This window comes from Actinomycetospora soli (genome assembly GCF_021026295.1).
Classification (GTDB): Bacteria; Actinomycetota; Actinomycetes; order Mycobacteriales; family Pseudonocardiaceae; genus Actinomycetospora; species Actinomycetospora soli.
The window spans coordinates 57,194-170,483 of sequence record NZ_JAJNDA010000011.1 but is presented as its reverse complement, the minus strand read 5'-3'; the positions used below and the strand labels follow the sequence as shown (position 1 = coordinate 170,483).

Annotated in this window: 112 protein-coding genes and 1 tRNA gene (2 of these 113 cut by a window edge); 39 read left to right on the top strand and 74 right to left on the bottom strand. The window is 73.8% G+C overall.

What is annotated here, in order from left to right; all coding sequences use genetic code 11:
- Window positions 1–875 carry the 5' portion of a methylmalonyl Co-A mutase-associated GTPase MeaB gene (meaB, locus tag LN037_RS19150; protein ID WP_230755542.1) on the bottom strand. The gene continues 88 nt to the left of window position 1, outside the view, so only the first 875 of its 963 coding nucleotides appear in the window; it begins with the start codon at window positions 873–875; its stop codon lies off the left edge, out of view.
- Between the two features lie 110 nt (window positions 876–985).
- On the opposite strand from meaB, the gene mce reads away from it, so the two are divergent.
- From mce to LN037_RS19130, 4 genes are all read left to right on the top strand, one after another.
- Complete coding sequence (gene mce / locus LN037_RS19145; protein ID WP_230755540.1) at window positions 986–1,435, top strand: methylmalonyl-CoA epimerase; 450 nt, start codon at window positions 986–988, stop codon at window positions 1,433–1,435.
- Window positions 1,436–1,561: 126 nt separating this feature from the next.
- Window positions 1,562–2,839 (top strand): crotonyl-CoA carboxylase/reductase, encoded by a 1,278-nt coding sequence (ccrA, locus tag LN037_RS19140; protein WP_230755668.1) that lies wholly within the window; start codon window positions 1,562–1,564, stop codon window positions 2,837–2,839.
- Window positions 2,840–3,043: 204 nt separating this feature from the next.
- Window positions 3,044–4,075 (top strand): DivIVA domain-containing protein, encoded by a 1,032-nt coding sequence (locus tag LN037_RS19135; RefSeq protein WP_230755538.1) that lies wholly within the window; start codon window positions 3,044–3,046, stop codon window positions 4,073–4,075.
- Window positions 4,076–4,260: 185 nt separating this feature from the next.
- A complete protein-coding gene (locus LN037_RS19130) occupies window positions 4,261–5,562 on the top strand; it encodes a hemolysin family protein (RefSeq protein WP_230755536.1) in 1,302 nt (433 codons plus the stop codon).
- Here the strand turns inward: LN037_RS19130 and LN037_RS19125 are convergent.
- From LN037_RS19125 to nucS, 6 genes are all read right to left on the bottom strand, one after another.
- Window positions 5,525–5,965, bottom strand: a complete 441-nt coding sequence (locus LN037_RS19125; protein ID WP_230755533.1) for a DoxX family protein — start codon at window positions 5,963–5,965, stop codon at window positions 5,525–5,527. The genes LN037_RS19130 and LN037_RS19125 overlap by 38 nt on opposite strands.
- Window positions 5,958–6,218 (bottom strand): Rv1322 family protein, encoded by a 261-nt coding sequence (locus tag LN037_RS19120; RefSeq protein WP_230755531.1) that lies wholly within the window; start codon window positions 6,216–6,218, stop codon window positions 5,958–5,960. The genes LN037_RS19125 and LN037_RS19120 overlap by 8 nt, the downstream gene beginning before the upstream one ends.
- Window positions 6,219–6,280: 62 nt before the next feature.
- Complete coding sequence (locus LN037_RS19115; RefSeq protein WP_230755529.1) at window positions 6,281–8,059, bottom strand: 3-hydroxyacyl-CoA dehydrogenase family protein; 1,779 nt, start codon at window positions 8,057–8,059, stop codon at window positions 6,281–6,283.
- A gap of 105 nt (window positions 8,060–8,164) precedes the next feature.
- Complete coding sequence (locus LN037_RS19110; protein ID WP_230755527.1) at window positions 8,165–9,691, bottom strand: aldehyde dehydrogenase family protein; 1,527 nt, start codon at window positions 9,689–9,691, stop codon at window positions 8,165–8,167.
- A gap of 170 nt (window positions 9,692–9,861) precedes the next feature.
- Window positions 9,862–10,344, bottom strand: a complete 483-nt coding sequence (locus LN037_RS19105; RefSeq protein ID WP_230755525.1) for an HIT family protein — start codon at window positions 10,342–10,344, stop codon at window positions 9,862–9,864.
- A 3-nt stretch (window positions 10,345–10,347) separates the two neighbouring features.
- Complete coding sequence (gene nucS / locus LN037_RS19100) at window positions 10,348–11,007, bottom strand: endonuclease NucS (RefSeq protein WP_230755523.1); 660 nt, start codon at window positions 11,005–11,007, stop codon at window positions 10,348–10,350.
- A gap of 43 nt (window positions 11,008–11,050) precedes the next feature.
- Between nucS and LN037_RS19095 the strand changes: the two genes are divergently transcribed.
- The 3 genes from LN037_RS19095 to LN037_RS19085 all read left to right on the top strand — a co-directional run bounded on the left by LN037_RS19095 (window position 11,051) and on the right by LN037_RS19085 (window position 13,469).
- Complete coding sequence (locus tag LN037_RS19095; protein WP_230755521.1) at window positions 11,051–11,578, top strand: NUDIX domain-containing protein; 528 nt, start codon at window positions 11,051–11,053, stop codon at window positions 11,576–11,578.
- Between the two features lie 119 nt (window positions 11,579–11,697).
- Window positions 11,698–12,723, top strand: a complete 1,026-nt coding sequence (locus LN037_RS19090) for a hypothetical protein (RefSeq protein WP_230755519.1) — start codon at window positions 11,698–11,700, stop codon at window positions 12,721–12,723.
- Window positions 12,724–12,878: 155 nt separating this feature from the next.
- Window positions 12,879–13,469 carry a hypothetical protein gene (locus tag LN037_RS19085; RefSeq protein ID WP_230755517.1) on the top strand — a complete coding sequence of 197 codons (591 nt, stop codon included), beginning with the start codon at window positions 12,879–12,881 and terminating at the stop codon, window positions 13,467–13,469.
- Here the strand turns inward: LN037_RS19085 and LN037_RS19080 are convergent.
- Entirely contained in the window at window positions 13,466–15,541 is a 2,076-nt protein-coding gene (locus tag LN037_RS19080; RefSeq protein ID WP_230755515.1) for an ethylmalonyl-CoA mutase, read from the bottom strand. The genes LN037_RS19085 and LN037_RS19080 overlap by 4 nt on opposite strands.
- Before the next feature lie 111 nt (window positions 15,542–15,652).
- Here LN037_RS19080 and LN037_RS19075 point away from each other — a divergent pair, with 111 nt between their 5' ends.
- On the top strand, window positions 15,653–15,946 hold the full coding sequence (locus tag LN037_RS19075; protein WP_230755513.1) for a hypothetical protein: 294 nt from the start codon (window positions 15,653–15,655) through the stop codon (window positions 15,944–15,946).
- Window positions 15,947–15,987: 41 nt separating this feature from the next.
- On the opposite strand, the gene murA is transcribed toward LN037_RS19075, so the two are convergent.
- Complete coding sequence (gene murA / locus LN037_RS19070; protein ID WP_230755511.1) at window positions 15,988–17,262, bottom strand: UDP-N-acetylglucosamine 1-carboxyvinyltransferase; 1,275 nt, start codon at window positions 17,260–17,262, stop codon at window positions 15,988–15,990.
- Between the two features lie 76 nt (window positions 17,263–17,338).
- On the opposite strand from murA, the gene LN037_RS19065 reads away from it, so the two are divergent.
- On the top strand, window positions 17,339–17,929 hold the full coding sequence (locus LN037_RS19065; RefSeq protein ID WP_230755505.1) for a cob(I)yrinic acid a,c-diamide adenosyltransferase: 591 nt from the start codon (window positions 17,339–17,341) through the stop codon (window positions 17,927–17,929).
- On the opposite strand, the gene LN037_RS19060 is transcribed toward LN037_RS19065, so the two are convergent.
- From LN037_RS19060 to tsaE, 17 genes are all read right to left on the bottom strand, one after another.
- Entirely contained in the window at window positions 17,911–18,816 is a 906-nt protein-coding gene (locus LN037_RS19060; RefSeq protein WP_230755503.1) for a hypothetical protein, read from the bottom strand. The two genes, LN037_RS19065 and LN037_RS19060, sit on opposite strands and share 19 nt — an antisense overlap.
- Window positions 18,817–18,897: 81 nt before the next feature.
- Window positions 18,898–19,362, bottom strand: a complete 465-nt coding sequence (locus LN037_RS19055; protein WP_230755501.1) for a DUF2550 domain-containing protein — start codon at window positions 19,360–19,362, stop codon at window positions 18,898–18,900.
- 42 nt (window positions 19,363–19,404) lie between these two features.
- On the bottom strand, window positions 19,405–19,809 hold the full coding sequence (locus LN037_RS19050) for a F0F1 ATP synthase subunit epsilon (protein WP_230755499.1): 405 nt from the start codon (window positions 19,807–19,809) through the stop codon (window positions 19,405–19,407).
- 2 nt (window positions 19,810–19,811) lie between these two features.
- Complete coding sequence (atpD, locus tag LN037_RS19045; RefSeq protein WP_230755497.1) at window positions 19,812–21,266, bottom strand: F0F1 ATP synthase subunit beta; 1,455 nt, start codon at window positions 21,264–21,266, stop codon at window positions 19,812–19,814.
- A gap of 26 nt (window positions 21,267–21,292) precedes the next feature.
- Window positions 21,293–22,315, bottom strand: coding sequence for a F0F1 ATP synthase subunit gamma (locus LN037_RS19040; protein ID WP_230755494.1), 1,023 nt, complete (start codon window positions 22,313–22,315; stop codon window positions 21,293–21,295).
- Between the two features lie 5 nt (window positions 22,316–22,320).
- Window positions 22,321–23,952, bottom strand: a complete 1,632-nt coding sequence (atpA, locus tag LN037_RS19035; protein WP_308286160.1) for a F0F1 ATP synthase subunit alpha — start codon at window positions 23,950–23,952, stop codon at window positions 22,321–22,323.
- Window positions 23,953–24,001: 49 nt separating this feature from the next.
- Window positions 24,002–24,856: a F0F1 ATP synthase subunit delta gene (locus LN037_RS19030; RefSeq protein ID WP_230755492.1), complete on the bottom strand. Its 855-nt coding sequence runs from the start codon at window positions 24,854–24,856 to the stop codon at window positions 24,002–24,004.
- Window positions 24,853–25,425 (bottom strand): F0F1 ATP synthase subunit B, encoded by a 573-nt coding sequence (atpF, locus tag LN037_RS19025; RefSeq protein WP_230755490.1) that lies wholly within the window; start codon window positions 25,423–25,425, stop codon window positions 24,853–24,855. Before atpF ends, LN037_RS19030 begins: the two co-directional genes overlap by 4 nt.
- 50 nt (window positions 25,426–25,475) lie before the next feature.
- Window positions 25,476–25,685 (bottom strand): ATP synthase F0 subunit C, encoded by a 210-nt coding sequence (gene atpE / locus LN037_RS19020; RefSeq protein WP_018335035.1) that lies wholly within the window; start codon window positions 25,683–25,685, stop codon window positions 25,476–25,478.
- Between the two features lie 49 nt (window positions 25,686–25,734).
- Window positions 25,735–26,556: a F0F1 ATP synthase subunit A gene (gene atpB / locus LN037_RS19015; protein WP_230755489.1), complete on the bottom strand. Its 822-nt coding sequence runs from the start codon at window positions 26,554–26,556 to the stop codon at window positions 25,735–25,737.
- On the bottom strand, window positions 26,553–26,870 hold the full coding sequence (locus LN037_RS19010) for an AtpZ/AtpI family protein (protein WP_230755486.1): 318 nt from the start codon (window positions 26,868–26,870) through the stop codon (window positions 26,553–26,555). Before LN037_RS19010 ends, atpB begins: the two co-directional genes overlap by 4 nt.
- Before the next feature lie 101 nt (window positions 26,871–26,971).
- Complete coding sequence (locus LN037_RS19005; RefSeq protein ID WP_230755484.1) at window positions 26,972–27,433, bottom strand: Cg1360 family ATP-synthase-associated protein; 462 nt, start codon at window positions 27,431–27,433, stop codon at window positions 26,972–26,974.
- Window positions 27,434–27,449: 16 nt separating this feature from the next.
- Window positions 27,450–28,604, bottom strand: a complete 1,155-nt coding sequence (locus LN037_RS19000; protein ID WP_230755482.1) for a glycosyltransferase family 4 protein — start codon at window positions 28,602–28,604, stop codon at window positions 27,450–27,452.
- Between the two features lie 15 nt (window positions 28,605–28,619).
- Window positions 28,620–29,906, bottom strand: coding sequence for a serine hydroxymethyltransferase (gene glyA / locus LN037_RS18995; RefSeq protein ID WP_230755480.1), 1,287 nt, complete (start codon window positions 29,904–29,906; stop codon window positions 28,620–28,622).
- Window positions 29,907–30,005: 99 nt separating this feature from the next.
- The gene (gene tsaD / locus LN037_RS18990) at window positions 30,006–30,998 is read right to left on the bottom strand and encodes a tRNA (adenosine(37)-N6)-threonylcarbamoyltransferase complex transferase subunit TsaD (protein WP_230755479.1); all 993 of its coding nucleotides are present in this window, start codon (window positions 30,996–30,998) and stop codon (window positions 30,006–30,008) included.
- Entirely contained in the window at window positions 30,991–32,337 is a 1,347-nt protein-coding gene (locus LN037_RS18985) for an L-threonylcarbamoyladenylate synthase (protein ID WP_230755478.1), read from the bottom strand. The genes tsaD and LN037_RS18985 overlap by 8 nt, the downstream gene beginning before the upstream one ends.
- Window positions 32,334–32,795: a tRNA (adenosine(37)-N6)-threonylcarbamoyltransferase complex ATPase subunit type 1 TsaE gene (tsaE, locus tag LN037_RS18980; protein ID WP_230755477.1), complete on the bottom strand. Its 462-nt coding sequence runs from the start codon at window positions 32,793–32,795 to the stop codon at window positions 32,334–32,336. The genes LN037_RS18985 and tsaE overlap by 4 nt, the downstream gene beginning before the upstream one ends.
- Window positions 32,796–32,820: 25 nt before the next feature.
- Between tsaE and speG the strand changes: the two genes are divergently transcribed.
- The gene (gene speG / locus LN037_RS18975) at window positions 32,821–33,339 is read left to right on the top strand and encodes a spermidine N1-acetyltransferase (RefSeq protein ID WP_230755475.1); all 519 of its coding nucleotides are present in this window, start codon (window positions 32,821–32,823) and stop codon (window positions 33,337–33,339) included.
- Here speG and LN037_RS18970 read toward each other — a convergent pair.
- From LN037_RS18970 to argS, 10 genes are all read right to left on the bottom strand, one after another.
- Window positions 33,321–33,965: an L-threonylcarbamoyladenylate synthase gene (locus LN037_RS18970; protein WP_230755472.1), complete on the bottom strand. Its 645-nt coding sequence runs from the start codon at window positions 33,963–33,965 to the stop codon at window positions 33,321–33,323. The two genes, speG and LN037_RS18970, sit on opposite strands and share 19 nt — an antisense overlap.
- A 115-nt stretch (window positions 33,966–34,080) precedes the next feature.
- The gene (prmC, locus tag LN037_RS18965) at window positions 34,081–34,923 is read right to left on the bottom strand and encodes a peptide chain release factor N(5)-glutamine methyltransferase (protein WP_230755666.1); all 843 of its coding nucleotides are present in this window, start codon (window positions 34,921–34,923) and stop codon (window positions 34,081–34,083) included.
- A 5-nt stretch (window positions 34,924–34,928) separates the two neighbouring features.
- Window positions 34,929–36,026: a peptide chain release factor 1 gene (gene prfA / locus LN037_RS18960; protein ID WP_255694460.1), complete on the bottom strand. Its 1,098-nt coding sequence runs from the start codon at window positions 36,024–36,026 to the stop codon at window positions 34,929–34,931.
- Between the two features lie 94 nt (window positions 36,027–36,120).
- On the bottom strand, window positions 36,121–36,333 hold the full coding sequence (rpmE, locus tag LN037_RS18955) for a 50S ribosomal protein L31 (RefSeq protein ID WP_230755465.1): 213 nt from the start codon (window positions 36,331–36,333) through the stop codon (window positions 36,121–36,123).
- Window positions 36,334–36,607: 274 nt separating this feature from the next.
- A complete protein-coding gene (rho, locus tag LN037_RS18950; RefSeq protein ID WP_230755662.1) occupies window positions 36,608–38,833 on the bottom strand; it encodes a transcription termination factor Rho in 2,226 nt (741 codons plus the stop codon).
- A gap of 380 nt (window positions 38,834–39,213) precedes the next feature.
- Window positions 39,214–40,074 (bottom strand): homoserine kinase, encoded by an 861-nt coding sequence (gene thrB / locus LN037_RS18945; RefSeq protein WP_230755463.1) that lies wholly within the window; start codon window positions 40,072–40,074, stop codon window positions 39,214–39,216.
- Window positions 40,075–40,099: 25 nt separating this feature from the next.
- Window positions 40,100–41,116 (bottom strand): threonine synthase, encoded by a 1,017-nt coding sequence (thrC, locus tag LN037_RS18940; protein ID WP_230755660.1) that lies wholly within the window; start codon window positions 41,114–41,116, stop codon window positions 40,100–40,102.
- A 56-nt stretch (window positions 41,117–41,172) separates the two neighbouring features.
- Complete coding sequence (locus LN037_RS18935; RefSeq protein ID WP_230755461.1) at window positions 41,173–42,528, bottom strand: homoserine dehydrogenase; 1,356 nt, start codon at window positions 42,526–42,528, stop codon at window positions 41,173–41,175.
- Complete coding sequence (gene lysA, locus LN037_RS18930) at window positions 42,525–43,979, bottom strand: diaminopimelate decarboxylase (RefSeq protein WP_230755460.1); 1,455 nt, start codon at window positions 43,977–43,979, stop codon at window positions 42,525–42,527. The genes LN037_RS18935 and lysA overlap by 4 nt, the downstream gene beginning before the upstream one ends.
- 3 nt (window positions 43,980–43,982) lie before the next feature.
- Window positions 43,983–45,635 (bottom strand): arginine--tRNA ligase, encoded by a 1,653-nt coding sequence (gene argS, locus LN037_RS18925; RefSeq protein WP_230755459.1) that lies wholly within the window; start codon window positions 45,633–45,635, stop codon window positions 43,983–43,985.
- Window positions 45,636–45,738: 103 nt separating this feature from the next.
- On the opposite strand from argS, the gene LN037_RS18920 reads away from it, so the two are divergent.
- From LN037_RS18920 to LN037_RS18900, 5 genes are all read left to right on the top strand, one after another.
- A complete protein-coding gene (locus LN037_RS18920) occupies window positions 45,739–46,569 on the top strand; it encodes a thioredoxin-like domain-containing protein (protein ID WP_230755458.1) in 831 nt (276 codons plus the stop codon).
- The gene (locus LN037_RS18915) at window positions 46,566–47,267 is read left to right on the top strand and encodes a DUF305 domain-containing protein (RefSeq protein WP_230755457.1); all 702 of its coding nucleotides are present in this window, start codon (window positions 46,566–46,568) and stop codon (window positions 47,265–47,267) included. Before LN037_RS18920 ends, LN037_RS18915 begins: the two co-directional genes overlap by 4 nt.
- Window positions 47,268–47,301: 34 nt before the next feature.
- Window positions 47,302–47,373, top strand: a tRNA-Arg gene (locus LN037_RS18910).
- Between the two features lie 29 nt (window positions 47,374–47,402).
- The gene (locus LN037_RS18905) at window positions 47,403–48,707 is read left to right on the top strand and encodes a glycosyltransferase (protein ID WP_230755456.1); all 1,305 of its coding nucleotides are present in this window, start codon (window positions 47,403–47,405) and stop codon (window positions 48,705–48,707) included.
- 123 nt (window positions 48,708–48,830) lie between these two features.
- Window positions 48,831–49,751: a hypothetical protein gene (locus tag LN037_RS18900; RefSeq protein ID WP_230755455.1), complete on the top strand. Its 921-nt coding sequence runs from the start codon at window positions 48,831–48,833 to the stop codon at window positions 49,749–49,751.
- 17 nt (window positions 49,752–49,768) lie between these two features.
- Here the strand turns inward: LN037_RS18900 and LN037_RS18895 are convergent, their stop codons facing one another.
- The 5 genes from LN037_RS18895 to LN037_RS18875 all read right to left on the bottom strand — a co-directional run bounded on the left by LN037_RS18895 (window position 49,769) and on the right by LN037_RS18875 (window position 53,821).
- Window positions 49,769–50,203 carry a PPOX class F420-dependent oxidoreductase gene (locus LN037_RS18895; RefSeq protein ID WP_230755454.1) on the bottom strand — a complete coding sequence of 145 codons (435 nt, stop codon included), beginning with the start codon at window positions 50,201–50,203 and terminating at the stop codon, window positions 49,769–49,771.
- Between the two features lie 28 nt (window positions 50,204–50,231).
- A complete protein-coding gene (locus LN037_RS18890; protein ID WP_230755452.1) occupies window positions 50,232–51,200 on the bottom strand; it encodes an alpha/beta fold hydrolase in 969 nt (322 codons plus the stop codon).
- Between the two features lie 33 nt (window positions 51,201–51,233).
- A complete protein-coding gene (locus LN037_RS18885; protein ID WP_230755450.1) occupies window positions 51,234–51,437 on the bottom strand; it encodes a hypothetical protein in 204 nt (67 codons plus the stop codon).
- 60 nt (window positions 51,438–51,497) lie between these two features.
- Window positions 51,498–52,454, bottom strand: coding sequence for a non-homologous end-joining DNA ligase (ligD, locus tag LN037_RS18880; protein ID WP_230755448.1), 957 nt, complete (start codon window positions 52,452–52,454; stop codon window positions 51,498–51,500).
- Window positions 52,455–52,828: 374 nt separating this feature from the next.
- Window positions 52,829–53,821 (bottom strand): CobW family GTP-binding protein, encoded by a 993-nt coding sequence (locus LN037_RS18875; RefSeq protein ID WP_230755446.1) that lies wholly within the window; start codon window positions 53,819–53,821, stop codon window positions 52,829–52,831.
- A 24-nt stretch (window positions 53,822–53,845) separates the two neighbouring features.
- Between LN037_RS18875 and LN037_RS18870 the strand changes: the two genes are divergently transcribed.
- Entirely contained in the window at window positions 53,846–55,021 is a 1,176-nt protein-coding gene (locus LN037_RS18870) for a CaiB/BaiF CoA transferase family protein (protein ID WP_230755444.1), read from the top strand.
- On the opposite strand, the gene LN037_RS18865 is transcribed toward LN037_RS18870, so the two are convergent.
- The 3 genes from LN037_RS18865 to LN037_RS18855 are packed head-to-tail and all read right to left on the bottom strand — an operon-like array spanning window position 54,991 to window position 58,439.
- Entirely contained in the window at window positions 54,991–56,295 is a 1,305-nt protein-coding gene (locus LN037_RS18865; protein ID WP_230755442.1) for an MFS transporter, read from the bottom strand. The two genes, LN037_RS18870 and LN037_RS18865, sit on opposite strands and share 31 nt — an antisense overlap.
- Window positions 56,292–57,515, bottom strand: a complete 1,224-nt coding sequence (locus LN037_RS33760) for a cytochrome P450 (RefSeq protein ID WP_230755440.1) — start codon at window positions 57,513–57,515, stop codon at window positions 56,292–56,294. The genes LN037_RS18865 and LN037_RS33760 overlap by 4 nt, the downstream gene beginning before the upstream one ends.
- Before the next feature lie 60 nt (window positions 57,516–57,575).
- Entirely contained in the window at window positions 57,576–58,439 is an 864-nt protein-coding gene (locus LN037_RS18855) for an amidohydrolase family protein (RefSeq protein ID WP_230755438.1), read from the bottom strand.
- A 62-nt stretch (window positions 58,440–58,501) separates the two neighbouring features.
- Between LN037_RS18855 and LN037_RS18850 the strand changes: the two genes are divergently transcribed.
- The gene (locus tag LN037_RS18850; RefSeq protein WP_230755436.1) at window positions 58,502–59,317 is read left to right on the top strand and encodes an IclR family transcriptional regulator; all 816 of its coding nucleotides are present in this window, start codon (window positions 58,502–58,504) and stop codon (window positions 59,315–59,317) included.
- 28 nt (window positions 59,318–59,345) lie between these two features.
- Here LN037_RS18850 and LN037_RS18845 read toward each other — a convergent pair whose 3' ends face one another.
- Complete coding sequence (locus LN037_RS18845) at window positions 59,346–59,516, bottom strand: hypothetical protein (RefSeq protein WP_230755434.1); 171 nt, start codon at window positions 59,514–59,516, stop codon at window positions 59,346–59,348.
- 132 nt (window positions 59,517–59,648) lie between these two features.
- Complete coding sequence (locus LN037_RS18840; RefSeq protein WP_230755432.1) at window positions 59,649–61,322, bottom strand: ABC-ATPase domain-containing protein; 1,674 nt, start codon at window positions 61,320–61,322, stop codon at window positions 59,649–59,651.
- A 44-nt stretch (window positions 61,323–61,366) separates the two neighbouring features.
- Here LN037_RS18840 and LN037_RS18835 point away from each other — a divergent pair, with 44 nt between their 5' ends.
- From LN037_RS18835 to LN037_RS18825, 3 genes are read left to right on the top strand one after another with little or no spacing between them, the layout of a single operon-like run.
- Complete coding sequence (locus LN037_RS18835; protein ID WP_230755430.1) at window positions 61,367–61,738, top strand: hypothetical protein; 372 nt, start codon at window positions 61,367–61,369, stop codon at window positions 61,736–61,738.
- Window positions 61,731–62,114, top strand: coding sequence for a hypothetical protein (locus LN037_RS18830; protein ID WP_230755428.1), 384 nt, complete (start codon window positions 61,731–61,733; stop codon window positions 62,112–62,114). The genes LN037_RS18835 and LN037_RS18830 overlap by 8 nt, the downstream gene beginning before the upstream one ends.
- An 18-nt stretch (window positions 62,115–62,132) precedes the next feature.
- The gene (locus LN037_RS18825; protein WP_230755426.1) at window positions 62,133–62,984 is read left to right on the top strand and encodes an alpha/beta fold hydrolase; all 852 of its coding nucleotides are present in this window, start codon (window positions 62,133–62,135) and stop codon (window positions 62,982–62,984) included.
- A gap of 333 nt (window positions 62,985–63,317) precedes the next feature.
- Here the strand turns inward: LN037_RS18825 and LN037_RS18820 are convergent, their stop codons facing one another.
- A complete protein-coding gene (locus LN037_RS18820; RefSeq protein WP_230755424.1) occupies window positions 63,318–64,106 on the bottom strand; it encodes a siderophore-interacting protein in 789 nt (262 codons plus the stop codon).
- 63 nt (window positions 64,107–64,169) lie between these two features.
- Here LN037_RS18820 and LN037_RS18815 point away from each other — a divergent pair, with 63 nt between their 5' ends.
- Window positions 64,170–66,038, top strand: coding sequence for a glycoside hydrolase family 15 protein (locus LN037_RS18815; RefSeq protein WP_230755422.1), 1,869 nt, complete (start codon window positions 64,170–64,172; stop codon window positions 66,036–66,038).
- Window positions 66,039–66,102: 64 nt separating this feature from the next.
- Here the strand turns inward: LN037_RS18815 and LN037_RS18810 are convergent, their stop codons facing one another.
- Entirely contained in the window at window positions 66,103–67,356 is a 1,254-nt protein-coding gene (locus LN037_RS18810; protein WP_230755416.1) for a CoA transferase, read from the bottom strand.
- Window positions 67,357–67,427: 71 nt separating this feature from the next.
- Between LN037_RS18810 and LN037_RS18805 the strand changes: the two genes are divergently transcribed.
- On the top strand, window positions 67,428–68,798 hold the full coding sequence (locus LN037_RS18805; RefSeq protein ID WP_230755414.1) for an FAD-binding oxidoreductase: 1,371 nt from the start codon (window positions 67,428–67,430) through the stop codon (window positions 68,796–68,798).
- 78 nt (window positions 68,799–68,876) lie between these two features.
- On the opposite strand, the gene LN037_RS18800 is transcribed toward LN037_RS18805, so the two are convergent.
- From LN037_RS18800 to LN037_RS18765, 8 genes are all read right to left on the bottom strand, one after another.
- The gene (locus LN037_RS18800; protein ID WP_230755412.1) at window positions 68,877–69,461 is read right to left on the bottom strand and encodes a hypothetical protein; all 585 of its coding nucleotides are present in this window, start codon (window positions 69,459–69,461) and stop codon (window positions 68,877–68,879) included.
- A 27-nt stretch (window positions 69,462–69,488) separates the two neighbouring features.
- Window positions 69,489–70,169, bottom strand: a complete 681-nt coding sequence (locus LN037_RS18795) for a nucleoside/nucleotide kinase family protein (protein ID WP_230755410.1) — start codon at window positions 70,167–70,169, stop codon at window positions 69,489–69,491.
- 85 nt (window positions 70,170–70,254) lie between these two features.
- On the bottom strand, window positions 70,255–71,607 hold the full coding sequence (locus LN037_RS18790; protein WP_230755408.1) for an MFS transporter: 1,353 nt from the start codon (window positions 71,605–71,607) through the stop codon (window positions 70,255–70,257).
- A gap of 61 nt (window positions 71,608–71,668) precedes the next feature.
- Window positions 71,669–72,163, bottom strand: coding sequence for a hypothetical protein (locus tag LN037_RS18785; protein ID WP_230755406.1), 495 nt, complete (start codon window positions 72,161–72,163; stop codon window positions 71,669–71,671).
- A 74-nt stretch (window positions 72,164–72,237) separates the two neighbouring features.
- Window positions 72,238–72,789, bottom strand: coding sequence for a hypothetical protein (locus tag LN037_RS18780; RefSeq protein ID WP_230755404.1), 552 nt, complete (start codon window positions 72,787–72,789; stop codon window positions 72,238–72,240).
- An 81-nt stretch (window positions 72,790–72,870) separates the two neighbouring features.
- The gene (locus LN037_RS18775; RefSeq protein WP_230755402.1) at window positions 72,871–73,347 is read right to left on the bottom strand and encodes a hypothetical protein; all 477 of its coding nucleotides are present in this window, start codon (window positions 73,345–73,347) and stop codon (window positions 72,871–72,873) included.
- A gap of 102 nt (window positions 73,348–73,449) precedes the next feature.
- Complete coding sequence (locus tag LN037_RS18770; RefSeq protein WP_230755658.1) at window positions 73,450–75,090, bottom strand: acyl--CoA ligase family protein; 1,641 nt, start codon at window positions 75,088–75,090, stop codon at window positions 73,450–73,452.
- Window positions 75,090–75,551, bottom strand: coding sequence for an Lrp/AsnC family transcriptional regulator (locus tag LN037_RS18765; RefSeq protein ID WP_230755400.1), 462 nt, complete (start codon window positions 75,549–75,551; stop codon window positions 75,090–75,092). The genes LN037_RS18770 and LN037_RS18765 overlap by 1 nt, the downstream gene beginning before the upstream one ends.
- Before the next feature lie 203 nt (window positions 75,552–75,754).
- Here LN037_RS18765 and LN037_RS18760 point away from each other — a divergent pair, with 203 nt between their 5' ends.
- Window positions 75,755–78,100: a thiamine pyrophosphate-binding protein gene (locus tag LN037_RS18760; RefSeq protein WP_230755398.1), complete on the top strand. Its 2,346-nt coding sequence runs from the start codon at window positions 75,755–75,757 to the stop codon at window positions 78,098–78,100.
- 22 nt (window positions 78,101–78,122) lie between these two features.
- On the opposite strand, the gene LN037_RS18755 is transcribed toward LN037_RS18760, so the two are convergent.
- Window positions 78,123–78,719: a TetR/AcrR family transcriptional regulator gene (locus LN037_RS18755; protein WP_230755396.1), complete on the bottom strand. Its 597-nt coding sequence runs from the start codon at window positions 78,717–78,719 to the stop codon at window positions 78,123–78,125.
- 53 nt (window positions 78,720–78,772) lie between these two features.
- Here LN037_RS18755 and LN037_RS18750 point away from each other — a divergent pair, with 53 nt between their 5' ends.
- Complete coding sequence (locus LN037_RS18750) at window positions 78,773–79,327, top strand: VC0807 family protein (RefSeq protein ID WP_230755395.1); 555 nt, start codon at window positions 78,773–78,775, stop codon at window positions 79,325–79,327.
- A gap of 295 nt (window positions 79,328–79,622) precedes the next feature.
- Here LN037_RS18750 and LN037_RS18745 read toward each other — a convergent pair whose 3' ends face one another.
- Together LN037_RS18745 and LN037_RS18740 are read right to left on the bottom strand one after the other, a co-directional pair.
- A complete protein-coding gene (locus LN037_RS18745) occupies window positions 79,623–80,033 on the bottom strand; it encodes a rhodanese-like domain-containing protein (RefSeq protein WP_230755393.1) in 411 nt (136 codons plus the stop codon).
- Window positions 80,030–80,620 carry a cysteine dioxygenase gene (locus LN037_RS18740; protein WP_230755391.1) on the bottom strand — a complete coding sequence of 197 codons (591 nt, stop codon included), beginning with the start codon at window positions 80,618–80,620 and terminating at the stop codon, window positions 80,030–80,032. The genes LN037_RS18745 and LN037_RS18740 overlap by 4 nt, the downstream gene beginning before the upstream one ends.
- Before the next feature lie 219 nt (window positions 80,621–80,839).
- On the opposite strand from LN037_RS18740, the gene LN037_RS18735 reads away from it, so the two are divergent.
- Window positions 80,840–84,664 carry an ABC transporter ATP-binding protein gene (locus tag LN037_RS18735; RefSeq protein WP_372460498.1) on the top strand — a complete coding sequence of 1,275 codons (3,825 nt, stop codon included), beginning with the start codon at window positions 80,840–80,842 and terminating at the stop codon, window positions 84,662–84,664.
- A 76-nt stretch (window positions 84,665–84,740) separates the two neighbouring features.
- On the opposite strand, the gene LN037_RS18730 is transcribed toward LN037_RS18735, so the two are convergent.
- Together LN037_RS18730 and LN037_RS18725 are read right to left on the bottom strand one after the other, a co-directional pair.
- Window positions 84,741–85,307 carry a sortase domain-containing protein gene (locus LN037_RS18730; RefSeq protein ID WP_230755387.1) on the bottom strand — a complete coding sequence of 189 codons (567 nt, stop codon included), beginning with the start codon at window positions 85,305–85,307 and terminating at the stop codon, window positions 84,741–84,743.
- Window positions 85,308–85,312: 5 nt separating this feature from the next.
- Complete coding sequence (locus LN037_RS18725) at window positions 85,313–86,002, bottom strand: CHRD domain-containing protein (protein WP_230755385.1); 690 nt, start codon at window positions 86,000–86,002, stop codon at window positions 85,313–85,315.
- A gap of 256 nt (window positions 86,003–86,258) precedes the next feature.
- Here LN037_RS18725 and LN037_RS18720 point away from each other — a divergent pair, with 256 nt between their 5' ends.
- From LN037_RS18720 to LN037_RS18705, 4 genes are all read left to right on the top strand, one after another.
- Window positions 86,259–86,825: an RNA polymerase sigma factor gene (locus tag LN037_RS18720; RefSeq protein ID WP_230755383.1), complete on the top strand. Its 567-nt coding sequence runs from the start codon at window positions 86,259–86,261 to the stop codon at window positions 86,823–86,825.
- Complete coding sequence (locus tag LN037_RS18715; RefSeq protein ID WP_230755382.1) at window positions 86,822–87,613, top strand: zf-HC2 domain-containing protein; 792 nt, start codon at window positions 86,822–86,824, stop codon at window positions 87,611–87,613. Before LN037_RS18720 ends, LN037_RS18715 begins: the two co-directional genes overlap by 4 nt.
- A gap of 110 nt (window positions 87,614–87,723) precedes the next feature.
- Entirely contained in the window at window positions 87,724–91,584 is a 3,861-nt protein-coding gene (locus LN037_RS18710) for a multifunctional oxoglutarate decarboxylase/oxoglutarate dehydrogenase thiamine pyrophosphate-binding subunit/dihydrolipoyllysine-residue succinyltransferase subunit (RefSeq protein WP_230755380.1), read from the top strand.
- 5 nt (window positions 91,585–91,589) lie between these two features.
- On the top strand, window positions 91,590–91,772 hold the full coding sequence (locus tag LN037_RS18705; protein ID WP_230755378.1) for a DUF6104 family protein: 183 nt from the start codon (window positions 91,590–91,592) through the stop codon (window positions 91,770–91,772).
- Window positions 91,773–91,841: 69 nt separating this feature from the next.
- Here LN037_RS18705 and LN037_RS18700 read toward each other — a convergent pair whose 3' ends face one another.
- The 6 genes from LN037_RS18700 to LN037_RS18675 form a co-directional block, all read right to left on the bottom strand.
- Window positions 91,842–92,774: an ABC transporter substrate-binding protein gene (locus LN037_RS18700; protein ID WP_230755376.1), complete on the bottom strand. Its 933-nt coding sequence runs from the start codon at window positions 92,772–92,774 to the stop codon at window positions 91,842–91,844.
- Window positions 92,774–93,490, bottom strand: coding sequence for an ABC transporter permease (locus LN037_RS18695; protein ID WP_308286159.1), 717 nt, complete (start codon window positions 93,488–93,490; stop codon window positions 92,774–92,776). Before LN037_RS18695 ends, LN037_RS18700 begins: the two co-directional genes overlap by 1 nt.
- A gap of 1 nt (window position 93,491) precedes the next feature.
- Window positions 93,492–94,139: an ABC transporter permease gene (locus LN037_RS18690; protein WP_230755374.1), complete on the bottom strand. Its 648-nt coding sequence runs from the start codon at window positions 94,137–94,139 to the stop codon at window positions 93,492–93,494.
- The gene (locus tag LN037_RS18685; protein ID WP_230755373.1) at window positions 94,136–95,167 is read right to left on the bottom strand and encodes an ABC transporter ATP-binding protein; all 1,032 of its coding nucleotides are present in this window, start codon (window positions 95,165–95,167) and stop codon (window positions 94,136–94,138) included. Before LN037_RS18685 ends, LN037_RS18690 begins: the two co-directional genes overlap by 4 nt.
- Before the next feature lie 95 nt (window positions 95,168–95,262).
- Complete coding sequence (locus tag LN037_RS18680; RefSeq protein ID WP_230755370.1) at window positions 95,263–98,196, bottom strand: sensor domain-containing protein; 2,934 nt, start codon at window positions 98,194–98,196, stop codon at window positions 95,263–95,265.
- Between the two features lie 432 nt (window positions 98,197–98,628).
- Window positions 98,629–99,795 carry an NAD(P)-dependent malic enzyme gene (locus LN037_RS18675; RefSeq protein WP_230755654.1) on the bottom strand — a complete coding sequence of 389 codons (1,167 nt, stop codon included), beginning with the start codon at window positions 99,793–99,795 and terminating at the stop codon, window positions 98,629–98,631.
- Window positions 99,796–100,197: 402 nt separating this feature from the next.
- On the opposite strand from LN037_RS18675, the gene LN037_RS18670 reads away from it, so the two are divergent.
- Window positions 100,198–100,815, top strand: coding sequence for a dTDP-4-dehydrorhamnose 3,5-epimerase family protein (locus tag LN037_RS18670; protein ID WP_230755368.1), 618 nt, complete (start codon window positions 100,198–100,200; stop codon window positions 100,813–100,815).
- A 206-nt stretch (window positions 100,816–101,021) separates the two neighbouring features.
- On the opposite strand, the gene LN037_RS18665 is transcribed toward LN037_RS18670, so the two are convergent.
- A complete protein-coding gene (locus LN037_RS18665; protein WP_230755366.1) occupies window positions 101,022–102,650 on the bottom strand; it encodes a lytic transglycosylase domain-containing protein in 1,629 nt (542 codons plus the stop codon).
- A gap of 106 nt (window positions 102,651–102,756) precedes the next feature.
- Window positions 102,757–103,101 carry a S26 family signal peptidase gene (locus tag LN037_RS18660; protein WP_230755364.1) on the bottom strand — a complete coding sequence of 115 codons (345 nt, stop codon included), beginning with the start codon at window positions 103,099–103,101 and terminating at the stop codon, window positions 102,757–102,759.
- A 113-nt stretch (window positions 103,102–103,214) separates the two neighbouring features.
- On the opposite strand from LN037_RS18660, the gene sodN reads away from it, so the two are divergent.
- Both sodN and LN037_RS18650 read left to right on the top strand, forming a co-directional pair.
- A complete protein-coding gene (gene sodN / locus LN037_RS18655) occupies window positions 103,215–103,622 on the top strand; it encodes a superoxide dismutase, Ni (protein ID WP_255694456.1) in 408 nt (135 codons plus the stop codon).
- Window positions 103,623–103,687: 65 nt separating this feature from the next.
- Window positions 103,688–104,326 (top strand): acid phosphatase, encoded by a 639-nt coding sequence (locus LN037_RS18650; protein ID WP_230755362.1) that lies wholly within the window; start codon window positions 103,688–103,690, stop codon window positions 104,324–104,326.
- Window positions 104,327–104,363: 37 nt separating this feature from the next.
- Here LN037_RS18650 and LN037_RS18645 read toward each other — a convergent pair whose 3' ends face one another.
- The gene (locus LN037_RS18645) at window positions 104,364–105,710 is read right to left on the bottom strand and encodes an MFS transporter (RefSeq protein WP_230755360.1); all 1,347 of its coding nucleotides are present in this window, start codon (window positions 105,708–105,710) and stop codon (window positions 104,364–104,366) included.
- A gap of 122 nt (window positions 105,711–105,832) precedes the next feature.
- Here LN037_RS18645 and LN037_RS33755 point away from each other — a divergent pair, with 122 nt between their 5' ends.
- Complete coding sequence (locus LN037_RS33755) at window positions 105,833–106,516, top strand: TetR-type transcription factor C-terminal domain-containing protein (RefSeq protein ID WP_230755358.1); 684 nt, start codon at window positions 105,833–105,835, stop codon at window positions 106,514–106,516.
- Here the strand turns inward: LN037_RS33755 and LN037_RS18635 are convergent.
- Complete coding sequence (locus LN037_RS18635; RefSeq protein ID WP_230755356.1) at window positions 106,482–106,838, bottom strand: hypothetical protein; 357 nt, start codon at window positions 106,836–106,838, stop codon at window positions 106,482–106,484. The two genes, LN037_RS33755 and LN037_RS18635, sit on opposite strands and share 35 nt — an antisense overlap.
- Before the next feature lie 87 nt (window positions 106,839–106,925).
- On the opposite strand from LN037_RS18635, the gene LN037_RS18630 reads away from it, so the two are divergent.
- Window positions 106,926–107,846, top strand: coding sequence for a diacylglycerol/lipid kinase family protein (locus LN037_RS18630; RefSeq protein ID WP_230755354.1), 921 nt, complete (start codon window positions 106,926–106,928; stop codon window positions 107,844–107,846).
- 608 nt (window positions 107,847–108,454) lie between these two features.
- On the top strand, window positions 108,455–108,703 hold the full coding sequence (locus LN037_RS18625) for a WhiB family transcriptional regulator (protein ID WP_018333285.1): 249 nt from the start codon (window positions 108,455–108,457) through the stop codon (window positions 108,701–108,703).
- A gap of 219 nt (window positions 108,704–108,922) precedes the next feature.
- Here the strand turns inward: LN037_RS18625 and LN037_RS18620 are convergent, their stop codons facing one another.
- The gene (locus LN037_RS18620; protein ID WP_230755352.1) at window positions 108,923–110,404 is read right to left on the bottom strand and encodes a sensor histidine kinase; all 1,482 of its coding nucleotides are present in this window, start codon (window positions 110,402–110,404) and stop codon (window positions 108,923–108,925) included.
- A 54-nt stretch (window positions 110,405–110,458) separates the two neighbouring features.
- Here LN037_RS18620 and LN037_RS34060 point away from each other — a divergent pair, with 54 nt between their 5' ends.
- Window positions 110,459–110,533, top strand: a complete 75-nt coding sequence (locus tag LN037_RS34060) for a 50S ribosomal protein bL37 (RefSeq protein ID WP_372460497.1) — start codon at window positions 110,459–110,461, stop codon at window positions 110,531–110,533.
- Between the two features lie 68 nt (window positions 110,534–110,601).
- Here LN037_RS34060 and rsrA read toward each other — a convergent pair whose 3' ends face one another.
- Window positions 110,602–110,943, bottom strand: a complete 342-nt coding sequence (gene rsrA / locus LN037_RS18615; RefSeq protein ID WP_230755350.1) for a mycothiol system anti-sigma-R factor — start codon at window positions 110,941–110,943, stop codon at window positions 110,602–110,604.
- Window positions 110,940–111,731, bottom strand: coding sequence for a sigma-70 family RNA polymerase sigma factor (locus LN037_RS18610; RefSeq protein WP_308286158.1), 792 nt, complete (start codon window positions 111,729–111,731; stop codon window positions 110,940–110,942). The genes rsrA and LN037_RS18610 overlap by 4 nt, the downstream gene beginning before the upstream one ends.
- A gap of 126 nt (window positions 111,732–111,857) precedes the next feature.
- Here LN037_RS18610 and LN037_RS18605 point away from each other — a divergent pair, with 126 nt between their 5' ends.
- The 3 genes in view from LN037_RS18605 to LN037_RS18595 are tightly spaced (at most 55 nt apart) and all read left to right on the top strand, a layout consistent with a single transcriptional unit that may run on beyond the window.
- Window positions 111,858–112,343 carry an aminoacyl-tRNA deacylase gene (locus tag LN037_RS18605; protein ID WP_230755348.1) on the top strand — a complete coding sequence of 162 codons (486 nt, stop codon included), beginning with the start codon at window positions 111,858–111,860 and terminating at the stop codon, window positions 112,341–112,343.
- 40 nt (window positions 112,344–112,383) lie between these two features.
- Entirely contained in the window at window positions 112,384–112,956 is a 573-nt protein-coding gene (locus LN037_RS18600; RefSeq protein ID WP_230755346.1) for a TetR family transcriptional regulator, read from the top strand.
- 55 nt (window positions 112,957–113,011) lie between these two features.
- A protein-coding gene (locus LN037_RS18595) for an SCO4651 family lipoprotein (protein WP_230755344.1) crosses the window boundary here: on the top strand, window positions 113,012–113,290 show its start. Its footprint extends 558 nt past the window's final position; 279 of the gene's 837 nt are visible here — the first part of the coding sequence; it begins with the start codon at window positions 113,012–113,014; its stop codon lies beyond the right edge, outside the window.

Genomic DNA, 113,290 nt, shown 5'->3' with positions numbered 1-113,290 from the left:
GTGTCGAGCGCGGCGGAGCCCGCGACGGCCCGCAGCTGCGCCCGCAGGTCGGCCAGGGCGATCGCCTCGATCTCGGCCCGGGCCCGCCGCCGACGCCCCTCGTCGCCGCGGCCGTGCTCGTCCATCCAGGCCCGGTGCGCGTCGACCGCGGCGAGCAGGTCGTCGATGCCGCGGCCCGCGGCGGCGACGGTCCGGACGACGGGCGCCCGCCACTGCGGCCCGGTGCCCCGGCGACCCATCGCCATCGCGTTCTCGATCTCGCGGACGGTCGTGTCGGCGCCCTCCCGGTCGGCCTTGTTCACGCAGAACACGTCGGCGATCTCGAGGATCCCGGCCTTGGTGGCCTGGATGCCGTCGCCCATGCCCGGCGCGAGGAGCACCACCGTGGTGTCCGCGAGCGCGACGACCTCGACCTCGGACTGCCCCACGCCCACCGTCTCGACCAGCACCACGTCGCAGCCCGCCGCGTCGAGCACGCGCAATGCCTGCGGGGCCGCCGCGGAGAGCCCGCCCAGGTGCCCGCGGGTGGCCATCGATCGGATGAACACGCCGGGGTCCGTGGCGTGCTCGCTCATCCGCACCCGGTCGCCGAGCAGCGCCCCGCCGGAGAACGGCGAGGAGGGGTCGACGGCGAGCACCCCCACCCGTCGTCCGGACCGGCGGAGCTCGCTCACCAGCGCGGACGTCGTCGTCGACTTGCCCACCCCCGGCGAGCCGGTCAGGCCCACCACCAGCGCGTGTCCGGCGTGCGGAGCGAGCGCGGCGGCGAGCTCGCGCACCGCGGGGCCGCCGTCCTCCACCATCGAGACGAGCTGGGCGACGGCGCGCGGCGAGCCCTCGCGGGCGCGGGAGACGAGGTCGGCGAGGTCGGGCACGGCGCCGATCGTGGCAGGACCGGGCCGTCCGGACAGGGTCACCCGCCCGAGGTCGGGGTGTCGGCCGTCACCTGCTTGGTGTTGCGATTCAGACGCTTACTGTCCCGAGCATGACTGCACAGCTCGATGCAGCGGTCGGCATCGTGGCCGTGGACCACGTCGGCATCGCCGTCCCGGACCTCGACGAGGCCATCGCCTGGTACGCCCGCACGCTCGGCCTCGAGGCCACGCACACGGAGACCAACGAGGAACAGGGTGTCCGCGAGGCGATGCTGCACGCGCCCGACGACCCGTCCGGGACCGCGATCCAGCTGCTCGCGCCGTTGGACGAGCGCTCGACGATCGCCAAGTTCATCGACCGCAACGGCCCCGGCCTGCAGCAGGTGGCCTACCGCGTGCGCGACGTCGAGGACACGGCCGCGAAGCTGCGCGAGAAGGGGGTCCGGCTGCTCTACGACCAGGCCCGCCGCGGCACCGCCGACTCCCGCGTGAACTTCGTCCACCCCAAGGACGCCGGGGGCGTGCTCGTCGAGCTGGTCCAGCCGGCCGCCGGACACTGACCCACATCACCTTTCTCGCTTAGCTACTCGTCGGTAGCCTCACCGCACCCGACCACCCCGGAGGCAAGACCAGTGCAGGAAATCCGCGACGCCATCCTCGCCGACGATCTGGCCGGCATCGGCTCGATGACCGTCCCCGAGTCCTACCGGGGCATCACGGTGCACGCCGACGAGGCGGACATGTTCGCCGGGATGCCCGCCCAGGAGAAGGATCCCCGCAAGTCGCTGCACCTCGACGACGTCCCGACCCCCGAGGTCGCGCCCGGTGAGGCCCTGGTCGCCGTCATGGCCAGCGCCATCAACTACAACACCGTGTGGACCTCGATCTTCGAGCCGGTGTCCACCTTCGGCTTCCTCAAGCGCTACGGCCGGATCTCCGACCTCGCCAAGCGCCACGACCTGCCGTACCACGTCGTCGGCTCCGACCTCGCCGGCGTCGTGCTGAAGGTCGGCGCGGGCGTGCAGATGTGGAAGCCGGGCGACAAGGTCGTCGCGCACTGCCTCTCGGTGGAGCTCGAGAGCCCCGCCGGCCACGACGACACGATGATGGACCCCGAGCAGCGCATCTGGGGCTTCGAGACCAACTTCGGCGGGCTCGCCGACATGGCCCTGGTCAAGACCAACCAGCTGATGCCGAAGCCGGACCACCTCACCTGGGAGGAGGCCGCCTCCCCGGGCCTGGTCAACTCCACCGCCTACCGGCAGCTGGTCAGCCCGCACGGCGCGAACATGACCCAGGGCGACGTCGTCCTGATCTGGGGCGCCTCGGGCGGCCTCGGTTCCTACGCCACCCAGTTCGCGCTCAACGGCGGGGCGACCCCGGTCTGCGTGGTCTCGTCGCCGGAGAAGGCCGAGCTCTGCCGGAAGATGGGCGCGGAGCTGATCATCGACCGGTCCGCCGAGGGCTACAAGTTCTGGTCCGACCCCGAGACCCAGGACCCCCGCGAGTGGAAGCGGTTCGGCGCGAAGATCCGTGAGCTGACCGGCGGCGACGACCCCGACATCGTGTTCGAGCACCCGGGCCGCGAGACCTTCGGCGCCTCGGTCTACGTCGCCAAGCGCGGCGGCACGATCGTCACCTGCGCCTCGACCTCGGGCTTCATGCACCAGTACGACAACCGCTACCTCTGGATGAACCTCAAGCGGATCATCGGGTCGCACTTCGCGAACTACAAGGAGGCCTACCTGGCGAACCGCCTGGTGGCCCAGGGCAAGATCCACCCGACGGTCTCGAAGAGCTACGCGCTCGAGGACACCGGCGAGGCGGCCAACGACGTCCACCACAACTCCCACCAGGGCAAGGTCGGCGTGCTCTGCCTCGCCCCCGAGGAGGGCCTGGGCGTCACGAACCCGGAGCTGCGCGAGCAGCACCTGGAGGGCATCAACCGCTTCCGCGGTCAGTAGTCCGCACGGTCCGAGCGGGCCGTCCGTCACGGTGGATCGTGACGGACGGCCCGTTCGTGCGTTTCCGGGGACCCTTTCCCGACGACGGGTCGGTGCGGGTGACGGGACTCACCCGACCGTGTGACCGGTACCGATCCGGGCCGGAGCGGCGTGTCCGTCACCCGACCGTGGCCGTGTCGCACACAGCCCTAGTAACCTGGGCAGATGCCGTCGGGAGACCGTGATCTGCTGCCTCTGGGCACCGGCTTCGACGTCGTACGTCGGGGGTACGACCGGGGCCAGGTGGAGGAACACCTCGACCGGGTCGAGGCCGACCTGCGCATCCTCACCGCCGATCGCGACGCCGCGGTGGCGCAGGCCTCGGAGCTCGCCCGGGCGCTCGACCGCACGCGGGCCCACGTCGAGGAGCTCCGCGCGCAGATCGACCGGCTGGCCGCTCCGCCGGACTCGATGGAGGGCCTGTCCGAGCGGCTGCAGCGCATGCTCCGCCTGGCCCAGGACGAGGCCCGCGAGATGCGCTCGTCGGCCGAGCAGGCCGCGCGGCGCACGCGGGAGGACGCCGAGGAGCGCGCCCGCCGGACGATCGCCGAGGCCGAGGACCAGGCCACCCGGACGATCACCGACGCCGACGACTACGCGCGGAACACGACCGACGAGGCCCGTCGCCAGGCGCAGGAGACGCACGAGGCCGCCGAGGCCGCCGCCGCCGAGACCCGCACGCGCTACGACGCCGGGCTCGCGGACAACGAGCGTCGCCGCGTCGAGATGGAGGACGAGCACCGCGGGCTGATGGACTCCGCCCGCGCCGAGGCCGCCCGCATCCGCACCGAGGCCGAGAACGAGCGCCGCCGGCTCGACGAGGAGTCCCGGGCCCGCCGCGCGCAGGTCGAGGAGGACTTCGAGATCGCGATGGCCTCGCGGCGCACCGAGTCGATGCGGGTGCTCGCCCGCAGCGAGGCGGACGCCCGCTCGCGCGCCGAGAAGCAGCTCCGCGACGCCTCCGAGGAGGCCCGCCGCCGGCTGCGGGACGCCGACAGCGAGGTCGCCGAGGTCCGCCGGCTCCGCGCCCGGGTGACGAACCAGCTCGCCACGCTCCGTGAGTCGCTCGACGACCTGCCGAGCCTCGACGCGTTCCCCGACGAGACGCCGGACGACGCGACCGCCCCGGTGCCCACCCCGACCGTCGCCGCCGACCACCACACGCCGCGCCGGGACTACGAGACCACGTCGACGTAGGGCGCACCTCGGCCTCTCCGTGGCAGGGAAGCGTCGTTGCCGGCATCCAGTGGCAGGGACGCCGCATCGTCGGCGACGGTCGACGACGGTCGACGACGGTCGACGACGGTCGATGAAGCCCGACCCGATGTCCGGTCCGTCCGCTTCGGGCGACGGTGTCGGTGCCACCTGGAAGGATCACGGGTGTGGACGTCGCGCTCGAGATCGGCCTGGTGCTGCTGTTCGTGCTCGTCGGGGGGTTCTTCGCCGCCGCCGAGATCGCGCTGGTGTCGCTGCGCTCCGGCCAGGTCGCGGCGCTGGGCGAGAGCGGGGCGCGCGGGCGCGCGGTGGCCCGGCTGCGGGGCGACTCCAACCGCTTCCTGTCCGCGGTCCAGATCGGTGTCACCTTCACCGGGTTCTTCGCCTCCAGCTACGGCGGCGCGACGCTCGCCGGCCGGCTCGAGCCCGGCCTGACCGGCCTCGGCCTGCCCGTGGCCCTCGCCGCGACCCTCGCCCTGGTGCTGGTCACGGCGTTCGTCTCCTACCTGTCCCTGGTCGCGGGCGAGCTGGTGCCCAAGCGCCTGGCCCTGCAGAACCCGGAGTCCGTGTCCCTGACGACGGCTCCGGTCCTCGACCGCCTCGCGTCGCTGACGCGTCCGCTGATCTGGCTGCTCTCGGTGTCGACCAACGGCGTCGTCCGGCTGCTCGGGGTCGACCCGCGCCAGGCCGACGACGAGGTCAGCGAGGACGAGCTGCGCGACATGGTGCGCACCACCAGCACGCTCACCGACGACGAACGGCGCCTGCTCAGCGACGCCTTCGCCGCGACCGACCGCGTGGTGAGCGAGGTGATGATCCCCCGCACCGAGGTCAGCTTTCTCGACGGCGGGCTCACCGTCGACGAGGCCGTCCGCCAGGTCGCCGACCAGCCGCACTCGCGCTACCCGGTCGTCGGCGACTCCGTGGACGACATCGTCGGCTTCGTGCACATCCGGGACCTCCTGACGGCGAGCCGCGGGGCCGACGAGCTCCCCCGTCGCCTGCGCGACGTCGCCCGGGACCTCGTGGTGGTGCCGGGGACCCGGCCGGTGCTGGACACCCTGTCGCTCATGCGGCGGGGCGGGAACCACCTCGCGCTGGTCATCGACGAGTACGGCGGGACCGACGGCATCGTCACGGTCGAGGACCTCGTCGAGGAGATCGTCGGCGAGATCCGCGACGAGTACGACCCGAAGGCCGTGCCGACCCGCGAGAGCGAGGACGGGACCTACGAGGTGGACGGCCTGCTGCACCGCAGCGACGTCGCCGAGCAGACCGGCATCGAGCTGCCGGAGGGCCAGTTCGACACCCTCGGCGGGTACGTCCTGCAGCAGCTGGGACGCAGCCCCGCGACGGGCGACACCGTCGAGGACCTGGACCACCGCTTCACGGTGTCCGCGGTCGACGGCCACCGGGTGGCCCGGGTCCGCGTCAGCCCGCTCGCCCGCCCGCGATCTGCGGAGGACTGACCGGCCCGCGCACCCGCGGCCACACCCCGGTGGCCCACAGCGCCCAGAGGACCAGCAGCGGCTGGAAGAACAGGCGCGTGAGCCGGGCCCGGTCGTCGTCGAGCCCGAAGGCCGGCACCCCGTCGAGGTACTGCCACAGGTTGCCCGGGAAGATCGCGACGAAGAACAGCGCGACGGCGACCCCCACCACCCGCCGTCGGGAACGCAGCAGGAGCAGCGCGAGGCCGAGGGCGATCTCGACGACACCGGAGACCAGCACCACGAGGTCCGCGTCGACCGGGAACCACGACGGCACCTGGCCGCGGAACTCGGTCCGCAGCGGGCCGAGGTGGGTGACCCCGGCCGCCGTCAGGAAGAGGCCCAGCAGCACCCGGCCGACGAGGCGCGCCCGGGGTTCAGCCACGGTTCCAGCATGCCGTGTGCCAGTGGCGGCGTTCCTCGCCGCCCCCGAGGTCGTCGGTCGGCCACGCGACGACGTGCGCCGTGCCCGGGAAGATCTCCTGGTTGCACCCGGGGCAGCGGTAGATCTTCGTGGCGCCGGACCCGGCGATGCGGCGGACGGCCCACCGCCGCCCGCCGCGCTCGACGTTGCTCAGGGCGCCACCGAACAGCGGGCGGGGTTCCCCGTCCGCTGCGCGTCGGTTGCGTCGTGCCATGAGGTGGCTGCGCCCCGTGAGTACTTCTGACGGTGATCACCGTCAGAAGTACTCACAGGTGCTCACCGGTAGTCCCGGAACCCGTGCCCGGTCTTGCGGCCGAGCCGACCCGCCGTCACGAGGTGCTCCAGCAGGGGCGCCGGCGCGAACCCCGGCACGCGGAACTCCTGGTAGAGCGAGCGCTCGATCGCGAGCGAGACGTCCAGGCCCACGACGTCGAGCAGCGCGAACGGCCCCATCGGCAGACCACAGCCGTTCTTCATGGCCGAGTCGATGTCGTCGACGGTCGCGTAGTGCGCCTCGAGCATCGCCACCGAGTCGTTGAGGTACGGGAAGAGCAGCGCGTTGACGATGAAGCCCGCGCGGTCCCCGCAGAGCACCGGCGCCTTCTTGATCCTCGCGCAGAGGTCCCGCACGGTCGCCGTCACGTCCGGCGCGGTGGTGATCGGCGAGACGATCTCCACCAGCTTCATCACGGCGGCCGGGTTGAAGAAGTGCATGCCGATGACGTCGTCGGGGCGCGAGGTCGCGGCGGCGCACTCGACGACCGGCAGCGACGACGTGGTCGTCGCGAGGATCGTCCCGGGCTTGCAGACCTCGTCGAGCGCGGAGAACGCCGCCTGCTTGACCTCGAGGTCCTCGGCGATCGCCTCGACGACGATGTCGCACTCGGCGAGCCCGGAGAAGTCGACCGTGGTGGTGATGCGCCCGAGGGTCTCGTCGCGCGCCTCCTCGGTCATCTTGCCCTTGACGACGGCCTTCTCCAGCGACTTGCGCACCGCGGCCACGGCGCCCTCGCCCTTGGACTCCGAGCGCCCGCGCACGACGACGTCGTAGCCGGCCTTGGCGAAGACCTCGGCGATGCCGGTGGCCATCGTGCCCGTGCCGACCACGCCGACCCGCGAGATCGGGCGCAGCGTCGCGTCGTCGGCCCCGGGGGGCGGCGGGGTCAGCGCGTCGGGGACGACGGTGCCCGACCCCGGCTCGGCGTAGGTGTAGAAGCCGCGCCCGGTCTTCCGGCCGAGCAGGCCCGCCGTGATCATCTGCTTGAGGATCGGGGCCGGCGCGTGGCGCTGGTTGCGCGACTGCCGGTACATCTCCTCGAGGATCTCGTAGGCGGTGTCGAGACCGATGAGGTCCATCAGGGCCAGCGGCCCCATCGGGTAGCCGCAGCCGAACTTCATGGCCGCGTCGAGGTCCTCGCGGCCCGCGTAGTGCGACTCGAACATGCCCACGGCCTGGTTGAGGTACGTGAACAGCAGCTGGTTCGCGATGAAGCCGGCCCGGTCGCCGCAGACCACGGGCGACTTGCCCAGGCGCTCGGCGAGCGCGCGGACGTCGTCGACGACGTCGGGCTCGGTGACGACCGTGCGCACCAGCTCCACCAGCGGCTGCACCGGCGCCGGGTTGAAGAAGTGCATCCCGACGACCTTGCTCGGGCGCTGGGTGCGCACCGACAGCTCGGTGATCGAGAGCGACGAGGTGTTCGACGCGAAGATCGTGTCCGGCGCGCAGACCTTGTCGAGCGCCGCGAAGACGTCGCTCTTGAGCTCGAGCCGCTCGGGCACGGCCTCCACGACGAGCGCGACGTCGGCGAGGTCCGCCATGTCGGTCGTCACCCGCACCCGCTCCAGCAGGGCGGTCCGGTCCTCCTCGGCGAGCTTCCCGCGGGAGACGGCACGCGCGGTGGAGGACTCGACGTTGTCCCTGCCGTGCGCGGCGGCGGCCTCGCTCACCTCGACGGCGACCACCTCGATGCCCGCCCGCGCGAACACCTCGACGATGCCCGCACCCATCGTGCCGAGACCGACCACACCCACCCGGGCGAACTCGCGCGCCACTACTCGTCCCTTCGTCGGCGACAGTGCTGATTGCGGCGATCGTGGCACGTCAGCGGCGCGGGCCCCACCCTCCGACCCGGCACGTGACGCACCCCTCCGCGCGCTTTAACGGTTCCGTCGGTAGATGACGCCCGCGAGCACGGACAGCAGCTTGACCACCCAGCCCGGCCGGTCGAACGTCATCACGTTGATGCTCTTGAAGCGGCGCTCGGAGACCGCCAGCGCCCGCGTGAACTCCCGCAGCCCGTCGCGGCCGTGGATGCGCCCGAAGCCCGAGTCGCCCACCCCGCCGAACGGCAGGGACGGCATCGCGGCGAAGGCGATGACCCCGTTCACCGACACCATGCCGACCCGCAGCCTCCGGGCGATCTCGTAGCCGCGCTTCTTCGCGAAGACCGAGCCGCCGAGCCCGTACTTCGACGCGTTCGCCCGCTCGACGGCCTCGTCGATGTCCCGCACGCGGTTCACGACGACGGTCGGCCCGAACGTCTCCTCGGTGACCGCGATCGAGTCCTCCGGGACGTCCGCGAGCACCACGGGGTCGACGTAGGGCGCGCGCACCGACTCGCGGCCGCCGAGGACGGCGCGGCCGCCCTTCGCCAGCGCGTCGTCGATCTGGTCGGAGATGACGCCGAGCTGGCTCGGCATCGTGATCGGCCCGTACACCGACCGCGACTCCCCGCCCGGCCGCAGCTTCGCCGCGCGCTGGGCGACCTTGTCGAGGAACTCCTCGGCGACCGCGTCGACGACGTAGACGCGCTCCACGCCGATGCAGGTCTGCCCCGCGTTCGACATCGCGCCCCACACCGCGGCGGCTGCGGCGTCGTCGAGGTCGGCGTCGTGGTCGACCAGCAGCGCGTCCTTGCCGCCGCACTCGACGAGGATCGGCGTGAGGGTCTCCGCGCAGGTCGCCATGACCTTCTTCGCCGTGGCGGTCGACCCGGTGAACGCCACCTTGTCGACGCCCGCCCGGCACAGCGCCGCGCCGGTCTCGCCCTCGCCGGTGACCAGCGCGAACAGGCCCTCGCCGTAGCCGTCGGTGCGGTGCAGGACCTCGGCGAACGAGTCGACGAGCCACTTCCCCACGGTCGGGGTCAGCTCGCTCGGCTTGAAGACGACGGCGTTGCCGGCCGCGAGGGCGTAGCCGATCGAGCCCATCGGCGTGAAGACCGGGTAGTTCCACGGCCCGAGCACGCCGATGACGCCGAGCGGGCGGTACTCGATGGTCGCCTTGTGGTTGACCATCAGCGCGCCGGCCTCGAAGCGCTTGCGGCCCAGTGCGGCCTTCGCGTGCTTACCGGCCCAGTGCAGGTGGTCGATGACGAGGACGACCTCGAGCCGGGCGTCGTCGAGCGGCTTCCCGGTCTCGCGGCTCACCAGCTCCGCGAGCTCGTCGGTGCGCTCGATCAGCAGCTTGCGCCACGCGCCGAGGCGGTCGCGACGCCCGTCGAACCCGAGGTCGGCCCACCACTGCGCCGCGCGCCGGGCGCGGTCGACGACGGCCTTGACCTCGTCCGGGCCCTGGACCGGGTGGGTCGCGATCACGGATCCGTCCCGCGGGTCGAGGGAGTCGAAGGTCTGTCCCGACGACGGGTCGGTGTCCGACTCTGGCCGCGCTGCCGTGCTCGTCATGCGACGGAGGTTACTCGGCGGTACACCCATCCGGCGAGTGCGTCACGGAGTCGGGCGGCGTCGGGCCGGGCGGCGTCGGGTCGGCGGGCGCTCCGCGGGGCCACCACCTCCGGGCAAGATCCTGTTCTGCGGAGCGAAGTGGTCGCTGAACGAGCACTTCGCTCCGCTCGTCAGGATCTTGCCGGTGGGAGGGCGTCCCGGAGACGGGCGGCGGTGGCGTCGAGCTCGGCCCGGTCGGCCGGGCGCGCGGCGTCGAGCCGGAGCACGCTGCCCGCCACGCGCGGCAGGACGTGCAGGTGGACGTGCCAGATCTCCTGGCCCGCCGTCACGCCGTCGGCGAGGAAGAGGTTCACGCCGTCGGCGAGCCCCGCCGTCCGGGCGGCCGCCGCGACCCGGCGGCCGAGCTCCCACATGGCCGCGCCCTCCTCGGGGGTGAGCCCGGCCAGGTCGACCACGTGGCGCCGCGGGACGACCAGCGTGTGGCCCGGGACGGCGGGCTGCAGGTCGAGGAACGCGACCGGCCCCGACCCGTCGTCATGAACGGTGCTGCTCTCCGCGCGCCCGGCGAGGATCGCGCAGAAGACGCACTCCCCGCCCACCTCGGCGGGCAGGATCTGCCGCTTCGGGGTCCGGCGGATCGGGGGCAGGCGCACGGGTCAGAAGAGCCGGAACTCGTCGGACTCGATGCCGCGCAGGGCGTCGTAGTCCAGCGTGACGCAGCGGATGCCGCGGTCGGTGGCGAGCACGCGGGCCTGCGGCTTGATCTGCTGCGCGGCGAAGATGCCCTGCACCGGGGCGAGCAGCGGGTCGCGGTTGAGCAGCTCCAGGTAGCGGGTCAGCTGCTCGACGCCGTCGATCTCGCCGCGACGCTTGATCTCCACCGCCACCGACCCGCCGTCGTGATCGCGGCAGAGCAGGTCGACCGGTCCGATCGCGGTCGGGTACTCGCGGCGGACGAGGGTCCAGCCGTCGCCGAGGGTGTGGACGTGCTCGGCCAGCAGCTCCTGCAGGTGGGCCTCGACGCCGTCCTTGACGAGGCCGGGGTCGACGCCGAGCTCGTGGGTCGAGTCGTGCTGGATCTCCTCGAGGGTGATCGTCAGCGTCTCGTCGGCCTTGTTCCGGACGACCCACTGTCCGGGCTCCTCGGTGAGCCAGCACGGCGGGCTCATCCAGTTCAGCGGCTTGTAGGCGCGGTCGTCGGCGTGCACGCTGACCGACCCGTCGGCCTTGACGAGCAGGAGCCGGGTCGCGCTGGGCAGGTGCGCGGTGAGCCGACCCGCGTAGTCGACCGTGCAGGTCGCGATGACGAGACGCACGGGCCCGAGGGTTCCAGATGCGCTTCGTGGATCATCGCGGGGTGTGGAGACCACCGGCTCGCGCGAGATCTACGCCAATCCCTGGATGACGATCCGCGAGGACACGTTCCTCCGTCCCGACGGCGGGCACGGGATCTACGGGGTGGTCGACAAGCCGCACTACGCGCTGGTCATCGCGCTCGAGGGCGACCGGATGATGCTGGTCGAGCAGTTCCGCTACCCGATCGGCCTGCGCCGCTGGGAGTTCCCGCAGGGCACGGCCCCGGACCGCGCGACCATGGACCCCGCCGAGCTCGCCGCCCGGGAGCTGCGCGAGGAGACCGGGCTGACCGCACGGTCGTGGCACCCGCTGGGCCTGCTCGACGTCGCGCCCGGCCTGTCCTCGCAGCGCGGCCGCGCGTTCCTCGCCACCGACCTGGTGCCCGGCGAGCCCGACCGCGAGGACACCGAGGCCGACATGCGCGCCGCCTGGTTCTCCCGCCACGAGTTCGAGGACATGGTGCGCGCCGGCGAGATCACCGACGCGCAGTCGATCGCGGCGTACGCGCTGCTTCTGCTGTCGGGTCGGTAGGGGCCGCTGCTCGGTGACAGCAATGCGTCACTGCGTGCACTGGACGCCAGGAAAGCCACATCGTGGGCGCGCCCGAATCGGTACCGCTGGTCCCTGATCGGACGGGGAACACTGTGGTCATGCCGCTCGTGCGTCTCGGTCCGCTGGCCGTACCCACCCCGTCCGAGGCGCTCTCGTTCACCGCGGAGGTCGCCGCCGTGGGCGCCCGGCTGCCGGAGCAGGTCGGGTCGCTGCTCACCGAGGTGACGCGACTCGTGGGTCGGCTGGACACGATCGCCACGCGCGTCGACGGCCTGCTCGACCGGGCCGAGGGCATCGTCGACGAGATCGAGGGGGTCATCGGCCAGGCGCGGACGATCACGTCGGGCGCCAACGAGGTCGTCAGTTCCGCCCGCGAGATCACCTCCGGCGCCAACGAGGTCGTCGACGACGCCCGCGCCATCACTTCCGGCGCGAACGAGGTCGTCGACTCCGCCCGCGACATCACCTCCGGCGCTGACGAGGTCGTCAGTTCCGCCCGCGACATCACCACCGGCGCCGCCTCCGTCGTCGACGATGCCCGCGCCATCACTTCCGGCGCGAACGAGGTCGTCGACTCCGCACGGACGATCACCTCCGGCGCCAACGAGGTCGTCAGCTCCGCCCGCGACATCACCACCGGCGCCGCCTCCGTCGTCGACGACGCCCGCTCGATCACCTCCGGCGCCAACGAGGTCGTGGGCTCCGCCCGCGAGATCATCGGCGGGGCGAGCGAGGTCGTCGACCAGGCGCGGGCGATCACCAAGGGCGCCGACGAGGTGATGAGCTCGGCCGGCAACACCAGCCGCAGCGCCCAGGACCTGCTCGCCCTGTACCGGCCGATGCTCGAGAAGGCCGCACCGCTCTCGCAGCGGTTCGTCGACGACCTCGCGCCCGAGGAGATCGACGCGGCCATCAAGCTGGTCGACGAGCTCCCGGCCCTCGCCCACCACGTCTCCACCGACATCCTGCCGATCCTGGAGACCCTCGACCGCGTGGGGCCGGACCTCAACGAGCTGCTCGAGGTCACCAAGGACCTCCGCAACGCCATCGACGGCATCCCCGGGTTCTCGTTCCTCAAGCGCCGCGGCGAGTCGAAGGACGACGACCTCGAGAAGGCCGACTGACCGGGGGAACCGGGACCGTGGGACACGGGTCACGGTCGGCGCCGGCCGGCCACGCGCGGTGCCCGTCGACGACCGGACCGCCGCCACGGCGCCGTCGGGAAGGAGTTCTGCGAAACGACCACCACGACGACGGGTCACCGGTCACGATCACCGGCATGCGCCGCCTGCTGCTCGTCCTCGCCGTCGCCCTGGCCGCCGCGGGGTGCTCGACGGCTCCCGCGCCGGCTCCGGACCCGTCGTCGACCGCCGACCCCACCGGCACCCGGGTGCTCACGCCGGCCCGCGGGCTGTTCACCGTCGAGGTGCCGTCCCGGTTCGCGGACGTCGTGCCCGGGTCGCCGGAGGCCACCGCCGTGCCCGCGCTCGCGGAGGCGCTGCAGCGCGGCGTCGGGGTCCTCGCGATCGACCGCCGCCAGGGCTACTCCCCCACCGCCGGCGGCTACTGCACGCTCGTCGGCGCGCAGGACCTCCCGCAGCTCGCGGACGAGGCCCGGCAGGCGCTCCTGAGCACCGGGACACCCCAGGGCACGCCCGAGTTCACGGTGCTGCCCGCCACCGGCCCGGCGGGCCCCCGCGTCGCCGGGACCTACCGGACCGTCTCGAACGGCCGCACGCTCACCGTGCAGCAGGTGTCCGGGCTCGCCGGTCCCGGCCGCGCCTGCCTGGTCACGGCCTCGACCGACGACCCGGTCCGGGACGCCGCCTTCCTGACGACGGCCCGGGACACCTTCCGCATGGCCGGTTAGGCCTGGGCGGACGCCTCCTCGCGGTCCAGTCCGTGCACCTCACGGATGACGTCGACGAACTCGCCCATGATCCCCGTCAGCGAGTACGTCTTCGGCGTCACCACCCGGTGCACCCCGAGGCGCTGCAGCTGCTCGGCGTCCTTCGGCGGGATGATCCCGCCGGCCACCACCGGGATGTCGGCCGCGTCCGCGCGGGCGAGCCCGTCGAGCACCGCCGGGATCACCTCGAGGTGCGAGCCGGACAGGATCGACAGCCCCACGACGTGGACGCCCTCCTGCACCGCCGCCGCCACGATCTCGGCCGGGGTGAGGCGGATGCCCTGGTAGATGACCTCGAAGCCGGCGTCGCGCGCCCGCACCGCGATCTGCTCGGCACCGTTGGAGTGCCCGTCCAGGCCCGGCTTGCCGACCAGCATGCGCAGCGCCGACACCCCGAGATCCGCCGCCGTCGCACGGACCCGCTCGCGGACCTGCTCGAGCTCGGTCGGCTCACCGTCGGCGGCCTCCGAGCCGGGGGCGGTCGATCCCGACGACGAGGCCGCGGTCACCCCGGTCGGGGCGCGGTAGGACCCGTAGACCGAGCGCAGCGCCCCGGCCCACTCACCCGTCGTCACGCCGACCTTGGCGCACGCCAGCGTCGCGTCCATGAGGTTCTCGGTGCCGCCCGCCGCGGTCGTGAGCTGTTCGAGGGCGGCCTGCACGGCCTCGGGGTCGCGGTCGGCGCGCCACGCGGCGACGGCCTCGCGCGCCTGCTCCTCGACCTCCTTGTCGACCACGAAGATCGCGTCGGCGCCCTCGGCCTGCAGCGGGCTCGGCTCGGTGGAGGTGAACTTGTTGACCCCGACGACCGTGTCCTCGCCGGACTCCAGCCGCATCCGTCGCGCGGCCAGCGAGCTGACCAGCTGCGACTTCATGTAGCCCGAGTCGACGGCCGCCACCGCCCCGCCCATCTCGGCGACCTTCGCGATCTCGGCGCGCGCGCCCTCCATGATCGAGGCCGTCTTCGTCTCGATCACGTGCGAGCCCGCGAAGATGTCGTCGTAGTCGAGCAGGTCGGTCTCGTAGGCGAGCACCTGCTGCATCCGCAGCGCCCACTGCTGGTCCCAGGGCCGCGGCAGGCCGAGCGCCTCGTTCCACGCCGGCAGCTGCACGGCGCGGGCACGGGCGTCCTTCGAGAGCGTCACGGCGAGCATCTCGAGCACGATGCGCTGCACGTTGTTCTCGGGCTGCGCCTCGGTGAGGCCGAGCGAGTTGACCTGCACGCCGTAGCGGAAGCGGCGCATCTTCTCGTCGGTGACGCCGTAGCGCTCCCGGCACAGCTCGTCCCAGAGCTGGGCGAACGCGCGGAGCTTGCAGATCTCCTCGATCACGTGCAGGCCGGCGTTGACGAAGAACGAGATGCGCCCGACGACCTTGCCGAAGTCGGCCTCGGGGACCTGGCCCGAGTCGCGGACCGCGTCGAGCACCGCGATCGCGGTCGAGATCGTGTAGGCGACCTCCTGCGTCGGCGTCGCCCCGGCCTCCTGCAGGTGGTAGCTGCAGATGTTGATCGGGTTCCACTTCGGGACGTTGGAGACCGTCCACGCGATCATGTCGGTGATCAGCCGGACGCTCGGCCCGGGCGGGAACGCGTAGGTCCCGCGCGAGAGGTACTCCTTGACGATGTCGTTCTGCGTGGTGCCCGCGAGCTTCGCGCGCTCCGCGGCGGGGTCCCGGCCGTCGGCCTCCGCCTGCTCGTCGGCCACCGAGACGTAGAGCGCGAGCAGCCACATCGCCGTCGCGTTGATCGTCATCGAGGTGTTCGCCTCGTGCAGCGGGATCTGGTCGAACAGCGCCCGCATGTCGCCGATGTGCGACACCGGGACGCCGACCTTGCCGACCTCGCCGCGGGCGAGCTCGTCGTCGGGGTCGTACCCGGTCTGCGTCGGCAGGTCGAAGGCGACCGACAGGCCCGTCTGCCCCTTGGACAGGTTGCGGCGGTACAGCTCGTTCGACGCCTTCGCGGACGAGTGCCCGGCATAGGTCCGCATGACCCACGGACGGTCACGCGAGTCGTCGGTCGGGTACGGCATGGGTGAACCTCCGAGCAGGGACCGGACCCATGGAGGTTACCGGCGGGTCGCGTCGGCGCTGCACATGCTGCTTTTCACAGGATCGGTCACGATGGCCCCGGGAGGAATCACATGGTCGGCTCCATCGGCGAGATCCTGACGGCGATCGCCGTCGTCATCCTGCTGGCGGGCTTCCTGCGCTACACCTTCGGCTCCGGCCCGACGGGGGCCATGCCGAGCGAGGGTGGCGACGTCGGGTTGCTCGAGACGGTCGCGACGGTCCCGACCCGGGAGGCCGCCGAGGTCCTGGCCGCCCGCCTGGCCCGCGAGAAGGTCCGCGCGACGATCGCGCACGGCACCGAGGGCTGGGACCTGCTCGTGTTCCCCGGCGACGCCGACGACGCCCGGGTGGTGCTGCGCATGTGAGCACCTCCCGTGGCCGGAGCCACGGAAAGTGCTCACGTGCGTCAGCGCACCGGAGGCGCGTTGACCCGCTCCACGTCGCCGCCGAGGGCCCGCAGGTTCTCGACGAACAGCGGGTAGCCACGGTCGATGTGCGCGACGTCCCAGACCTCGGTCTCGCCGTCCGCCACGAGTCCGGCGAGCACGAGGCCGGCGCCGGCCCGGATGTCCGAGGCCCACACCGGGGCGCTGGACAGGCGCCGGACGCCGCGCACCACGGCGTGGTGTCCGTCGGTGCGCGCGTCCGCCCCGAGCCGGACCATCTCCTCGACGAACCGGAACCGGCCCTCGAAGATGTTCTCGGTGATCATCGACGTGCCCTCGGACACCGCGGACACGGCGATGGCCATCGGCTGGAGGTCGGTCGCGAAGCCCGGGTAGGGCAGCGTCACCCAGTCCACCGAGCGCGGCCGCCCGTCGCCCCGGACCCGGAAGCCCTCGGCCACGATCTCGGTGTCCGCGCCGGCCTGCGAGAGCTTGTCCAGCACGAGGTCGAGGTGGTGGGGGTCGACGCCGCGCACGGTGACGTCGCCGCCGGTCATCACGGCCGCGAAGGCCCAGGTGGCGCCCACGATGCGGTCGCCGATGACGCGGTGGGTGGTGGGCGTGAGCTCGGCGCCGCCCTGCACGGTCAGCGTGGAGGTGCCGCCGCCGGAGATCTTGGCGCCCATCTCCTGCAGCATCCGCACGAGGTCGACGATCTCCGGCTCGCGCGCGGCGTTGTCGATCACCGTGGTGCCCTCGGCGAACACCGCCGCCATGAGGATGTTCTCGGTCGCCCCCACCGACGGGAAGTCGAGCCAGATCTGCGCGCCCCGCAACGTCTCGCCCCCGGCCTCGGCCACGACGCAGCCGTGCGAGATCTCCGACCGGGCGCCGAGCAGGCGCAGCCCCGCCTGGTGCATGTCCAGGGGCCGGGAGCCGATCGCGTCGCCGCCGGGCAGGGGCACCACCGCCCGCCGGCAGCGTCCGACCAGCGGGCCGAGCACGCACACCGACGCACGCAGCCGCGACACCGACCGGTAGTCGGCCTCCGGGTTCAGCTGGGCGGGCACGTCGATGACGACGACGTCGCCGTCGATCGCGACCTCGCACCCGAGGCTGCGCAGCACGTCGCCCATGAGCGGGACGTCGAGGATCTGCGGACAGTTCGTGATCGTCGTCCGGCCCTCGGCGAGCAGCGCCGCCGCCATCAGCTTGAGCACGCTGTTCTTGGCGCCGACGACGTCCACCGTCCCCGAGAGGGAGGTGGCCGGTCGCACGACGAAGTGCTCGTTCACGTCCGGCGACGCTACCGGCCGCGTCCGGACCGACGACGGCCGGGCGGGGCCCGCCGGGGCACCTAGACTCCGCGGCATGGCCGTGCACCTGACCCGCATCTACACGCGCACCGGGGACGACGGGACCACGGGCCTGTCGGACTTCTCCCGCGTCCCGAAGACGCACCCGCGCCTGGGCGCCTACGCCGACTCGGAGGAGACGAACGCGGCGATCGGCGTCGCCCTCGCCGTCGGGAACCTCCCCGAGCAGCTCGTCGGGCCCCTGCAGCAGATCCAGAACGACCTGTTCGACGTGGGCGCCGACCTCGCCACGCCGGTCACGGAGAACCCGGAGTACCCGCCGCTGCGCGTCACCGAGGCCCAGGTGGAGCGGCTCGAGGGGTGGTGCGACGCGTTCAACGAGGACCTGGCGAAGCTCGACTCGTTCATCCTGCCCGGCGGCACGCCGGGCGCGGCCTACCTGCACGTCGCCCGGGTGGTGTGCCGGCGCGCCGAGCGGAGCACGTGGGCGGTGCTCGAGGCCGACCCGGACCGCACGAGCCCGCTCCCGGCGCGGTACCTGAACCGCCTCTCGGACCTGCTGTTCATCCTCGGCCGCGTCGCGAACCCCGGCGGTGACGTCCTCTGGGTGCCCGGCGGGCCGGAGGCTCAGGGGTCGAAGGGGTAGCGGTCGCGCGGCACCTCGGCCATCTTCTCGACGAGCTCGTCGGGCACCTGGGGGCCGAGCCGGTCCAGCGCCGGGCGCAGGCTCGACGGCGCCGGCACCCGGGACGACCCCGGTCGCAGCACCTCCAGGGCGGTCCGTGCGGCCGCGGTCGGCCGGGCGACCTCGTCCGGGCCGAGGGGCACGACGCGCCCGTCGCCCGGCCACACGCGCATCCCGCCCGGCGGGAGGGCCCGTCCGAGGGCGTCCGCCGCCTCGGCGTCGACGAGGACGACCGGGGCCAGCCCGGCCACGGCCCGCGCCACCTGGTGGGCGGCGGTCTCGACGCGCCGCCACCGCCCCGGGTCGTCCGGCCCCACCCCACCGATCACGACGACGGGTCGGTGCCGGTCGAGCAGCGCACGGACCGCCGCGCCGCCGGCCGCCCCGGTCCGGCGCAGCACCGTCGCGGTGAGCGGGACCCCGCCGCACGAGCCGGGCACCCGGGCGAGGAGCCACGGCACGAAGTCGGGCACCGCGGGTGCGGTGCCGTCCCCGGCCCGGGGCGCGAGGACCTCGACGTCGACCAGGACCCACGCCCGCGCGCCCTCCACCCGGGTCGCCGCCCCGCGCCAGGAGCGGACGCGCGTCCGGGTCCGTCGACCGTCGTCGCGGGTGTCCACGACGTCCAGCCGGACCGCGGCGTCCACCTCCGGGTCGTCGGCGTCGTCGTGCCGGTCGCGCGCGAGGACGAAGCGTCCGCCGTCGCTCGCGCGGACGCGTGACCCGACCTCCGGCAGGGAGGACACGTGCCGTCGCCCCAGCTCCTCGGCGTGGTCGACCACCGCCAGGTCGGTCAGGTCCACCGCCTCGTCGTGCGGAGTCCCCCACAGCATGCGCAGTGCGTCCATGCGTCCCCCTCGCCCCCAGGGACGAGAGTATGGCCGAGTGGGTGACGCCCGTCACGCATCGTCACGGCACGGATGATCCGCTCAGCTCGCCTGGCGGTACCCCGTGGAGCGGCCGGGAGGCGTGGCCTCCAGCCAGGACGAGAACCCGGTGACGACGTCGGCGCCCATCGCGAGTTCGAAGGTGCCCTCCCCCGTCCGGCACCGCAGCACGGTCGACCCGGGGGCGTGCAGCTCCGTGGCGCGCGGGGCGCGCCGGTCGACGATCTCGACGTCGAAGCGGTCGAGCACGACGTTCGGGCCGGACCGCAGCCCGCTGACGCGGTACCAGCGGAACTGGTCCCCGCGGTAGCGCGCGATCCCGGAGTGCCAGCCGCGCTGGTCGTCGGCCGCGGTCACCGCGTCGGCCGGCAGGGCCCGGCGCAGGGCCACGTCCACCCCGCCGCGGCGCAGCGACTGGAGGCGGCGCAGCGCGACGAGGGCGACGAGGAGCAGGACCGCCGCCACGACGACCAGCACGATCTCGACCGTCATCCCCGTGGTCGTCATGCGTGGTCGTCCTGCGTGCGGTCCTGCACCCTCTGCGCGCTCCTACTGCTCCACCGACTCGCCCGCGGCCTGGAGTCGGGCACGGGCCCGGTCGCGCGCCACGCGCCACTCCTGGTCGTCGGACTCGCCGATGTAGTGCTCGGCCTCCCGGAGATCGTCCTTGGCCTGGGCCACGTCGATCTCGGAGGCCAGTTCCGCGAGCTCCGCGAGGACCGTGACCGACTCCGCGGTCACGGACAGGAAGCCGCCGAACGCGGCCACGTGGAAGGACTCGCCGTCGGTCGGGTCCACCCGGACCACGCCCGCCTCGCGCAGCTGCGCGATGAGCGGCTCGTGGCCGGGGAGGATTCCGATCGCCCCCTCGACCGTGCGGGCGGAGACGAAGGAGGCCTCACCGGACCAGATCTTCTTCTCCACGCCGACGACGTCGACCTGCATCTCGGCCACGACTACTCCGAGTACTTCTTGATGTTCGCCTCGACGTCGTCGAGGCCACCGCACATCTGGAAGGCCTGCTCCGGGGCGTTGTCGTACTCGCCCTTCGCGATCTTGTCGAAGGCCTCGACGGTGTCCTTGACGTCCACGGTCGACCCGGGCTCGCCGGTGAACTGCTCCGCGGCGTACATGTTCTGGCCGAGGAACCGCTCGATGCGACGGGCGCGACCGACGGTGAGCCGGTCCTCCTCGGAGAGCTCGTCGATGCCGAGGATGGCGATGATGTCCTGGAGGTCGTTGTACCGCTGCAGGATGCGGATGACCTCGCGGGCCACGCGGTAGTGCTCCTCCCCGATGTACTGCGCGTCGAGGATCGTCGAGGTCGACGTCAGCGGGTCCACGGCGGGGAAGATGCCCTTCGCGAACACGCCACGGGAGAGCTCCGTGGTCGCGTCGAGGTGGGCGAACGTCGTGGCCGGCGCCGGGTCGGTGTAGTCGTCGGCGGGGACGTAGATCGCCTGCATCGAGGTGATCGAGCGGCCACGGGTCGAGGTGATGCGCTCCTGGAGCTCACCCATCTCGTCCGCCAGGGTCGGCTGGTAGCCCACCGCCGAGGGCATGCGGCCCAGCAGCGTCGAGACCTCCTGGCCGGCCTGCGTGAACCGGAAGATGTTGTCGATGAAGAGCAGCACGTCCTGCTCCTGCACGTCGCGGAAGTACTCCGCCATCGTGAGGGCCGACAGGGCGACGCGCATGCGGGTGCCCGGCGGCTCGTCCATCTGCCCGAAGACGAGGGCGGTGTCCTTGAGGACGTTCGCCTCGTCGAGCTCGACCCAGAGGTCGTTGCCCTCACGGGTGCGCTCGCCGACGCCGGCGAACACCGAGGTGCCACCGAAGTTCCGGGCGATGCGCTGGATCATCTCCTGGATGAGCACGGTCTTGCCGACGCCCGCGCCGCCGAACAGGCCGATCTTGCCGCCCTCGACGTAGGGGGTCAGCAGGTCGACGACCTTGAGGCCCGTCCAGAGCACCGAGGTCTTGCCCTCGAGCTGCTCGAAGGGGGGCGGCGGCCGGTGGATGCCCCAGTGCTCGGCGTCCTCGGCGTAGCCCGGCTGGTCCATGCAGTCGCCGAGGGCGTTGAACAGGTGGCCCTTGACCACGTCACCGACCGGCACCGAGATCGGCTTGGCGGTGTCGTGCACCTCGGAGCCGCGGACGACGCCGTCGGTGGGCTGCATGGAGATGGTGCGGACCTGGTTGTCGCCCAGGTGCTGGGCGACCTCCAGGGTGAGGGTCTTCTGCTCGCCGTTCAGCTCCACCGGGAGCTTGAGGGCGTTGAACAGGTCCGGCACCTCGCCGCGCGGGAACTCCACGTCGACGACGGGGCCCAGGATGCGGGTGATCCGGCCGGTGGCCCCGGACTTCTGCTCGTCGCGGCCGGTGTCGGCCGGAGCGGTGGACTGGGTCATGGTCACTCCCGTGGGGATCTGCTCGCTCACTGGGCGAGCGCGTCGGAGCCACCGACGATCTCGCTGATTTCCTGCGTGATCTGGGCCTGCCGGGCCTGGTTCGACTCGCGGACCAGGTTGTCGACCAGGTCGTTCGCGTTGTCGGTCGCGGCCTTCATCGCCCGCTGCCGCGCCGCGGACTCCGAGGCCGCCGCGTCGAGCATCGCGGCGAACACCCGGGCCCGCACGTACTTGGGCAGCAGGCTGTCGAACAGGACCTCGGGCTCGGGCTCGAAGGCGTACTCCGCCTCGCGGTCGCTGCCGTCGGAGTCCCCGGAGCGCGACGACGAGCCGGAGTCGTCCGACTCCTCCTCGTCCGATCCGAGGTCCAGCGGCGCCACCTGCAGCGCGATCGCGGTCTGCGTCAGCATCGAGCGGAACTGGGTGAAGACGACGTGGATCTCGTCGACGCCCGGCTTGCCCTCGGCGTCCTGCGGCGCCCGGAACATGACCTTGCGGTCGGCCCCGGAGTCCGCGTGCTCGTCGTCGTCCCACTCGACCGACACCTCGCTGTCGCCGCCGGCGAGGAACGCCGCGGTGAGGTGGTCGGCCGCGTGGGCCGCGTTCGCGTAGTCCGGCACCTCGGAGAAGCCGGTGAACTGCCCCGACATCTCGCGGTTGCGGAACCGGAAGTACGCCGTGCCCTTGCCGCCGATGACGTAGAGCGTCGCCTCCTTGCCGTCCTCGGACAGCTGGCGGATGAGCCGCTCGGTCTCGCGCAGGACGTTGGCGTTGTAGCCGCCGCAGAGCCCACGGTCGCTGGTGACGACGACGATGGCGGCCCGCTTGGGCTCCTCGCGCGGCGTCAGCAGCGGGTGGTCGCTCGCGCCGGCCTTCGCCGCCGTCCGCAGGACGTGCGTGAACTCGTCGGAGTAGGGCCGCGACGCCTCGACGCGGGCCTGCGCCTTCGAGATGCGCGACGCCGCGACCATCTCCATCGCCTTGGTGATCTGGGCGATGTTCTTGGTCGACCGGATGCGTCGTCTCAGGACGCGGAGATTGGCTGCCATCCCGACTAGCTCTCCGAGTCGGAGGACTCGTCGGACGACGAGTCCTCGGCACCGGCGAGCTCGCCCGAGCCGCCGTCGTCGGTCGGGTTGTCGCCGTCGCGCGTCTCGAACTGGTTCTTGAACTCGGACACGGCCTTGTTCAGGCGGTCCTCGTTCTCGTCCGAGAGCTGGCCGGTGTCGCGGATCTCGGCGAGCACCCCGCCGTCGCGGCGCACGTGCTCGAGGAACTCCTGCTCGAAGCGGGCGACGTCCTCGACCGGCACCGAGTCGAGGTGACCACGGGTGCCGAGGAAGATGCCGACGACCTCCTCCTCGACCGGGTACGGCTCGCCCTGGCCCTGCTTGAGCAGCTCCATCAGGCGGGCGCCACGGTCGAGCTGGGCCTGCGACGTGGCGTCAAGGTCCGAGCCGAAGGCCGCGAACGACTCGAGCTCGCGGTACTGCGCCAGCTCCACGCGCAGGCGGCCGGCGACCGAACGCATGGCCTTGATCTGCGCGGAACCACCGACGCGCGACACCGAGTTACCGACGTTCAGCGCGGGCCGCTGGCCCTGGTTGAACAGGTCGGACTCGAGGAAGCACTGGCCGTCGGTGATCGAGATGACGTTCGTGGGGATGTAGGCCGCGATGTCGTTGCCCTTGGTCTCCACGATCGGCAGGCCGGTCAGCGAGCCGCCCCCGAGGTCGTCGGAGAGCTTCGCGCAACGCTCGAGCAGGCGCGAGTGCAGGTAGAAGACGTCGCCCGGGTAGGCCTCGCGGCCCGGCGGACGGCGCAGCAGCAGGGAGATCGCGCGGTAGGCCTCGGCCTGCTTCGACAGGTCGTCGAAGATGATCAGGCAGTGCTTGCCCTGGTACATCCAGTGCTGGGCGATGGCCGAGCCGGCGTAGGGGGCGATGTACTTGAAGCCCGCCGGGTCGGACGCCGGGGCCGCGACGATCGTCGTGTACTCCAGCGCGCCGGCCTCCTCGAGGGCCTGCCGCACACCGGCGATCGTGGTGCCCTTCTGGCCGATCGCGACGTAGACGCAGCGGACCTGCTGCTGCGGGTCGCCGGTCTCCCAGGCCTCGCGCTGGTTGATGATCGTGTCCGTGCAGACCGCGGTCTTGCCGGTCTTGCGGTCGCCGATGATCAGCTGGCGCTGGCCGCGGCCGATCGGCGTCATGGCGTCGATCGCCTTGATGCCGGTCTGCAGCGGCTGCTTGACCTCCTTGCGCTGCACGACCGTGGCGGCCTGCAGCTCCATGACCCGGTTCTCCTCGGACTCGATGTCACCGAGGCCGTCGAGGGGCTGGCCGAGCGGGTTCACGACGCGGCCGAGGAAGCCGTCGCCGACCGGGACCGAGAGGACGCGGCCGGTCCGCGTGACCTGCTGCCCCTCCTCGATCGTCTCGTACTCGCCCAGGATCACGACGCCGATCTCGCGCTCCTCGAGGTTCTGGGCCAGGCCCAGCACGCCCCCGGGGAACTCGAGCAGCTCGTTGGTCATCGTCGAGGGCAGGCCCTCGACGTACGCGATGCCGTCACCCGTCGAGGTGACGATGCCGACCTCCTGACGGGAGGCGTCCGCGGAGTAGGAGGACACGTAGTCCTCGATCGCACTGCGGACCTCGTCGGAGGAGATGGTCAACTCGGCCATGGTTCCCGCTCTCGCTTGATGTCCTAGAAGTAAAGGTGTTCGGTTCCGGCTACCCGAGCCGGCGGTTCAGGTCGTCGAGGTGTCCCGCGGCGCTGCCGTCGATGACCTCGTCGCCGACCTGGATCACCAGGCCGCCGAGCAGCTGCGGGTCGACCTCGAGGTGCACGGTGATGTCGCGCCCGTAGATGCGCGCCAGGACGCCGGCCAGCCGGTCCTGCTGCTCGGCCGAGAGTTCGACCGCGGAGCGCACCGTGGCGACGGACCGCTGACGCCGGTCGGCGGCCAGCTCGGCCAGCCGCTCCAGGCCCGAGGAGACGTGGTGGGTGAGGGGGTGGGCGACGAGCTGCGCGGCGAGCCGGCGGGTGATCGGCTCCGCCTTGTCCGCCAGCAGGTCGTCGAGCACCTTCTGCTTGCCCTGCGCGTCCGCCGACGGGCTGCCGAGCAGCCGCTCGAGGTCGGGCTGCGCGCCGACGATGCGGCCGAGGCGGAAGAGCTCGTCCTCCACCGCGTCCAGCCGGCCGTCGGCCTCGGCGGCCGCGAGGAGCGCCTCGCGGGCGACCACGCGGACGGCCTGCACCAGGTCGGCGGGCTTCGACCACGACGCCTGCGCCGCGCCCTTGACCACGTCGGCCACGGGCCGCGAGACCTGGTTGTCGAAGATCCGCCCGGCGAGACCCTCGCGGGCCTCCGGCGCCGTCGAGGAGTCGGCGAGCGTCCGGCGCAGCACGGCCTCGCGGTCGAGCAGGTCGGCCACGGCGTCGAGCTGCTCGCCGGTGGTCGTGAGGTCGCCCGAGGAGGCGCCCTGCGTGACCTCGTCGAACCGACGACGGACGCCCTGCAGCGAGTCCCGGCTGGTGGCACGGAAGTCGGCGATCACGCCGGCCGTACCCGTCGCCGCGGTCATGAGCTCACCCCGTTCGAGGAGCCGTTGGAGCGGCCCGACATCGCCTCGAGGTTGTCGAGGAAGGAGTCGACCGACCGCGACTTGGCGGTGTCGTCGGACAGCGACGCGGCGACGATGCGCCGCGCCAGCTCCACGGAGCCCGCGCCCACCTCGGACCGCAGCTCGGAGACCGTGCGCGCCCGGGAGGCGTCCACGCTCTGCCGGCCCTGGGCCTTGATGCGCTCAGCCTCGTCGGAGGCGTTGTCCGCGAGGTCGGACTTGATGCGCTCCGCGTCGGCCCGGGCGTCGTCCCGGATCCGCGCGGCCTCGTTGTCGACCTCGGCCAGTCGGGCGCGCGAGCGCTCGAGCTGGGCCTGGGCGTCGTCGTACTCGGACTGCGCCCGCTCCATCCCGTCACGCAGCCGGGTCACGTCCTGGTCGTGGGACCGGACGAGCGACGGCCAGACGTACTTGCCGATGATGAAGACGAGCACCCCGAACGCGATGAAGCCGACGACGATCTCGGCCAGGTGGGGCAGCGCAGCGCCGGGCTCGCCGGCCTCCTGCGCCACCACCTCGATGACGTTCATGTGCTTCCTCCGCCTGTCAGGGAGTCAGCCCGCGGTGCGCGGGGGTCGGCTCACTGGAGGGCGAAGGCGAGGACCAGGCCCAGGATGGCGAGGGCCTCGGAGAGGGCGAAGCCGATGAAGGCGATCGACTGCAGCTGGCCGCGGGCCTCGGGCTGGCGGGCGACGCCGTTGATGAAGGCGGCGAAGACGATGCCGACGCCGATACCCGGGCCGATGGCCGAGAGACCGTAACCGACGACGTTCAGGTTTCCGGAGAGCATTCCAGCGTCCTTTCGCGGTGTGCGGGAGGTTCGGTGGTGTAGCCGCGAGCTAGTGCTCGTCGGCCAGGGAGGCGCCGATGTAGGACGCCGTGAGGATCGTGAAGATGTAGGCCTGCACCAGCTGGATGAACGCCTCGAACCCGGTGAAGATCAGGGCCATCGCGAACGAGCCCACGGAGAGCACGTTCAGCAGCACCGAGTCGGCGATGAGCAGCATGTACTCGGCGCCGAAGACGAACAGCAGCAGCACGAGGTGCCCGGCGAACATGTTGCCGAACAACCGGAACGCGAGGGTCACCGGACGCAGCAGGATGTTCGACAGGAACTCGATGGGGGTGAGGATGATGCGGACCCAGCCCGGCACACCGGGGGGCCAGGTCATCAGCTGGATGTAGCCGACGAATCCCTGCTTGCGGATGCCGACGATGTTGTAGATCAGCCAGGTGAGGATCGCGAGTGCGTACGCCATTCCCGGGTGCGAGAACGTGGGGAACTGGATCAGCGGGATGATCCCGAAGAGGTTGTTCACCACGAGGAACGCGAAGAGCGCCACCAGGTAGGGCACGAACTTGCGGAACTCGGGCCCGATGTTGTCGCGGGCGATCGAATCACGCACCATCACGTGGAACTTCTCGGCGAGCCACTGCGTGCGCCCCGGCAGCAATTGCGCGGAACGCGTGGCGATCGTGAAGAAGCCCAGGATCAGGACGACGCTGAAGATCAGCTGGATGACGGGCTTGTCGACGTACTCGAGGACCGGCACCCCCTCGAACATCGGGGGGATGTTGAAGTCCTCGCCGCTCGGGGCCTTGAAGCCGGGGGCCGGCGGCTCAGGGGCCTGCATCAGCCACGTCGGCAACGACGAGATCACCCGGGCTCCTTCCGGTCCTGCTGCCCGGTCGTGTCACCGGAACGCGGAGGGGATTGGGCCGGACGGGTGTCCGGCGGGACGTAAAGGTATCGGATGTAGATCAGCGCGAAGGACGCAGCCCCGCCGAGCAACAGCCCGACGAGGAGCACCCAGCGTGTACCCACCAGCAGATCGATGCCCCACCCGATACCCCCGAAGAGGAGGAAACCGGCGAGGAGGTGCGACAGGACGGTCCAACCCTCGGCCACCGGTGGGTGTGCGGAGCCACCCGAGGAGGTGCGACCCGCATCACCGCGGAGGCTGTCCTGCGCCATCGCGCGCACTGTATCAGCACGATCACGACGTTCCACTACGGACTGTCGGAGGTCACATGCAGCCCGTTCGGGTGAGCAATCGGACGCCCGACGCGAACCGGTCACGCGGCGATCGTGGGGATCTTCGTGCGGGCGAAGGCCACCGTCTCGCCGAGCACGAAGACGAGCGCCACCGGCCCCAGGGCCAGCGCGAAGATCCGGGTGTCGACCAGCTCGAGCCGGTCGAGGACGATCAGCAGCACCGCCAGCACGGCCAGCTTCGTGACGAGGCTGATCATGGCGATGCCCATGACGACGACGGGTGCGGAGCTCGCGGTCCAGCGCATCACCAGCGGGCCCAGGACGCACACCGCGAGCGCCACGAGGGCGCCGAACACGGCGGTGCCCAGGCCGGCGGTGCCCGCGAGGACACCGGCGAGGACGACCACGACCACGGCCACCACGGCCGCCGGGACGAGGCCGCCGCGCAGCATCGCGGTGCTGACCTGGTGGACCTGGGCGCCGACCGCGGCGGCGAGCCGGTCCTCGGCGCCGGGCTCGACGCCGGCGCTCGGTTCGTTCATGTCGGGACTCCGGGGTTCAGGGTCGGGCGGTCCGGCGCAGGCGCGGCACCGCCGAGGCGAGCACGGCCACCAGCAGCCCGAGGGCGACCAGCCAGACCACGAGGAAGACGTCGGTGATGAGGGCGAGGGCGACGGCGCCGAAGGCGAACACCCCGGCCCACAGGTAGATCAGCAGCACCGCCCGACGCTGCGAGTGCCCGATCTCGAGCAGGCGGTGGTGCAGGTGCATCTTGTCCGGCGCGAACGGGCTGCGTCCGGCGCGGGTGCGGCGCACCACCGCGAGCAGCAGGTCGACCAGCGGCACCAGGACCACGGCCGCGACGACGACGATCGGCGCGAGCAGCGCGACCGCGTTGCGCGGGGCGGAGTCGGAGTAGGTGATCCGGCCGGATGCCGTGGTCGTCGCGGCGGCGAGCATCAGGCCGATCAGCATCGAGCCGGAGTCGCCCATGAAGATGCGCGCCGGCTGGAAGTTGTGCGGCAGGAAGCCCGCACACGCCCCGGCGAGCACCGCGGCGATCAGCGCGGGCGGGTAGGCGGTGACGTCGCCGTCGCGCTGGTCGAGCAGGCCGAGCGAGTAGGCCAGCACCGCCAGGGCCGCGATCAGCCCGATGCCCGCGGCCAGACCGTCCAGGCCGTCGACGAAGTTGATCGCGTTGACCAGCACCACGGTGAGGAAGACCGTGAGGACGACCCCCTGGTCCGGACCGAGGATCAGCAGCGTGCCCGACCCGCCGTCGGGAACGGGCAGGATCAACCACTGCACGCCGAGCAGCACCATCACGCCCGCCGACGTCGCCTGCCCGGCGAGCTTGGTGAGCGCGTCGACGCCGAACCGGTCGTCGAGCGCGCCGACGAGGCAGATCAGGCCCCCGGCAACGATGACCGCGCGGGTCTCCGAGGAGTAGTCGAACGCGCGCCGCAGGACCGGCAGCTGCGAGGCCACGAACACCCCGGCGAGGACGCCGATGTACATGGCGACCCCGCCGAGGCGCGGGACGGGCACGGTGTGGACGTCGCGACCGCGCGGGACCGCGATGGCCCCGCCACGGATCGCGAGCCGCCGGACGACACCGGTGACCAGGAACGTCACCACCGCCGCGCAGAGCGCCACCAGGAGGTACTCCCGGATCGGCAGGCCCTGCGGGGCGAACGGTGGCGACGGGTCCACGCCCGCCAGACTAGGTCAGCCCCGCGGGTACGCCGGGAAGCGCCCCACCAGCGCCGACACCGCGTCGCGCGTGTCGGCGAGGGTGCGCTTGCCGTCCTCGGTGGTCTCGTCCGCGGCCACCGCGGTGGCGATGAGGCGGGCGACCTCGGGCATCTCGGCCGGCGTCATCCCCTGCGTGGTGATCGACGGGGAGCCGACGCGGATGCCCGACGCGACCATCGGGGGCTGCGTGTCGTACGGGATCGCGTTCTTGTTGAGCGTGATGGCGGCCAGGCCGCTGCGGGCCTCGGCCTCCTTGCCCGTGACCCCGAGCGGCGACAGGTCGAGCAGCGACAGGTGGGTGTCGGTGCCGCCGGAGATGGCGCGCATGCCGTGCTCCACCAGGCCCGAGGTGAGCGCCTGCGCGTTCTCGATGACGGTGCGCGCGTACTGCTGGTACTCCGGCGTGGCGGCCTCGGCGAGCGCCACGGCCTTGCCGGCGACCGCGTGCATCAGCGGCCCGCCCTGCAGGAACGGGAAGACGGCCTTGTCGAGCGCCTTCGCGTGCTCGGCCTTCGAGACGAGCATGCCGCCGCGCGGGCCGCGCAGGACCTTGTGCGTGGTGAAGGTGACGACGTCGGCGTAGGGCACCGGGCTGGGGATCGCCTGGCCGGCGACGAGGCCGATGAAGTGCGCGGCGTCGACCCAGAGGATCGCGCCGACCTCGTCGGCGATCTCGCGGAAGCGCGCGAAGTCGATGAGGCGCGGGTACGCGGTGGCGCCCGCGACGATCATCTTCGGGCGGTGCTCCAGGGCGAGGTCGCGCACCTGGTCGTAGTCGATGAGGTGGTCGTCCTCGCGCACGGTGTAGGGCACCGGCTCGAACCACTTGCCCGAGAAGCTCACCTTCGCGCCGTGCGTGAGGTGGCCGCCGTGGGGCAGCGACATCGCGAGCACCTTGTCGCCCGGCTGGCAGAACGCCGCGTAGACCGCGAGGTTGGCGTTCGCGCCGGAGTGCGGCTGCAGGTTCGCGTGCTCGGCGCCGAACAGGGCCTTGGCCCGCTCGATGCCGATCTCCTCGGCGCGGTCGACGACCTCGCAGCCGCCGTAGTAGCGGCGGCCGGGGTAGCCCTCGGCGTACTTGTTCGACAGCGTCGAGCCGAGCGCCGCGAGGACGGCGGGGCTGGTCAGGTTCTCGCTCGCGATGAGCTGGAGTCCGCCGCGGAGCCGACCGAGCTCGTCGTCGAGAACCTGCGCGATCTCGGGGTCGACGGCGGACAGGGCCTGGAAGTCCGGGCCCCAGAAGTGGTCGGTGCTCGCCACGGTGCAGTACCTCACTCTGGTTCGGGATTCGGCGTGGATCGACGTTACCCGCCGGTCCACCGTCGGGCCGGGTGCTTTGTGCGCCCTGTCACCGGTGAGTCACCAGTCGGCGATCGTCAGTGACGTGTCCGGCCGCGGGCGCTCGTCCCGCCCGCGCGCCCGGTAGTCCCAGGCCGCGAGGCCGATCATGGCGCCGTTGTCGGTGGACCAGCGCAGCGGCGGCAGGCACAGCTCGACGCCGGTCTCCGTGCAGAGCGCCGCGGCCCGCTCGCGCAGCTGCGGGCTCGCCGCGACGCCGCCCACGACGACGAGGCAGCGGCTCGGGTGCTGCCCCAGGGCCTTGCGGCACTTCGAGAGCAGCACGTCGAGGCACGCCTCGACGAAGCTCGCCGCCATGTTCTCGGGCGGGTGGTCCGGGTTCGCCGCGAGGAACCGCGACACCGCGGACTTCAGCCCGGAGAAGGAGAAGTCCAGGGCGAGGTCCTTCGCGGGGCGGGGGAGGTCGACGTCGGGGGTGCCGGTCGTCGCGAGCCGGTCGATCGCGGGCCCGCCGGGGTAGCCGAGGCCGAGCATGCGGGCGACCTTGTCGTAGGCCTCCCCCACCGAGTCGTCGCGGGTCGACCCGACGAGGGCCACGTCGCCGTTCTCCTGCACGTGCGCGAGCAGCGTGTGACCGCCGGAGACGAGCAGCACCATCGCCGGGTAGGTCACCCGCCGCTCGTCCAGGTCGGCGGAGCGCAGGTGCCCGCGCAGGTGGTTCACGCCGTACACCGGCAGCCCCCACCCGTCGCCCAGCCCGACCGCGGAGTTCGTCCCGACGACGAGGCTGCCGATCAGGCCCGGGCCGCGCGTCACGCCGATGGCCGTGAGGTCGGCCGGGGTGAGCCCGGCGTCGTCGAGCACCTTGCGCACCGTCGGGAGGATCGCGTCGACGTGCGCGCGGCTCGCCATCTCCGGGTAGACGCCGCCGTAGCGGTCGTGCAGCTCGACCTGGCTCGCGACGGCGGACGCGACGACGGTGCCGTCCGGCCGGACGATCGCGACACCGGTGTCGTCGCACGAGGTCTCGATGCCGAGCATCAGGTCAGCCATCGGTCTTCCCCCCCGTCGCTGCGCTCGCCCCGAGCACCCTCTCGATCTCGGCCACCGGGATCGCGCCCTCGCGCTCGATGCGCGGCGTGTCCAGGTGGCAGTTCACGACCGTCGACGGCACGCCCGAGCGGGTGCCCCCGTCGACGACCGCGTCCGGCCGCCCGGCGAGCTGCGCGAGGATCGGCCCGGTCGCCTGGGCGGTGGGCTCGCCGTGTGCGTTCGCGCTGGTCACGAGCAGGGCGCCCACGTCGGAGAGCAGGGCGCGCAGGTCGGGGTCGGACGGCACGCGGACGCCGACCTCGTCGCGGCCTGCCAGCCACGCCGGGGCGGTGTCGTCGATCCCGAGCGCGACGGTGATCGGCCCCGGGGAGAACGCGCCGAGCAGCCGGCGCGCGGTGTCCGGCACCTGCACGCCGAGGCTCGGCAGCTCGTCCGGGGTGGCCACCATGATCGGCAGCTCGCGGGTGCGCGGCCGCGCCTTCAGCGCGAACAGGGCGTCGATCGCGTCCCGACGGCGGGGGTGGACGGCGAGCCCGTAGACGGTGTCGGTCGGCAGCAGGGCGACCCCGCCGGCGAGCAGCGCCTCCCGGGCGGCCGCCCACGCGTCACCGCGGAACCGGACGCTCGACTCGGTGAGCGGCGCGGCGCTGACCACCGCCGGCTCGTGGTCGCCGCGGCGCAGGGCGTCGACGAGGTCGCCGATCCGCGGGGCGTCGGTCCCCGCGTCGACCGCGTCGACCCCGAGCTCGGCGAGCAGCGCGAGAGCCTGGGGCCGTCTCGCCCCGGCGACGCGGAGCGGGGTGGCCTGGTCGGGCCGAACGGGCCGCTCGCCACCCTCCTCCGGGACCGACGGCCCGTCCGTCCCGGCGGAGGTGACCGCATCCGGCGTCGGGACGAGGTCCTTGACGACGACCCCGAGGTCGCCGTGGCGCGTGGCGACGGTGCCGTCGGCGCGGGTCAGGGCCGCGTAGACGGACGTGCCCCCGGCCAGGCGCAGGGCCAGGGTCGGGCGGGCCCCCTCCCCGTCGCCCGGCCCCGCGAGCAGCGCGAGCGCGTCCAGTCCGACCACCGGGATCCCCCGGGCGAACGCGACCGCGTTGACGTAGGCGATCCCGGCGCGGACCGAGGCGAGGTTGCCGGGCCCGACGTCGACGGCGAGGCGGTCGAGGTCGGCGACGGTGCGCCCGCCGTCGGCGATGACGGAGCTCGCGAGCACGCCGACGTCGACGAAGCCGGGGTCCGAGCGGTCGGCCTCGGCCTGCGCGAGGACCGCGTCGTCGTCGAGCAGGGCGACGCCGTAGGTGCGCGAGGAGGTCTCGACGGCGAGGGTGAGCGTCATGCGTGGACCGCCAGTGCCTCGAGCACGGACTCCCACCGGCCGGTACCGGTCAGGGTGATCGTGCGGCCGGTGTCGCCGGTCTTCGTGAACGTCAGGCGCAGCGGGTCGGGGAACTCCGACTCGACCAGGCCGGCCCACTCGATCACGGCGATGACCTCGTCGAGGTACTCGTCGAGCCCGAGGTCGCGGAACTGGGCGACGTCGTCGAGGCGGTAGGTGTCGACGTGCAGCACCCGCGGCCCGGGGGTGTCGTAGAAGTTGGCCAGCGAGAAGGTCGGGCTGGTCACCGCGGCGTCGGAGCCGAGCGCGCCGAGCAGCGCGCGGGTGAAGGTCGTCTTGCCGGCCGCCAGGTCACCGGTCAGCAGCAGGGCGTCGCCCGCGCGCAGGTGGGGGGCGATGGCCGCCGCGACGCCGGCCGTGTCGTCCGGCCCGCCGCTGGAGAAGGTCACCTCGTTCATCGCACTTCCATGATAGGAGCCCGACATGACCGTCCGACTGCGCGCCCTGGAACGCGACGACCTGCCGCTCGTGCACCGGCTGACCAACGACTCGACGACCATGTCCTACTGGTTCTCCGAGCCGTTCGAGGCGCTCGTCGAACTGCGCGACATCTACGACCGGCACGTCCACGACCTCACCGAGCGGCGCTTCGTCGTCACCGACGACGTCGAGGACGTGGGCATCGTCGAGCTGATCGGGATCGACGCGGTGCACCGCACCACTGAGTTCCAGATCATCGTCGCGCCCGAGCACCAGGGCCACGGGCACGCGACGGCGGCGACGCGGCTGGCCCTCGACTACGCGTTCCGCGTGCTCAACCTGCACAAGGTCTACCTGGTGGTGGACGTCGCGAACGCCGGGGCGATCCACATCTACCGGCGCGCCGGGTTCGTCGAGGAGGGCACGCTGCGCGAGGAGTACTTCGCCGACGGGCGCTACCACGACGCGCTGCGGATGGGGATCCTGCAGCGCGAGCACCTGGGTCAGGCGACGACGGGCTGACGCCCCAGGACCTCGGCGATCTGCGCGGTGGTCACGGCGCCCTCCCGGCGGACGACCGGGTCCGGGCCGGTGAGGTCGACGATGGTCGAGCCGGCGTCGGCGGTCAGCGGCCCGCCGTCGAGGTAGACCTCGACCAGGTCCCCGAGCTGGGAGTACGCGTCGGCGCAGGTGTGCGGCACCGCTCCCCCGGCCGCGTTGGCCCCGGTGATCGCCATCGGCCCGCACTCGCGCAGCAGCTCCAGGGCCACCGGGTGCAGCGGCATGCGCAGCACGACGGTGCCGCGGGTGCGCCCGAGGTCCCAGGCCAGGGACGGGGCGTGCGGCAGCACGAGGCTCAGCCCGCCGGGCCAGAACGCCTCGATGAGATCGCGGGCGGCGCTCGGCACCACCGACACGAGCCCGTCGACCGTCGACCAGCTCCCGACGAGCACCGGCACCGGCGTCTCGGGCCCGCGCCGCTTGGCGGCGAGCAGCTCGCGCACGGCGTCCTGGTCGAACGCGTCCGCCCCGATGCCGTAGGAGGTGTCGGTGGGGACGACGACGAGCCGGCCCGCCCGGACCGCCGACTGCGCGGCCGCGAGGCCCGCCGCCCGCGTGTCGGGGATGCGGCAGTCGAACGTGGTCACGGGGCGACCCTAGCGATCACCGGTGCGGTGCCGGACGCCAGCGGTGTGCCACGGCTGACGTCGGGTGTCAGCGGTGTGCCACGGCTGACGTCGGGTGTCAGCGGTGTGCCACCGCTCACGCGCGGGTGCCCACCGCGATCCGCGGCCGACCGGCGAGGTCCGTGCGGGTGGCGACGTCGACGAAGCCGGCCGCGCCGAGCAGGTCCAGCACCTCCGGGGCGTGCGACTCGTCGTGCTCCACGGCCACCCGGCCGCCCGGGCGCACCAGCCGCGCCGCGGTGAGCGCCAGCGGGCGGATCACGTCGAGCCCGTCGGCCCCGGCGAACACGGCACGCGCGGGGTCGTGCCCCACCTCGTCCGAGACCGGGGTGTCGGACGGGACGTACGGCGGGTTCGCGACGAGCAGGTCGACGGTCCCGTCGAGCTCCGCGAGCGTGTCGTCGGCCGCCACGTCGCCCTCGACGAGGCGCACCCCCGACCCCTCGAGGTTGCGGGCGGCCCAGCCGAGCGCCGCCGGGTCGGCCTCGACCGCCCACACGGCGGCGTCCGGGCGCGCCACGGCGAGCGCCAGCGCCAGCGCGCCGGAGCCGGTGCAGAGGTCGACGACGACGGGTGCCGCGACACCGCGCAGGGCCGCCACCCCCTCGGTGAGCAGCAGCTCGGTCTCCGGGCGCGGCACGAACACGCCGGGACCGACGGTCACGGACACCGGGCCGAGGACCGCCGACCCGACGAGGTGCTGCAGCGGTTCCCGGGCGGCGCGGCGCGCGACCAGCTCGTCCAGGCGGCGGGAGGCCTCGTCGTCGAGGTCGGGGGCGAGGACCAACCGCGTGCGGGGGATGCCGAGGACGTGCGCGGCGAGCAGCTCGGCGTCGACCCGCGGACTGTCCACGCCGCCTTCGGCGAGCGTCACCGCCGCGGCCGCCACACGGACGCGGGTCACCCGCGTGGTCCCCATCGCGGTCAACTCCGCGCCTCCTCGCTCGCCGCCGAGGCCAGGCGTTCGGCCCGGTCGGCGGCGCGCAGGGCGTCGAGGACCCCGCCGAGCTCGCCGTCGAGCACGCGGTCGAGGTCGTGCGACTTGTAGCCGATGCGGTGGTCGGAGATCCGGTTCTCGGGGAAGTTGTAGGTGCGCACGCGCTCCGAGCGGTCGACCGTGCGGACCTGGCTGCGCCGGTCGGCCGAGGCCGCCTCCGCCTGCTGCTCGTCCGCGATGGCCTGCAGCCGGGAGCGCAGCACGTCCATGGCACGCGCCTTGTTCTGCAGCTGGGAGCGCTCGTTCTGGCAGCTCACGACGACGCCGGTGGGCAGGTGGGTGATCCGCACCGCGGAGTCCGTGGTGTTGACGCCCTGGCCGCCCTTGCCCGACGAGCGGAACACGTCGATGCGCAGGTCCTTCTCGTCGATCTCGACGTCGGGGGCCTCCTCGGCCTCCGGGTAGACCAGCACGCCGGCCGCGGAGGTGTGGATGCGTCCCTGCGACTCGGTGACCGGTACCCGCTGCACGCGGTGCACGCCGCCCTCGTACTTGAACCACGCCCAGACGCCGTCGGGGTCGTTGCCCGGCGCGGTGACGGTGGCCGTGACGTCCTTGAAGCCGCCGAGGTCGGACTCGGTGGCGGAGAGCACCGCGACCTTCCAGCCCCGACGCTCGGCGTAGCGGGAGTACATCCGCAGCAGGTCGCCGGCGAACAGGGCCGACTCCTCCCCGCCCTCGCCGGACTTCACCTCGACGACGACGTCCTGCGCGTCCGCGGGATCGCGCGGCACGAGCAGCTCGGCGAGCCGGTCGCGCAGCGCCGCGACGGACGTCTCGAGGCTCTCCACCTCGGCCGCGAACGCCGGGTCCTCGCCCGCGAGCTCGCGGGCGTCGACGAGGTCGGCCTCGGCGCGCTCCAGCTCCCCCGCCGTCGCGACGATCGGCGCGAGCTCGGCGTAGCGGCGGCCGAGCCGACGGGCGAGGGCCTGGTCGGCGTGCACGTCGGGGTCGGCCAGGCGCGCCTCGAGCCCGGCGTGCTCCTCGACGAGGGCCCGGACCGAGTTGTCGGCCACCGATGTCATGGTCTTCTCCTGCTCCCCGCTGGGTGTCCCGGACGCACGAACGCCCGCCGCCGCCCGCCCGGTGAGGACGGGTCGACGACGGGCGTCGAGGGAGCTACTTGGAGCGCTTGCCGTACCGCGCCTCGAAGCGGGCGATGCGGCCGCCGGTGTCCAGGATGCGCTGCTTACCGGTGTAGAACGGGTGGCACGCCGAGCAGGTCTCGACGGTGATGTTCCCGCCCTTCTTGGTGCTGCGCGTGGTGAACGAGCTGCCACAGCTGCAGAGCACCGTGGTGTCGACGTACTCGGGGTGGATCCCGGACTTCATGTGGCTGGTCCTCTCGTCATGGGCCGCCGGGTCCCCGTCGATCTCGTGGGGTGAACCGGAGGCATCTGTGCCACCGGGCATTCTCTCAGGACTGCCCGCTGGTCCGTGTAACCGGCCCGCCCTCCGGGTTGTTCCCGGGTGTACCGGCGCCCGCAGCCGGTCTCCCGACGACGTGGCGTTCCTGCCACTGGACGACAGCAACGACGCTTTCCTGCCAGGAACGACGACGGGCCCTGCCGCGATCCGGCAGGGCCCGTCGTCGTGCGGGGAGGGACTACTCGTCGTCCTTCGTCGGCATCGTCTTCGCGACCGACATGAGGAACTCGATGTTGGTCCGCGTCTTGCGCAGCCGGTCGAGGATCAGCTCGATCGCCTGCTGGGAGTCCAGCGCGGCCAGCACCCGGCGCAGCTTGTGGGTCACGGCCCGCTCGTCGGGCGAGAGGAGGAGCTCCTCCTTGCGCGTGGACGAGGCGTCCGGGTCGATCGCCGGGAAGATGCGCTTGTCGGCGAGCTTCCGGTCGAGCTTGAGCTCGGCGTTGCCGGTGCCCTTGAACTCCTCGAAGATCACCGTGTCCATCGTGGACCCGGTCTCGACGAGCGCCGTCGCGAAGATGGTGAGCGACCCGCCGTCCTCGATGTTGCGCGCGGCGCCGAGGAAGCGCTTCGGCGGGTAGAGCGCCGTCGAGTCCACACCGCCGGAGAGGATGCGGCCCGACGCCGGCGCGGCCAGGTTGTAGGCCCGGCCGAGGCGGGTGATCGAGTCGAGCAGCACGACGACGTCGTGGCCCTGCTCCACCAGACGCTTCGCCCGCTCGATCGACAGCTCGGCCACCGAGGTGTGGTCCGACGGCGGCCGGTCGAAGGTCGAGGCGATGACCTCGCCCTTCACCGTGCGCTGCATGTCGGTGACCTCCTCCGGCCGCTCGTCGACGAGCACGACCATGAGGTGGACCTCGGGGTTGTTCGTGGTGATCGCGTTGGCGATCGCCTGCAGCACCATCGTCTTGCCGGCCTTCGGCGGCGAGACGATCAGGGCGCGCTGCCCCTTGCCGACCGGCATGACCAGGTCGATCACGCGGGTGGACAGCAGGTGCGGCTCGGTCTCGAGACGCAGCCGCTCGTTCGGGTAGAGCGGCGTGAGCTTGGTGAACTCGGGGCGGCGCTTGGCCTGCTCCGGGTCCAGCCCGTTGATCGAGTCGACGCGGACCAGCGGGTTGAACTTCTGCCGGTTCTGCTCGTTCTCGCGCTGCTGGCGGACCTGGCCGGTGACGGCGTCACCGCGGCGCAGCCCGTACTTGCGCACCAGCGAGAGCGACACGTACACGTCGTTCGGGCCGGCCATGTAGCCCGAGGTGCGGACGAACGCGTAGTTGTCCAGCACGTCGAGGATGCCGGCGACGGGGATGAGGACGTCGTCGTCGCGGACCTCCGGCTCGCGGGTGTCCTGCGGGCCGTCCTGGCCGCCCCCGCGCTCGTTGCGGTTCCGGCGACGGTCCCGGAAGCGCCGGCCGCGCCGACGGCCACCGCCGTCCTCGTCCTCGTCGTCGTCCGCGCGCTGCTGGCCCTGCTGGTCGCGGCCCTGCTGCTGGTCGCGCCCCTGCTGCTGGTCACGGTTCTGGTCGCGGCCCTGGCCCTGCTGACGGTCGCGCTGACGGTCGTCGCGGCCCTGCCCGTTGCCACGGCGACGGCCGCCGCGGTCGCCGTCGGCGTCGTCGCCGTCGGGCTCGCGGTCGGACTGCTGGTCACGGCCCTGGTCCCGGCCCTGGTCACGGCCCTGGTCACGGTCCTGCTGGTCGCGTCCGCCCCGGTCGTTGCGGTCGCCCCGGTCGCGCGACTGGCGGTCGCGGCCGTTCTGCTCGCCGCGGCCCGGGCGCTCCTGGTCGGCACGCTCGGAGCGGCGGTCGTCCTCGCGGGGGGCCTGCTCGGGCGCCTCGGCCGGCGTCGCGGTGGCACTCGCCTCGGCCTCCGGCGCGGGGCCGTCCTCGGACCCGGCCACGGGGCCCGCGTCGCGGCGGGCACTGCGACGCCGGCGGGCGGGCTTCTCGGGCGCGGCGTCCTCGGTCGGGGCCTGCTCGCTCGGGGCCTGCTCTGCCGGGGCCTGCTCGGTCGGGGCCTGCTCGACGGCGGCGTCCGCGTCGGCGGCGGGTGCGTCCGTGGCGGCGGTGACCGCGTCCGCGATGCCGGTCGCCTCGGACGCGGTGCCCTCGCCGGCCTCGGCGGGCGCGTCGTCCGGGGTGACGGCCTTGCGACGGCTCGCCCGACGACGGGACGGCTTCTCGTCCGCCGGCGCCTCGGCGGCTGCGGCGGCCTCCGGCGCGGGGGCGTCCGCGGCGGTCTCCTCGGCGGCCGCGGCCTCCTCGGCGGGGCCCTCGCCCAGCGGGAGCTGCGCGGCGCCGGACTGGCGCTTCTTGATCTCGGAGATGAGATCCCCGCGCCGCATGCCGGTGGTGTCGGTGACGCCGAGCGTGCCGGCGAGCTCGCGCAGCTCGGCGAGCACCATCCCGGACACACCTCCGCGGCGGCGACGTTCGGGGGCGGCGTCGGGGGAGATGACGTCGGTTTCGGTCACGCAGGTCCTTCCTGGACCGGCCGGGGACTCCTCATCCCGGGCCAGTGGACGTGTCCGCACGCAGGTTCGGGCGCGCGAATCCACGACGACGCCGTGTCGCGGGCGCAGTACGGGTGGAACGGCGTCCCGGGGCACGGCACGGTGCGGAACATCTGGGAGGCAACGACCTGGCAGGCGTCCGAGAACCGGAGCGGGGAAGACCGTCCCGGGGTCCCCGGGACATGGCACCGGCGCGGATCACGCTGGTCGCTGTCGTCGTCAGACTAACCGCACCGGCACACACGGGCAACAACCGGGTGGCCGTGCGCCGCTCACGTCTCGACGACGGCGCCCGCGGTGTCGATCGGCAGCCGGACGACGTCGAAACCGCTGGTGGGGAGCCCGTCGGGGAGCGCCTCGCCGGTCGTCAGGGCGAGCACCGTCGGCCCGGCGCCCGACACCACGGCGGGGATCTCCGCCGCACGCAGCGCGTCCACCAGGGCGGCGGTCGCGGGGTAGGCCGGACGGCGGTACGGCTGGTGGAGCCGGTCCTCCGTCGCGGGGAGCAGCAGGTGCGGCGCCCGGGTGAGCGCGTGCACCACGAGCGCGGACCGGGACGCGGTGAACGCGGCGTCCGAGTGCGGCACGCGGTCGGGCAGCAGTCCGCGCGTGGCCTCGGTGGAGCTGGAGTGCTCGGAGACGAACGCGACCGGCACGACGTCGGGGTGCGGCTCGAGGTGCGCGGCGCGGTACGACCCGCCGCTGCACCACGTGACCACCAGCCCGCCGTACAGGCACGCCGCGACGTTGTCGGCGTGCCCGTCGAAGCGGGCCGCGAGGTCCAGCACCGCCTCGTCGTCCGGGGCCTTGCCCGGTCCGAGCAGCCCGCAGGCGGCGACGATCCCGGCCACCGCGGCCGACGCCGACGACCCCAGCCCGCGGCTGTGCGGGATGACGTTGTGGCAGGTCAGGTGCAGCGACGGCCGGTCGACCCCGGCGAGGTCGTAGGTCGCGCACGCGGCCTTCAGCACGAGGTGGCGCTCGTCGCGCGGCACGCGACCGGAGCCCTCGCCGTGCACCTCGACGGTGCTCGGGCCGTCCTCGAGCTCGGCCAGCTCGACCTCGTCGTGCAGACCCAGTGCGAGCCCCAGCGAGTCGAACCCCGGCCCCAGGTTGGCCGAGGTGGCCGGCACCCGGACGCGGACGCTCCGGCCCACCTCAGCCGAGCCCGAGCGCGTCGGCCACCGCGTCGACCCGCTCCGGGACGACGACGGGCTCGGGCACGTCGGCCAGGGCGGTCCCCGGGTCCTTCAGGCCGTGGCCCGTCACGGTGCAGACCACCAGGCGGCCGGGCGTGAGGTCGCCCGCCGCCGAGCGGGCGAGCAGCCCTGCCACCGACGCGGCGGAGGCGGGCTCCACGAAGACGCCCTCCCGGGCGGCCAGCAGGCGGTAGGCGGCGAGGATGGCGTCGTCGTCGACCGCGGTGATGCGGCCGCCGGACTCGTCGCGCGCGGCGATCGCGCCGTCCCAGGAGGCGGGCGACCCGATCCGGATGGCGGTCGCGATCGTCTCGGGCTGCGCCACCGGTGCCCCGGAGACCAGCGGCGAGGCCCCCTCGGCCTGCACCCCGTGCATCTCGGGCGTGGCCTCGACGACGCCGTCGCGGTGGTACTCGGTGTAGCCGCGCCAGTAGGCGGTGATGTTGCCGGCGTTGCCGACGGGCAGGACGTGCAGGTCGGGTGCCCGGCCGAGCTGGTCGCAGATCTCGAACGACGCCGTCTTCTGGCCCTCGATACGCGCGGGGTTGACCGAGTTCACCAGCGCGATCGGGTGCTCCTCGGCGGCCTTGCGGGCGAGCTCCAGGCAGGCGTCGAAGTTGCCCTCGAGCTGCAGGATGCGCGCGCCGTGCGCGGTGGCCTGCGCGAGCTTGCCGAGCGCGATCTTGCCCTGCGGCACGAGGACGGCGCAGGTCATGTCGGTCCGCGCGGCGTACGCGGCGGCCGAGGCCGAGGTGTTGCCGGTCGAGGCGCAGATGACGGCCTTCGCCCCGCCCGCGGCCGCCTCGGTCATCGCGACCGTCATGCCGCGGTCCTTGAACGACCCCGTCGGGTTCGCGCCCTCGATCTTGAGGTGGACGTCGCAGCCGGTCAGCGCGGACAGGTGCGGCGCCGGCAGCAGCGGCGTCCCGCCCTCGCGCAGCGTGACGACGTCCCAGCCGTCCTTCACGTGCGGCATGCGGTCCCGGTAGGCGCGGATGATCCCCGGCCACTCGACGCGGGTACCGAGCAGGCTCACTGGGATCCTCCGAGGGCGCTCACGGGACGGCCGAGGTCCTCCACGCGCAGGATGCTGGCGACACCGCGGACCGACTCCAGGCCCGACAGGGCCTCCACGGTGGCCCGCAGGGCCGCGTCGGGGGCCTCGTGGGTCACGACGACGAGTGTGGCGGGCGAGGTGCCCTCCCCGCCATGACCCTCGTCATCCCCGCCGCGACCCTCCTGCTTGACCGTGGCGATCGAGACGTCGTGGTCCGCGAACACGGTGGCGACCGCGGCGAGCACGCCCGCGCGGTCGTGCACGTCGACGTTGACGTGGTAGCGGGTGCGGACGTCGCCCATCGGCTGCACCGGCAGGTGGGCGTACGCCGTGTCGCGGGGGCCGCGACCGCCGATGACCTTGTTGCGGGCCGCGGCCACGAGGTCGCCGAGCACCGCGCTCGCGGTCTGCGGGCCGCCCGCGCCCTGCCCGTAGAACATCAGCGGGCCCGCGGCGTCGGCCTCGACGAAGACGGCGTTGAACGCACCGGAGACCGACGCCAGGGGGTGCGAGCGCGGGATCATCGCCGGGTACACGCGCGCCGAGACGGCGCCTCCGTCGGCGGTCTCGACCTGCTCGCAGATGGCCAGCAGCTTGACGGTGCAGCCCAGCGCGCGGGCGGAGGCGATGTCGGCGGCGGTGACGTCGCGGATGCCCTCGCGGTACACGTCCGCGGCGGTGACACGGGTGTGGAAGGCGAGGCTCGCGAGGATCGCCGCCTTGGACGCGGCGTCGTAGCCGTCGACGTCCGCCGTCGGGTCGGCCTCGGCGTAGCCCAGCCGGCCCGCCTCCTCCAGCGCGTCCGCGTAGCCCGCGCCGGTCGACTCCATCGCGGAGAGGATGAAGTTGGTGGTCCCGTTGACGATGCCCGCGACGCGGCGGATGCGGTCGCCCGCCAGCGACTGCTGGATCGGGCGCAGCAGCGGGATCGCGCCCGCGACGGACGCCTCGTAGTAGAGGTCCGCGCCGGACTCGCGGGCGGCCGCGGCCAGCGCCTCGCCCTCCTCCGCGAGCAGCGCCTTGTTCGCGCTCACCACCGAGCGGCCGTTCTTCAGCGCGTCGAGCAGCAGGTCCCGGGCCGGCTCGATGCCGCCCATCAGCTCGACGACGACGTCGACGTCGGGCCGGGCGACCAGGGCGGCCGGGTCCGTCGTCAGGAGCCCGGCGGGCACGTCGGCGTGGCGCTGGGGGCGCCGGACCGCGATCCCCGCCAGCTCGACGGGGGCCCCGACCCGCGCCGCCAGCTCGTCGGCCTGCTCGTCGAGCAGCCGGACCACCTGCGACCCGACCACCCCGCAGCCGAGCAGGGCGACCTTGATCGAGTCGCTCACAGCACCTCCAGGCGCGCCAGGTCGTCGAGGGTCTCGCGGCGCAGCATCGTCCGGTCCGCGCCGTCGCGGACCGCGACGACCGCCGGCCGCGGCACCTTGTTGTACGCGCTCGCCATGGCGTAGCAGTAGGCCCCCGTCGCGCCGACGGCGAGCAGGTCGCCGGGCGCGAGGTCGGCGGGCAGCCAGCAGTCGCGGACGACGACGTCGCCGGACTCGCAGTGCTTGCCGACCACCCGGCACAGCACGGGGGTGTCACCGCCCGGGTTCGCCGCGCCCGGCACGCCGGTCGCGGAGCGCGACACCAGCCGGCAGTCGTAGGCGGCGTCGTAGAGCGCGGTGCGGATGTTGTCGCTCATCCCGCCGTCGACGGAGACGTAGCGCCGCCGCGTGCCGCCGCCCAGCTCGACGTCCTTGATCGTGCCCACGGTGTAGAGCGTGACGGTGCCCGGTCCGGCGATCGCGCGGCCCGGCTCGACCGCGATCCGCGGGACGGGGATGCCGGCGCGGGCGCACTCGCGTTCGACGATCGCCTGCAGCTCCCCCGCCAGCCACGCCGCGGTCCGCGGCTGGTCGGCGGTGGTGTACGCGATGCCCATGCCGCCGCCGAGGTCGACCAGCGCGCTCGCGGTGTCGGCGAGGTCGCCGTGCTCGGCGCGGATCTCCGCCAGCAGCCCGACCACCCGCCGCGCGGCCAGCTCGAAGCCGCCCGCGTCGAAGATCTGCGAGCCGATGTGCGAGTGCAGCCCCACCAGGCGCAACCCGCGCGACTTCAGCACCCGGCGCGCCGCCTCCGCGGCGTCGCCGCCGGCGAGCGAGAACCCGAACTTCTGGTCCTCGTGGGCGGTCGCGATGAACTCGTGGGTGTGCGCCTCGACCCCGACGGTCACGCGCACCATCACGTCCGCCACGCGGTCGTGACGACGGGCGAGGTCGTCCAGGCGGGCGATCTCGGCGAAGGAGTCGACGACGATCTTGCCGACCCCGGCCGTCAGGGCCGCCTCGAGCTCGGTGAGCGACTTGTTGTTGCCGTGCATCGCGATGCGCTCCGGCGGGAAGCCGGCCCGCAGCGCCGTCGCGAGCTCGCCCTCGCTGCAGACGTCGAGCCCGAGGCCCTCGTCGGCCACCCAGCGGGCGACCTCGGTGCACAGGAACGCCTTCGAGGCGTAGTGCACGAGCCCGGGGTCGCCGTAGGCCTGCGCGTGGTCGCGGCAGCGCGACCGGAAGTCGGCCTCGTCCACGACGAACAGCGGCGTGCCGTGGCGTTCGGCCAGGTCCCGGACGTCGACGCCCGCCAGCCGCACCGACCCGTCGTCGTGCCGGGCGGCGTGGCGGGGCCAGACGACGGCGGGCAGCACGTCGAGCTCGGCGCCGTCGCGCGGGACCGAGCCCGGGAGGTCGTGGGAGGGCAGGACGTCGGCGTGCCGGGGCCCGGCGGGGTGGGCGCGGGTCATGATCTACATCCGTTCCGGGGCGGAGACACCGAGCAGGCCGAGGCCGGAGGCGAGCACCGTGCGGGCCGCCTCGCAGAGGGCCAGGCGCGCCGTGTGCAGCGGGCCCGGCTCCTCGTCGCCCTGCGGCAGGACACGGCAGCTGTCGTAGAAGCGGTGGTAGGTGCCGGCCAGCTCCTCGAGGAAGCGGGCGACGCGGTGCGGTTCGCGCAGCTGCGCCGCCGACGCCAGCACCCGCGGGAACTCGCCGAGGGTGCGGATCAGGTCGCCCTCGCGGGGCTCGACGAGCAGCGCCAGGTCGGGCGCGTCCCGGCTGACGCCGAGGTCGGCCGCGTTGCGGGCCAGCGCCGAGAGCCGGGCGTGCGCGTACTGCACGTAGAACACCGGGTTCTCGTTGGTGCGCCGGCTGATCAGGTCCAGGTCGATGTCGAGCACCTGGTCCACGCTCGAGCGGGTCAGCGTGTAGCGGGCGGCGTCGACGCCGACCGCGTCCACGAGGTCCTCGAGCGTGATGATCGTGCCCGCGCGCTTGGACATCTTGACCGGCTCGCCGTCGCGCAGCAGATTCACCAGCTGGCCGATCAGCACCTCGACCGTGGCCGGGTCGTCGCCGAAGGCCGCCGCGACCGCCTTGAGCCGGTGGATGTAGCCGTGGTGGTCCGCGCCGAGCATGTAGATGGCGAGGTCGGCACCACGGGCCCGCTTGTCGCGGTAGTAGGCGATGTCGCCCGCGATGTAGGCGGGCCGCCCGTCGGACTTGATGACGACGCGGTCCTTGTCGTCGCCGTGCTCGGTCGAGCGCAGCCACCAGGCGCCGTCGGTGAAGTACAGGGCGTCGTCGTCCTTGAGCTTCTGCACCGAGTCCTCGACCGCGCCGGACGCGTGCAGCGCGAGCTCGGAGGACCAGACGTCGAAGTGCGTGCCGAACGACTCCAGCGACGTCCGCATCTCGTCGAGCATCACCGCCACGCCGAGGCGCTTGAACGCCTGGAGCTGCTGGTCCTCGGGCTGGTCGAGGACGCCGGGCTCGGTCTCGACGACCTTCGCGGCGACCTCGGCCACGTAGGCGCCGCCGTAGCCGTTCTCCGGCACGGGGCGGCCCTGCGCCGCGGCGATCAGCGACTCGGCGAAGCGGTCGATCTGCGCACCCGCGTCGTTGACGTAGTACTCCCGCGTCACGGCCGCGCCCTGCGCCTCGAGCACGCGCCCGAGCGCGTCGCCGACGGCGGCCCAGCGGGTCCCGCCGAGGTGGATCGGGCCGGTGGGGTTCGCCGAGACGAACTCGAGGTTGATCGCCTGCCCGGTGAGCGCGTCGCCGTGGCCGTAGCCGGCGCCCTGCTCGAGGATCTCGGCGACGATGCCGGCCTGCGCGTCGGCGGCCAGCCGCAGGTTGAGGAAGCCCGGGCCCGCGACCTCCGCGGCGGCGACCCCGTCGGTCGTCTCCAGCCGCTCGGCCAGCCAGCCCGCCAGGTCGGCGGGCTTCACGCCGGCCTTCTTCGCGCTGCGCAGGGCGAGGTTGGTGGCGTAGTCGCCGTGCTCGGGGTTGCGCGGGCGCTCGACGGTGACCTCGTCGGGCAGCGCGGCCGTGTCGAGGCCGCGCTCGGTCAGCACGTCGACCGCGACGGCGTGCAGGAGATCGGCGAGCGCAGCGGGGGTCACGTGTACCGAGTCTAGGGAGCCCGGACCGGCGGGGACGCCGGTGCCTACCGATCACGCCGGGTAGGGGGAACTCACACGCAGCTCATCCCTAGAATCGGGTGACATGGCGAGTGGACGCTCCACCGGGACCCCGCAGCGTGGCAAGGGTGGACGCCCGCCGCAACGCGGCAAGAACCCCGTCGCGGGTGCGCGCAAGCGGACCTCCTCCGCGGGCCGCGGCGCCCCGAAGGCCCGGCAGGTGCCGTGGCTGCTGATCGGCGCGGTCGTCGTCGTCCTCGCCCTGATCGGCGGGATCGGCTTCTTCCTGTTCGACCGCTCCTCGCAGATCAGCCCGTGGCGCCCGAGCGACTCGAACCGCGACCCGTCGCTCGCGATCCCGGGCATCGTCACGCAGGCCTACGAGGGCAGCCACCACGTGACGCCGCAGCAGCGCGTGGCCTACGACCGGTTCCCCGCGTTCGGCGGCCCGCACGACGGCTACTGGGCGGCCTGCAACGGGCAGATCTACCCGCAGGCGGTCCGCACCGAGAACATGGTGCACTCGCTCGAGCACGGCGCCGTCTGGATCGCCTACGACCCGGCCCGCGTCACCGGCGCCGCCCGGGACGCGCTCGCCGCCCGGGTGCAGGGACAGAACCAGATGGTGATGTCGCCGTTCCCCGGCCTCGACCAGCCGATCTCGCTGCAGTCGTGGGGCCACCAGCTCAAGGTGTCCGACCCGACCGACCCGCGGATCGACCAGTTCATCACCTCGCTCAAGGGCAACCCCTACGGCGTGTACCCCGAGGTCGGCGCCAGCTGCGACGCCCTCGGCCCGGGCTACTTCGACCCGGCGAACCCGCCCGCCTTCGACCCGCCGCCCTACCCGCGCGACGCCCTGCCGATGGACTACCAGGGCACCTCGGGCGCCGGCGGCATGGGAGGTGCCGGATGACGGCCTCGTCCGTGAGCTCCCCGCCCGAGCCACCCGTCGTCGACGACGGGCCCGACGACGAGGGCGGCTGGTGGTCGAACTCCCCCGGCTGGGCCAAGGGCGTCCTCGCCGGCGGCCTCGTGCTCATCCTGCTGCTCGTCGGCGGGCTCGTCGGCGCCCTGATCGGCCAGCGCACGGCGCCCACGTACGGCCCGGCGGCGGGATCGGTCGACGTCGGGTTCCTGCAGGACATGAGCGTGCACCACCGCCAGGCGATCCAGATGGCGGTGTGGGAGCGGTCGAACACCACCGACCCGGCGCTGCGACAGCTGGCGTTCGACATCGAGTCCTCGCAGACCCAGCAGCTCGGCATGATGCAGGGCTGGCTGCAGCTCTGGGACGAGCCGACCGAGACCGCGCCGGGGCAGTACATGGCGTGGATGGGGATGCCGATGGCCGCGATGCCCGGCATGGCCACCGAGGCCGACCTGCAGCGGTTCCGGGCGAGCACGGGGCAGGGGCTCGACGTCGAGTTCCTGCAGCTGATGCTGCGCCACCACGAGGGCGGGCTGCACATGATGGAGATGGCCGCCGCCGACGCGTCGGTCTCCCCCGTGCGCGCGCTCGCGTCGTCGATGGTGACCACGCAGAAGGCCGAGGCGCAGACGATGACCCAGATGCTCGCGGCACGGGGAGCGGCCCCCCTGCCGATGAACTAGATCGCGGGCATGCAGTAGGCTCGTCCGCGGTACCGCCCCCGTAGCTCAGGGGATAGAGCACCGCCCTCCGGAGGCGGGAGCGCAGGTTCGAATCCTGCCGGGGGCACCCATCCACCGCTTCTCTACGATCGCCGCATGGGCGACCGGTTGATCTTCCAGCTCGGGACCAACAACTGGCAGCGCGGCGGTGAGTTCGCCCCCGGGTCGGGGATCCTCCACGAGGCGCACCACCGGGCGTACAACGAGATCGACGGCGTCCGCGCGTACTCGATGTACCCCTCCCGCGTGCAGCGGTTCCGCGAGGAGGACGTCCGGGTCTTCGAGCTCGACCACGACATCCCGATCTGCGAGTCGGTCTCCCCCGTCTCGAGCTACCGCTGGCACGCCATGAGCCCCGACGAGGTGGACGCCTACCGCGCGCGGCTGACCCGCGAGGTCACGGCGTTCATGGACGAGGTCGAGGCCTCGACCGGCGACGAGTTCGCCCTCGCGATCGCCCACCACGCCTTCATGAACCCGGTCGTCATGCGCGACGTGATCGCCGCCCGCGTCGCCGCCGGGAAGCCGCGGATCCCGCTCGTCTGCTTCGTGCACGGCACCGAGCTGAAGATGTTCGCCAAGGAGCAGGCCGGGCAGGAGCCCGAGGAGTTCCCGCTGCGGTTCCTGCCGTTCATGCAGGGGGAGCACATCTTCCCGGGCGGCGTGGACGTGGTCGCGTCGATCTCCTCCGAGCAGATCGACGCCTTCGCCGACGTCTTCCCCGAGTTCCCCCGCGACCGCGTCGTGCTCTCGCACAACGGTTACAACGACCGCGTCTTCCGCGAATCGGACGCCGACCCCGCCGCCGCGCTCGCCTCGCTGGCCGACGAGGTCCCGGACTTCGACGCGGTGGTGGCCTTCTGCGGCAAGTTCGCCGACTGGAAGCGGCTCGACGCCCTGCTGCGGGCAGCGGCGCAGTACGAGCAGGAGGAGCGTCGGATCCTCACCGTCGTCGCCGGCGGCGGGCCGGAGGAGCAGCAGCGGGCGATGCGCGACCTCGTCGCCGAGCTCGGCCTGCGGCGCGTCCTGTTCCTCGGCCCGCGACAGCAGGCGGACCTCGCGACGATGTTCGCCGCGGCCGACGTGGGCGTGTTCCCGTCCTACCGCGAGCCGTTCGGCCTCGTGTTCCTCGAGTGCATGGCGTGCGGGACACCCGTGATCGGCGCGGACTCCGGTGGCCCGCGCGACTTCGTGACCCCCGAGGTCGGCGTGCTGGTCCCCGAGACCGACGACCGGCAGGCGCTCACCGACTCCCTGGCCGCCGCGATCGACCGCGCGCTGGACGAGGACTGGAAGCGGTCGAAGGGGCCGGGGGCGGCCGCCTACGCGCGGGAGAAGTTCAGCGTCGTCCGCCAGGTGTCGGACCTGCTCGCCGAGGTGGACCGGCTGACCGGGCACTGAGCTCCCGCGGGCGTAGGTCGCAGACCGGCGTCTGTGGTGCACAGGATCCCTGCGCACCGGACACGGCGGTCATCGACCTAGCGAGTCGGGAACCGATCGGCCTCGGCGGGAGTCCGAGCCCGTGTGAGCCTCGACGGACCCTTTCGTATCGACCGCGCCCTCGCCGACGGCACCCTGAGCCGGGACATGGCGCGGTCCACCGAGTTCCGCACGCTGTTCCCGAAGGTCGCCATCGCGCGGGACCGACACCTGTCCATGGCGGTCCGGGCCCGCGCCGCCGGGTTGGTCCACGAGCGCGTCGTGGTCGCCGGCGTGGCGGCCGCGGCCCTGCACCGCGCCCACGTCGCGCCGCTGGAGCCGACCGTCGACCTCGTCGTGGACGTCGCGGGCGTCCGGGAGGTCGCCGGACTCCGTCGGCGTCGCCTCGCCCTGGCACCCGACGAGATCGCCGCGGTGGACGGCACCCGGGTGACGACGCCGGCCCGCACCGCCTACGACGTCGCGCGGTGGCTGCCACGGGGCGAGGCCGTCGTCGTCCTCGACGCGCTGGTCCGGGCCACCGCACTCGACGCCGACGACGTCCGATCGGTGCTCGCAGCGCATCCCGAGGACCGTGACCGCACCGCCGTCGAGCCCGCACTCGCGTGGCTGGACGCCCGGAGCCCGGGGCCCGCGGCGTCGCGCCTCCGGGTCGCCCTCCTCGCGCGGGGGCTGCCGCGACCTCTGGTCGACCGTGTGTTGTCCGGGCCGGACCGCGGGGTCGCGCACCTCTGCCTGGCCTGGCCCGCCGCCAGGACCGGGCTGGCGCTGCACACGGGGGCTGCGGCCGGGGCACGAGACGTCGGGTGGGAGGTGCTCGAGTGGCCCGACCCGACCACCGACGACGTCGACGGCCTGGCCACCCGCCTGGAACGTCTCCTGACCCGCTGGGACCCGCCGAGACTGCTCGCGCGCCCGAAGCCGTGGTGGGAGCTGCCCCTCCCACCGGACGACCACGGGTGGTTCGACGACGGCCGGAGCCGGCTGGACCCGCGACGGCGGTGACGGCAGGGACCGGGCGGTCAGTCGCTGGTGTCGACGTTCTGGTCGACGATCGTCTGACGCTCCGGGGTGACCCAGAGGATCACGCGCTCGGACTTGATCGCCTCGGGCGGGTAGTCGCCGCCGGTGTACTTCTGCGCCACCTCGTCGATGTGCTTGCGGGCCTCGTCGCCGGTGGTGAACTCGGTGACCTCGCCCCGGATCTCGGCGTAGCGGTAGGGGTCGGACTCGTCGCGGATCAGCACCGTGATCCGCGGGTCGCGCTGCAGGTTCCGGTACCGCGTGCGATGGGTCTCCGTGTTCAGCACGAGCCGGCCGTCCTTGATGCCGACCCACAGGATCTGCGTCTGGATCAGGCCGCTCGGCAGGATCGTCGAGACCGAGGCGAAGTTCGCGCCGTTCGCGAGCTCGGTCGTCATCGGGTGGAGCTCGGGACCGTTGCGGGTGTCAGCCATGGGGCCGGGTGCCCACCGGACCGGGGCGTCACCCGAGCCGATCGAGCAGAGGGGTGACAGCCGCCGCGAACCGCTCCGGGTCGCCGAGCAGGGCGAGGTGGCGGGCGCCGGGCAGTCCGGCGACGAGCGGGGTCCGGACACGCTCGGCCATCGCGGCGGCGGCGTCGCGGTCGAAGCTCGTGTCCAGCTCGGAGAACACGATCGCGACGGGCACCTGCAGGCGCCGCTCCTCGTCGTCGGTCAGGCCGATCAGCGGCTGCCGCGCGATCGCGAGCAGCGCGGTGACCCCACCCGGCGTCAGGAAGGGGGCGCGCCAGCGGTCGATCGCGGCGTCGTCGACCGGGCAGCCGGGCCCGCACTGGCTCCCGACGAGGCTGCGGACCGGGCCGCGGTGCCGCACGATCGCGGTCACGACGGCGGGTCCGACCGGCGGCAGGGTCAGCACCGTCCGCAGGCCGCCACCACCGCCCGGGGTCGTGCGGTCGGCCCCGAAGTACGGCGTGCCGTCGCCGTTCGCGGCGACGACCCCGCTCACCGCCGCGGGGTCCCGGAGCGCGAGCGACAGCGCGACGGCGACCCCCGACGAGTGGCCGAGGACGACCGGCCGCGTCAGGTGCAGGGCGCTGATCAGGCCTGCGAGCTGGTCGGTGTCGGCGGGGAGGTCGTAGGGCGGTACGTGGGCGGTGAACCCGTAGCCGCGCACGTCGTAGGCGTACACCTCGCGGTCGGCGGCCAGGCGCGGCGCGAGCCGGGAGAAGACGTAGGTCGACTCCGCGAAGCCCGGCACCAGCACCAGCGGCGGCCTCCCGGACGGCCGCAGCGCGGGCCAGTGCTCGACGTGGGTCGGGACCCCGGCCGCGTCGACCGTGGCACCCGGGACGTCGACCGCCACCCGGACCGGCGCGAGGTCGTCCCACGCGAGGTAGAGCCCGGACGCCGCGAGCACCAGGACGACGACCGTGAGCAGCGCGATCCCCGCCCGCCGCAGCCACCGCACCGGCCCAGTGTCCTCACGGCGGCGCGGCTCCGCTCAGCCGGCCGCGACCTGCGGCTGGGACTCCTGCAACGTGACGAGCCGGTCGACCGACTCCCGCACCGCCCGCAGCTCGGTGACGACGGCCTCGAGCTGGGTCATGTTGGTGACCTTGAGTTCGGCCAGCACCCGCTCGAGCAGGGCGTTGGTGATGGTGAGCGCGTCCTTGACGGGTCCGATCCCGGCGATGTCTCCGAGCACGGTTCCTCCTCGGTCCGACGTTGTAGTCGGTACCGACGGTACCTGATACTTGCGGTTCCGTCAGCCGTCCCCGCGCTCGGCCGCCCGCTTGCGGCGTTTCCCCTCGTGCATCGCCGCGACCCGGGCGACCGGGATCGTGTGCCCCTCGTCGACGAGGTCCTGCGGGATCGGGCGGGCGTCCCCGAGCCGCTCGGTCCAGGTCGGGCCCTCCAGGTACCGCTCCGGCGTGGACACCGTGATCTCGCGCGGCACCACCTCGTCGAGGTCGTCCCAGTCGACCGGGCAGCTCACCGGCAGCCCGGGTCGCACGCGCGGGCTGTACGCGGCGACGACGGTCGCGCCGCCGGCCCGCGTGGCGTCGAGGAAGACCTTGCCGCCCCGGTCGGCGCGGATGAAGGCCGTCGTCGTGGTGGCGGGCTCGAGCTGCTCGGCGCGGGCGGCGACCGCCCGTGTGGCCGCGTGGACGTCCTCCATGGCCGCGGGCCGGATCGGTGTGACGACGTGCAGACCCTTCGCCCCCGACGTCTTCACGGCGGGCTCGAACCCGGCGTCCTGCAGGACTCGACGGACGGCACGCGCGGCGGTGACGACGGGCGCGAGGTCGGCGCCCTCCGGCGGATCGAGGTCGATGACGAGGTGCGTCGGGGTGCCCGGCTCGTCCGCCGTGGTGAGCGGGACGTGGTACTCGATCGCCCGCTGGTTGGCGAACCACAGCAGCGTCGCGCGGTCCTCGGCGAGCGCGTAGTGGACGTCGCGCTGCGAGCTGTCGGACCAGAACGTGACGCTGCGGATCCAGTCGGGCGCGCCCTTGGGCAGGTTCTTCTGCATGAAGCGCTGGTCGCCGCGGGCCCGGATCACCGACAGCGGCCGGTTCGTCAGCAACGGCAGCATGCGCTCCGCGACGGCGTCGAGGTGGTCGACGAGCTGCCGCTTCGTGACGGTGTCGTCGGCCAGCAGCGCCTGGTCGAGATGGGTCAGCCCGACGCCGTCGCGCGTCTCGTCCGGTTCGCTCGCCACGCGTGTGACGGTGGACGGCGGGGCTGGTGGGGTCAAGCGGGGCGCCGTCGGGGGTCCCCCTCCGGGTTCGTCGCGCGAGTCCTGCGCGGGGCGCACACACTCCGGCCGCATCGGAGCTCAGGTCCCGCGACTCCTGCGCGGCACGCACACACTCCGACCCGGACCGGCGCGCTCGGCGTCACCTTGTCGCGGGCAGTCGGCGCCGGGGTGCCGCCTTGTCGTGGTGATTCACAACGACAAGGCGGCCATGGGAGCCGGTTTCCCGCGACAAGAGGAACGGCGGGCGCGCCCCGCACCAGAATGTGTGCGCCACGCGCAGGATTCACCAGACCAGAACCGCGCCCGCACCAAGATGTGTGCGCCGCGCACACGGATCACGCCGACGTCAGGTCGATCCGGTACCGGGTCAGGGCCAGGGCGGCGTGCTCGGACGGCGCGGGCTCGTCCTCGCCCACCGCGCACCCCTCCAGCGCAGCACGCAGCGCCGGCTCGTCCAGGTCGGTGCCGATGAGGACCAGGCGGGCGCCGCGGGTCGTCAACCGTCCCGGTGCGGGGCGGACCCGGATCGCGGTGCCGACCGTCTGCACCTCCCAGACGTCCGGGGTCTCGGCGAAGCCCTCACCCCCGCCGTCGGGAAGGCGCACGATGCCCTTCATCCGGACGACCCCCGCGGGGCCCGACTCCAGGAACGCGGCGAGCCGGCGCGCGTCGAGCGGGCGCTCCGAGGTGAACGACACGCTGGAGGCCGCGACGTGCGGGTGCTCGCCGTCGGCCTCGCGGAGCAGGGCGTCGAGCGTCAGCTGGGCGGGCTGCTCGCGGCGCACCGGGTCGACGAGCAGCGCCGGGTCGAGCGCGCCGTGCGAGGTCCCGACGACCGCGCCCGGCGCGACCGCGCGGACGGCCTCGACCCCCGCGGCCCCGCAGCGGTCCAGCCCGTTCACGACGGCGAGGTCGGCCAGGCGGGCATGGTCGAGATCGGGGGCGCAGGCGTCGAGGACGGCGACGAGACCGCCGTACACCGCGTGCGGGTCGGGCGAGGCCAGCAGCAGCCGCACCAGCTCACGGGGTTCGGCGAGGCCGCTGGCCTCCACGACGACGAGGTCGAGCCCGGTCGCCGGCGCCACGAGATCCGCGAGCACCCCGGAGAGCCCGTCGGCGTCGGTGACGCAGCACAGGCAGCCGTTCGACAAGGCCGTCACCGAGGACGCCTGGCCCGCCACCAGCATGGCGTCGATCCCGAGCGCCCCGAAGTCGTTGACCACGACCCCGATCCGTGTCGCGTCGGCGTGCCGCAGCAGATGGTTGACCAGCGACGACTTCCCCACCCCGAGGTGGCCCGCGACGAGGACCACGGGGACGGTGCGCATCCGTCGAGCATAGGGTCGGTGATCGTGCGTCCCCTGGAAGGCATCCGTGTCCTGGACCTGTCGAGGGTGCTGGCGGGCCCCTTCGCCACGCAGTGGCTCGGCGAGATGGGCGCCGACGTGATCAAGGTCGAGCCGCCGGGCGGCGACGACACCCGCGGCTGGGGCCCGCCGTTCCTCGGGGACGCCGAGCACCGGCAGTCGCTGTACTACCTGTCGACCAACCGCAACAAGCGCGGCATCGTGCTCGACCTCGCCACCGAGCACGGCCAGGACGCCGCGCGCCGGCTCGCCGACCGAGCCGACGTCCTCGTCGAGAACTTCCGCCCGGGGACGCTGGAGCGCTGGGGGCTGGACCACGCCACCCTGAGCGCGCGCAACGAGCGGTTGATCCACGTCGCGATCTCCGGGTTCGGGCAGACCGGGCCGTACCGCGACAAGCCCGGGTACGACGTCCTGGCGCAGGCGATGGGCGGGATCATGAGCCTCACCGGGGAGCCGGACGGCCCCCCGACCAAGGTCGGTCTCCCCGTCGCCGACCTCAACGCGGGGACGTGGGCGATCGTCGGCGTGCTCATGGCCCTGCACGCCCGGCACACGACCGGCCGCGGCCAGTACCTCGACGTCTCCCTGCTCGACGCGCAGACCGTCTGGCACACCTACGCCGCGCAGGCCGTGTTCCACGACCGGCGGCGCGCCCGCCGGCTCGGTGTGGCGCACCCGACGGTCGTGCCCTACCAGCCGATGACCTGCGCGGACGGCACGCTCGTGGTGGCCGTCGGCAGCGAGCGGCTGTGGGCCCGGTTCTGCGGCGTGCTCGGCCTCGACGAGCTCGTCGCCGACCCGCGCTTCGCCTCCAACGCCGCCCGCTCGGAGAACCGGGACGAGCTGATGGCGCTCGTCGAGGGCGTCCTGACCACGCAGCCCGTGGCGCACTGGGCCGAGCGGTTCGAGGCGGCCGGTGTCCCGTGCGGACCCATCAACACCCTCGACGACCTCTACGCCGACCCCTGGTCGCACGAGCGCGGCCACCACGTGACGCTCGAGCAGCCCGGGATCGGCACCTACGTCGGCACCGGCTTCCCGGTGCACGCGAGCGACACCCCGCCGGCACCCACCGGCCCGCCGCCCGGCATGGGGCAGCACACCGACGAGGTGCTGCGCGAGCTCGGCTACACCGACGAGGAGATCTCCCGCTTCTGAATGAGGCGGGCGGCGAGCACCGCCCCGATCCCGGAGAGCACGACGATCGCGACGAGATACACCGACGCCCCGGCCATGCCGAGCGGGCTGGCCAGCAGCAGCGTCGTCAGGATCGGGGCGAGCGCGCCACCGGTGATCGAGCCGAGCTGGTAGCCGACCGACGCGCCGCTGTAGCGCACCTCGGCCGGGTAGGCCTGCGCGGCGAGCGCCCCGGACGGCCCCCACATCGGCGCGGACGCCCAGCGGGCGCCGGCGACGGCGATCGCGGTGAGCACCAGCGACGCCGAGGCGAGCAGGGGCAGGAACACCGCCATGACGACGGCGGTCGCGATCGCGCCGCCGAGGATCGTGCGGGAGAGCCCCCAACGGTCCGCGGCCGACGAGAACCACAGGATGATCGGCACCTCGAGCACGGCGACCACCAGGACGACCGCGATGAGCCCGGTCCGCGGCATCCCGTAGGCGCTCGCGCCGTACTGGATGGAGAACGTCGCGGCCATGTACCCGACGCCGGTGATGCCGGTGAACAGCGCGATCCCGCCTAGCACCTGGGGCAGGTGGTGGCGCAGCACCCCGGCGATCGGCAGCACCATCGAGCGGTCCCTCGCGGCCTCGAACTCGGAGGACTCCGAGACCTGCAGGCGGACCCACAGCCCGACGATCACGAGCAGCGCCGAGGCGAGGAACGGCACCCGCCAGCCCCAGGAGGAGAACGCCTCGGGCGAGAGACCCGCCGTCAGGACGAGGAAGACCGCGTTCGAGGCGATCAGCCCGATCGGGACGCCGAGCTGCGGGAAGCTGCCGTAGAACCCCCGCCGCCCGCCCGGTGCGTGCTCGGTGGAGAGCAGCACCGCGCCGCCCCACTCGCCGCCGACCGCGAAGCCCTGCACGAGTCGCAGCACCACGAGCAGCACCGGCGCGGCGACGCCGATCGTGGCGTAGGAGGGCAGCAGGCCGATCAGGAACGTCGCGACGCCCATCGTCACGAGCGTGATCACCAGGGTGTTCCGCCGCCCGACGCGGTCGCCGAGGTGCCCGAACAGCACGCCGCCGATCGGCCGGGCGATGAACCCGACGGCGAAGGTGCCGAACGCGGCGAGGCTGCCTGCGAGCGGCGAGGACCCCGGGAAGAACTGCGGGGCGAACACGGTGACGGCCGCGAGCCCGTAGATGTAGAAGTCGTACCACTCGATGCTGGTGCCGACGAGGCTCGCGAGCGCGACCTTGCGGGGATCCGTTCCCGACGACGTTCCGGTGCTGGTCCGGGCCTTCATGGCGCCTCCTTCGACGACGGGACGAGACGGACGGGGACGGACGCGAACCCGCGCAGCCAGTTGGACAGCCGGGGGACGGACTCCCCGGCCGGCTCGATCCGCTCGACGCGGCGCACGAGCTCGCCGAGCAGCGCCTGGGCCTCGAGCCGGGCGATGGCCTGGCCGACGCAGTTGTGGACCCCGGCGCCGAAGGTCACCGCACCGGCCGTCCGGACCGGGTCGAAGGCGTCCGGGTCGTCGAAACGGCGGGGATCGCGGTTGGCGGCCCCGAGGCAGAGCAGCAGCCGGGCGTCCGCGGGCACGGTGACGCCGTCCAGGTCGACGGGCCGCGTCGTCGTGCGACCGATCACCGGGCTCGGGGTGTGCAGCCGCATGCCCTCCTCGAACACCCCGCGCACGCGGGACGGGTCGGCGCGCAGCAGGGCCCAGACCTCCGGGCGGCGGGCGAGCTCGTGGAGCACCGAGGCGAGCGCGAGCACCGTCGTGTCGATCCCGGCGGAGAGGAACGAACGCACGAGCAGCCCGGCGTCGGCCGCGGAGATGTCGCCGCGGTCGGCGAAGGCGTAGATCGCCGCGCCGATCCCGTCGTCGGACAGGGCCTCGCGGCGCATCTGCCACGTGACGTACTCGCGGGCGGTCGCCCACTCCCCCGCCCCGGCAGCCGCGCCCTGCTCGGCGGCGTCCCGCAGCACGCCGGGCGGGCCCATCGACTCGAAGTTCAGCGCCGCGTAGGGCAGGAGGTGGTCGCGCCCCTCAGGCGCCATGCCGACCGCGTCCGGGAGCACCGTCAGCGGGAACCGCTCCGCGATCCCGGCCGCGTCGATCTCCTCGGCCGCGCAGGCCTCGTCGACGAGCGTCGCCGCGACCACCGCGAACCGCGCCTCCAGCCCGGCCAGGGCGCGCGGGGAGAGGACCCGGTTCATCACGCGGCGGGCGGCGTCGTGCTCGGGCGGGTCGGTGTCGAGCAGGACGCTCGGCGGCCGCCAGCCCGCGCCGCGCCGGATGTCGGCGAGCCCGGTGCCGGCGGCCGAGGAGAACGTCGCCGCGTCGCGGAAGGCGGCCGCCACGTGCGCGTACCGCCCGGTGGCGAACACCCGGTGGGCGGGCAGGAACACCGCCGGCGCCGTCTCGCGGATCGCGGTGTCGGCGGGCAGCGGGTCGGCGAGGACGTCGAGCGCGAACGGGTCGACGTCGAGCACGGGCGCGTCGACGCTGAGCACGGCTCCGCAACCTGCCCGCACCGGGCCGAACCGGACAAGCGGGTCTCCGTCAGGCGGAAGTCAGATCCCCAGCAGCCGGCGGGCGTTGTCCTTGAGGATGCGGGGGCGCACCTCGTCCGGGAGATTCAGCGTCGCGAAGTCCCGGCGCCAGCGGTCCGGGGTGAGCACCGGGTAGTCGGAACCGAAGAGGACCTTGTCCGACAACCACCGCCCCGCGGCCCGCACGAGCTGCGGCGGGAAGTACTTCGGGGACCACCCGGAGAGGTCGATGTACACGTTCGCCTTGTGCGTCGCGATCGAGATGGCCGCGTCCTGCCACGGCACGCTGGGGTGGGCCATGACGATCGTCAGCTCGGCGAAGTCCGCCGCGACGTCGTCGAGCAGCATCGGATCGGAGTAGCGCAGCTTGATGCCGCGCCCGCCCGGCAGCCCGGCGCCAATGCCGGTCTGGCCGGTGTGGAACACGACCGGCACGCCGAGCTCGGTGATCGCCTCGTAGAGCGGGTAGAACCGCCGGTCGTGGGGCTCGAAGCCCTGCAGGCTCGGGTGGAACTTGAAGCCCCGCACGCCGTGGTCGGCGACGAGCGAGCGGATGCGCCGGACCGACGCCGCCCCGCCGTGCGGGTCGACCGAGCCGAACGGGATGAGCACGTCGGCGTGCGCGGCGGCGCGGTCGGCGATCTCCTCGCTGGACAGCGCCGGGTGGCCAGTGGCGCTCGTGGCGTCGACGGTGAACACGACCGCGGCGGTGTTCCGCTCGCGGTAGTAGGCCGCGATGTCCTCGACCGTCGGGGTCCGGTTCTCGCCGGCCTTGAAGTAGCCGGCGGACGCGTCGAGCAGCTCGGGGTCGAGCGAGCAGTGGCCGTGCGCGTCGGCCTCGACGTGCACGTGCACGTCGACGGCGTCCAGGGCGTCGAGGTTCATGACCCCACCCCATCATCAAGGAACCTTGTGATCCACCTCTCCGGTGTGATGACATCGGAGGGATGCCCCACCGCACCGCCGCGAGCCGCGTCCTCGACGTGCTCGGCGCCTTCGGGCCCGATCACCGCGCGCTGAGCCTCTCCGAGATCGGGCGCCGCGCCGGCCTGTCGCTCTCGACGACCCACCGGCTCGTCGGCGAGCTGCAGGCCTGGGGCGCCCTCGAGCGCGGCGAGGACGGCCGCTTCTCGGTCGGCCTGCGCCTGCTCGAGCTCTCCGCCCTCGCCCCGCGCGGCCTCGGTCTGCGCGAGATCGCGTTCCCCCATCTCGACGACCTGCACCGCGTCACGGGCGGCAACGTCCACCTGGGCGTGCGCGACGGGCACGAGGTGGTCTACGTCGAGGCGTTGCGGTCGCGCCGCACCGCCCAGGTGTCCAGCCGCGTGGGCGACCGCTGGCCGCTGCACGCCACGGGCACCGGGATCGTGCTGCTCGCCCACGCCGATCCCGCCGAGGTCGACGAGGTCCTCGCGCGTCCGCTCGCCCGCTACACCGCGCGCACGCAGGTCGACCCCGCGCTGCTCCGGGTGCGCCTCGCCCAGGTCCGGCGCGACGGGGTCGCGGTGCTCCGCGGGCAGATCACCGACGACGCCATGGCGGTCGCGGTGCCCGTGCACGACCGGCGCGGCGACGTGGCCGCCGCGCTCAGCCTCGTCGTCCGGGACGACGGCACGGGGCCGGGAGAGCTGCCCGCCCTTCTCACCGCGGTGGCGGCCCGCATCCGGCGCGCCCTGGAGGCCACGGGCCACGGCCGGGCCGCGGCACCCGTCGTCGGGAAGACCCCCGTGCGCCCCGTGGAGCGCCCGCTGCGCGTGGGGTGACCAGCCGGGTGACCGCTGCGCCGCGCCCCTAGCGAGGGACGCGACGCAGGGTGTCCTCGGGTGAGGTGCGCGGCGAGGGGACGGGCGCGCGCCCGGCCGCCTCGACCCAGGCCGCCATCGCCGTGCGGTAGAACGCCCACCGCAGTTCGTCGTCGACGGATCCCCCCGGCTCCGCGACGTCCGTCGGCATCGTGCTCACGACCCGCCCCCTCTGCGCTCCCCCTGGCCCCCCGCCGTTGCACAGAGTTCCACACGATTGCGCCCTACCGGTCGGTCGTCACCCGTTGAGCGCAATCGAATCGGGTCGTCCGAGTACGGAGTGTCCCGTTCCTCATCGTTGCAGGGAGCGCACGCGCAGCGAGCGGAGCCGGTTGAGCGCGGCCGCGATCTCGTGCCGGCGGGGCAGGGCGAGGTCCGCGGGGTCCCGGGGGCCGTCGCGCAGCGCGTCCACCCCCTCGCGGGCGATCTGCGCGTCGACGAGGTCCAGCGCCTCGGCGAGCGTGATCCCGCCGTCGAGCACGTGGTCGCCCAGCAGCGCCATCGCCCGGCCGATCCCGGTCACCTGCGACCGGTCGACCACCTGCTCCACGGCGGACAGGTCGACGTCGTCCTCGCCGAAGGTCAGCGTGTCGGTCCCCCGCGCGGCGATGCGGCGCTTGCCCTGCCGCCCCGACGGGTCCACCGAGCCCGGGTCGACCACCCGGGCGGCGACCACGGGGAACCCGGTGTGCTCCTGGGTCCGGCCCGGGGTGGCCGCGGCGATCTCGTGCGCCCGCGCGGTCACCTCGCTCGCGACGTACGAGGACATCATGATCACGGTGTCGGCCACCCCGAGGTAGTCGCCCGACCCGCCCATCACCAGCACCGAGGACACCCCGCGCTCGGCGTGCAGCGGGCGGATGCGCTCCACGAACGGCACGAGCGGCTCGGTCGCGATGAGCTGCTGCATCCGGGCGTCGCGGATCATCATGTTGGTGGCCGACGTGTCCTCGTCGACCAGCAGCACGCCCGCCCCGGCCTCGACCGCCTCCACCATCGACGCGGCCTGACTGGTCGAGCCGGAGGCGTTCGTCGTCGAGAAGTCGTCGGTCGGCTCGCCCGACGGCAGGTGCGAGACGAAGGCCGACACGTCGCTGCGCACCACGCTGCGGCCGTCCTCCGCCCGCACCTTCACCGCGTCGGCGCGCGCGACGACCTGCTCGCGCCCGTCGCCGGGCCCGTGGTCGTGCACGCCCGCCTCGATCGCGCGCAGCAGCGTCGACTTGCCGTGGTAGCCGCCGCCGACGATCAGCGTCACGCCCTCCGGGATCCCCATCCCGACGACGGGTCCCGCGTTCGGCGTCGCCAGCGTCACCCGGAGGCCCTCGGGGGCCGCGAAGGCCGTGGCGCGCTCGAGCGGGCGGTCGTCGATGCCGGAGCGCCGCGGCAGCACGGCACCGTCGGCGACGAACGCGACGAGTCCGTGGTCGGCCAGCGCGGCCCGCAGCGCGACGGCGTCCTCGACGACCGCGGCGAACCGCGTCGCCGCACCACGCTCGTCGTCGGGAAGGGCATCCCAGCGCAGGGTGGCGACCGCCGCCGGCAGCGTCTCCCCCAGCAGCGTCGCGGCCTCCCGGCCGAGGATGTGGCGCTTCGGCCCGGGGAGGGGCGCACCGAGTTCGACGACGACGGTGCCGTCGGCGAGCACGCGCCCGGCGGTGCGGTCGAGGACCTCCTGACCGCCGGCGTCGAGCTGCAGGGGCGTGCCGCGCAGCTGCCGGTGCAGGCGGCGGAGCAGGAACGTGGCGTGGGCGCGGCGGCGGTCGGCCGTGCCGGTCAGCTCGTCGGGGGCGGCCCCGGGCAGGGTGACGCGGACCCGGGACGGCGGGGCGAACGGGTCGGCCTGGACGCGGACGACCTCGAGCGTGCCGTCGTCGATGTCCCACGACCCGACCAGCGACCGGTACCGCCCGTAGCTCTGCCCGTCGAGGTCGCGGAGGGTCGAGGCGAGGTCGCGGCGGGCCATGGGCGGGAGAGTGCCCGACGCGCGGCGCGGCCATACTGGCGGGCGTGATCGTTCTCCTCGCCTGGGTCCTCGGCCTGGCGGGCCTCGGCTGGGCGCTGTGGTGCGGGGTGTCCGCCGCCGTGAACCAGGCGCCGACCTACCACCACCGCCTCGCCCTGGTGGGCCTCGAGGTGCTCGCGCTGGTCCAGGCCGTGATCGCGGTCGTGCTGCTCGTCGTGTCGCCGGGCCGGTCGGCCGGAGCGGTGGCGGAGATCGTCGGCTACCTCATCGCCCTGCTCGTGGTGCTGCCGATCGGCGCCGCCCTGGCCTACGGGGAGCGCACCCGGTACGGCTCGGTGGTGCTGGCGATCGCGGGCGTGACGTTCGCGGTGCTGGTCCTGCGCACCACGCAGGTGTGGGAGGTGACCGGTGTCTGAGCGGCGCCTCGACAGCGGGCCGGGCAAGGTCCTGCTGGCGGTCTACGTGCTGTTCGCGATCTCCGCGGGGGCCCGGTCGGTCTACCAGATCGCGACCCAGTTCTCCGTCGCGCCGCTCGCCTACCTGCTCTCCGCGTTCTCGGCCGCGGTCTACATCCTCGCGGCGGTCGCGATCGGGCGGCGGCAGCGGCGGCTCGCCCAGGTCGCGGTGTGGATCGAGCTGGTGGGCGTGGTCGGCGTCGGCCTGTTCACGCTGCTCGCACCGCAGGACTTCGCCGACGACACGGTGTGGACCGACTTCGGCATCGGCTACGGCTTCTTCCCGCTGATCCTGCCGATCCTCGGCCTGCTCTGGTTGTACCACTCTACCGACTAGTCCTGATACCGTACCGACGTGACCACGCACACGCTGTCGCTGCCCGGGGTCGAGCTCGCCTACGACGTGCTGGGGGCCGCCCAGGGCCGTCCGCTGGTGCTGATCGGCCAGCCGATGACGGCCGAGGGCGCCCACGCCCTGGCGTCGCACCTGCCGGACCTCCGCGTGGTGCTCTACGACCCGCGCGGCGCGGGGCGCTCGGTGCGCTCCGACGGCGAGGTCACCGCCGTGCCCGAGGTCCAGGCCTCCGACCTGCACGCGCTGGTCACCGCGCTCGACGCGGGGCCGGTCGACGTGTTCGCCTCGAGCGGCGCCGCGGTCTCGGCGCTGGCGTGGGTGGCGGCGTACCCCGACGACGTGGCCACCCTCGTGGCCCACGAGCCGCCGTTGATCGACACGCTGCCCGACGCCGACGCGGCCTGGCGGGCCTACGACGACATCCGCCGCGCCTACGCCGAGCGCGGCTGGGGTGCGGGCATGGCCGCGTTCATGACGTACGTGTCCTGGTCGGGCGAGTTCACCCCGGACTACTTCGCGCAGCCGGCGCCCGACCCGGCCGCGTTCGGGATGCCCACCGAGGACGACGGTTCCCGCGACGACCCGCTGCTCAGCGACCGCTCGCTCGCGATCGTCCGGTACCGGCCGGTCGTCGAGGCGCTGCGGGCCGCCCCGACGCGCGTTCTGCTCGCCGTGGGCGAGGAGACCGGCGACACCTTCACCGCGCGCACCGCCCGCGCGACCGCCGACCTCCTCGGCGCCGAGCTCGTGGTCTTCCCGGGCGGCCACGACGGGTTCGCGGGCGAGGACGAGGCCTGGCCGGGGCGGGCCACGACGTTCGCCCCGCGGCTCCGCGAGGTCCTGGGTTCCTGACGCCGGGTCGGTGCGGGTCGGGCACGACGTCGGCGGCGCACGCCGCCGAGGCCCGTGCGTCCCCGCGCACACTCCGGCCGGCCGGCCGGGCACTCGACCCCGGCAGAACCCGCGCGCCCCGCACACACTCCGCGGGTCACCGCCGCGAGGGACACACCACGCACGCCCGCAGGCCCCCGGACCTGCCCCAGGTGGACCTCGCGGGTGGGTCGGGGTCGCGCCCCCGTGAGATGTGTGCGCGACGCGCAGGATTCGCGGAGCGCAGTCCGCTCCGCCGCCCGGACTGTGTGCGTGGCGCGCAGGATGCTGCAGCGACTGCCCCGCACCACGCGATCAGCCCAGGCCCGTGCCCTCCACACCCCGGCGCCAGTACCCGTCGAGGTCGATCCACTCGGTGGGCAGCAGGTCGCGCAGGCGCCGCCGCACGGGGCGCAGGGCCGACGCCTCGGCGCCCATCCAGACGAGGCCGTCCCCCTCGGGGCGGGTCCAGCCCTCCACCGCGTCGCCGAGCAGCGACGTCGTCCCGGGCTCGGCGCCGTCGCGGTGCAGCCACACGACCGACATCCCCGACGGACCGTCCAGCACCTGCTCCTCCGCAGCGTCCGCGACCTCGACGAACACGGTGCCCACGGCGTCGGACGGCAACGACCGCAGCCACCGACCCAGGGCCGGCAGCGCCGTCTCGTCCCCGCCGAGCAGGTACCAGTCGCGCGGGTCGTGCCGCAGCGACGACCGCGGGCCGTAGAGCCAGAGCGCGCCGCCCGGGTCCTCCACCCACGTCCCGGCGAGCCCGTGCCCGTGCCGCACGAAGTCGACCTCGACGACCCCGTCGGCCACCGACCGCAGCGTGTACTCCCGGTACGCACGCGGTCGTCCGGGTGCCGGAGCCACCAGCCCCCGCGGGCCGATCTCCGGGCGCTCCGGATCCGCGCGACCCGCCGTCGGGAAGAAGAGCTTGGCGTGGTCGGTGGGGCCGGAGACCGGCAGCCCGTCGACCTCGCCGGCGAGGCGGACGCGGCGCATCCGCGGCGTCAGGTCCTCCCAGCCGACGACCTCGACCCGCACCGGCTCGACGTCGTCGTGGGCCTGCGGGGAGATCACGGGTGCATTGCGGACGACCATGTCCGGTCACCGTAATCGGTGACGCAGCGCGACGATCCGGGCACGGCGAGGCATCCTCCCGCCATGAACGTCGAGCCGCGGGCCGGGAGCGCCTTCCCGCCGATCGCCGACTACGGGTTCCTCTCCGACTGCGAGACGACCGCACTGGTCGCCCCGAACGGGGCCGTCGAGTGGCTGTGCCTGCCGCGGATGGACTCGCCGAGCGTGTTCGGGGCGATCCTCGACCGCGACGCGGGCACCTTCCGGCTGCACCCCGACGGCGCCGACGTCCCGGCCGCACGCCGCTACGTGCCCGGCACGATGGTGCTCGAGACGACGTGGTGCACGCGGTCGGGCTGGCTGCAGGTCCTCGACGTGCTGCTCATGGGGCCGTGGCACCACGAGACGGAGCGCTCGGGCTCGCACCGGCGCGCCCCCACCGACTACGACGCCGACCACGTCCTGCTCCGCGTCGCCCGCTGCATCTCGGGGCAGGTGCAGCTGCGGATGGAGTGCGCGCCGGTCTTCGACTACGGCCGTGAGCCCGCGCAGTGGAGCTATCCCGACGGCGGGTACCGCGCGGCCCGCGCGTCCGGCGGCGGTTCGGAGCTGCTGCTGACGACCGACACGAACATCGGCTTCGAGGGCTCGCTCGCCACGTCGCGGACGCTGCTCAAGGAGGGCGAGTGGCGGTTCGTCGCGCTCTCGTGGAGCGAGCACGCCCCGCCCGCCAACGTCGACGAGGCCCTCGAGCGGCTCACGTGGACCGAGCACCACTGGCGGCACTGGCTCGACCGCGGCGACTTCCCCGACCACCGGTGGCTGCCCTACCTGCAGCGGTCGGCGCTGACGCTGAAGGGCCTGACGTTCGCCCCGACGGGCGCGATCGCGGCCGCCGCGACGACCTCGCTGCCCGAGACCCCGGGCGGCGAGCGCAACTGGGACTACCGCTACTCGTGGATCCGCGACTCGGCGCTCGCGCTGTGGGCGCTCTACGCGTTGGGCTTCGACTGGGAGGCCAACGACTTCTTCTACTTCGTCGCCGAGGCGGCCGAGGCGGCGGCCGGTCACCTGCAGATCATGTACGGCGTCGACGGGCGCGCCCGGCTCGACGAGGAGGTCCTCGGCCACCTCGACGGGTACGAGGGCGCGTACCCGGTGCGGATCGGGAACGGCGCGTACGACCAGGCCCAGCACGACGTCTGGGGCGCCGCCGTGGGTGCGATCTACCAGTACGTCCGCAGCCGCGACCGGCTCGACGACCGGCTGTGGTCGATCGTCGTCACGCAGGTCGAGGCGGCCCTGGAGAACTGGCGCGGCCCCGACCGCGGGCCGTGGGAGGTGCGCGGCGAGCCGCAGCACTTCACGACGTCGAAGATCGCGTGCTGGCTCGCGGCCGACCGCGGCGCCCGGCTCGCGGCCCTGCGCGGCGACGAGAAGCGGGAGGACCGCTGGCGGCGCGCGGCGGAGGAGATCCGCGAGGACGTGCTGACCCACGCCGTGGACGACCGCGGCGTCCTCTGCCAGCACTACGCGACCACCGGCCTCGACGCGTCGCTGCTGCTCATGCCGATCGTCGGGTTCCTCTCCCCCGACGACCCGCGCTGCCGCGCGACCGTCCTCGCGATCGCCGACGAACTCACCGAGGACGACCTGGTGCTGCGCTACCTCGTCGAGGACACCGACGACGGGCTCTCCGGCGAGGAGGGCACGTTCACGATCTGCTCGTTCGCGCTCGTGTCGGCGTTGGCGGTCATCGGCGAGGTGGACCGGGCGACCGCGCTGTGCGAGAAGCTGCTGGGCGCCGCGTCGTCGCTGCACCTCTACGCCGAGGAGATCGACCCGCACTCCGGGCGGCACCTGGGCAACTTCCCGCAGGCGTTCACGCACCTCGGGCTCATCCAGGCGGTGATGAACATCGTGCGCGCCGAGAAGCGGGCGGCGCGGCGGTAGTCCCCCGCCCCGTGGCAGGAAAGCGTCGTTGCTGTCGTCGGACGACAGCAACGACGCTTTCCTGTCATCGGGGTGAGCGCCACTCCGGCGCGTCGGCGCCCAGCTCGTGGGCCGGCGCCGCCCACTCCCCGCCGAACACCGGCGGCGGCACCTCGACCACCCCGAGCCGCTGCCGCACCGGCTCGACCGCCGGCGCGTCCGTGACCAGCTCCGGGTGCCGCCACAGCCACTCGGCCGTCCGTGCCAGGGCGAGCTCGCGGATCGAGCCGCCGCGCGTCGACCGCTCCGCGAGCCCGAGCAGCGCGGATGCGGCGACGAGGTAGCCGGTCGCGTGGTCGAGCGCCTGCGCCGGCAGTGCGCCCGGCCGTCCGTCGGTGCCGCACGCGACGGCGATCCCGCTCGCCGCCTGCACGATCGAGTCGAACCCGCGCCGCCCCGCCCACGGCCCGGTCCACCCCCACGCGTCGAGCTGCACGACGACGAGGCCGGGCCGCCGCGCCAGCAGGTCCTCCGCGCCCAGGCCGTACCGGTCGAGCGCGCCGGGCCGGTAGCCGGTCACGACGACGTCCGCGGTGTCCGCCAGGTCCCGCAGCCGCAGGTCGGACGCGTCGAGGACCGTCGTGCGCTTGCCGAGCCCGGTGTCGAGGTGCTGCGCCGGCAGCTCGGGCATCGACGGCGGGTCGACGCGCAGCACGTCGGCACCGAAGAACGCCAGCGCACGCGTCGCGACCGGTCCGGCGATCACCCGGGTCAGGTCCAGCACCCGCGGGTTCCGGACGTCGGGTGCGGTCGCCCCGACGCGACGCACCCCGACCAGCGGCTCGGCGGCCACGGCCCGCCCCTGCTCGCTCGCGGCCCAGGTCGGCCGGTCCCGGACGGCGACCGCGATCCCTCCCGTCCCGACGACGAGCTCCTCCACCTCGAGCGCCGGACGCGCGGCGACGGCCGCGCCCACCCCGTCGTCGGGAACGCCCAGGGCATCGAGGAGCCGGGCGCGGTGGTGGGGGTAGTTCGCGTGCGTGCGGACCCACCCGTCCGCGGCCGGCCAGAACCCGGAGAGCGGCGCGAAGCCGGCCGGCGTCGTGCCGTCGACCCGCAGCAGCTGGTCGGCGCGGAAGGAGCTGCCGACGCGGGCGAGGTCGATCTCCGGCGTGCGGTGTCCGGCGGCACCGGCCGCCGCGGCGACCGCGCCGAGGGCGAGCGCCTCGACGGGCAGCGGGCAGGCGAGGCCGGTGGAGTCGCCGGTCCAGCGCGGCTCCGGGGCGGGGCGGTCGGTGTCGAGGGAGCGCCAGAGGTCGTGCAGGGCCGCGTCGATCACGCCGTCGACGATGTGGCTTTCCTGGCGTTGAGCGCAAGCAGTGACGCAGTGCGTGCATCAGGATGCAGGGCATGGGTGACCTGGAGCACCGGCTGGTCGAGGTCGTCGGCGCCGCACACGTCCGTGCCGGGGCCGATGCTCCCGACGACGCCCACGACGAGGCGCTCGCGGTGCCGCACGGGACGCCGGCGCTCGTGGTGCGGCCCGGGGACACGGCCGACGTCGTCGGGATCGTGCACGCGTGCCGGGCGAGCGGGACGCCGATCGTGGCGCGCGGAGCGGGGACCGGGCTCTCGGGCGGCGCGAACGCGCCGGACGGTGCCGTGGTGGTCTGCCTCGACCGGCTCACCGACGTGACGATCGACGACGTCGACCACGTGGCGGTCGTCGGGCCCGGCGTCACCCTGGCGCAGCTCGACGCGGCGGCGCGCGAGCACGGCCTGACCTACCCCGTCCGGCCCGGCGAGCAGAGCGCGTCGCTGGGAGGGACGGTCGCGACGAACGCCGGCGGCATGCACGCCGTGCGGTACGGGGTGACGCGCGCGCACGTCGTCGGGCTCGAGGCCGTGCTCGCCGACGGCACCGTGGTGCGGGCCGGTGGGCGGCTGGCGAAGGTGTCGTCGGGCTACGACGTCGTGCAGCTGCTGACCGGCTCCGAGGGCACGTTGGCGCTGGTCACGGAGGTCACGGTCCGGCTCCAGCCGCACCTGCCCGTGCGCCGCACCGTGCTCGCGCCGTTCCCCGACCTCCCGACGACGACTGCCGCGGTGGCCCGCGTCGTCGGCTCCGGCCTCGCGCCGGCACTGTGCGAGTACCTCGACGACCCGACGATGGACGCGATCTGCGCGGCCGCCGACCTCTCGCTCGGCGTCCCCGACGACGTCCGCGCGGGAGCCGACGCCTACCTCGTCGTCGAGCTGGTCGGGCGTCGCGAGGACCGGGTCGACGAGGACCTCGCGGAGCTCGGCGAGCTGCTCACCGCCCTGGGCGCGCCCGACGTCTACGCCCTGCCCGAGGGCTCGGCCCGCCGGCTCGTGGAGGCCCGGGAGCAGACGTTCTGGACGATCAAGGCGCGCGGCGCGGACGAGATCGTCGACGTCGTGGTGCCGCGCTCGGCGATGGCGGAGTTCATCGGGCGCTCCCGCGAGATCGGCGCGGCGCACGGGTCGCGGGTGCTCGGCTGCGGGCACGCGGGCGACGGGAACGTGCACTTCGCGGTGTTCCAGCCCGACCCCGACGCCCTGGAGAGGACGCTGCACGAGATCCTCGCCGCGGGCGTCGCGCTGGGCGGGGCGGTCTCCGGCGAGCACGGCGTCGGGCGGGCCAAGGCCGCGGCGCTCGCGGAGCTCGGCGACCCGGGGGCACTCGCCGTGATGGCCCGCGTCCGTGCTGCGCTCGACCCGGACGGGCTGCTCAACCCGGGGTGCGGGGTCACCCCCTGACGACGGGGCAGCGAAGCGTCGTTGCTGCCACCGGCTGACAGCAACGACGCTTCGCTGCCACGGGGGCTGAGGGCGGGCTCAGCGCTGCTCGAGCCACGGACGCAGGTGCTCCCGGACGTCCGGCGAGGGCTCCTCGATCAGGTCGAGCATCCGCCGGACGCGCTCGGCGGCGTCGCGGGTCAGCCGGAAGTCCCCGTCCCGCGTGAGCGGGTCCTCGGGGCCGAACCGGCGCGCGGCGGCGACGATGTGCGGCACCTGTTCGCGGAGGTCGTCGGCGTCGTCCGCGGCGAGGGCGGGATCGACGCCCCCGTCCCGCAGCAGTCGCTCGACGTCCGCGAGCTGCTCGGCGAGCCAGCCCCACGGGTCGGCGGTCAGCGCGTCGGACCACACCCGGTCCGAGGGCTCGACGCCGTCGAACGTCGGGTGGTGGTGCGCCGCCGAGAAGGAGCCCGCCGGGCGGTCGAGCCGGTCGAACAGGTCCGCCCGCCACACCGCGTCGTCGACGACCAGCCGCTGCGCCGCCGACTCGGTCCCCCGGTGCTCCTGCGGCTCCAGCAGCCGCAGCTCCACCCGGGTGCCGTGCTCCATCGTCGCGTCCGGCCCGATCTCGAACCACCGCCGGACGACGACGGCGAGGCGGGTGAAGCTGTAGACGATCTGCACGGCGGCTCCTCGGGGCTCGGGCGGGCGTCAGGGGGTCTTGAGGGCGGGCCGGTCCGGGTGGTCGGCGAGCACGACGAACGGCACCAGGTCCTGCGGCGCCACCTCCTCGTCGTAGCGGTCGTACGCGGGCAGCGTCCAGGCCTCGTCGTCGGGCGTGCGCCGCGCGAGCGCCGCCGCGGACATCGCCACGTGCACCTCGAGCTCCGCCGGCAGGCCGCGGCCGAGCAGCAGGGGCCCGTCGACGAGCACGACGCCGCCCGGCCCGAGCGGCACCCGCTCGGCGCGCACGGCGCGGTCGGTCGCGACGTCCCACAGCCGCGGCAGGACCGGCTTCCCGACGGCGGCCGGCGCCAGCACCTCGCGCACGAGGGCCCCCGCGTCGAGCCAGTCGTCGTAGAAGGCGTCCGGGTCGGTGCGGCCCCGCTCCAGCCGCACCGACGCCGGGCGCAGGAAGTCCCACGCCGACACCCGCAGGACCGGCCGCGACAGCCGTTGCAGCCGGTCGACGAGCCCGTCGGCCCACCGGTCCGGCCGCGCCGCCGCCGCACCGTCCAGCAGGACCCGCACGGCTCCCGGGGTCGGGCTCCGCTGCGCTCCGTCGCCCGAGCCCCGGTCGGCGTGCTCGTCGTGACCGGGAAGGGGCAGCGCGTGCACGGCCTCGGTGAGCCGGTCGAGCAGGGCGTCCGGGGTGAGGGGTGCGATCGACATCGCGTCCAGGATGCCCGGCGGCGAGCGTGGCGACCTGCTGACGCCCGGTGTCAGCGGTGGGCCACGGCTGACCTGGACGCGCCCCTCAGGCCTGCGCCCGCTCCCCCTCGACCACCGGCACGGCGGACCCGTCCTCGGAGTGCTCGTCGTACTCGTCCGGCGGCCTCGGGTGCATCGTCGCGAGCGCGATCAGCGACACCACGGCGCACCCGATGATGTAGATCGAGATCCAGAACGTGCCGCCCGTGGAGGCGAGCACGGCGGTCGCGATCAGCGGGGCCGGGCCGCCCGCGGTGATCGACGCCAGCTGGTAGCCCAGCCCGGCGCCGGTGTAGCGGATCCCGGTGCCGAACGACTCGGAGATCAGCGCCGCCTGCGGGCCGTACATCATGTCGTGGAAGACCAGGCCCAGGATCATCCCGAGGATCACCAGCCCGCCGACCCGCGTGTCGAGCAGCCAGAAGTACGGGAACGCGTACAGCCCGGTCAGCACCACGCCCGCGCCGTAGACCAGGCGGCGTCCGAGCACGTCGGAGAGCCACCCGAAGAACGGCACGCTCACGATGCCGATGAGTGCGGCGACGATGAGGTAGAGCAGCAGGTCGGCACGCGCCAGCTCCAACTGCTGCGTGCCGTAGACCAGCACGAACGAGGTGAAGAGGTAGAACGGCGCCTGCTCGGCGGTGCGCACGAACAGCGCCTTCAGCACGTCGCGCCACTGGTGCTTGAACGTGTCGACCAGCGGCAGCTTCGCGACCGTGCCGCTCGAGCGGACCGCGGCGAACGCGGGTGACTCCAGCACCGTCAGGCGCACGACCAGGCCGATCGCGATGAGCACGACCGAGGCGATGAACGGCCAGCGCCACCCGCCGTCGAGGAAGCCCGGGCCGGCGAAGGCCCAGACGACGAAGGTCCCGACGGCGAGCCCGATCGGGACGCCCGCCTGCGGCCAGGCCGCCATCAGTCCGCGCTGGCGACGGTGGCCCCACTCCATCGCCATCAGCACCGAGCCGCCCCACTCGCCGCCGACGCCGATGCCCTGCAGCACGCGCAGGATCGTCAACAGGACCGGGGCCCAGACGCCGATCGTGTCGTAGGTGGGCAGCAGACCGATGAGCACGGTCGCGCCGCCCATGATCAGCAGAGTGGCGACGAGCGAGTACTTCCGGCCGATTCGGTCGCCGTAGTGGCCGAAGATCGCCGCGCCGAGGGGACGGGCGGCGAAGCCGACGAACTGCGTCGAGAACGCGAGCAGCACGCCGCCGGACTCGGAGTTGTTGAAGAACAACGGGCCGAACACGAGCGCGGCGGCGGTGTTGTAGAGGAAGAAGTCGTACCACTCGATCGTGGTGCCGACGGTGCTGGCGACGACGGCGCGGCGTTTGATGCGCCGTCGGGCGACGGGATCGTTCAGCTGGGCGGCTGCTGCATCGGCCATGGCGAAGCATGGTGCGCGTCACACCCACGTGAGGCAACGGGAACTTCACACGGCGGAAGGCTCAGATCACGGAGAAGCGGTCCGTCAGCTTCTCGCCGTCCGCACGGCTGACGACGCACGAGACCAGACGGCCGCCGGACGAGCCCGCCGCCGGACCGTTCGGCGCGTCGAACACCGCCTGCGCCGGGACCACCGCGGCCACCCGCAGCGCCGACTTGTCCACGCCACCCGAGGACGGCGCCACCTGTCCCGACGCCACGACCATCGCGCAGAACGCGCGCCCGTACTCCGCGAACGCCGCGGCCCCCGGGTAGCTCACCTCGCGGCTGGAGTTCAGCGGCGTGGCGCTGCCGACGACCTCCACGTCGTGCGCGTCCCCGCACGGGGCGTTGGAGGAGTCGGTGTAGCCGGCGCCGGTGGCCAGCCGGCCGTTGGCGCACTGCCCGTCGAAGAGCGTGAACGCGGCCAGGTCGCCGCCCGGTCCGAACGTGTAGACCTCGGGCTGCGAGGAGAACGGCCGCCAACCGCCCACCAGCGCGCCCGCAGCGAAGACCACGAGCACCAGCACGACCGCCGCCGCCCCCGTGCGGAGGCGGCGGTCGCGGAGGGCGGCGGGGAGTTCCAGGGCGCTCAGCTCTCCTGGTCCACGTGCAGCGCCTGCTGCTCGGCGCCCTCGGTCGGCCACTCGTTCTCCACCGCGGACGCCTCGCCGACGCGGTCGTCGGCCGGCAGGCCGGTCTGCTCGGCCGCATCGTCCGCGGACGACAGCCCGACCTGGACCTCGCCCTCGAGCTGCGCCTCCACGGCGCCGTCGGGGTCGAGCGGGTCGGCCACCGGGGCGCTGCTGGTGCCGACGTCGCCCACGCCGTCGACGGCGTTCTGCGGGTCGTCGACGGACTCGTCGAGGTCCATCGCGGGGGTCGCGGCGATCGGACGGCCCGGAGGCTCCTCCAGCCCCTCGGTGACGTCGGGCTCCTCCTGCGGGAGGCGGTAGGCGATGGAGTCGCGGTCGGGGTCGTTGTCGTCCCCGCCCAGCTTGACGTCGCGGCTGTAGTCCTCCGCGGTGTCCATGCCGTCCTCGAGCGGGTCGGTGCCGATGCGGTCCTCGTCGAGCACGACCGACGGCTCGTCGTCGAGGGGGCTCGTGTCGTTGTCGACGACGGCCTCGTACTGCTCGCTCACGGTGCTCGCTCCCGATCTCGTCGTGTGCATGGTGCACGGTCGGGGCTGCGTTCCCCGCACCGGGGCGGGCCATGCCTGGCGTCAGCGGTGATGCGGCCCGTGGCGGTGCGACCGCGCCCGCTCGCGGGCCTCCTCCCGGGCCTGCGCGATCCGCTCGCGGACCACCGCGACGATCTCGCGCGCGTCCCTCACCTGCGGCGACACCGTGCGCGGGCGCCGCTCGGGCGTGGTGCGGGTGGTCCGCGCCGCCGGTCGCTCGCGGGTGGTGACGACGGGCGGCGCGACCTCGGTGGGCACGATCGGGGCCCCGACGAGTGGCGGGACGAGCGTGGCGGCGGCACCCGCGGACGGGGCGAGGGCGGCCGGCGCGGCGGGCGGGCCAGCCGTCGTCAGGACGACCCCCGTGACGGTCGCACCGACCGCGAACAGGCCCACCGCGCCGCCCGCGATCAGTGCCGGCCGGGTCCGGCGCGCGTCGGGCTCGGCCGCGGCCCGGCGCAGGACGACCGCCTGCGGGGCGGTCGAGGGTGCGGCGAACGGATCGGTCGGAAGGCTCATCGTTGGGCCTATCGGCCTAACACCGCCCGCCGTTACCTCCCCGTGATGTGGCGCCCCGCGAGCGGGAGAACTCGCCACCCTCGGTGCCCGGCTGCGGAGCACCTAGATCTTCCGCTCCTGCCCGCCCCACTCCTTGGCCCGCAGCTCGAACTTCTGGATCTTGCCGGTGGAGGTCTTGGGCAGCTCGTCGACGACCTCGACCTCGCGCGGTGCCTTGTACCGGGCGATCTGGGTCTTGACGTGCTCGACGACGTCGTCGGGCTCGACCGACTGTCCCTGCCGCAGCGTGACGAACGCCTTGGGGCGCTCGCCCCAGCGCTCGTCGGGGACCCCGACGACGGCGGCCTCGAGCACGGCGGGGTGGGAGAGCACCGCCTGCTCGACCTCGACGGTGGAGATGTTCTCGCCGCCGGAGATGATCACGTCCTTGGCGCGGTCGCGGAGCTCGACGTAGCCGTCGGGGTGCATCACGCCGAGGTCGCCGGAGTGGTACCAGCCGCCGGCGAACGCCTTCGCGGTCGCCTCGTCGTCGCGGTAGTAGCCGCTCATGACGTTGTTGCCGCGCATGACGATCTCGCCCATCGTCGTGCCGTCCGCGGGCACGTCGACGAGCTCCACCGAGGCCCAGTCGGTCACGTCCTCGTCGAGCGTCCCGACCACCCGCACCGGGTCGGCCTGCACCATCGCGACGCCCTGGCGGGCCTGCAGCCGCGCCCGCTCGGTGGCCTCCAGCGCGGCCCAGTCGTCCTGCCACTGGCAGACCGTGTAGGGCCCGTAGACCTCGGTGAGCCCGTAGACGTGCACCACCCGGAACCCGAGGCGCTCCATCTCGAGGATCGTCGTCGGGCTCGGCGGCGCCCCCGCGGTCGTGACGACCAGCTGGTAGTCGAGCTCGCGCGCCTCGGCCGCGTTCATGATCGTCGTGACGACGGTCGGGGCGCCGTTGAGGTGGGTCACGCGGTGCTCGCCGATCAGCCGCCAGATCGTGTCGCCGCGGACCTCGCGCAGGCAGACGTGGGTGCCGCCGATCGCGGTGATCGCCCACGGGGTGCACCAGCCGTTGCAGTGGAACATCGGCAGCGTCCACAGGTAGACGCTGGCCGGGTCGTGGTAGCTGTGCACGATCTCGCCGAACGAGTTCAGGTACGCCCCGCGGTGGTGGTACTGGACGCCCTTGGGGCGGCCGGTGGTCCCGGACGTGTAGTTGATCGTGATCGTGGAGCGCTCGTCGGCGACGTCCCACGAGAGGTCGTCGCCCTCGTCGCCGCGGGCCAGCAGGTCGGCGTAGCCGTCGGACCCGCTCCCCGGCCCCTCCGGGTCGACGTGCACGACGATCTCGCGGACCGTCTCCAGCGACTCGCGGATCGGGTCGACCGCGGCCAGCAGCTCCGAGTCGACGATCAGCACGGTCGCGCCGGAGTGGTCGAGGATGTAGCGGACCTCCTCGGCCGACAGGCGCGTGTTCACCGCGACCAGCACCGCGCCCGCCAGCGGCACCCCGAAGTGCGCGTGCAGCATCGCCGGGACGTTCGGCAGCAGGCACGCGACCCGGTCGCCCGGCTGCACGCCCGACGCCCGCAGACCGCGCGCCAGCCGCTGCGCGTCCCGGCCGAACTCGGCGTAGGTCCAGCGCGACGCCCCGTGCACGATCGCCGTCTTCTCGGGGAAGACGGCCGCCGAGCGGCGCAGGAACGACAGGGGCGTGAGCTCGGTGATCCACGTCTGGCTCGTCACGCCCGGCATCATGCCCGCGTCCAGCGCCCCAGCACCATCAACGTCTTCGTCCCGGTGATCGTCCCCGCGCGGCGGAGCCGGTCGATCACGCGCTGCAGGTCGGCGAGGTCCCGTGCCCGGACCTGGACGAGCGCGTCCGGGTCCCCGGCGATCGTGTACACCGCCTGGACCTCCGGCACCGTCGACGCCGTGGACACGATGTCGTCCACCGGCGTGCTGCCCGCGTAGCGGACCTCGGTGAAGGCCTCCACGCCCCACCCGAGGCGGGCGGCGTCGACCTGCACCGTGAATCCGGTGATCACCCCGATCTCCCGGAGCCGGTCGACGCGCCGCTTCACCGCGGCCACCGACAGCCCGAGGCGCGGGGCCATGTCGGAGAAGGTCCGCCGCCCGTCCTCGCGCAGCAGGGCGAGCAGGCGGTGGTCGGTCTCGTCGACGTCGGCGGCGCCGGGGCTGCGGGGGTGCTCCACGCAACTAATCCTCGTCGAACGCCCCGATCCGCGTCGAGCTTTGCGCCGCAACGGCGTCCGACTTGTTCCTGGTGCGCGTGGTGGGTTCGATGACGGTTCGACGTGCCGTCCCACCGGAGCCGGCCGTCCGCGTGCGGTCGCCGGCGGGTCACCCCCCGCCGGCCCCGCCGACCCCGACCTCCCACGCCCTCCGGAGCCCCGCGATGACCGCCCGCGTCACCGAGCCGACCACGACGACCACCACGACGACGACCAGCACGCCCACCCTGGACGCCCTCGCCGACGTGGAACGCCGCGTGCTCTGGCTCGCGACGGCGATCGTCGACCACGCCAACCGCGTGCGGCCCAACCCGGGCGGGCTCAAGGTGGGCGGACACCAGGCCTCGTCGGCGTCCATCGTCTCGATCATGACCGCGCTCTGGTTCGGGGCGCTGCGCGCCGAGGACCGGGTCTCGGTCAAGCCGCACGCCTCGCCGGTGCTGCACGCGATCAACCACCTGCTGGGGCGGTTGGACCCCCGGTTCCTGACGACGCTGCGCGAGCAGGGCGGGCTGCAGTCCTACCCGTCGCGCTCGAAGGACCCCGACCCCGTCGACTACTCCACGGGCTCGGTCGGGATCGGCGCGACCGCCCCGATCTGGGGTGCGATCGCCCGCCGGTACGCCGACGGGGTCAGCGGCCGCGCCGGCACCGGACGCCAGTTCTCGCTGGTCGGCGACGCGGAACTCGACGAGGGCGCGGTCTGGGAGGCCGTGCTCGACCCCATGGTCCGCGAGCTCGGCGAGATCACCTGGATCGTCGACTTCAACCGCCAGTCGCTCGACCGCGTCGTCCCCGACATCTCCGCCACCCGCCTGCAGGGCCTGTTCGAGGCGGCCGGCTGGCAGGTCGTCACCGTCAAGTACGGGCGGATCCTGACCGAGCTGTTCGCCCGCGAGGGCGGCGACGCGCTGCGCCGGCGCATCGACACGATGACCAACCCGGAGTACCAGCGCCTCCTGCGCTGCACCCCCACCCAGCTGCGGGAACGGCTCCCCCAGGGCCTTCCCGACGACGGGCCGCGGCTCGCGGCGCTGCTGGAGACGATCGACGACGACGGGGTCCACGCCGCCATCCGCAACCTCGGCGGCCACGACCTCGGCGCCCTGCTCGACGCCTACGCCCGCATCGACGACACCCGCCCCACGGTGATCTTCGCGTACACCGTCAAGGGCTACGGGCTCGCGACGCAGGGCCACCCGCAGAACCACAGCTCGCTGCTCTCCGAGCCGCAGATGCGCGAGCTCGCCGCACGTGTCGGGGCCGACCTCGACGAGCCGTGGGCGCCGCTGCCGCGCGGCGGTGCCGCCGCCGACCTGTGCGCGACCGTCGCCACCCGACTCGACCGACCCGCCGTCGGGACGGCCCCCGCGGTGAGCGTCCCGACCGACCTGGGCCGCCCGCCGTCGGGGACGGGCAACACCCAGCAGGCCCTGGGCCGGGCCCTGCTCGACCTGACCCGGTCCGCGCCGGAGGCGGCGCGCCGGGTCGTGACCTGCTCGCCGGACGTGGCGAGCTCGACCAACCTCGGCGGCTGGCTGAACAAGGTCGGCTCGTGGGCGGCCTCGGAGCGCCGGGACTGGTTCGACGACGACGCCGAGACGATCCTGCACTGGCGCGAACGGCCGACCGGGCAGCACATCGAGCTGGGCATCGCCGAGACGAACCTGGTCGGACTGCTCGGGGAGCTCGGGGCGACCTGGTCGCGCTGGGGCGAGCCGCTGCTGCCGATCGGGGTGCTCTACGACCCCTTCGTCTCGCGCGCGCTGGAGCCGTGGTCGTTCGGGATGTACGCGGGCGGGCAGTCGATCCTGGTCGGGACGCCGTCCGGGGTGTCGCTGGCACCCGAGGGCGGCGCGCACCAGTCGATCACCACGCCGTCGATCGGCCTGGAGCAGCCGGGCTGCGTGGCGTTCGAGCCGGCGTTCGCGATCGAGGTGACGTGGTGCCTGCTCGACGGGCTCGGTCGCCTCGGCCGGCCCGACGGGTCGTCGTCGTACCTGCGGCTCTCGACGGCACCGGTGGACCAGTCGCTCGCGGCCGTCCCCGAGGACCCCGCCGCCCGCGAGGAGCGGCGGCGGCAGGTCGTGGCGGGCGGGTACGTCCTGCGGCGCGCCCCCGGGGCGCCGCGGGTGACGATCGCGGCGATGGGCGCGACCGTGCCGAACGCGCTGGCCGCGGCGGACCGGCTGGGGGCTCTCGGGGTCCCGGCGGACGTCGTCGTCGTGACCAGTGCCGACCGGCTGTTCCGCGCCGTGCGGGCCCGCCGCGCCGACACCGGCGACCCGACGTGGATCCTCGACGCCTGCTTCCCGGTCGACCGTGCGGCGCCGCTGGTCACGGTGCTCGACGGGCACCCGCACACGCTGGCGTTCCTCGCGGGCGTGCACGGCGTGCGGGCGGAGCACCTCGGCGTCAGCGGCTTCGGGCAGTCCTCCGACCTGGCGTCCGCGCACGCGCTGCACGACATCGATGCGGACGCGATCGTGCGGTGCGCTGCGCGCCTGTGAGTAGTCGTGACGGGTATGACCGTCAGAAGTACTCACGGGCGGCTCGCCGCACCCGCTCCAGGACCGCGTCCTCCGGCTCGCCGGCCTGGACGCGCCCGACCAGGTCCGCGACCAGCACCCGCACGATCCCGGCGAGCCGGGCCGCCTCGAGGCGGGCGTCGAGCCCGTCGTCGTCGGGATCGGCGGCCCGCGCCTCGGCCACGAGCACCGCAGCGAGGGCCTCCTCCTGCTCGGCCAGCATCGACCGGCCGCGGGCCTGCAGGGCGGGGCTCGCCGCGATCGCGGCGGTGAAGTCCGCGCTGCCGAACCCGAGCGGCGGCCAGCGCGCGTCGAGCCCCTCGAGATAGGCCGCGCACACCGCGGCGGCCGGCGTCGTGCCCGCCGGCCGCCCGGTGACCACGTCCGCCAGCAGGGCGACGATCTCCGGCGCCCGGTCGAAGAACAGGTCCTCCTTCAGCGGGAAGTAGTTCGTCACCGTCATCTTCGCGACCTCGGCCTGCTCCGCGATCTGCGCGATCGTCGTCGCCTCGAACCCCTGCTCGACGAACAGCCGCGTGGCGACCGCCGAGATGTGCGCGCGCGTCGCCTGCTTCTTGCGTTCCCGCAGCCCCTGGACCACGGCCGCAGCCTATCCGCTTGACCCATTGTTAGGTCCAGCCTAAGTTCAGGCTCGTGCCAACCACAGCGCCGAGGCGCTCCGGCTCCTCCCTCGCGCCCCTGGTCGTCGACGTCGCCCTGCCTCTCGCCGCGGCGGTCGTCGTCGCCCACCTCGGCGGCAGCACCGTCGCCGCGCTGACCGCCGGTGCGGTGATCCCGGTCGTGCGCACCGTCGGGTCGGTGCTCGGCGGCCACCACCTCGACCGGCTCGCCGCCCTGATGCTCGCCACGTCGGTCGTCGGCATCCTCGCCGGTCTCGTCGTCGGCGATCCGCGCCTCGTCGTCGCGAAGGACGCGCTGGTCAGCGCCACGATCGCGGTCGCGATGCTGCTCTCCTGCCGCGGCGGGACGCCGATCATGTCGGCCGGCCTGATCCCGTTCGTCACGCGCGGCGACGCCGCGAAGGTCGCCGCGTGGCACCGGCTCTCCGCCGGCTCCGCCCCCTTCCGCCGCCTCGAGCGTCGCTACACGGCGGTCTGGGGCGCGGTGCTCGGCCTCGACTGCGGGGGCCGGGCCGGCGGCGCCTACGCCGTCCGGAGTCGTGGCTGCCGTGGTTCGGCGGCGTGGTGACGGTCGCCGCGATCGTCGTCGCCGCCGTCGTCAGCGGCGCTGTGTGCGTGGAGGGCCTGACCGCCCTCGTCGAGCAGGAGGTCCGGACATGAGCGCCACCACGAGGTCCTCGTCGCGCTTCGCCGGGCGGCTCGCCGCACCCGGATCCACGATGGCGCGTTGCTCGCGTCCAGTGGGAGCAGACCGCCATCGTCGGCCGGCGGACCAGGCGCCGTCGGCGCCGAGCGTGGCGCCGCCCTGACGTCAGGTGTCAGCCGTGTGCCACCGCTGACCCCCGACCCGACCCGACCCGCCGTCAGGAACGGGCGTACTCCGGCGGCTCCCCCGTGCCGGGCTCGGTGGGGAGGCCGGCGTCCTGCCAGGCACGGAACCCGCCGACGACGTCGGTGGCCCGATGGATGCCGAGGTCCTGGAGGGCCGCGGCGGCCAGCGAGGACGTGTAGCCCTCGGAGCACAGCACCACCCACGGCACGTCGTGGTCGGTCGCCTCCGGGATGCGGGCGTCCGACGTGGGGTCGAGGCGCCACTCCAGGTGGTTGCGCTCGATGACGACGGCGCCGGGCACCTCGCCCTCGGCGACCCGCTGCCAGCCGGGCCGGATGTCGACGAGCCGGCCGCCCCGCTCGAGCACGCGGGCCGCGTCGGTCGGCTCGAGCCGCGTCAGGCGGGCGCGGGCGGCGGCGAGGAGGTCGGCGATCGTGGTCACTCCGGCGATGCTCCCGGTTCCACGAGCTCCGAGCGCGTCCGGGTCAGGGTCCCGCGCTCGACCGCGTAGTACGACATCGCCGAGAGCGGCGGTGAGTAGGCGTGGACGCTGACGGCGGCCTCGGTGCGGCGGTTCGAGACGTCGTGGACGTGCCCGAGCGGGAAGGCGGCGCCCGCACCCGCCGTCAGGACCCGGCGTCGCAGGCCGGGCCCGCGGGACGCGATCTCCTCGGGGGTGGCCAGGTGGTCGTCGGCCTGCCCGGCGCTCCAGCGCCACTCGGTCAGCTCGCCGCTGACGACGGTGAGGGCGCCGATCGACCCGCCGTGGTCGTGCAGCTCGGCGGCCTGCTCGGTGGCCCAGCTGATCAGCCAGACGTCGAGGTGCGGGTCGGCGTGCAGGCGGCGCGACCAGCGGTGGGTCGTGTCGATCTCGACGGCGTGGTGCCCGGCGACGACCTCGGCGGCGACCTGTCGGGTCAGCGCGGTGAGGTCACCGAGGCTCACCGGGGTGGGCCCGTCGTGCCAGCGGCGACGGTCGCCGTGCAGCGTGCGGGGCAGGAAGGAGGGGGCAGGCAGGACTGCGGTCATGACGACGCCTCGCGGGGGTGCGCGGCCGGGGCTCGACCGCGGGGAGCGCTCCCCCGGGCACACGGCCGCGCGGGGAACGGAGGGCGTTCGTCAGCGACAGAACTGGTCGAACATGTGCGCGCGACGGCTGACCCAGAACGGGTCGATGCGGACGCGGAGCTGCACGTGATGTTCTTACCACCTTCTCCGACGGGCACGCTGTCGGACCCCCCACCTAGCCTGGACTCCGTGCCGGACTCCGAGAGACCCAGCGGCGGGACCACCGGGTGGGTGGCCCGTCTCGCCCGTGACTGCTGGCGCCACCGCGGGCTGACCGTCGCGTCGGTCGGTGCCTCCGTCCTCGGGGTGAGCCTCGAGTCGGTCGGCCCGCTGCTCACCGCCGTGGCCGTCGACCGGGCCGTCAAGGGGTCCACCGAGGGTCTGGGTCTCGTCGTCGGGGCCTTCGTGGGCCTCGCCGTCATCAAGTTCGGCATGGCCTTCCTGCGGCGCTACCTCGGCGGGCGGCTCTCGCTGTCGGTCCAGCACGACCTGCGGCGGCGGGTGTTCGGGTCGATCTCCCGTCTCGACGGGCCGCGCCAGGACGCGCTGCGCACCGGGCAGGTCGTCTCGCGCGCGAACTCCGACCTGCAGCAGGTCCAGGGCCTGCTCGGGATGGTGCCGTACTCGGTGGGCACGCTCGCGCAGGTCGTCGTGTCCGTGGTGATCATGCTGTTCCTGTCGCCGCTGCTCACCGTCGTCGCGCTGGTCACGCTGCCGGTCGCGCTGGCCTTCACCACGGTCATGCGCCGCAAGCTCTACCCCGCCACGTGGGCGGCCCAGCAACGGGCGGCCGAGGTGGCCCAGGGCGTCGAGGAGACGGTCACCGGGGTCCGCGTGGTCAAGGGCTTCGGACAGGAGGAGCGGGAGACCGGGCGGCTGGCCCGGCTCGCCGGCGAGCTGTACGGCGACCGGCTGCGCGCCGCCCGCCTCACCGCGCGCCTCACGCCGACGCTCGCCGCCCTCCCCACGGTCGGCCAGCTCGTGGTGTTCGCCCTCGGCGGCGGGCTCGCCCTCTCCGGCCAGATCACCGTCGGTGTGTTCCTCGCCTTCACCACCTACATCGCCGCCCTGATCGGGCCCGCCCGGATGGTCGCGGGCCTCGTCGTCGTCGGGCAGCTCGCCCGGTCCGGCGTCGAGCGGGTGTACGAGCTGATCGACTCCCAGCCGGACATCGTCGCCGACGCCGAGGCGCCGCACCGCGTCCCGGTCCCCGCGGGCCCGGTCCCGGTGGAGCTCGACGACCTCCGCTTCGGCTACGCCCGCTCCGAGCCGGTGCTCGACGGGCTGTCCCTGCGCGTCGAGCCCGGCGAGACGCTGGCGGTGATCGGCACGGCGGGCTCGGGCAAGTCGACGATCGCCCTGCTCATCCCGCGCTTCTACGACGTGCAGCAGGGCGCGGTCCGGGTCGGCGACACCGACGTGCGCGACCTCTCGCTCACCTCGCTGCGCCGCACCGTCGGCGTGGTCTTCGAGGAGGCCTTCCTCTTCTCCGACACGGTGCGGGCGAACATCGCCTACGGCTGCCCCGACGCGACCGACGAGCAGGTGCGCGCCGCCGCCCGGGCCGCGCAGGCCGACGGCTTCGTCTCCGAGCTGCCCGAGGGCTACGACACGCGGGTCGGCGAGCGCGGGCTGACGCTCTCCGGCGGCCAGCGCCAGCGCATCGCCCTCGCGCGGGCGCTGCTCTACGACCCGCGGGTCCTCGTGCTCGACGACGCCACCAGCGCCGTCGACGCCGCCACCGAGGCCGCGATCGGCGAGACGCTGCGCGCGGTCACCGCGCAGCGCACCACCCTCGTCATCGCCCACCGCCGCTCCACCCTCGCGCTCGCCGACCGGATCGCGGTCCTCGACGCGGGCCGGGTCGTCGACGTCGGCACGGCCGCCGAGCTCACCGAACGGTGCGCCCTGTTCACCGCCCTGCTCGCCGGCCCCGGCGAGCGCATCGACGAGGCCGTGCGCCGCCCGGAGCCCGACCTGCCCGGCCCCGACGGCGTCACCCCCGAACTCTGGCCCGCCGGGCCCCGGACCGACGGGGCGGACGCTCCCCCGGGCGACCGGGGCGACCGGGGCGACCGTGCCGTCGGCGGCGACCGGGGCGACCGCGCCGTGAGCGCCGGCCTCGACGGGAGCGTCGCGTCCGCGGAGATGGAGTCCGCGCTCGCGAAGCTCCCGCCCGCCGACGAGCGACCCGACCTGCACGGCGAGGACCCGACGGCGCCCGACCCCGGGTTCCGCCTCGGCCGGTTGCTGCGGCCCGTGCGGTGGGCGCTCGCCGTGGTCATCGCCCTCGTCGCGCTGGACGCCCTGGCCACCCTCGCATTCCCCACCCTCGCCCGGGTCGCCGTCGACGGCGGCATCAACGGCCGGTCGCCCTCGGTGCTCGCGCTCGCGGTCGGCATCGGGCTGGCGGTGGTCCTCGTGGACTGGGTGGTCGTCTGGTTCCAGACGGTGCTCACCGCGCGGGTGGGCGAGAGCCGGCTCTACCTGCTGCGGGTGCGCAGCTTCGCCCACCTGCAGCGGCTCGGCCTCGACTTCTACGAGCGCGAGCTGGGCGGCCGGATCATGACGCGGATGACGACGGACGTCGACGCCCTGTCGTCGTTCCTGCAGACCGGGCTGGCCCAGGCCGTCGTGGCGTTGCTGACGGTCCTCGGCGTCGCCACCGCGCTGCTGCTCACCGACGTCGAGCTCGCGCTCGTCGCGCTGTCGGTCATGCCGGTCCTGATCGTGGCGACGCTCGTGTTCCGCAAGCTCTCCTCGGTCGCCTACGCCGAGGCCCGCGAGCGGGTCAGCGTGGTCAACGCGGACCTGCAGGAGAACGTGGCGGGCCTGCGGGTCGCCCAGGCGCACACCCACGAGGAGCGCTCGGCGGCCCACTTCGCCGACCACTCGGACGCCTACCGCCGCGCGCGGCTGCGGGCGCAGCGCCTGATCGCGACCTACTTCCCCGGCGCGAACCTGCTCTCCGACCTGGCGCAGGCCGCGGTGCTCGGCGTCGGGGCGGCCCGGGTGGCCGGCGGCGACCTGTCGTCGGGCGTGCTCGTGGCGTTCCTGCTCTACCTGGCCATGTTCTTCGGGCCGGTGCAACAGCTCTCGCAGGTCTTCGACGGCTACCAGCAGGCCCGGGTGGGTCTCACCCGCATCTCCGAACTGCTCCGCACGCCGACCACCGTGCCCGCGGCCGCGCACCCGGTGCCCGTGAGCACGCTGCGCGGCGAGGTCGAGCTGCGCGACGTCGGGTTCTCCTACGCCGGCTCCGACGGTGCGCCCGCGCTCTCCGACGTGTCGCTGCACGTGCCCGCGGGCCGCACCGTGGCCCTGGTCGGGGCGACGGGCGCCGGCAAGTCGACGGTGGTGAAGCTCGTCGCCCGGTTCTACGACGCGACCCGCGGCAGCGTGCTCGTCGACGGCGTCGACGTCCGCGACTACGACCTCGCCGGGCTGCGCCGCCGGCTGGGCGTCGTGCCGCAGGAGGCGCACCTGTTCGTCGGCGACGTGGCGTCGAACATCGCCTACGGGCGCCCCGACGCCACGCCCGCCCAGATCGAGGAGGCGGCCCGCCGGGTCGGCGCGCTCGACGTCGTCCGCTCGCTGCCCGCCGGCTTCCGCCAGCCCGTCGGCGAGCGCGGCGGCGGGCTCTCCGCCGGGCAGCGCCAGCTCGTGGCCCTCGCCCGCGCCGAGCTGGTCGACCCGGCCCTGCTGCTGCTCGACGAGGCCACCGCAGCCCTCGACCCGGCCACCGAGTCGGCCGTGCTCGCCGCGGGCGACCGCGTGGCGGCGCGCCGCACCACCTTCGTCGTCGCGCACCGCCTGGCCACCGCGGCGCGGGCCGACCACATCGTGGTGCTGCACGACGGGCGGATCGTCGAGGAGGGCAGCCACGACGAGCTGCTCGCCGCCGACGGGCGCTACGCCCTGCTCTGGCGCACCGGCGCCGCGACCGCCGACGACGCGGAGGAACTGGTCGAACAGCAGAGCGGGGCGGCCGTCGGCATGGCCTGACGGGGAACGGGGCCGCGGCGCCCCCTCGACGCCACGGCCCCGTCACAGGGCCTCCGCAGACACCCCCCGTACCGGTTCACACACGCTCCGCATGCACCACGAGGTTGTCGGTGTAGCTGCGCGCCCCCCGGTCGAACGCGCCGGCGCACGTCACGAGCCGCAGGACGTCGTCGGCCGTCGCGCCGAACACCGCGAAGGTGGGGAACCGGTCCTTCGGCACCTGCTCGATCCTGCTCACCGCGTAGCGCGCTCCCGACCCGTCCGAGCGGCCGACCTCGACGACGTCGCCGGGACGCAGGTCGCGCAGCCGGTAGAAGACGGCGGGGCCGGTCCGGGAGTCGACGTGGCCGAGCAGCACGGTCGGCCCGCGCCCCTCCCGGGCCGGTCCCCCGGCGAACCAGCCGACGCGGTCGAAGTCGGTCGGCACCTCCGCGGTGCCGTCCGCCGCGAGACCCAGCCGCTGCACGTCGTCGCGGTCCACCCCGATCGCGGGCACCCGCACCGACACCGGGGCCGGCCCGGTGACCGGCCCCACGACCGGCCCGACGGCGGGTGCGGCACCACCCGCCGCCGGGACCGGGGCGGCGCAGCCCGCGAGGAGCAGGCCCAGGAGCAGCAGGAGCGTCGCCCGCGCACCGGTCACCGGCTTCAGGCCCGCGACCGCCGGTACGCCACCGCGCCCGCAGCGCCCGCCGCGGCGAGGGCCGCCGCACCGAGGGCGATCGGGGCGGCGGAGTCGGTCGCGCCGCCGGCGCCGGTCTCCACGCCGCCCATCGGGACGGGCGTCAGCTGCCCGCGGACGGTGCCCGCGGTGAAGTCCGCGGTGTGCGTGTCGCCGAAGAACGCGGCCGGGTTCGCCTCGATCTGCTTGAGCGAGAAGCCGGTGCCGCTGTCCTGCCCGTTCGCCTGGACGCCGGTGGTGAAGGGGCCCTGCAGGCAGCCGGAACTGGTCCGGGTGGCGCCCTCGCCCTGCGGATTCGGGAACGCGATGCGCGGCGGGCCCGAGGCGCCGGCGGCGGCCTCGTGGATGTGCGTGGCCGTCCGGGCCGGGCTCTGGTACTCGCCGGTGACGCCCTCGAGGCGCAGGTCGTAGCAGATGATCTCCTCGTCGGAGTTGATCCGGTAGTCGAAGCTCCCGGTGGCGCCCGGCTGGCCGGGAGCGGGCTGGCCGTTCTGCCCGATCACCATGTCGGGCGTCGCCATGACAGTGAACATGCTGGTGAAGCGGGCGGGCTCGTCGACCTGCCCGTCCTGCGCGAGGGCGGCCCCGCCGGAGAGCGCGAGCGCGCCGACGGTGAGGGCGGACAGGGCGGCGAGCCTGACGGGGGTACGGCGCACGGGGATCCTCCTGGGCGTTTCGTCCGGTTGCTCCCGTCCCTACGCAGCGCCCGCCGACCGCGTTGACCGCCCCGGCGACTTTCTCCGGCGCCGGCTCAACGCGGCGGGCTGCGGCGCCGTATCCACCGGCGACGAGCACCGGCGGAGGGACACCATGACGGCGACGGCCCGCTCGACCGCGCCCCGGGCTTCCCCCCGGCCACACGCCCGCGCAGGCACGATGACCGCGCACCGGGACGGGACACGGGAGGACCGCGTGGGCGAGACCGACGGCGAGGTCCTCGCCGCGCTCGACCTGCGGCGCGACGCCGACCTGGAGATCGCCTACCAGCGGCACGCCGGCGAGCTGCACCGCTTCGCGACCCGTCACCTCCGGGACGCGGCGGCGGCCGCCGACGTGGTGCAGGAGGTGTTCGTCCGTGCGTGGCGTCATGCGGCGCGCTACGACGGGGCGGTGGCGAGCCTGCGGGTGTGGCTGTTCACGATCGCCCGCAACCTGGTGGTCGACCAGGTCCGGCGGGACCGGGCGCGCCCGGGGCGGCCGACCGACCCCGGCGTGCTCGGCGAGGTCGCCGAGCGGGCCTCGCGGGGGTCGGCCCGCTCGTTCAGCGACGACCTGGTGACGGCGTGGTTCGTCGAGGAGGCCCTGGGCCTGATCAGCGTCGAGCAGCGCGTGGCGATCGTCGAGACCGCGCTGCGGGGGCGCCCGTACGCGGAGGTGGCCGTCGAGCTCGACGTCCCGGTGGGGACACTGCGCAGTCGCGTGTTCCACGGCCTGCGGAACCTGCGCGCGATCATGGACGACACGGGAGTGCCGCTGTGAACCCCTCGCCCGACGATTGGGAGCACCGGGAGCTGCGCGAACGGCTCGGGGCCTACGTCCTCGGTGGCCTCGACGCCACGGAACACCGGGCCGTCGACGCGCACCTGACCGACTGCCCGTCCTGCCGTGCCGAGCGGGACGCGATCGCCCCGCTCGCCGCGCCGCTGCGCGCGATCGACCCGGACCGACTCGACGACGCGGTTCCGGCCGGGCCCGGTCCGGCCGGCCTCGACGCGGTCCGGCGTCGGGTCCACGCGGAGGACACGCAGGACACGGCGGACCTGGCGGACGCGGCGGACCTGGCGGGCACGGCGGACCTGGCGGGCACGGCGGACCTGGCGGGCACGGCGCGTCCGCAGGACGCGGCCGTGACCCCTCTCGCGCGGCGCCGGCCCCGCGTGCGACTGCTGCTCGCGGCGGGCGCGGTCGTGGTGGCCCTGGCGGGCGGCGCCGTCGGGTACGGGCTCGGCGTGCGCGGCGCCGAGGGGCCGCAGGAACCGGTGGCCGTGCAGGCCCTCGTCCCCGGTGTCGAGGCCGACGCCGCGACCATCGCGCACACCTGGGGCGTGGAGGTGGTGCTGACCGCCCGCGGGTTCGAGCCGGGGCGGATCTACCTCGTCGCCGTCACCGACCGGGACGGGCGCTCGGTCGGGGCGGGCGCCTTCGTCGGGACGGGTGGGAACGAGATGGTGTGCCGGCTGAACTCCCCGGTCCTGCCCCGGGAGGCCACCGGTTTCGTGGTGACGACGACCCAGGGCGACGAGGTGGTGCGGTCCCGGTTCGTGTGACCCCTTCGTGAACCGGTGCAGTGGGCGACATGGGCCCCACCCGCGCGCGCGCCGGGGGCTAACCTGGTGTCCGTTTCCACTCCCGCGTGTGATTGAGGCGATCTCCAGCCGTGTCGACGAGCAGCCCGGCAGCCCAGTTCGGCCCCAACGAGTGGCTGGTCGACGAGATGTACCAGCGGTACCTCGCCGACCCGGACTCCGTCGACGCCGCCTGGCACGAGTTCTTCGCCGACTACGCCCCCGACGACGGGTCCTCCGTCGCCGGGGCGAGCTCGGCGTCCTCCACCGGCGCGTCCGCGGACACCTCCGCGTCGGGCTCGGCCGACTCCGGCGCGAGCCGCGGGGAGCAGAACGGCTCGAGCGGGTCGGGCACCGGTGGCGCGGCCAAGGCCTCCTCGAACGGCTCCGCCGCGTCGTCGGGATCGGCCGGGTCGTCCGGGTCGTCGAACGGCAGCGCGCCCGCCCGGTCCGATTCCGCGACCGCGCAGAAGGCGGCCGAGAAGCCCGCTCCGAAGGAGCAGCAGCAGAACGGGTCGAAGAGCGAGAGCAAGCCGGCCGCCGGGTCCACCACGCCGGCCAAGGCCGCCGACGGCGGGTCGTCGGACGAGAGCGTGACGCCCCTGCGCGGCGCGGCGAACGCGATCGCGAAGAACATGCAGGCCTCGCTCGAGCTGCCGACGGCGACGAGCGTGCGCGCGGTGCCGGCGAAGCTGCTCGCCGACAACCGCATCGTCATCAACAACCACCTCAAGCGGACCCGCGGCGGGAAGGTCTCCTTCACCCACCTGCTGGGCTACGCGATGGTCCGGGCGCTCGCGCAGTTCCCGAACATGAACCGCCACTACGGCACCGACGCGAAGGGCAAGCCCGCCGTCGTCGACCCGGGGCACGTGAACCTCGGCCTGGCGATGGACCTGCCGGGCAAGGACGGCTCGCGCTCGCTGGTGGTCGTGGCCCTCAAGGGCTGCGAGAACATGAACTTCGCGCAGTTCTGGGCCGCCTACGAGGAGATGGTCCGCAAGGCGCGCTCGGGCAAGCTCGGCACCGAGGACTTCTCCGGCGTGACGATCAGCCTCACCAACCCGGGCACGATCGGCACCAACCACTCGGTGCCGCGTCTGACCGTCGGCCAGGGCACCATCGTCGGCGTCGGGGCCATGGAGTACCCGGCCGAGTTCCAGGGCGCCAGCGACGAGCGCCTGGCCAACATGGGCATCAGCAAGATCATCACGCTGACGTCGACCTACGACCACCGGATCATCCAGGGCGCCGAGTCCGGCGACTTCCTGCGCCGCATCCACCACCTGGTCCTCGGCGAGGACGGGTTCTACGACGACATCTTCGCGTCGCTGCGGATCCCCTACGAGCCGATCCGGTGGGTGCAGGACCTGCCGGAGTCGAACATCGACCGCTCCGCGCGGGTCCTCGAGCTGATCGACGCGTACCGCAACCGCGGCCACCTGATGGCCGACACCGACCCGCTGGACCACCCGCAGCGCAAGCACCCCGACCTGGACATCCAGAGCCACGGGCTGACGCTGTGGGACCTCGACCGCGAGTTCCCGGTCGACGGGTTCGCGGGCCGCTCGTGCATGAAGCTGCGCGACATCCTCGGGGTGCTGCGCGACTCGTACTGCCGCACGATCGGCGTCGAGTACATGCACATCCTCGACCCCGAGAAGCGCGCCTGGCTGCAGGAGCGCATCGAGGTCCCGCACGAGAAGGTCTCGGCGGCCGAGCAGAAGTACATCCTGTCGAAGCTGAACGCCGCGGAGGCGTTCGAGGCCTTCCTGCAGACCAAGTACGTCGGCCAGAAGCGCTTCTCGCTCGAGGGCGCGGAGACCGTCATCCCGCTGCTCGACGCGGTGCTCGACGAGGCCGCGGCGCACGAGATGGACGAGGTCGTCATCGGCATGCCGCACCGCGGCCGGCTGAACGTGCTCGCGAACATCGTCGGGAAGCCGGTCTCGCAGATCTTCCGCGAGTTCGAGGGCAACCTCGACCCGGGCCAGGCCCACGGCTCCGGCGACGTGAAGTACCACCTCGGCGCCGAGGGCAAGTTCTTCCGGATGTTCGGCGACGGCGAGACCACGGTCTCCCTGACCAGCAACCCCTCGCACCTCGAGGCCGTCGACCCCGTGCTCGAGGGCATCGTCCGCGCGAAGCAGGACATGCTCGACAAGGGCCCCGAGGGCTTCACCGTCATGCCCGTCGCCATGCACGGCGACGCCGCGTTCGCGGGCCAGGGCGTGGTGGCCGAGACGCTGAACCTGGCGCTGCTGCGCGGCTACCGCACCGGCGGCACGGTGCACGTCGTCGTGAACAACCAGGTCGGCTTCACCACCGCCCCGGAGCACACCCGCTCGACGCACTACTGCACCGACGTCGCCAAGATGATCGACGCGCCGGTCTTCCACGTGAACGGCGACGACCCCGAGGCGTGCGTCTGGGTGGCGCGCCTGGCGGTCGAGTTCCGCGAGCGCTGGAACTCCGACGTCGTGATCGACATGGTCTGCTACCGCCGCCGCGGTCACAACGAGGGCGACGACCCCTCGATGACCCAGCCGGAGATGTACGACGTCATCGACGCCAAGCGCTCGGTGCGCAAGACCTACACCGAGTCGCTGATCGGTCGCGGTGACATCTCCCTCGACGAGGCCGAGCACGCGCTGCGCGACTACGGCAGCCAGCTCGAGCACGTCTTCAACGAGGTCCGCGAGCTGGAGAAGGCGGAGATCGAGCCGAGCCCGTCGGTCGAGTGGGAGCAGGCGGTCCCGAACTCGCTGCAGACCAAGGTGCCGCTCGAGGTCATCCAGCGGATCGCGAAGGCGTTCGCGGAGCCCCCGGAGGGCTTCAGCGTCCACCCGCGCGTCAAGCCGGTGCTGGAGCGCCGCGGGAAGGCGTCGTCCACCGAGACCGCCGAGGGCATCGACTGGGCCTGGGCCGAGCTGCTCGCCTTCGGGTCGCTGCTGATCGACGGCAAGCTCGTCCGGCTCTCCGGGCAGGACTCGCGCCGCGGCACGTTCACCCAGCGCCACTCGGTGCTGATCGACCGGAAGACCGGCGAGGAGTACGTCCCGCTGCGGCACCTGACCGCCGATCAGGGCAAGTTCATGCCCTACGACTCGGCGCTCTCGGAGTTCGCCGCGGTCGGCTTCGAGTACGGCTACTCCGTGGTCAACCACGACGCCCTGGTCTGCTGGGAGGCGCAGTTCGGCGACTTCGTCAACGGCGCCCAGTCGATCATCGACGAGTTCATCTCGTCCGGTGAGGCGAAGTGGGGCCAGACCTCCGACGTCGTGCTGCTCCTGCCGCACGGCCACGAGGGCCAGGGCCCGGACCACACCTCGGGGCGCATCGAGCGGTTCCTGCAGCTGTGCGCGGAGGGCTCGATGACGGTGGCGCTGCCGTCGTCGCCGTCGAACTACTTCCACCTGCTGCGCCGCCACGCCACCGACGGCGTGCGCCGTCCGCTGGTCGTGTTCACGCCGAAGTCGATGCTGCGCAACAAGGCCGCGGTGAGCCCGGTCGAGGACTTCACCTCGGGCAGCTACCACCCGGTGCTCGACGACCCGACGTTCTCCTCGAACGACAAGGCCGCCGGGGCGTCGAAGGTCCTGATGTGCGCGGGCAAGATCTACTACGAGCTCGTCGCGGCGCGGGAGAAGGCCGGGCGGAACGACGACATCGCGATCGTCCGGCTCGAGCAGCTCTACCCGATCGCCTCCGACGAGATCGCGTCGATCATCGGCCGCTACTCCGGCGCGCAGGACATCGCGTGGGTGCAGGAGGAGCCGGCCAACCAGGGTGCGTGGCCGTTCCTCGGCCTCATGCTCCCGGAGAAGGTCGAGCGGCTGCGCGGACTGCGCCGCATCTCCCGCCGTCGCATGGCCGCACCCGCGGCCGGCGTCGCGAAGGTGCACGAGGTGGAGCAGAAGGCGCTGATCGCCGAGGCGATCGAGGGGAAGTAGCGGTCGTGTACTTCACCGACCGCGGCATCGAGGAGCTCGAGGACCGGCGGGGCGAGGAGGAGGTCAGCCTGGCGTGGCTGGCCGACCGCCTCCGCGCCTTCGTCGACGCCCACCCCGAGCACGCCGGGGCCGCCGACCGCTTCGCGGTGTTCCTGGCGCGCGACGACTCCGACGACGAGCCCGAATGAACGAACGGCACTCTCGCAGCATCTATGTGCGCGAGAGTGCCGTTCGTTCGTGCGGGAGGGGTGCTCCGGTCAGCCGATCCCGGCCGACGACAGCCAGTCCCGGGCCACCTGGGCGGGGTCCGGCTTGTCCGGCGCGTCCAGACGCTTGTTCAGGTCCGTCAGCGTCGCGGTGTCCATCTTCTGCGAGATCAGGTTGAGCACGTCGGCCACGGCCGGGTTACCGAGCTTCGACGCGTTGATCAGCGGCACGACCTGCTGCGCGGCGAAGTTCGACTTCGGGTCCTGCAGGATCACGAAGTCGTTGTTCGGGATCGACGGGTCCGTGGTGAACAGGTCCGCGGCCTGGATCGACCCGTCCCGCAGCGCGGCGACGGTGAGCGGACCACCGGCGTCGAGCGAGCGGAACTCCTTGAACGTGCACCCGTAGGACTTCTGGATGCCCGGGATCCCGTAGGGCCGCGTCTGGAACTCGGGCGGTCCGCCGAAGACGATGTTCCCGCACAGCGGGCCGATCTGGTCCAGCGAGGTGAGGTTGTTCTGCGTGGCGAACGCGCGGGTGACCACCACCGCGTCCTTGTCCTCGGCCGGGCTGGCCTGCAGGACCTTCAGCGACGGCGGCAGCTTCGCCACCACCTGCTGGTACACGTCGGCCGGTGCCGTGGCCGTGGCCTGCCCGTCGAGGTACTGCAGCAGGTTGCCGGTGTACTCCGGCACGAGGTCGATCGACCCGTCGCGCAGGCCCGGGAAGTAGGTCTCACGGCTGCCGATGCCGAACTGCCGCTCGACCTTCACGCCGCGGATCGACAGCGCGGTCGCGTAGATCTCGGCGAGCAGCCGGTTCTCGGTGAAGTTCGCCGAGCCGACCCGGATGGTGTCGGTCGCGGCGGGGGCCTGCGGTTGGGAGGCCAGCGGGTCGCCCCCACCGCCCCCGCACGCGGCGACGAGCAGCGCGAGGGCGGCCAGGAACGAGGCGCCCAGGGCGCGGGTCGGTCTCACGAGCATCAGCCTCCAGCAGTGACGGTGTCGGGCTTCCCGACGGCGGGTGTGGCGGGGTCGGACGCGGGACGGGCGCGGGTGCCGGGCGTGACCGCCCGCTGCACGCCCTGCAGCGCGACCTCGAGCACGATCGCGAGCAGGGCGACGAGGATCGCGCCGCCGGCCATCTGCGTGAAGTCGCGCTGGGCCTGGCCGTCGACGATGTAGCGGCCGAGGCCGCCGAGCGAGACGAACGCCGCGATCGTGGCGGTGGCGACGACCTGCAGGGTCGCGGTCCGCAGCCCGGCGACCATGAGCGGCAGCGCGTTGGGCAGTTCGACGCCGAACAGGATCTGCCGTTCGGTCATCCCCATGCCCCGCGCGGCGTCGACGGCGGCCGGGTCGACCCCGGAGATGCCGGCGTAGGTGCCGGCGAGCAGCGGCGGGATCGCGAGCAGCATCAGCGCCAGGACCACGGGGGTGAGGCCCAGCCCGAGGAGCAGCACGAACAGCACGAGGACGCCGAGCTCGGGCAGCGCGCGCAGGCCGTTCGCGAGGCCGACCACCAGCAGGCGCCCCCGGCCGGTGTGGCCGATGTAGAGCCCGACCGGGACGGCGATGACGGCGCCGACCAGCACGGAGAGGGCGGTGTACCCGAGGTGCTGGAGCAGGCGGGTGGGGATGCCGGCCGCCGCCGACCACTGCGCAGGGGCGCCGAACCAGGCGATGAGACTCGACAGCACGTCAGACCCCCTGCTTCTTCGGCGCGCGCGCCGCGGCCCACGGGGCGAGGAGACGACCGAGCAGCATCAGCAGCGCGTCGACCACCAGCGCGAGGACCAGGATCGAGACGAGCCCGAACACGATCTGGGCCGTGTAGAACCGCTCGAACCCCTGGGTGAACAGCGCCCCGAGCGCGCCCTGGCCGATGATCGCGCCGACGGCGACGAGGCTGAACGAGCTCACCGCCGCGACCCGCACGCCCGCGATCAGCACCGGCACCGCCAGCGGCAGCTGCACGCCGACCAGGAGGCCGAGCGGCCGGTAGCCCATGGCCACACCCGCCGTCAGGACCTCCGAGGGCACCTCGTCCAGGCCGTCGACGACGCTGCGGACCAGCAGCGCGACGGCGTAGACGGTCAGGGCGACGACCACGTTGACCGGGTCGAGGATCCGGGTGCCGAGCACGATCGGCATGACGACGAACAGCGCGAGCGACGGGATCGTGTAGAGCACGCCGGTCAGCGGCAGCAGGATGCGTCGTGCGCCGCGCGAGCGCCACGCCCACCAGCCCAGCGGCAGGCTGATGACGAGGCCCAGCAGCACCGGCACCAGCGCGAGGACGATGTGCTCGGCCGCCAGCGGGAGGATGTCCGCGCCGAACAGCCTCACCGGGCCGGCTCCGCCGACGCGTGCAGCAGGGTGATCACGGCCTCGGGCTCGATGCCACCGATCACCTTGCCGTCCTCGTCGACGGCCACCCCGCGGCCCGAGGGGGAGCTGAGCGCGGCGTCGAGCGCGCTGCGCAACGACTCGCCCTCCTCGTGGACCGTGCCGAGGGCCACGTGGTCGTCGCCCTGCCGCCAGCCCGTGGGCCGTCCGTCGTCGTCGACGACGAGCAGCCAGCCGTCGCCCGTCGTCGGGAAGGAACTCAGGGCCAGCGAGCCCGCCCCGACGAACTGGAGCCGCCGGTAGCCGCGGTCGCGGCCGACGAAGCCGGCGACGAAGTCGTCGACCGGCGCCGCGAGCAGGTCCGCGGGCGGCGCGAACTGCGCGAGCGTGCCGCCGACGCGCAGCACGGCGACCATGTCGCCGAGGCGGATGGCCTCGTCGATGTCGTGGGTGACGAACAGGATCGTGCGGCCGAGCTCGGACTGCAGGCGCAGCAGCTCGTCCTGCAGGTCCGCGCGCACGACGGGGTCGACCGCCGAGAACGGCTCGTCCATGAGCAGCACGGGGGCGTCGCCGGCGAGCGCGCGGGCGACGCCGACGCGCTGCTGCTGACCACCCGAGAGCTGCGCGGGGTAGCGGCTGCCGACGCGCGGGTCGAGACCCACCCGTTCGAGCAGCTCCCCGGCCGCCGAGCGGGCCTCGGCGCGGCTGCGGCCGAGCAGGACGGGCACCGTCGCGACGTTGTCCAGCACCGTGCGATGCGGGAACAGCCCGGCGTTCTGGATGACGTAGCCGATGCCGCGCCGCAGCGTCGGGGGGTCCTGGGTGGACACGTCGACGCCGTCCAGCCGGATCGTTCCCGACGACGGGTCCACCATGCGGTTGACCATCCGGAGCGTGGTCGTCTTCCCACACCCCGAGGGGCCGACCAGCACCGTGATCTCACCCTCGCGGGCGGTCAGCGAGAGGGACTGGAGTGCGACCGTGCCGTCGGGATAGGCCTTGCGCACGTCGGAGAACTCGATCACCGCAGTGGTTCCTCCGCGGCCAGGGCGGCGCCTGGTCGGCCGCCTGGGTCGCAGAACCGTAACCGAACGACCCGCGACCCGCGCGCGAAACGCCCTTAGGAGGCGTCCGCCACGTCCGGCGCGATCGGCCCACGAGCGAGGATCTCGGCGAGTTTCGGGCCGGGCATGGCCCGGGCGAACAGCCAGCCCTGGTAGGCGTCCACACCCAGGTCGCGCAGCACGGCGAACTGGTCGGCGTCCTCGACGCCCTCGGCGACGCAGGTCTGGCCGATGGCGGCGGCGAGCTCGACGACCGCGCGGGCCACCGCCCGGTCCGACTCGCCGGTGGCGACGCCGCGGACGAATCCGCGGTCGAGCTTGACGATCTGCGCGGGCAGGCCGGTGAGCCGGGAGAGCGACGAGTAGCCGGTGCCGAAGTCGTCCACCGCGAACCGCACGCCCGCCGCGATCAGCTCGTTCATCTCGCGCAGCGTCGAGGGCGGCAGGTCGGCCAGGCAGGTCTCCACCAGCTCCAGCACGAGCCGGTCCCAGGGCAGCCCGGACTCCGCGACGGCCTCGTCGACCGTGGCGAGGAAGTCGGGGTCGCCGGGCAGCAGGCCCGCGAGGTTCACCGCGACCGACGCGGCCGGGCGGTCACCGTAGGCCGGCCAGGTGGCGGCCTCGCGCACGGCGGTCCGGAGCACCCAGCGGTCGAGCTCGCCCAGCAGGTCCGCGGCCTCGGCGATCGGCAGGAACTTGTCCGGGAAGATCAGGCCGTGCTCGGGGTGCTGCCAGCGCACCAGCGCCTCGGCGGTCTGCACACAGCCGTCGGGCCCGACCACGGGCTGGAAGTGCAGCACCAGCTCGTCGTTCACCAGCGCCTGGCGCAGCTGCATCTCCAGGCGCAGCGCCTCGTCCGCGCCCCGCATGATCGCCTCGTCGGCCAGCGCGACCCGGGTGCTGCCGCTCTTGGCCTCGAACAGCGCGGCGTCGGCGAAGCGGATGAGGTCGGCGGTGGCGGGGTGCTCCGGCGCCTCGGTGTCCTCGGCGTCGGCGCGGGCCGCGGCGAGGACGCCGGCGACGGGGTCGGCGAACGGGTCGACCTCGAGGCCGTCGACCGTGGCGACGAGGCCGAGGGCGGCCCCGACGGCGGCGCCGATGGTCGCCGAGACGCGGACCAGCTGGCCGTGCACCGGCACCGCCGTGCGCAGCAGCTTCCCGACGAGGTCGGTGAGGGCGTCGAGCCCGCCGTGCGCGTCGACGTCGGCGCAGAGGACCACGAACTCGTCGCCGGAGTGGCGGGTCGCGGTGCAGCCGGGCGGCAGGCCGTCGCGCAGGCGGTCGGCGAGCCAGACGAGCAGCTCGTCGCCGGCGTCGTGACCGAGGGAGTCGTTGACCCGCTTGAAGTTGTCCAGGTCGCAGAACAGGACGGCGGTGCGGCGGGCGGTCGGGCCCGCGAGCAGGTGCGACACGGCCCGCGTCAGGGCCCGACGGTTGGGCAGCCCGGTGAGCTCGTCGTGCATCGCCTGGTGGCGCAGGGAGGCCTCGACGCGGCGGTTCTCGGTGACGTCGGTGAAGACGACGAGGTGGGTGGCGCCGCCCGCGTCGTCGACCGAGACCGACACGTGCAGCTCGCACCACACCGGGTCGGTGAACTCGCCGCGGGCACCCCGCTCGCGTCGGCGCAGCGCCCGTGCCGCGCAGGACCAGCTGATCGAGCCGGCGGAGCCCGCCGGCCGCGCGAGCAGCGGCGTCGGCATCGCGACGGTGTCGGGGCCCTGCTCGGCGGCGAGGTCGAGCAGCTCGTCGGCGCGGCGGCCGCGCAGCGACTCCTGGCCCTCGCCGAGCAGCCGGCACAGCGACTGGTTGGCCTGCACGAGGCGCTCGTGGTCGTCGAAGATCGCGACGCCGACGGGCGCGACGGCCAGCAGGTCGGTGAAGCGGCGGCTCGAGGTGCGCATCCGCGTCTCGAGGGCGCGGCGCTCCGTGACGTCCTCCACCGAGCCCGCCACCACCGTGCGGTGGCCGACCGCGGTGCGCTCCGCCCGGACGTGCAGCAGCCGCGACGGGTCGTGGGCCGGGCGGACCTCGAGGTCGAGCCGCGCACCGGTCTCGACCATCGCCGTCCAGCGGGCGGTGACCTGCGGGCGGTCCATCGGGTGGACGCACTCGGCGACGGTCGCGCGGCCGACCGTCCCGCGGGCGGGGAGCCCGAACAGGGTGCGGGCGACCGAGGAGAAGGACCAGGCGTCGACCGTGCGGTCGTTCTCCCAGGAGCCGACCTGGGCGAGCCGCGTGAGGCCCTCGAGGCGGCGGCGCTCGTCGGCGACGGCGGAGTGCACGGCGCGGCGCACCACCTCGTCCTCGTCGAGGTCGCTGACGTCGACGACGACCAGCGCGCGGTGCGGGGTCCCCGGCAGGCGGTTCCAGCGCACGAGGCGCACCGGCACCGTCGTCCCGCCGCGTCGCCGGACCTCGCCGCGCTCGCTGGAGCCGCTCGCGGTGGTGACGACCCAGGTGTCGACCGACGTCCCGGCCATCTCCCCCACCGGCGCGCCGACGAGACGGGCGAACTCCCGGGAGGCGGTGACCACGAGGCCGTCGGCGTCGACGACGACGACGGGCCCCTCCGGGAGCAGCTCCAGCAGCGGGTCGGTGCCCTCGGGCGCGGCGACCGGGGCCGCGGCGACCGTGGCGGCCTCGACCGGGCTGACCTCCGGGGCGGTCGTCGTGGCGGCCCGGTGCGCGGGCCGGCGCCGGGCCGACGCGTCCTCGCGCGGGCGGGGGCTCGGACGGCCCGACGAGGCGTCGGTGCGGGCGGGACGACCGCGCGGGACGGTCGGGAGCGTGTCCGCCTCGCACCGGCCCGGGGCGTCGTCCTCCGGGGCCCGGTCCTCGGCCGGGCGGTACGACGACCGCGCGGCCTGCTCGGGGGCGAGGTCGCTGCGCGGGGTGTCGGCGTGGACCGGGACGGAGATCGGCTCGCCGACGGCCGCGGGCACGTCGGACGCGTCGGCGTCCGCCACCCGGACGACGGCGAGTCGCGGCATCCGCCTGGCTCCGTTCACGCGATCGACCCCTTCACCGGCGGTGCACCCCCCGACCCGAGTGGGTCGGTCGGACCGCCTTCTGATCTCCGCAACGAAGGACACCCCGTCGAGGTCCGGGCACATCACCCCGTCGGGTGCACCCGGGCGCCGACCGTCCGCTCTCACGCGGTCGCCTGCATCAAGTCCAACGGGTATGTCTCAACTCGGACGGTGAACGGTCCGAGGACGGCCGGTGGAGGCGACGAACGGCACAGATCCGATCGCGTGTCGTTCGCCCCGCCATCCATTCACTCAGACGCGTGCCCGCTCTCACGAAGCGTGCGAACTCCGGAGCGTCAGCGGTCGTCGGCGAGGGGTGATCGGTACCCACTGCCCGATCGGTTCACACCCGATCACCCGGATGTTCGTGCCGCTCGTCGACGGTGATCCCGGTCACCCGTCGCTCGCGACCTCGGCCACGTGCGTCCGGACCACCCCGTCCCGCCCCGCCGCCTCGGCCACGGCCTTCGCCACGGCGGGCGCCACCCGGGGGTCGAGGGCACTCGGGACGATGTGGTCGACGCCGAGCTCCTCCTGCGCGATGGTGAAGATGGCGTCGGCCGCGGCGAGCTTCATGTGCTCGGTGATCCGGCGGGCCGACGCGTCCAGGGCGCCCGCGAACACGCCGGGGAAGGCCAGCACGTTGTTGATCTGGTTCGGGTAGTCGCTGCGCCCCGTCGCGACCACGGACGCGTGCTTCCGGGCCACGGCCGGGTCGATCTCGGGGTCCGGGTTCGACAGGGCGAACACGATGGCGTCGTCGGCCATCGTCTCGATGACGGCCTCGGGCACCGTGGAGCCGGACAGGCCGAGGAAGACGTCCGCGTCCGCGAGCGCCGTCGTGAGGTCGCCCCGCAGGCCGCGCGGGTTCGTCTGCTCGGCCAGCGCGTACTTGGCGACGTTCATGTTCTCGCGGCCGGTGTGGATGACCCCGCGGGAGTCGAGCACCGTGACGTCCTCCACGCCGGCCTCGAGCAGGATCTTGGCGCACGCCACGCCGGAGGCCCCCGCGCCGCTCACGACGACCTTGAGCGGCTCGAGGTCCCGCCCCAGGGCCGCGGCGGCCCCGCGCAGGGCGGCGAGCACCACGATGGCCGTGCCGTGCTGGTCGTCGTGCATGACCGGGCAGTCCAGCGCCTCGATCAGCCGGCGCTCGATCTCGAAGCACCGCGGGGCGGCGATGTCCTCGAGGTTGACCGCCCCGAAACTCGGCCGCAGGTGCACCAGGGTCTGGACGATCTCGTCCACGTCGGTGGTGTCGAGCACCAGCGGGATCGAGTCGAGGTCGGCGAACGCCTTGAACAGCGCCGACTTGCCCTCCATCACGGGCAGCGACGCGCGCGGGCCGATGTCGCCGAGGCCGAGCACGGCGGTGCCGTCACTGACCACGGCGACGAGCCGGTGGGTCCAGGTGTAGCGGGCGGTGAGGGCGGCGTCGTCGGCGATGGCGCGGCTGACCTTCGCGACGCCGGGCGTGTAGGCGATGGAGAGGTCGCGACGGCCGGCGAGCGCCACCGTCGGCGCGATCGAGAGCTTCCCGCCCTCGTGCGGGCCGAAGATGTCGGCCTCGGTGAGGTCGCGGCCGCTCGGGTCGCTGGCCGTGGCGGACCCGGTGTCGGCCGCCGGGACGGAACTCGTGCTGCTCACGCGGTCCTCCTACGTGTCGTGGTCGCGGTGGTGGGACCCGTGCCCCGCGGCGGAGCCGGTCGGTGACGACGGGTGGGGCTGGTGACGACGGGTGCGCCCTCGGCCGCGGACGGTCGGGTCCGCAGGGGGCGGTGGTCGCCGCCGGGCGCCGGGGAGGGGTGTCCCACGACGGGCGGAGCGGGCAGGGGTGACCCGGAGGTGGTCGATCCTCGCGTGCGCGGGGCGCGGTGTCTGCGCCCCGACGGGGTCGGACCGGTCACAGGCGTCGCCGTGCTCCCGGTGCTCCCGACCCCGCGGCCGATAGGGTCCGGCGCCGTGGAGGCCCAGGAACTCGCGGTGCCCGGTGCGTGGGTGTTCACCCCGCCGGTCTTCCCCGACGCGCGCGGCGCGTTCGCAGCGCCCTTCCAGGCGGAGGTGTTCGCCGGGACGGTCGGGCACCCGCTGCATGTGGCGCAGGCCAACACGAGCGTATCCCGCCGCGGGGTCCTTCGGGGGCTGCACTACGCGGACGTGCCGCCCGGTCAGGCGAAGTACGTGCAGTGCTCGTCCGGGGCGCTGCTCGACGTGGTGGTCGACATCCGGGTCGGCTCCCCCACCTTCGGGCGCTGGGACGCGGTGCGGCTCGACGGCGAGACGTTGAACGCGGTCTACCTGTCCGAGGGCCTCGGCCATGCGTTCCTCGCGCTCGTCGACGGCACCGTCGCCACCTACCTCTGCTCCACGGCCTACAACCCGGGCGCGGAGCACGGCGTGAACCCGCTCGACCCCGCCCTCGAGCTGCCCTGGACAGAGCATGTACCCGCTGGGGACCTGATCCTCTCGGACAAGGACGCCGCGGCACCGTCGCTCGAGGAGGCCCGGGCGGCGGGGGCCCTTCCCGACGACGAGGCGTGCCGCGCCCGCGTGGCTGCGCTGGTGGCCGGGGCGTCCTGAGGCGGCGCAGGATCGGGACCTGCGGAGCGACGTGCGCGCTGAGCGAGCACTTCGCTCCGCGCGACGAGATCGTGCAGCCGGCTGCGCGGCCGCCGGTCGGTGCCGCCGGGACTCGTCCCTGACCACGATCGAGACCTGCGGAGCGACGTGCGCGCTCAGCGAGCACATCGCTCCGCGCGATGAGATCTTGCGGCCGGCTGCGCGGGTCAGGCCCAGGCGGGGGCCAGCTTCGCCAGGGCAGCGGTGGCGGCGGGCCGCGGGGTGTCCGCGGTCGTCGGCACCGTCAGCACGACCCGTCCCCCGGCGACGCTGCGCGTGACGCCTGCCCCGGCCACCGGGGCCGGCGCATCGGCCGTGGTCGCCGCGACCGCCACGACGAGTGGCTTGCCGGCGCGCGTCACCGTGCAGGTCAGCTGACCCGTCTTCGGCCCCGGGCTCGTCGCCGCCTTCAGCTCCGCGGCCGGCACACCGAACGCCTTCGCGACGGCGGGCAGCGAGGCCGTGCAGCGCTCGGCCGCGCTGGGGGTGGCCTTCGGCGGCGTGGTGGTCGTCGACGCGGGCGGCGTGGTCGACGTGGTCGACGGGGTGGTGGAGGCCGGCGGGGTGCTGCTCGACGAGGCCGGCGGGGTGGGCTTCGACGGTGTGCCGCTCGAGGTGCCGGTCGACGAGGTGGGCCGCGGCGAGGAGCCGGCCGACGACGAGGGCGCGGCGGGCACGGGCGGCGCGGCAGGCAGAGCGGGCGCAGCGGGCAGGGCAGCCGAGTCGGGCGTCGCGGCTGGGAGCGCCGCCGCCGGCGAGCCGGGCACGGCCGCAGCGGAGGACGACGGCCCGACCGGGGTGCCGTCCAGCAGACCCGGCGCGGCCGACGGCGCCGGGGCGCCCGGAGCGGCCGGAGCAGGGCTGCCGCCGAGCAACCCGGCGTCGGCGGGAGCCGCGCCCGCACCCGTCGTCGGGAAGGCGGCGAGGGTCGGCGAGCCCGAGGCGAGGGTGGCGTCGGGGATGCCACCCTCGGTGTCGGGCACCGGCAGGGCACCGGAGGCGTACGCGTCGGCCCACCGCAGGACGGTGGCGACGTAGGACTCGGAGTGGTTGTAGCGGAAGACCGCGTCGTGCCGCCCGGAGGCCGTGGCGAGGTCGGTGCCGCCCGCGCAGAGGTAGCGGCCCGTGGCCAGGGCGGCGTCGAAGGCGTTGTCGGGGTCGGCCGTGCCGTCGCCGTTGCCGTCCGCGCCGTAGGTGCGCCAGCTGGTGGGGATGAACTGGGTGGGGCCGACGGCGCGGTCCCAGACCGTGTCGTGGTCGAGCGCGCCGCCGTCGGAGTCGGTGATCGCGGCGTTGCCGTTCGTGCCGTCCAGCTGCGGGCCGAGGATCGGGCTCGTCGTGGTGCCGTCGGAGGACAGCGAGCCGCCGTAGGCGTGGCTCGACTCGACCTTGCCGATGCCGGCGACCAGGGCCCAGGAGAGGTGGCAGTCGGGGGCGGCGGCGCCCATCGAGGCCTCGGCGCCGCGGTAGGCGGCGAGCATCGTCTCGGGGACCCCGGAGCCGGAGCCGGAGCCGGGCAGCGGCGCACCCGGCAGCAGCGGCTCCCCCGGGAGCTCCGCCGGCGCGGGCGGGAGGCCGGCGTCGGGGACCCGGCCGGTGGCCCCGACCTCGCTGGTGTCGACGGGCGGGAGCGGGAGCGCGGCGCTGATCGTGCGTGGTCCGGCCGCGCCGAGCACCCCGAGCAGGAGGACGACGCCGACGGCCCACGTCAGCATCACCCGCGGCCGCGGACCCCCGGACGCCGACGTGGACACCATCCACGCCGTGCCGATCCACGGCCCCCGCTCGTCACCCACGCGCCGCTCCCGTCCCCCCGGATGTCCGTCACAGGGACTGTCGCCGGGCGACACGCTGACGCTAACGGGTCGGACCGGATATCCCCCGATCGTGACCCGGTCGAGATCACCGGCGCGGCAGCCGCCCGGGGTGCGGCCAGAGCCGGTGGGTCACGACGGCGAGCGCCTCGGCCGGTCCGAGGGTGCGGGAGTCCGTCGACGCGAGCGCCGCGTCGCCGAGGGCGAACCAGCGCCCGTCGTCGTCGGGAAGGGCGAGGCGCTTGACCGAGAGCTGCCCGGGCCGCGCGGGCCAACGCACGAGGGCCACGTCGCCCGGCCGGGACCGGCGTGCGGGCAGGGCGAGGACGACGTCGCCGTCGTGCAGCGTCGGCGCCATCGAGCCGCCGCGGACGAGGACCCGCCGCGGTACCCCGGCGACGAGCGCGGAAAACGCCGTCCGCAGACGCCTCACCAGCGCGAACACACGTCTCCCATCCCCTGCTCACCGGCCGCGGTCGGAGTAGGTTGGGCCGCGGTCGGAACGATCACCGTGAATCCCCCTGGTGAGGGGAGATGGGAGGCGACATGGGACTGCTCGCGAGCATCCTCCGTCCGCGCCTGGAGGCCACCGCGCACTGCGACCTCCCCTGCGGCGTGTACGACCCGGCTCAGGCCCGGATCGAGGCCGAGTCGGTCAAGGCGATCCAGGAGAAGTACCAGGGCTCCGACGACCCGGAGTTCAAGGAGCGTGCCATCCAGATCAAGGAGGAGCGCTCCGACCTGGTGAAGCACCACCTCTGGGTGCTGTGGACGGACTACTTCAAGCCGCCGCACTTCGAGAAGTACCCGCAGCTCCACGAGCTGTTCAACAAGGCCACCAAGGCGGCCGGCGCCACCGGGACCAAGGGCTCCACGGACCCGAAGACCGGTGACGAGCTGCTCGGCTACATCGGCGAGATCTCGGACATCTTCTGGGAGACCAAGAAGGGCTGAGACCCACGAGTCGGCGCGCCCGTCCCCGTCGGGGCGGGCGCGTCGTCGTGTTCAGGGAGGTCGTGATGGGCGAGAGCCCGGTCGGACGGCTGTATCTCCTGCGTCACGGGGAGACGGAGTGGTCGCGCTCCGGTCAGCACACGGGTCGCACCGACCTCCCGCTCACCGCCCGCGGCGAGGAACAGGCGCGCATCGCCGGCGACCTGCTGCGCACACTGCGCGGTGACGCCCAGCCCGGGCCGGTGGTCTGGTCCAGCCCCCGCACGCGCGCCCGGGACACGGCGTCCCTCGCCGGACTCACCGTCGACGAGGTGCGCGAGGACCTGGTCGAGTGGGACTACGGCGACTACGAGGGCCGCACCACTCCGGACATCCGCACCGAGGACCCGGGCTGGACCATCTGGACCCACCCGGTGCCGCACGGGGAGACCGACGCCGCGATCGCCGAGCGCATCGACCGCGTCATCGCCGACGCCGACCGCGAGCTCGCCGAGCGCGACGTCATCCTCGTCGGGCACGGCCACGCCTCCCGGGTGCTCGTCGCCCGCTACCTGGGGCTGCCGCCCTCGGCCGGGGTGGGCTTCGCGTTCGACCCGGCGTCGGTGACGGTGCTCGGCCACGAACGCGGCGAGCACCGCATCGACCTGCTCAACGTGCCCGGCGGGCTGGCCGAGCCCCCTCCCCCGCCGGCCGACCGCCACTGATCCCCCGTCCCGACGTCGGGGCGGAGGACCGGAGCGGTCAGACCCGGCTCGGCTCGTCGTCCGCCGGAGTCGGGGCCGTCGCCGCCGGGGGTTCGACCACCCGCTCGCGGCGCAGGCACCGCGCGAGGACCGGCACGAGGGCGGCCCCGAGGACCGCCACGCCCGTGATCATGACGAACGAGCCCCGGGTCCCGCCCGTCGCCTCCTCGATGGCACCGAAGGCGAACGGCCCGACGAAGCCGCCGACGAGACCGATCGTGTTGATGAACGCCAGCCCGGCCGCGGCGACGATGCCCGCCATCCGGGACGTGGCGACCGACCAGAACAGGGGCAGCGTGCCGTAGGTGAAGAAGCCGGCCACGAAGAGCAGCAGCACCCCGGCGAGCGTCCCGAAGGCGAGCAGCGAGCCGGCGACGGCGAGCATCGCCGCCACCGCGCAGATCCCGATCAGCCGCACCTCGTGGCCGTGGCGCCGGGCCAGGAACGGGAAGAACAGGACGCCCACCAGCGCGGCGATGCCGCCGGCCCCGACGATCAGTCCGATGTCGAACGGGTCGGACACCCCGAGTGCCTTCACGGTGGCGGGCAGGTTGAAGCCGATGCCGGAGGCCACCGTCTGGTTGAGGAAGTAGATCAGGGCGAGCACCACGACGAAGGGGCGGCCGAACGCGGCGCGCAGGTTGCCGCGCAGACGGGTGGCGTGCGGGGCTCCTCCGGCGGCGCGGGCGCTGAGGACCTCCGCCTCGTCGGCCGACAACCACGACGCGTCGGACGGACGGTTCGGCAGCAGGCGCCAGACGACGACGCCGATGACCATGGTCAGGAGGCCCTCCACCAGGAAGAGCCACTGCCAGCCCTGCAACCCGGCGACCCCCTCGAGCTCCATGAGGGCCCCGCCGAGCGGCGCCCCGACGACCATCGCGAACGTCGGCGCGACGTAGATGATCCCGATGACGGTCACCCGGTGCTTCTGGGCGAACCAGATGGTCGTCAGGTACATCAGCGCGGGGAACAGACCCGCCTCGGCGGCCCCGAGGAGCAGCCGCAGCACGTAGTAGGAGACCGGCCCCTGGACGAACATCATGGCGGTCGAGACCGCACCCCAGGTCAGGGCGATCCGCGTGATCCAGATCCGGGCCCCGACGCGGTAGAGCACGAGGTTGCTCGGCACCTCGAAGAGCGCGTAGGTGAGGAAGAAGAGCCCGGCACCGAGGCCGTAGGCGGCGGCCCCGATCCCGACGTCGGCCGCCAGGTCGGTCTTGGCGAGCGCGACGTTCGTGCGGTCGACGTACGACATGAAGTACGCGGCGAGCAGGACCGGCAGCAGCCGGCGCATCGCCAGGCGGGTGGCGCGCTCGTGCAGCGCGTCGCTCATCGTGGTCATGACGGTGCCGTTCTCGTGGAAGAGGCTTCGATTGGGCCTCTGAGCTGCAATACTACGTAGTATCATGACACCCGACACACATCGGCTGTCAATGCCGACGAGCCAAGGACGACGATGGGGCCGTGACCGGCGACCCGGAGGAGGCGACCGATGTGACAGTGGAGGCGACGGCGGAGACCGACATCCGAGCCCGGATCCTCGACGCCTCGGCCGAGGCGTTCATGCGCGCCGGGTACGCCGGGACGACCATCGACGATTTGGCGCGCGAGGTCGGGGCGACCAAGGGCCTGATCTACTACCACTTCCGCTCGAAGTTCGACGTCTTCCTCGCGGTCTACGCCGAGGGGATGGCGCGCGTGCGGGCCCGCGTCGAGCCGTGGTCCCGGGCGGACGGCCGCGGCGCGGAGCGGCTGGCCGCCATGGCCCGGGCCCACCTCGCGAACCTCATGGAGGACCTCGCCTACCACCACGCCATCCACCAGGGCGTCGCCGGCACGGTGTCCGCCGCCCTCCGACCGCGCCAACGGCAGGACCTGCAGGAGCTGAGCTCGCTGCGCGCCGACTACGAGGACATGTTCCGCGCGGTCCTGCAGGAGGGTCTCGACGACGGATCCGTGCGCCCGGTCGACCCGCGGCTCGCGACGCGCACGCTGCTGTGCAGCCTCAACGCCGTCGACACCTGGTTCCGGCCGCAGGCCGACCAGCCCGAGGCGGACGTGGAGGCACTGGCCGCCGCGCTCGTCGACCTCGTCGTCGGTGGGCTGCTACCGGCTACTGCTCCGCCCAGTCCCGTCCGGCCCGGGTGAGCACGCCCGCCAGCACGCCGACGCACACGATCGCGAGGGGGACGCCGAGGTCCGGGCGGTCGGAGGTCACGCCCGCGTAGAAGGCCACGCCGAGCCCGATCAGCTGCGCGACGACCACGGGACCACGCGCGCCGCGGTGGCCGCGGGCGAGCGCCACGCCCGCCGCGCCGATCCCGAGGCCGAGCAGGAGCACGAACGCCCACACCTGCGGCGTGCCCTGCACCACGAGGAGCAGGGCTCCGGTGACGAACAGCGCTGCCCCCTGCGCCGCACAGACCAGTGCGGCCACCACGACGGAGCGGGGCGGCGAGGTCGACAGCACGTACTCCAGCGTAGGCGTCGCGGGCGTGCGCGTTCCGTGCCCCACGCCCGGCCCAACCACGCACCGTGCGGGGCTACGGTGAGTGCCGTGCGCGCCCTGCTCGTGGCCAATCCCTCGGCCACCACCACCACGGCAGCGGGTCGCGACGTCATCGCCCACGCCCTCGCGAGCGAGCTCAAGCTCGAGGTGGTGGCCACCCGGTACCGCGGGCACGCGGCGGAGCTGGCCTCCCGCGCGAAGGACGAGGGCGTCGACCTGGTCGTGGTGCTCGGTGGCGACGGCACGGTGAACGAGGCCCTCAACGGGCTGCTCGTCGACGGGCCGCACCCCCGGGTCCCGGCACTCGGTGTGGTGCCCGGCGGGTCGGCCAACGTGTTCGCCCGCGCCCTCGGCGCCCCCCGCGACCCGCTGGAGGCCACGCACCAGCTCCTCGGCGCGCTCGCGGCGGGTCGCAGCCGCACGGTGGGGCTCGGGAAGGCCGACGAGCGCTGGTTCAGCTTCAACGCGGGCCTCGGCTGGGACGCCGACGTCATCGCCGCCATGGAGCGGGCGCGCGGCGACGGCCGGGAGGTCACCCCGACCCGCTACGTGAACACCGCCATCCGCCGCTGGGCCCGGGCCCGCGCGAACCCGCCGTCGCTGACGATCGAGATCCCCGGCGAGGACCCGGTCGAGGGCGCGAAGATGGCCGTCGTCTCGAACACCGACCCGTGGACCTACCTCGGCGGCAACGCGGTGCGCACCAACCCGGGCTGCTCGTTCGACGGCGGGCTGGGGTTCTTCGCGATGTGCAACCTCGGGTTGCCGACCATCGCGCGCACCGTCCGGCAGATCCTGCGGCCCGAGGGTTTCCGGGGCCTCTCCTCGGTGGTCCGGCGCGACGACGTGTCCGCGCTGCGGATCACCTCGGAGGAGCCGGTGAACCTCCAGGTCGACGGCGACCACCTGGGCCGGCGCAGCGACGTCGAGTTCGCGGCGGTGCCGGACGCCCTGCGCGTCATCGTCTGAGCGGCGTCCAGCAGTCGTGAGCCGCGTCACGCGAGCTCCGGCGGGCGTGGACCATAAGCCGACGAACGGTGGCTTGATCCGGCCTTCGGGGGACCTCACGGCCCCTGGACGAGGCTGCAGGGATGCTGGTGCGGAGCATACCGACCGCTCGTCGTCGCCCGACGCCCGGGTCGACGCCTCGTCGTGTCGCGTTTCCCGCTCGTCGCAGTGACGGCGCGGTCACGGTCCGCCGATATCCACTCACCGCCCGCGCAAGCCCGTCGAGCCGCTTGGGACTCGATCCAGACGCGTTCCTCCTGCAGATTCTTGGTCATCCCCCGCGAGTGCCGGGCAGGAATGCGAGAGCAGAACTGCACGGCCGGTCCCCGGAGACGGTGAGCGATCACCGCGATCCGGTGGGCACGGGAGGTGGCACCACCAGGTGGCCGGCCGGCGGCAAGGACGCCGCAGGTCGGAGACCGGAGGAGTCGGACCTCCCCGCACACGAGAACGGTACGGAGGAGCCGGAGCGATCCGGTTCCGTGGCATTCCGCCCCGAACGGAATCGCCCACGACGACGCAAACACGGTGCGAACCCCGAGTCGCACCCAGCTGAGGAGACCAGCACGATGGACTGGCGGAACGACGCTGCTTGCCGCGACGAGGACCCGGAACTGTTCTTCCCGATCGGGACGAGCGGCCCGGCGCTGACGCAGATCTCTCAGGCGAAGGCCGTGTGCCGCCGCTGCCCCGCGATGTCCGAGTGCCTGACCTGGGCCCTCGAGTCCGGCCAGGACGCCGGCGTCTGGGGCGGTGCCAGCGAGGACGAGCGCCGCGCCATGAAGCGCTACGGCGTGCGCATGGACGTCCAGGCCTGATCCGGCCGCTCCGGGGACGGACGCTCGCTCCCCACGCGTCCGCCCCCTGCACGTACCGAGCTGAAGGGCCCCTCCCGTCGGGAGGGGCCCTTCGTTCGTTCCGGGGCCTCCGCGTGAGGGGAGGATCCGCCCGCCCCGACCGCGTGAGGGGTCCCCTCACGAGGTTGGAGCGGGGCGATCCTCCCCTCACGGGACACGGGAGCCCCTTCCCGACGACGCCTACCGGCCCGTGAGTGGGATCTGCAGCTCCGCGCGGGTGCCGCCCGCCGGTTCGGGGCGCAGCGAGAGGGTGCCGCCGAGCTCGGAGTCGACGAGCGTGCGCACGATCTGCAGGCCGAGGCCCGGCGCGCGCTCCAGGGAGAAGGTGTCGGGCAGGCCCCGCCCGTCGTCGACGACGTCGATCTGCAGCCGGCTCGCGGTGCGGGTCGCGACGATCCGCACGGCGCCGGGCGTGCCCTCGGGGAAGCCGTGCTCCAACGCGTTGGACACGAGCTCGGTGACCACCAGGACGAGCGGGGTCGCCATCACCGCCGGCAGTACCCCGGCGCGGCCCTCCCGCGTCATCGACACCCCGGCGCCGGGCCGGACGAGGTCGTTCATCATCGGGAGCACCCCGGCGAGCACCTCGTCGATGTCGACCCGCTCGTCCACCGACGCCGCGAGCGACTCGTGCACGAGCGCGATCGAGGCCACCCGGCGCATCGACTCGTTCAGCGCCGACCGCGCCTCCTCGTGCCGGGTCCGGCGGGCCTGCAGGCGCAGCAGCGCGGCGACGGTCTGCAGGTTGTTCTTCACGCGGTGGTGGATCTCGCGGATCGTCGCGTCCTTGCTCATCAGCGCCCGGTCGCGCCGCCGCACCTCGGTGACGTCGCGGACCAGCACCAGCGCGCCGCCCGGCACCCCGCGCGGGCGCAGCGGCAGGGCGCGCAGCACGGCGGTCGCCCCGCGGCTCTCCAGCTCGGTGCGCGGCGACGGGGTCCCGGCGAGCGCGTCGCGCAGGACCGAGACGGCCTCGGCGCCCTCGAACGGGTCGGCCGAGACCTTCCGGGCGACGAGCGGCAGGTCGGCACCCACCAGCTCGTCGGCCCACCCGAGCCGGTGGAAGGCGGAGAGCGCGTTCGGGCTGGCGTAGAGGACGGTGCCGGCCGCGCTGACCCGCACCAGGCCGTCGCCCACGCGGGGCGAGGAGCGGCCCTCGTCGACGCCCTCCGCCGTCGGGAAGGTCCCGTCGGCGATCATCTGGCAGAGGTCACCGGCCACCGCGAGGTAGGAGATCTCGAGGGTCGACGGGACGCGGGGCGCCGCCAGGTTCGTGTCCCGGCCCAGGACCGCGATCACCCGGCCCGCATACCCCACGGGCACCACCTCGCGGCGGATCGAGCGCCCGCGGTGCCACCGGGGCTGCTCCTCGCGGCGCATCGTGGTGTCGGCCAGGGCCCGGAGCAGCTGCGGGTGCTGCGCGACGGTCGCGGTGCCGCCGACCATGTCGTCGGGATGGGCGGTCGGCGCGGTCGTCGGGCGGCTGTGCGCGACGCACACGAACGACGGCGTCTCGGCCTCGCTGACCGGCACCCAGAGCAGGAAGTCGGCGAACGACAGGTCGGAGAGCAGCTGCCACTCCGAGGCGAGCCGCTGCAGGTGCGCCACCTCGTCACCGGACAGCGACGTGTGCGTGGCGAGCAGGAAGCTCAGCGTGCTCACGGGCTCATCCAACCATCGGCGAGGCGCCGGACCGGCGCGTGGGACAATCGCCTCATGTCGAAGCGTGCACGTCAGAAGCGGGACCGCAAGAAGAAGGGCTCGAACCACGGCAAGCGTCCGAACAGCTGAGGCCGTGGCCGGACACGACGAAGGGCCCCCGGATTCTTCCGGGGGCCCTTCGTGTGTCCGGCGGTGCCTCAGCCGCGCCGACGGGTCTCGACGCGGGTCGAGTTCACCTCGACGACCGTGCCGGTCGGCGTCCGCTCGACGCTGATCTGCGCCTGCTCCAGCACCGTCGCGCGGATCCGCTCGCGCAGCTTCTGGTGCAGCGTGTCCGGCGCGCGCTCCCCACCGCAGGTGCGGGCGAGCAACGTCTTGACCTTCTCCTCGAGGCCGTAGCGCGCCAGGCAGGGCCCGCACTCCTCGAGGTGCCGCCGCAGCTGCGCGTCCCGCTCGGCGTCGCACTCGTGGTCGAGCAGCAGCCAGACCTCGGCGAGGACCTCGTCGCAGTCGGTCTCGTGGTGGTTGCCGCAGCTCATGCCTCGCTCACCCCGTCCCGGATGAATCCGCGATCGCGCGCGGTGTCGGTCAGCGCCTCCCGCAGCTGCCGCCGGCCGCGGTGCAGCCGCGACATCACGGTGCCGATCGGGGTGCCCATGATCTCCGCGATCTCCTTGTAGGCGAACCCCTCGACGTCGGCGAGGTAGACCGCCATGCGGAAGTCGTCGGGCAGGGCCTGCAGCGCCTCGCGGATGTCGGTGTCGGGCAGCCGGTCCAACGCCTCGGCCTCGGCGCTGGGGAGACCCGCCGACGAGTGCTCCGCGGACTGCGAGAGCTGGTAGTCGGTGATCTCGTCCGTGGAGTTCTGCTGCGGCTGCCGCTGCTTCTTGCGATACGTGTTGATGTAGGAGTTCGTCAGGATGCGGTAGAGCCAGGCCTTCAGGTTCGTCCCGGGCTTGAACGACGTGAACGACGAGTACGCCTTGAGCACCGTCTCCTGGACCAGGTCCTCCGCGTCCGGCGGGTTGCGGGTCATCCGCATCGCCGCCGCGTAGAGCTGGTCGACCATCGGCATCACGTCGCGCTCGAAGCGTTCGGCGCGCGCGGCGACGGTCTCGGTCTCCAGGTCGGCGGGAGTGGACCCGCCCTGTTGCACGTCGGTCGACGGGTCGTCGACCTCCGCCTGCTCGACCGCCTCGGACACCGCACTCCCTTCGCGCCACCGCTCGACGATGACGTCGGATCGCGGGGAGGTTACCCCGGTGGGCGTGCGGACACCCCCTTCGTCGGGGGCGTGGAGCCGGATCGGGGTCCGCTCCATCGTCATGGCTGGCATGTCCGTCCCAACACGGAGGGCCCGTCCCGTGTTCCCCCACCCGCCGTGGCAGGAAAGCGTCGTTGCTGTCGTCCAGTGACAGGAGAACCGCGTCGTCGTGGGCCCTAGGCTGCCGCCGTGGCCAAGCGAACCGCCGCCGGCACCCCCGCGCTCGCCCTCCTCGCGAAGGCCGGCGTCACCGTGCGCACGCACGCCTACGAGGCCCCGGGCGTCGCCGCGTACGGCACCGAGGCGGCCGACGCGCTCGGCCTCGACCACGCTCGCGTGTTCAAGACCCTCGTCGCCGAGGTCGACGGCGCCCCGGTCCTCGCGATGGTGCCGGTGTCCGGGTCGCTCGACCTCAAGGCCCTCGCCGCGGCCCGGGGCGGCAAGAAGGCGGTGATGGCCGACGTGGCGGTCGCCGAGCGGCTCACCGGCTCCGTCGCGGGCGGCATCTCGCCGCTCGGCGCGCGGACCCGCCTCCCGCTGGTCGTCGACGAGTCGGCGCTGGGCCTCAACACGATCTACTGCAGCGCCGGGAAGCGCGGCCTGCAGATGGAGCTCGCACCATCGGACCTCGTCACGACGGCGGGTGCGGAGACCGCTCCGATCGCCACCCCCTGACCTCCGCCCACGTGACCGACCGGTTGGTTACGATCGTAGGATGCCGAAGGACGGGAGCGCGACGCGACGGCGCCTGCTCGACGCGGCCGCGGCGGAGTTCTCCGCCCGCGGGATCGCCGGGGCCCGGGTGGACCGGATCGCCGCGGCCGCCGAGGCGAACAAGGCCCAGATCTACGCGTGGTTCGACTCGAAGGACGGCCTGTTCGACGCCGTCTTCCGCGAGCACCTCGCCCTGATCGTCGACCTCGTGCCGTTCGACGCGCGCGACCTCCCCGGCTACGCGGTGCGGCTCTACGACGCGTACCTGGAGCGGCCCGCGGTCATCCTGCTCGCCGTGTGGGCGCGCCTCGAACGGGTCCCCACGGGCGACCTGCTCACCGACGTCGTCGACGAGGTCGCCCGCAAGCACGCCGCGGTCCGGGAGGCCCAGGACGAGGGGATCGTCGACCCGTCGATCGCGCCCGCGGACGTGTACTCGCTGGTCATCGCCCTGTCGATGACGTGGTCGCCGGCCGCCACGGTGATCGCCGCCGCGCCCGGGGATCCCGAGGCCGACCACGCCCGCCGTCGGGAGGCCCTGGCACGGGCGGTGCGGGGCGCCCTCCTGGTCTGACCACTTTCGGGGCATGCGGCCGGGGAACGCGGCGCCCGGCCGGTCTACTGGCCGCATGCGGGTGTTCGTCGTCGTCCTCGTGCTGCTCGGCGTGCTCTCGGGCTGCTCGTCGCTGGGACTCGGGCGGGACGACACCGCGGCCGGTCGGGCGGCCCGTCCCGGGGGGCAGCCCGACGTGGGCGCCGCCGAGTCGATCCGCACCGCGGCCCGGGCGACGGCCGCCGCGGACGGCGCGACGGTGCGCGTCGACTCCAGCGGCCCGGCCCGCGACCGTTCCGTCACGACGACGGGCTCGGGCGTCGTCGACTTCCGCGGCCGGACCGCCTCGACGGCG

Bases quoted from the DNA above. Each gene is read 5' to 3' on its own strand.
- mce (WP_230755540.1), top strand. From the start codon at position 986: ATGACTGCACAGCTCGATGCAGCGGTCGGCATCGTGGCCGTGGACCAC.
- ccrA (WP_230755668.1), top strand. From the start codon at position 1,562: ATGACCGTCCCCGAGTCCTACCGGGGCATCACGGTGCACGCCGACGAG.
- LN037_RS19135 (WP_230755538.1), top strand. From the start codon at position 3,044: ATGCCGTCGGGAGACCGTGATCTGCTGCCTCTGGGCACCGGCTTCGAC.
- LN037_RS19120 (WP_230755531.1), bottom strand. From the start codon at position 6,218: ATGGCACGACGCAACCGACGCGCAGCGGACGGGGAACCCCGCCCGCTG.
- LN037_RS19110 (WP_230755527.1), bottom strand. From the start codon at position 9,691: ATGACGAGCACGGCAGCGCGGCCAGAGTCGGACACCGACCCGTCGTCG.
- LN037_RS19090 (WP_230755519.1), top strand. From the start codon at position 11,698: ATGCCGCTCGTGCGTCTCGGTCCGCTGGCCGTACCCACCCCGTCCGAG.
- LN037_RS19085 (WP_230755517.1), top strand. From the start codon at position 12,879: ATGCGCCGCCTGCTGCTCGTCCTCGCCGTCGCCCTGGCCGCCGCGGGG.
- LN037_RS19080 (WP_230755515.1), bottom strand. From the start codon at position 15,541: ATGCCGTACCCGACCGACGACTCGCGTGACCGTCCGTGGGTCATGCGG.
- LN037_RS19075 (WP_230755513.1), top strand. From the start codon at position 15,653: ATGGTCGGCTCCATCGGCGAGATCCTGACGGCGATCGCCGTCGTCATC.
- LN037_RS19065 (WP_230755505.1), top strand. From the start codon at position 17,339: ATGGCCGTGCACCTGACCCGCATCTACACGCGCACCGGGGACGACGGG.
- LN037_RS19060 (WP_230755503.1), bottom strand. From the start codon at position 18,816: ATGGACGCACTGCGCATGCTGTGGGGGACTCCGCACGACGAGGCGGTG.
- LN037_RS19055 (WP_230755501.1), bottom strand. From the start codon at position 19,362: ATGACGACCACGGGGATGACGGTCGAGATCGTGCTGGTCGTCGTGGCG.
- atpD (WP_230755497.1), bottom strand. From the start codon at position 21,266: ATGACCCAGTCCACCGCTCCGGCCGACACCGGCCGCGACGAGCAGAAG.
- LN037_RS19040 (WP_230755494.1), bottom strand. From the start codon at position 22,315: ATGGCAGCCAATCTCCGCGTCCTGAGACGACGCATCCGGTCGACCAAG.
- atpA (WP_308286160.1), bottom strand. From the start codon at position 23,952: ATGGCCGAGTTGACCATCTCCTCCGACGAGGTCCGCAGTGCGATCGAG.
- LN037_RS19030 (WP_230755492.1), bottom strand. From the start codon at position 24,856: ATGACCGCGGCGACGGGTACGGCCGGCGTGATCGCCGACTTCCGTGCC.
- atpF (WP_230755490.1), bottom strand. From the start codon at position 25,425: ATGAACGTCATCGAGGTGGTGGCGCAGGAGGCCGGCGAGCCCGGCGCT.
- atpE (WP_018335035.1), bottom strand. From the start codon at position 25,685: ATGCTCTCCGGAAACCTGAACGTCGTCGGTTACGGTCTCTCGGCCATC.
- LN037_RS19010 (WP_230755486.1), bottom strand. From the start codon at position 26,870: ATGGCGCAGGACAGCCTCCGCGGTGATGCGGGTCGCACCTCCTCGGGT.
- LN037_RS19005 (WP_230755484.1), bottom strand. From the start codon at position 27,433: ATGAACGAACCGAGCGCCGGCGTCGAGCCCGGCGCCGAGGACCGGCTC.
- tsaD (WP_230755479.1), bottom strand. From the start codon at position 30,998: ATGGCTGACCTGATGCTCGGCATCGAGACCTCGTGCGACGACACCGGT.
- LN037_RS18985 (WP_230755478.1), bottom strand. From the start codon at position 32,337: ATGACGCTCACCCTCGCCGTCGAGACCTCCTCGCGCACCTACGGCGTC.
- tsaE (WP_230755477.1), bottom strand. From the start codon at position 32,795: ATGAACGAGGTGACCTTCTCCAGCGGCGGGCCGGACGACACGGCCGGC.
- speG (WP_230755475.1), top strand. From the start codon at position 32,821: ATGACCGTCCGACTGCGCGCCCTGGAACGCGACGACCTGCCGCTCGTG.
- prmC (WP_230755666.1), bottom strand. From the start codon at position 34,923: ATGGGGACCACGCGGGTGACCCGCGTCCGTGTGGCGGCCGCGGCGGTG.
- prfA (WP_255694460.1), bottom strand. From the start codon at position 36,026: ATGACATCGGTGGCCGACAACTCGGTCCGGGCCCTCGTCGAGGAGCAC.
- rpmE (WP_230755465.1), bottom strand. From the start codon at position 36,333: ATGAAGTCCGGGATCCACCCCGAGTACGTCGACACCACGGTGCTCTGC.
- rho (WP_230755662.1), bottom strand. From the start codon at position 38,833: ATGGTGCTCGCCGAGCTGCGCGAGCTCGCCGGCACGCTCGGCGTCACC.
- thrC (WP_230755660.1), bottom strand. From the start codon at position 41,116: ATGCCGCACGTGAAGGACGGCTGGGACGTCGTCACGCTGCGCGAGGGC.
- lysA (WP_230755460.1), bottom strand. From the start codon at position 43,979: ATGACCCGCGCCCACCCCGCCGGGCCCCGGCACGCCGACGTCCTGCCC.
- LN037_RS18920 (WP_230755458.1), top strand. From the start codon at position 45,739: ATGGCGAGTGGACGCTCCACCGGGACCCCGCAGCGTGGCAAGGGTGGA.
- LN037_RS18915 (WP_230755457.1), top strand. From the start codon at position 46,566: ATGACGGCCTCGTCCGTGAGCTCCCCGCCCGAGCCACCCGTCGTCGAC.
- LN037_RS18905 (WP_230755456.1), top strand. From the start codon at position 47,403: ATGGGCGACCGGTTGATCTTCCAGCTCGGGACCAACAACTGGCAGCGC.
- LN037_RS18895 (WP_230755454.1), bottom strand. From the start codon at position 50,203: ATGGCTGACACCCGCAACGGTCCCGAGCTCCACCCGATGACGACCGAG.
- LN037_RS18875 (WP_230755446.1), bottom strand. From the start codon at position 53,821: ATGCGCACCGTCCCCGTGGTCCTCGTCGCGGGCCACCTCGGGGTGGGG.
- LN037_RS18865 (WP_230755442.1), bottom strand. From the start codon at position 56,295: ATGAAGGCCCGGACCAGCACCGGAACGTCGTCGGGAACGGATCCCCGC.
- LN037_RS18855 (WP_230755438.1), bottom strand. From the start codon at position 58,439: ATGAACCTCGACGCCCTGGACGCCGTCGACGTGCACGTGCACGTCGAG.
- LN037_RS18850 (WP_230755436.1), top strand. From the start codon at position 58,502: ATGCCCCACCGCACCGCCGCGAGCCGCGTCCTCGACGTGCTCGGCGCC.
- LN037_RS18840 (WP_230755432.1), bottom strand. From the start codon at position 61,322: ATGGCCCGCCGCGACCTCGCCTCGACCCTCCGCGACCTCGACGGGCAG.
- LN037_RS18820 (WP_230755424.1), bottom strand. From the start codon at position 64,106: ATGGTCGTCCGCAATGCACCCGTGATCTCCCCGCAGGCCCACGACGAC.
- LN037_RS18815 (WP_230755422.1), top strand. From the start codon at position 64,170: ATGAACGTCGAGCCGCGGGCCGGGAGCGCCTTCCCGCCGATCGCCGAC.
- LN037_RS18805 (WP_230755414.1), top strand. From the start codon at position 67,428: ATGGGTGACCTGGAGCACCGGCTGGTCGAGGTCGTCGGCGCCGCACAC.
- LN037_RS18795 (WP_230755410.1), bottom strand. From the start codon at position 70,169: ATGTCGATCGCACCCCTCACCCCGGACGCCCTGCTCGACCGGCTCACC.
- LN037_RS18790 (WP_230755408.1), bottom strand. From the start codon at position 71,607: ATGGCCGATGCAGCAGCCGCCCAGCTGAACGATCCCGTCGCCCGACGG.
- LN037_RS18775 (WP_230755402.1), bottom strand. From the start codon at position 73,347: ATGAGCCTTCCGACCGATCCGTTCGCCGCACCCTCGACCGCCCCGCAG.
- LN037_RS18770 (WP_230755658.1), bottom strand. From the start codon at position 75,090: ATGCCGGGCGTGACGAGCCAGACGTGGATCACCGAGCTCACGCCCCTG.
- LN037_RS18760 (WP_230755398.1), top strand. From the start codon at position 75,755: ATGACCGCCCGCGTCACCGAGCCGACCACGACGACCACCACGACGACG.
- LN037_RS18740 (WP_230755391.1), bottom strand. From the start codon at position 80,620: ATGACCGCAGTCCTGCCTGCCCCCTCCTTCCTGCCCCGCACGCTGCAC.
- LN037_RS18700 (WP_230755376.1), bottom strand. From the start codon at position 92,774: ATGCTCGTGAGACCGACCCGCGCCCTGGGCGCCTCGTTCCTGGCCGCC.
- LN037_RS18680 (WP_230755370.1), bottom strand. From the start codon at position 98,196: ATGCCGCGACTCGCCGTCGTCCGGGTGGCGGACGCCGACGCGTCCGAC.
- sodN (WP_255694456.1), top strand. From the start codon at position 103,215: ATGGGACTGCTCGCGAGCATCCTCCGTCCGCGCCTGGAGGCCACCGCG.
- LN037_RS18650 (WP_230755362.1), top strand. From the start codon at position 103,688: ATGGGCGAGAGCCCGGTCGGACGGCTGTATCTCCTGCGTCACGGGGAG.
- LN037_RS18645 (WP_230755360.1), bottom strand. From the start codon at position 105,710: ATGACCACGATGAGCGACGCGCTGCACGAGCGCGCCACCCGCCTGGCG.
- LN037_RS18625 (WP_018333285.1), top strand. From the start codon at position 108,455: ATGGACTGGCGGAACGACGCTGCTTGCCGCGACGAGGACCCGGAACTG.
- rsrA (WP_230755350.1), bottom strand. From the start codon at position 110,943: ATGAGCTGCGGCAACCACCACGAGACCGACTGCGACGAGGTCCTCGCC.
- LN037_RS18610 (WP_308286158.1), bottom strand. From the start codon at position 111,731: ATGACGATGGAGCGGACCCCGATCCGGCTCCACGCCCCCGACGAAGGG.
- LN037_RS18600 (WP_230755346.1), top strand. From the start codon at position 112,384: ATGCCGAAGGACGGGAGCGCGACGCGACGGCGCCTGCTCGACGCGGCC.